Source organism: Paenibacillus pseudetheri (assembly GCF_924513355.1).
GTDB lineage: Bacteria > Bacillota > Bacilli > Paenibacillales > Paenibacillaceae > Paenibacillus_AQ > Paenibacillus_AQ pseudetheri.
This window is the reverse complement of sequence record NZ_CAKMAB010000017.1, coordinates 1-115,343: the sequence shown is the minus strand read 5'-3', so window position 1 is coordinate 115,343 and position 115,343 is coordinate 1. Positions and strand designations below refer to the sequence as shown.

At 43.3% G+C, this 115,343-nt stretch carries 102 protein-coding genes, 1 tRNA gene and 4 pseudogenes (1 of these 107 running past the window's edge); 37 read left to right on the top strand and 70 right to left on the bottom strand.

Annotated elements, in window-relative coordinates; all coding sequences use genetic code 11:
• Together L1028_RS16990 and sigK are read right to left on the bottom strand one after the other, a co-directional pair.
• Positions 1-321 carry the 5' portion of a polymorphic toxin-type HINT domain-containing protein gene (locus tag L1028_RS16990; protein ID WP_234535749.1) on the bottom strand. It extends 168 nt beyond the left edge of the window, so the window shows 321 of its 489 coding nt (coding positions 1-321); the start codon lies at positions 319-321; the stop codon falls past the left edge of the window.
• A gap of 868 nt (positions 322-1,189) precedes the next feature.
• Entirely contained in the window at positions 1,190-1,891 is a 702-nt protein-coding gene (gene sigK, locus L1028_RS16985) for an RNA polymerase sporulation sigma factor SigK (RefSeq protein WP_042125228.1), read from the bottom strand.
• Positions 1,892-2,372: 481 nt separating this feature from the next.
• Between sigK and nrdI the strand changes: the two genes are divergently transcribed.
• The 3 genes from nrdI to nrdF are packed head-to-tail and all read left to right on the top strand — an operon-like array spanning position 2,373 to position 5,802.
• A complete protein-coding gene (nrdI, locus tag L1028_RS16980; RefSeq protein WP_042185827.1) occupies positions 2,373-2,732 on the top strand; it encodes a class Ib ribonucleoside-diphosphate reductase assembly flavoprotein NrdI in 360 nt (119 codons plus the stop codon).
• The gene (gene nrdE / locus L1028_RS16975; protein WP_234535747.1) at positions 2,719-4,803 is read left to right on the top strand and encodes a class 1b ribonucleoside-diphosphate reductase subunit alpha; all 2,085 of its coding nucleotides are present in this window, start codon (positions 2,719-2,721) and stop codon (positions 4,801-4,803) included. The genes nrdI and nrdE overlap by 14 nt, the downstream gene beginning before the upstream one ends.
• A 39-nt stretch (positions 4,804-4,842) precedes the next feature.
• On the top strand, positions 4,843-5,802 hold the full coding sequence (gene nrdF / locus L1028_RS16970; protein ID WP_234535745.1) for a class 1b ribonucleoside-diphosphate reductase subunit beta: 960 nt from the start codon (positions 4,843-4,845) through the stop codon (positions 5,800-5,802).
• A gap of 65 nt (positions 5,803-5,867) precedes the next feature.
• Here the strand turns inward: nrdF and L1028_RS16965 are convergent, their stop codons facing one another.
• The 5 genes from L1028_RS16965 to L1028_RS16945 all read right to left on the bottom strand — a co-directional run bounded on the left by L1028_RS16965 (position 5,868) and on the right by L1028_RS16945 (position 10,617).
• Entirely contained in the window at positions 5,868-6,227 is a 360-nt protein-coding gene (locus tag L1028_RS16965; RefSeq protein ID WP_234535744.1) for a hypothetical protein, read from the bottom strand.
• Positions 6,228-6,568: 341 nt separating this feature from the next.
• Positions 6,569-7,342, bottom strand: a complete 774-nt coding sequence (locus tag L1028_RS16960; RefSeq protein WP_234535742.1) for an SDR family NAD(P)-dependent oxidoreductase — start codon at positions 7,340-7,342, stop codon at positions 6,569-6,571.
• Between the two features lie 304 nt (positions 7,343-7,646).
• Positions 7,647-7,877 (bottom strand): hypothetical protein, encoded by a 231-nt coding sequence (locus L1028_RS16955; RefSeq protein WP_234535740.1) that lies wholly within the window; start codon positions 7,875-7,877, stop codon positions 7,647-7,649.
• Between the two features lie 5 nt (positions 7,878-7,882).
• Entirely contained in the window at positions 7,883-9,106 is a 1,224-nt protein-coding gene (locus L1028_RS16950) for a Ger(x)C family spore germination protein (protein WP_234535738.1), read from the bottom strand.
• A complete protein-coding gene (locus L1028_RS16945; RefSeq protein WP_234535736.1) occupies positions 9,103-10,617 on the bottom strand; it encodes a spore germination protein in 1,515 nt (504 codons plus the stop codon). The genes L1028_RS16950 and L1028_RS16945 overlap by 4 nt, the downstream gene beginning before the upstream one ends.
• Before the next feature lie 144 nt (positions 10,618-10,761).
• On the opposite strand from L1028_RS16945, the gene L1028_RS16940 reads away from it, so the two are divergent.
• Complete coding sequence (locus tag L1028_RS16940) at positions 10,762-11,865, top strand: GerAB/ArcD/ProY family transporter (RefSeq protein WP_234535735.1); 1,104 nt, start codon at positions 10,762-10,764, stop codon at positions 11,863-11,865.
• A 417-nt stretch (positions 11,866-12,282) separates the two neighbouring features.
• Here L1028_RS16940 and L1028_RS16935 read toward each other — a convergent pair whose 3' ends face one another.
• Complete coding sequence (locus L1028_RS16935; protein WP_076286297.1) at positions 12,283-12,696, bottom strand: zinc ribbon domain-containing protein; 414 nt, start codon at positions 12,694-12,696, stop codon at positions 12,283-12,285.
• 287 nt (positions 12,697-12,983) lie between these two features.
• Here L1028_RS16935 and L1028_RS16930 point away from each other — a divergent pair, with 287 nt between their 5' ends.
• Positions 12,984-13,202, top strand: a complete 219-nt coding sequence (locus L1028_RS16930) for a PspC domain-containing protein (protein ID WP_042185808.1) — start codon at positions 12,984-12,986, stop codon at positions 13,200-13,202.
• 47 nt (positions 13,203-13,249) lie between these two features.
• Positions 13,250-13,927 (top strand): PspA/IM30 family protein, encoded by a 678-nt coding sequence (locus tag L1028_RS16925; protein ID WP_234535733.1) that lies wholly within the window; start codon positions 13,250-13,252, stop codon positions 13,925-13,927.
• 36 nt (positions 13,928-13,963) lie between these two features.
• On the opposite strand, the gene L1028_RS16920 is transcribed toward L1028_RS16925, so the two are convergent.
• A complete protein-coding gene (locus L1028_RS16920) occupies positions 13,964-14,668 on the bottom strand; it encodes a DNA alkylation repair protein (protein ID WP_234535731.1) in 705 nt (234 codons plus the stop codon).
• A gap of 22 nt (positions 14,669-14,690) precedes the next feature.
• On the bottom strand, positions 14,691-15,308 hold the full coding sequence (locus L1028_RS16915; protein WP_234535730.1) for a DNA-3-methyladenine glycosylase family protein: 618 nt from the start codon (positions 15,306-15,308) through the stop codon (positions 14,691-14,693).
• A gap of 243 nt (positions 15,309-15,551) precedes the next feature.
• Here L1028_RS16915 and L1028_RS16910 point away from each other — a divergent pair, with 243 nt between their 5' ends.
• Positions 15,552-16,190: a 3'-5' exonuclease gene (locus L1028_RS16910; protein WP_234535728.1), complete on the top strand. Its 639-nt coding sequence runs from the start codon at positions 15,552-15,554 to the stop codon at positions 16,188-16,190.
• Positions 16,191-16,638: 448 nt separating this feature from the next.
• Here the strand turns inward: L1028_RS16910 and L1028_RS16905 are convergent, their stop codons facing one another.
• Positions 16,639-17,595: a 3'-5' exoribonuclease YhaM family protein gene (locus L1028_RS16905; protein WP_234535725.1), complete on the bottom strand. Its 957-nt coding sequence runs from the start codon at positions 17,593-17,595 to the stop codon at positions 16,639-16,641.
• A gap of 198 nt (positions 17,596-17,793) precedes the next feature.
• On the bottom strand, positions 17,794-20,055 hold the full coding sequence (locus L1028_RS16900; protein ID WP_234535723.1) for an FMN-binding protein: 2,262 nt from the start codon (positions 20,053-20,055) through the stop codon (positions 17,794-17,796).
• Positions 20,056-20,548: 493 nt separating this feature from the next.
• Between L1028_RS16900 and hemH the strand changes: the two genes are divergently transcribed.
• The gene (gene hemH, locus L1028_RS16895; protein ID WP_234535721.1) at positions 20,549-21,562 is read left to right on the top strand and encodes a ferrochelatase; all 1,014 of its coding nucleotides are present in this window, start codon (positions 20,549-20,551) and stop codon (positions 21,560-21,562) included.
• Between the two features lie 92 nt (positions 21,563-21,654).
• Here the strand turns inward: hemH and L1028_RS16890 are convergent, their stop codons facing one another.
• From L1028_RS16890 to L1028_RS16880, 3 genes and pseudogenes are all read right to left on the bottom strand, one after another.
• Positions 21,655-22,107 (bottom strand): IDEAL domain-containing protein, encoded by a 453-nt coding sequence (locus L1028_RS16890; protein WP_042185792.1) that lies wholly within the window; start codon positions 22,105-22,107, stop codon positions 21,655-21,657.
• A gap of 325 nt (positions 22,108-22,432) precedes the next feature.
• On the bottom strand, positions 22,433-24,244 hold the full coding sequence (locus tag L1028_RS16885; protein ID WP_423803054.1) for an adenine deaminase: 1,812 nt from the start codon (positions 24,242-24,244) through the stop codon (positions 22,433-22,435).
• Between the two features lie 237 nt (positions 24,245-24,481).
• Positions 24,482-24,685 (bottom strand): annotated as a pseudogene (locus L1028_RS16880) (alanine--glyoxylate aminotransferase family protein); the annotation flags it as partial.
• Between the two features lie 236 nt (positions 24,686-24,921).
• On the opposite strand from L1028_RS16880, the pseudogene L1028_RS16875 reads away from it, so the two are divergent.
• From L1028_RS16875 to L1028_RS16860, 4 genes and pseudogenes are all read left to right on the top strand, one after another.
• Positions 24,922-25,383: pseudogene (locus tag L1028_RS16875) on the top strand (chromate transporter); the annotation flags it as partial.
• A 382-nt stretch (positions 25,384-25,765) separates the two neighbouring features.
• On the top strand, positions 25,766-25,828 hold the full coding sequence (locus L1028_RS31710) for a cytochrome c3 family protein (protein WP_379423559.1): 63 nt from the start codon (positions 25,766-25,768) through the stop codon (positions 25,826-25,828).
• 99 nt (positions 25,829-25,927) lie between these two features.
• Positions 25,928-27,892 (top strand): ABC-F family ATP-binding cassette domain-containing protein, encoded by a 1,965-nt coding sequence (locus L1028_RS16865; protein WP_234535718.1) that lies wholly within the window; start codon positions 25,928-25,930, stop codon positions 27,890-27,892.
• 26 nt (positions 27,893-27,918) lie between these two features.
• Complete coding sequence (locus L1028_RS16860) at positions 27,919-28,386, top strand: ASCH domain-containing protein (protein ID WP_234535716.1); 468 nt, start codon at positions 27,919-27,921, stop codon at positions 28,384-28,386.
• Between the two features lie 99 nt (positions 28,387-28,485).
• On the opposite strand, the gene L1028_RS16855 is transcribed toward L1028_RS16860, so the two are convergent.
• The 4 genes from L1028_RS16855 to L1028_RS16840 form a co-directional block, all read right to left on the bottom strand.
• Positions 28,486-28,638 carry a hypothetical protein gene (locus L1028_RS16855; protein ID WP_156113065.1) on the bottom strand — a complete coding sequence of 51 codons (153 nt, stop codon included), beginning with the start codon at positions 28,636-28,638 and terminating at the stop codon, positions 28,486-28,488.
• Positions 28,639-28,805: 167 nt separating this feature from the next.
• The gene (locus tag L1028_RS16850; RefSeq protein ID WP_234535714.1) at positions 28,806-29,423 is read right to left on the bottom strand and encodes an NUDIX hydrolase; all 618 of its coding nucleotides are present in this window, start codon (positions 29,421-29,423) and stop codon (positions 28,806-28,808) included.
• A gap of 31 nt (positions 29,424-29,454) precedes the next feature.
• Complete coding sequence (locus L1028_RS16845; RefSeq protein ID WP_234535712.1) at positions 29,455-30,408, bottom strand: TRM11 family SAM-dependent methyltransferase; 954 nt, start codon at positions 30,406-30,408, stop codon at positions 29,455-29,457.
• A gap of 42 nt (positions 30,409-30,450) precedes the next feature.
• Positions 30,451-30,846, bottom strand: coding sequence for a winged helix-turn-helix transcriptional regulator (locus tag L1028_RS16840; RefSeq protein WP_234535711.1), 396 nt, complete (start codon positions 30,844-30,846; stop codon positions 30,451-30,453).
• 305 nt (positions 30,847-31,151) lie between these two features.
• On the opposite strand from L1028_RS16840, the gene L1028_RS16835 reads away from it, so the two are divergent.
• Positions 31,152-32,507 carry a dipeptidase gene (locus L1028_RS16835; protein ID WP_234535709.1) on the top strand — a complete coding sequence of 452 codons (1,356 nt, stop codon included), beginning with the start codon at positions 31,152-31,154 and terminating at the stop codon, positions 32,505-32,507.
• 141 nt (positions 32,508-32,648) lie between these two features.
• On the opposite strand, the gene L1028_RS16830 is transcribed toward L1028_RS16835, so the two are convergent.
• From L1028_RS16830 to L1028_RS16820, 3 genes are all read right to left on the bottom strand, one after another.
• A tRNA-Gly gene (locus L1028_RS16830) sits at positions 32,649-32,722 on the bottom strand.
• Positions 32,723-32,884: 162 nt separating this feature from the next.
• Positions 32,885-35,011: a putative bifunctional diguanylate cyclase/phosphodiesterase gene (locus L1028_RS16825; RefSeq protein WP_234535707.1), complete on the bottom strand. Its 2,127-nt coding sequence runs from the start codon at positions 35,009-35,011 to the stop codon at positions 32,885-32,887.
• A gap of 329 nt (positions 35,012-35,340) precedes the next feature.
• Positions 35,341-36,300: an aldolase catalytic domain-containing protein gene (locus L1028_RS16820; protein WP_234535705.1), complete on the bottom strand. Its 960-nt coding sequence runs from the start codon at positions 36,298-36,300 to the stop codon at positions 35,341-35,343.
• 285 nt (positions 36,301-36,585) lie between these two features.
• On the opposite strand from L1028_RS16820, the gene L1028_RS16815 reads away from it, so the two are divergent.
• Genes L1028_RS16815 through L1028_RS16805 form a run of 3 tightly spaced genes read left to right on the top strand, consistent with a single transcriptional unit; the run spans position 36,586 to position 39,040 of the window.
• Positions 36,586-36,807, top strand: a complete 222-nt coding sequence (locus tag L1028_RS16815) for a FeoA family protein (protein WP_234535703.1) — start codon at positions 36,586-36,588, stop codon at positions 36,805-36,807.
• A complete protein-coding gene (gene feoB / locus L1028_RS16810; protein WP_234535701.1) occupies positions 36,804-38,816 on the top strand; it encodes a ferrous iron transport protein B in 2,013 nt (670 codons plus the stop codon). The genes L1028_RS16815 and feoB overlap by 4 nt, the downstream gene beginning before the upstream one ends.
• A gap of 44 nt (positions 38,817-38,860) precedes the next feature.
• On the top strand, positions 38,861-39,040 hold the full coding sequence (locus L1028_RS16805) for a FeoB-associated Cys-rich membrane protein (RefSeq protein ID WP_076286329.1): 180 nt from the start codon (positions 38,861-38,863) through the stop codon (positions 39,038-39,040).
• 271 nt (positions 39,041-39,311) lie between these two features.
• Here L1028_RS16805 and L1028_RS16800 read toward each other — a convergent pair whose 3' ends face one another.
• From L1028_RS16800 to L1028_RS16770, 7 genes and pseudogenes are all read right to left on the bottom strand, one after another.
• Positions 39,312-40,817: a leucyl aminopeptidase gene (locus tag L1028_RS16800; RefSeq protein WP_234535699.1), complete on the bottom strand. Its 1,506-nt coding sequence runs from the start codon at positions 40,815-40,817 to the stop codon at positions 39,312-39,314.
• Between the two features lie 124 nt (positions 40,818-40,941).
• Positions 40,942-42,048 (bottom strand): ATP-binding protein, encoded by a 1,107-nt coding sequence (locus tag L1028_RS16795; RefSeq protein ID WP_234535697.1) that lies wholly within the window; start codon positions 42,046-42,048, stop codon positions 40,942-40,944.
• 365 nt (positions 42,049-42,413) lie between these two features.
• On the bottom strand, positions 42,414-42,821 hold the full coding sequence (locus L1028_RS16790) for a hypothetical protein (protein ID WP_234535694.1): 408 nt from the start codon (positions 42,819-42,821) through the stop codon (positions 42,414-42,416).
• Between the two features lie 229 nt (positions 42,822-43,050).
• A pseudogene (locus tag L1028_RS16785) lies at positions 43,051-43,483 on the bottom strand (peroxiredoxin); the annotation flags it as partial.
• A gap of 162 nt (positions 43,484-43,645) precedes the next feature.
• Entirely contained in the window at positions 43,646-44,728 is a 1,083-nt protein-coding gene (gene leuB / locus L1028_RS16780; RefSeq protein ID WP_234535692.1) for a 3-isopropylmalate dehydrogenase, read from the bottom strand.
• A 208-nt stretch (positions 44,729-44,936) separates the two neighbouring features.
• The gene (locus L1028_RS16775; protein WP_234535690.1) at positions 44,937-45,377 is read right to left on the bottom strand and encodes a hypothetical protein; all 441 of its coding nucleotides are present in this window, start codon (positions 45,375-45,377) and stop codon (positions 44,937-44,939) included.
• Positions 45,352-46,005, bottom strand: a complete 654-nt coding sequence (locus tag L1028_RS16770) for a hypothetical protein (RefSeq protein ID WP_234535688.1) — start codon at positions 46,003-46,005, stop codon at positions 45,352-45,354. The genes L1028_RS16775 and L1028_RS16770 overlap by 26 nt, the downstream gene beginning before the upstream one ends.
• A 48-nt stretch (positions 46,006-46,053) precedes the next feature.
• Between L1028_RS16770 and L1028_RS16765 the strand changes: the two are divergent.
• Positions 46,054-46,731 (top strand): annotated as a pseudogene (locus L1028_RS16765) (aldo/keto reductase); the annotation flags it as partial.
• A gap of 82 nt (positions 46,732-46,813) precedes the next feature.
• Here the strand turns inward: L1028_RS16765 and L1028_RS16760 are convergent.
• From L1028_RS16760 to L1028_RS16745, 4 genes are all read right to left on the bottom strand, one after another.
• The gene (locus L1028_RS16760) at positions 46,814-47,905 is read right to left on the bottom strand and encodes a DUF4097 family beta strand repeat-containing protein (protein WP_234535686.1); all 1,092 of its coding nucleotides are present in this window, start codon (positions 47,903-47,905) and stop codon (positions 46,814-46,816) included.
• 17 nt (positions 47,906-47,922) lie between these two features.
• Entirely contained in the window at positions 47,923-48,420 is a 498-nt protein-coding gene (locus L1028_RS16755) for a hypothetical protein (protein WP_234535684.1), read from the bottom strand.
• 80 nt (positions 48,421-48,500) lie between these two features.
• Positions 48,501-48,953: an anti-sigma factor family protein gene (locus tag L1028_RS16750; RefSeq protein ID WP_234535682.1), complete on the bottom strand. Its 453-nt coding sequence runs from the start codon at positions 48,951-48,953 to the stop codon at positions 48,501-48,503.
• A complete protein-coding gene (locus tag L1028_RS16745; protein WP_042185733.1) occupies positions 48,950-49,510 on the bottom strand; it encodes an RNA polymerase sigma factor in 561 nt (186 codons plus the stop codon). Before L1028_RS16745 ends, L1028_RS16750 begins: the two co-directional genes overlap by 4 nt.
• A 122-nt stretch (positions 49,511-49,632) precedes the next feature.
• Between L1028_RS16745 and L1028_RS16740 the strand changes: the two genes are divergently transcribed.
• Together L1028_RS16740 and L1028_RS16735 are read left to right on the top strand one after the other, a co-directional pair.
• Positions 49,633-52,728, top strand: coding sequence for a hybrid sensor histidine kinase/response regulator (locus L1028_RS16740; protein ID WP_234535680.1), 3,096 nt, complete (start codon positions 49,633-49,635; stop codon positions 52,726-52,728).
• An 86-nt stretch (positions 52,729-52,814) separates the two neighbouring features.
• Complete coding sequence (locus L1028_RS16735; protein WP_234535678.1) at positions 52,815-53,969, top strand: response regulator; 1,155 nt, start codon at positions 52,815-52,817, stop codon at positions 53,967-53,969.
• 119 nt (positions 53,970-54,088) lie between these two features.
• Here L1028_RS16735 and L1028_RS16730 read toward each other — a convergent pair whose 3' ends face one another.
• The 14 genes from L1028_RS16730 to ilvB all read right to left on the bottom strand — a co-directional run bounded on the left by L1028_RS16730 (position 54,089) and on the right by ilvB (position 76,254).
• Positions 54,089-55,837 carry a glycoside hydrolase family 35 protein gene (locus L1028_RS16730; protein ID WP_234535762.1) on the bottom strand — a complete coding sequence of 583 codons (1,749 nt, stop codon included), beginning with the start codon at positions 55,835-55,837 and terminating at the stop codon, positions 54,089-54,091.
• Positions 55,838-55,867: 30 nt separating this feature from the next.
• Positions 55,868-57,529 carry a DUF4091 domain-containing protein gene (locus L1028_RS16725; RefSeq protein ID WP_234535676.1) on the bottom strand — a complete coding sequence of 554 codons (1,662 nt, stop codon included), beginning with the start codon at positions 57,527-57,529 and terminating at the stop codon, positions 55,868-55,870.
• Positions 57,526-58,809, bottom strand: coding sequence for a Gfo/Idh/MocA family protein (locus tag L1028_RS16720; protein WP_234535674.1), 1,284 nt, complete (start codon positions 58,807-58,809; stop codon positions 57,526-57,528). Before L1028_RS16720 ends, L1028_RS16725 begins: the two co-directional genes overlap by 4 nt.
• 52 nt (positions 58,810-58,861) lie before the next feature.
• Entirely contained in the window at positions 58,862-59,755 is an 894-nt protein-coding gene (locus L1028_RS16715; RefSeq protein ID WP_060625478.1) for a carbohydrate ABC transporter permease, read from the bottom strand.
• Between the two features lie 9 nt (positions 59,756-59,764).
• Positions 59,765-60,655: an ABC transporter permease gene (locus tag L1028_RS16710; protein WP_234535672.1), complete on the bottom strand. Its 891-nt coding sequence runs from the start codon at positions 60,653-60,655 to the stop codon at positions 59,765-59,767.
• Positions 60,656-60,745: 90 nt separating this feature from the next.
• Positions 60,746-62,479, bottom strand: coding sequence for an extracellular solute-binding protein (locus L1028_RS16705; protein ID WP_234535671.1), 1,734 nt, complete (start codon positions 62,477-62,479; stop codon positions 60,746-60,748).
• A 125-nt stretch (positions 62,480-62,604) separates the two neighbouring features.
• Positions 62,605-63,945, bottom strand: coding sequence for a response regulator transcription factor (locus tag L1028_RS16700; RefSeq protein WP_234535669.1), 1,341 nt, complete (start codon positions 63,943-63,945; stop codon positions 62,605-62,607).
• A gap of 2 nt (positions 63,946-63,947) precedes the next feature.
• Entirely contained in the window at positions 63,948-65,687 is a 1,740-nt protein-coding gene (locus L1028_RS16695; protein ID WP_234535667.1) for a sensor histidine kinase, read from the bottom strand.
• 130 nt (positions 65,688-65,817) lie between these two features.
• Positions 65,818-66,660: an MBL fold metallo-hydrolase gene (locus L1028_RS16690; RefSeq protein ID WP_234535665.1), complete on the bottom strand. Its 843-nt coding sequence runs from the start codon at positions 66,658-66,660 to the stop codon at positions 65,818-65,820.
• 407 nt (positions 66,661-67,067) lie between these two features.
• Entirely contained in the window at positions 67,068-70,892 is a 3,825-nt protein-coding gene (locus L1028_RS16685) for a collagen binding domain-containing protein (protein ID WP_234535663.1), read from the bottom strand.
• 322 nt (positions 70,893-71,214) lie between these two features.
• On the bottom strand, positions 71,215-72,756 hold the full coding sequence (locus L1028_RS16680; protein WP_234535661.1) for a 2-isopropylmalate synthase: 1,542 nt from the start codon (positions 72,754-72,756) through the stop codon (positions 71,215-71,217).
• A gap of 100 nt (positions 72,757-72,856) precedes the next feature.
• Positions 72,857-73,849: a ketol-acid reductoisomerase gene (ilvC, locus tag L1028_RS16675; RefSeq protein WP_036679485.1), complete on the bottom strand. Its 993-nt coding sequence runs from the start codon at positions 73,847-73,849 to the stop codon at positions 72,857-72,859.
• A 177-nt stretch (positions 73,850-74,026) separates the two neighbouring features.
• Positions 74,027-74,515 carry an acetolactate synthase small subunit gene (gene ilvN / locus L1028_RS16670; protein ID WP_234535760.1) on the bottom strand — a complete coding sequence of 163 codons (489 nt, stop codon included), beginning with the start codon at positions 74,513-74,515 and terminating at the stop codon, positions 74,027-74,029.
• On the bottom strand, positions 74,512-76,254 hold the full coding sequence (ilvB, locus tag L1028_RS16665) for a biosynthetic-type acetolactate synthase large subunit (RefSeq protein ID WP_234535659.1): 1,743 nt from the start codon (positions 76,252-76,254) through the stop codon (positions 74,512-74,514). The genes ilvN and ilvB overlap by 4 nt, the downstream gene beginning before the upstream one ends.
• Positions 76,255-76,844: 590 nt before the next feature.
• On the opposite strand from ilvB, the gene L1028_RS16660 reads away from it, so the two are divergent.
• The gene (locus L1028_RS16660; protein ID WP_234535657.1) at positions 76,845-77,291 is read left to right on the top strand and encodes a GNAT family N-acetyltransferase; all 447 of its coding nucleotides are present in this window, start codon (positions 76,845-76,847) and stop codon (positions 77,289-77,291) included.
• 22 nt (positions 77,292-77,313) lie between these two features.
• Here L1028_RS16660 and L1028_RS16655 read toward each other — a convergent pair whose 3' ends face one another.
• From L1028_RS16655 to L1028_RS16635, 5 genes are all read right to left on the bottom strand, one after another.
• Complete coding sequence (locus tag L1028_RS16655; RefSeq protein ID WP_234535656.1) at positions 77,314-77,655, bottom strand: hypothetical protein; 342 nt, start codon at positions 77,653-77,655, stop codon at positions 77,314-77,316.
• Between the two features lie 200 nt (positions 77,656-77,855).
• Positions 77,856-78,812 (bottom strand): ABC transporter permease, encoded by a 957-nt coding sequence (locus L1028_RS16650; protein ID WP_234535653.1) that lies wholly within the window; start codon positions 78,810-78,812, stop codon positions 77,856-77,858.
• Positions 78,813-79,886, bottom strand: a complete 1,074-nt coding sequence (locus L1028_RS16645) for an ABC transporter permease (RefSeq protein WP_042125082.1) — start codon at positions 79,884-79,886, stop codon at positions 78,813-78,815.
• Complete coding sequence (locus L1028_RS16640) at positions 79,879-81,417, bottom strand: ABC transporter ATP-binding protein (protein ID WP_234535651.1); 1,539 nt, start codon at positions 81,415-81,417, stop codon at positions 79,879-79,881. Before L1028_RS16640 ends, L1028_RS16645 begins: the two co-directional genes overlap by 8 nt.
• Positions 81,418-81,603: 186 nt before the next feature.
• Positions 81,604-82,659, bottom strand: coding sequence for a BMP family lipoprotein (locus L1028_RS16635; RefSeq protein WP_234535649.1), 1,056 nt, complete (start codon positions 82,657-82,659; stop codon positions 81,604-81,606).
• A 307-nt stretch (positions 82,660-82,966) separates the two neighbouring features.
• Between L1028_RS16635 and L1028_RS16630 the strand changes: the two genes are divergently transcribed.
• Entirely contained in the window at positions 82,967-83,509 is a 543-nt protein-coding gene (locus L1028_RS16630) for an acyl-CoA thioesterase (protein WP_042185711.1), read from the top strand.
• Positions 83,510-83,647: 138 nt separating this feature from the next.
• Here the strand turns inward: L1028_RS16630 and rplT are convergent, their stop codons facing one another.
• The 4 genes from rplT to L1028_RS16610 all read right to left on the bottom strand — a co-directional run bounded on the left by rplT (position 83,648) and on the right by L1028_RS16610 (position 86,314).
• The gene (rplT, locus tag L1028_RS16625; RefSeq protein WP_042125073.1) at positions 83,648-84,007 is read right to left on the bottom strand and encodes a 50S ribosomal protein L20; all 360 of its coding nucleotides are present in this window, start codon (positions 84,005-84,007) and stop codon (positions 83,648-83,650) included.
• A 31-nt stretch (positions 84,008-84,038) separates the two neighbouring features.
• The gene (rpmI, locus tag L1028_RS16620; RefSeq protein ID WP_036679507.1) at positions 84,039-84,239 is read right to left on the bottom strand and encodes a 50S ribosomal protein L35; all 201 of its coding nucleotides are present in this window, start codon (positions 84,237-84,239) and stop codon (positions 84,039-84,041) included.
• Positions 84,240-84,299: 60 nt separating this feature from the next.
• Positions 84,300-84,797, bottom strand: a complete 498-nt coding sequence (infC, locus tag L1028_RS16615) for a translation initiation factor IF-3 (RefSeq protein ID WP_042125071.1) — start codon at positions 84,795-84,797, stop codon at positions 84,300-84,302.
• A 278-nt stretch (positions 84,798-85,075) separates the two neighbouring features.
• Positions 85,076-86,314, bottom strand: a complete 1,239-nt coding sequence (locus L1028_RS16610) for a glycosyltransferase family 2 protein (RefSeq protein WP_234535647.1) — start codon at positions 86,312-86,314, stop codon at positions 85,076-85,078.
• Between the two features lie 401 nt (positions 86,315-86,715).
• Between L1028_RS16610 and L1028_RS16605 the strand changes: the two genes are divergently transcribed.
• Entirely contained in the window at positions 86,716-87,243 is a 528-nt protein-coding gene (locus L1028_RS16605; protein ID WP_234535645.1) for a phosphatase PAP2 family protein, read from the top strand.
• Between the two features lie 50 nt (positions 87,244-87,293).
• Positions 87,294-88,409 (top strand): MGDG synthase family glycosyltransferase, encoded by a 1,116-nt coding sequence (locus L1028_RS16600; RefSeq protein ID WP_234535643.1) that lies wholly within the window; start codon positions 87,294-87,296, stop codon positions 88,407-88,409.
• 85 nt (positions 88,410-88,494) lie between these two features.
• Here the strand turns inward: L1028_RS16600 and trmB are convergent, their stop codons facing one another.
• Together trmB and L1028_RS16590 are read right to left on the bottom strand one after the other, a co-directional pair.
• Positions 88,495-89,211 carry a tRNA (guanosine(46)-N7)-methyltransferase TrmB gene (trmB, locus tag L1028_RS16595; protein ID WP_234535641.1) on the bottom strand — a complete coding sequence of 239 codons (717 nt, stop codon included), beginning with the start codon at positions 89,209-89,211 and terminating at the stop codon, positions 88,495-88,497.
• Positions 89,212-89,407: 196 nt separating this feature from the next.
• Complete coding sequence (locus tag L1028_RS16590; protein ID WP_042125061.1) at positions 89,408-89,593, bottom strand: hypothetical protein; 186 nt, start codon at positions 89,591-89,593, stop codon at positions 89,408-89,410.
• A 323-nt stretch (positions 89,594-89,916) separates the two neighbouring features.
• On the opposite strand from L1028_RS16590, the gene mnmL reads away from it, so the two are divergent.
• Genes mnmL through L1028_RS16570 form a run of 4 tightly spaced genes read left to right on the top strand, consistent with a single transcriptional unit; the run spans position 89,917 to position 93,467 of the window.
• On the top strand, positions 89,917-90,873 hold the full coding sequence (gene mnmL / locus L1028_RS16585; RefSeq protein WP_234535639.1) for a tRNA modification radical SAM protein MnmL/YtqA: 957 nt from the start codon (positions 89,917-89,919) through the stop codon (positions 90,871-90,873).
• A complete protein-coding gene (mnmM, locus tag L1028_RS16580; protein WP_234535637.1) occupies positions 90,873-91,481 on the top strand; it encodes a tRNA 5-(aminomethyl)-2-thiouridylate-methyltransferase MnmM in 609 nt (202 codons plus the stop codon). Before mnmL ends, mnmM begins: the two co-directional genes overlap by 1 nt.
• A gap of 39 nt (positions 91,482-91,520) precedes the next feature.
• Entirely contained in the window at positions 91,521-92,489 is a 969-nt protein-coding gene (locus L1028_RS16575) for a type I phosphomannose isomerase catalytic subunit (RefSeq protein ID WP_234535635.1), read from the top strand.
• A 27-nt stretch (positions 92,490-92,516) separates the two neighbouring features.
• On the top strand, positions 92,517-93,467 hold the full coding sequence (locus L1028_RS16570) for an alpha/beta fold hydrolase (RefSeq protein WP_234535633.1): 951 nt from the start codon (positions 92,517-92,519) through the stop codon (positions 93,465-93,467).
• Positions 93,468-93,654: 187 nt separating this feature from the next.
• Here the strand turns inward: L1028_RS16570 and L1028_RS16565 are convergent, their stop codons facing one another.
• Positions 93,655-95,562, bottom strand: coding sequence for a B12-binding domain-containing radical SAM protein (locus L1028_RS16565; protein WP_234535758.1), 1,908 nt, complete (start codon positions 95,560-95,562; stop codon positions 93,655-93,657).
• A gap of 16 nt (positions 95,563-95,578) precedes the next feature.
• The gene (gene recQ / locus L1028_RS16560; protein WP_234535630.1) at positions 95,579-97,414 is read right to left on the bottom strand and encodes a DNA helicase RecQ; all 1,836 of its coding nucleotides are present in this window, start codon (positions 97,412-97,414) and stop codon (positions 95,579-95,581) included.
• A gap of 323 nt (positions 97,415-97,737) precedes the next feature.
• Between recQ and L1028_RS16555 the strand changes: the two genes are divergently transcribed.
• The 7 genes from L1028_RS16555 to L1028_RS31305 all read left to right on the top strand — a co-directional run bounded on the left by L1028_RS16555 (position 97,738) and on the right by L1028_RS31305 (position 103,020).
• On the top strand, positions 97,738-98,721 hold the full coding sequence (locus L1028_RS16555; protein WP_234535628.1) for an RluA family pseudouridine synthase: 984 nt from the start codon (positions 97,738-97,740) through the stop codon (positions 98,719-98,721).
• Positions 98,722-98,824: 103 nt separating this feature from the next.
• Positions 98,825-99,244 carry a GNAT family N-acetyltransferase gene (locus L1028_RS16550; RefSeq protein WP_234535626.1) on the top strand — a complete coding sequence of 140 codons (420 nt, stop codon included), beginning with the start codon at positions 98,825-98,827 and terminating at the stop codon, positions 99,242-99,244.
• Positions 99,245-99,341: 97 nt separating this feature from the next.
• On the top strand, positions 99,342-99,863 hold the full coding sequence (locus L1028_RS16545; RefSeq protein WP_234535624.1) for a hypothetical protein: 522 nt from the start codon (positions 99,342-99,344) through the stop codon (positions 99,861-99,863).
• Positions 99,864-99,910: 47 nt separating this feature from the next.
• Positions 99,911-100,306: a hypothetical protein gene (locus tag L1028_RS16540; protein ID WP_234535622.1), complete on the top strand. Its 396-nt coding sequence runs from the start codon at positions 99,911-99,913 to the stop codon at positions 100,304-100,306.
• 20 nt (positions 100,307-100,326) lie between these two features.
• Positions 100,327-100,896 carry a TetR-like C-terminal domain-containing protein gene (locus tag L1028_RS16535; protein ID WP_234535620.1) on the top strand — a complete coding sequence of 190 codons (570 nt, stop codon included), beginning with the start codon at positions 100,327-100,329 and terminating at the stop codon, positions 100,894-100,896.
• 257 nt (positions 100,897-101,153) lie between these two features.
• Positions 101,154-102,734, top strand: a complete 1,581-nt coding sequence (locus tag L1028_RS16530) for an oleate hydratase (RefSeq protein WP_234535619.1) — start codon at positions 101,154-101,156, stop codon at positions 102,732-102,734.
• Between the two features lie 151 nt (positions 102,735-102,885).
• The gene (locus tag L1028_RS31305) at positions 102,886-103,020 is read left to right on the top strand and encodes a GNAT family N-acetyltransferase (protein ID WP_279306871.1); all 135 of its coding nucleotides are present in this window, start codon (positions 102,886-102,888) and stop codon (positions 103,018-103,020) included.
• Positions 103,021-103,150: 130 nt separating this feature from the next.
• Here L1028_RS31305 and L1028_RS16525 read toward each other — a convergent pair whose 3' ends face one another.
• Complete coding sequence (locus tag L1028_RS16525; protein ID WP_234535617.1) at positions 103,151-103,873, bottom strand: DsbA family oxidoreductase; 723 nt, start codon at positions 103,871-103,873, stop codon at positions 103,151-103,153.
• Between the two features lie 267 nt (positions 103,874-104,140).
• On the opposite strand from L1028_RS16525, the gene L1028_RS16520 reads away from it, so the two are divergent.
• The 3 genes from L1028_RS16520 to L1028_RS16510 all read left to right on the top strand — a co-directional run bounded on the left by L1028_RS16520 (position 104,141) and on the right by L1028_RS16510 (position 107,397).
• Complete coding sequence (locus L1028_RS16520; protein ID WP_234535615.1) at positions 104,141-105,073, top strand: glycosyltransferase family 2 protein; 933 nt, start codon at positions 104,141-104,143, stop codon at positions 105,071-105,073.
• A gap of 181 nt (positions 105,074-105,254) precedes the next feature.
• Positions 105,255-106,361, top strand: coding sequence for an FAD:protein FMN transferase (locus tag L1028_RS16515; RefSeq protein WP_234535613.1), 1,107 nt, complete (start codon positions 105,255-105,257; stop codon positions 106,359-106,361).
• Positions 106,362-106,545: 184 nt separating this feature from the next.
• Positions 106,546-107,397 carry an RCC1 domain-containing protein gene (locus tag L1028_RS16510; RefSeq protein ID WP_234535610.1) on the top strand — a complete coding sequence of 284 codons (852 nt, stop codon included), beginning with the start codon at positions 106,546-106,548 and terminating at the stop codon, positions 107,395-107,397.
• Between the two features lie 73 nt (positions 107,398-107,470).
• On the opposite strand, the gene L1028_RS16505 is transcribed toward L1028_RS16510, so the two are convergent.
• From L1028_RS16505 to L1028_RS16465, 9 genes are all read right to left on the bottom strand, one after another.
• Complete coding sequence (locus L1028_RS16505) at positions 107,471-108,181, bottom strand: HAD family hydrolase (RefSeq protein ID WP_234535608.1); 711 nt, start codon at positions 108,179-108,181, stop codon at positions 107,471-107,473.
• A gap of 36 nt (positions 108,182-108,217) precedes the next feature.
• A complete protein-coding gene (locus L1028_RS16500) occupies positions 108,218-108,682 on the bottom strand; it encodes a GNAT family N-acetyltransferase (protein WP_234535607.1) in 465 nt (154 codons plus the stop codon).
• A 99-nt stretch (positions 108,683-108,781) separates the two neighbouring features.
• Positions 108,782-109,288 carry a metallophosphoesterase family protein gene (locus L1028_RS16495; RefSeq protein WP_234535605.1) on the bottom strand — a complete coding sequence of 169 codons (507 nt, stop codon included), beginning with the start codon at positions 109,286-109,288 and terminating at the stop codon, positions 108,782-108,784.
• 126 nt (positions 109,289-109,414) lie between these two features.
• Positions 109,415-110,608, bottom strand: coding sequence for an anti-sigma factor (locus L1028_RS16490; protein ID WP_234535604.1), 1,194 nt, complete (start codon positions 110,606-110,608; stop codon positions 109,415-109,417).
• The gene (locus L1028_RS16485; RefSeq protein ID WP_042125017.1) at positions 110,601-111,104 is read right to left on the bottom strand and encodes a sigma-70 family RNA polymerase sigma factor; all 504 of its coding nucleotides are present in this window, start codon (positions 111,102-111,104) and stop codon (positions 110,601-110,603) included. Before L1028_RS16485 ends, L1028_RS16490 begins: the two co-directional genes overlap by 8 nt.
• Before the next feature lie 199 nt (positions 111,105-111,303).
• Positions 111,304-112,296, bottom strand: a complete 993-nt coding sequence (locus L1028_RS16480) for a siderophore ABC transporter substrate-binding protein (RefSeq protein ID WP_279306870.1) — start codon at positions 112,294-112,296, stop codon at positions 111,304-111,306.
• Positions 112,297-112,418: 122 nt separating this feature from the next.
• Entirely contained in the window at positions 112,419-113,174 is a 756-nt protein-coding gene (locus L1028_RS16475; protein ID WP_094869909.1) for an iron ABC transporter ATP-binding protein, read from the bottom strand.
• Positions 113,168-114,112 (bottom strand): iron chelate uptake ABC transporter family permease subunit, encoded by a 945-nt coding sequence (locus L1028_RS16470; RefSeq protein WP_042125012.1) that lies wholly within the window; start codon positions 114,110-114,112, stop codon positions 113,168-113,170. Before L1028_RS16470 ends, L1028_RS16475 begins: the two co-directional genes overlap by 7 nt.
• 2 nt (positions 114,113-114,114) lie before the next feature.
• The gene (locus L1028_RS16465) at positions 114,115-115,062 is read right to left on the bottom strand and encodes an ABC transporter permease (RefSeq protein ID WP_042125010.1); all 948 of its coding nucleotides are present in this window, start codon (positions 115,060-115,062) and stop codon (positions 114,115-114,117) included.
• Positions 115,063-115,343: the final 281 nt, after the last annotated feature.

Sequence of the window (115,343 nt, the reverse complement as noted above, 5' to 3'; positions counted from 1 at the left end):
ACCTGTTTTTCCAGTAACCGTATAAACCGTAGCACCTTTAACAATACTACTTGTTTTTTGTGAGGAATTTTTTAATGAAGAACCAAAATTAAGTTTGAAAAACTCTGACATGTTGTTAGCTTTAAGAATTTCACAGTTATGCACCCAGATACCGAGGTTGGATACAAAGTATGAATTAAAGTCTTCAACCTCAAAGTTGTAAACCGTTGCTTCGCATGGCTCTTTTTCAATCTTATCTATTGCCAGTTTAGAACCATCACTCGAAACAAGCAAGTCGCCAACTTTCAGGTCTTTAACGAACGTCCATCCCTTACCATCCAACCAAAACGGATGCTCACCCGTAACCTCGATGATTTCTTCCCCGATGTGGACATAGTAGATTTTCAACAGATTTATTCGGAAATAGTACTGGGATTGGTGTAAATACTGTGGTTATTAATTAATTTAAGACATAAGCAAAGGGGATGAGTTCAGTACATAACCGAACTCATCCCCAATAAATCATTCTAAAAGAGTCCTCATAGACGTTTCCAACGCCTCCATTGGATGTACTATCCATCACATGTCTGCTTTTCAGATTGATCATGTAATTAACACTCCGCTCCTTTTCTCATTGGTCTAGTGGTATCACTCCTAGGATGTAGTCAACTATGCTACCGTTCGCCTTAGCTTAACATTACACCATCAGAGATGGATAAAATTCTCCACCAGATTTTTCAATAAGTCTATAATCTGATTTTTTATCGTCATAAAAATCTCCTTGAAGTTCATTTCCATAATAATTCAATTAGTAGAATTTTAAAAACTTCATTTAAAGTATTCTTCTGAACACCACTTTATCTTTATTTCTCTACTTTTTTCATGAATTTTTATTAACTGATTTAAAAAAAATTCGTTGAACTATATCTTCAGCTATAAAAAACTGTCTCTTAAAGTAAATTATTTGCTTCTGATATGGACCTTGGTGCTTTTCATTGTTCTCATATACATGTAACAATTGAATATGGAGATCATAAATTTCTTTGTATGTCATAATAACACCCCTCAGCAGTTAAAAAGTTAATTTTCTAAATGTGCTTTTTTTATGTTCATTTAGCCCAACAACTTGCCTTAACAAAAAAGCAACTTCCCTGTTGGTAAGTCGCTTTTAAAACACTCTATAGTAAATCTTTAGTTATTATCTAAGATCCTACCGCTTCGCCTTATAAAACTCATGATACAGCTTCATGAGTGCTCGCTTCTCAATCCGTGACACATAGCTGCGACTGATACCAAGCTCCTTGGCAATCTCCCGCTGCGTTCGTTCCTCACCACCCGTGTCTAATCCAAACCGACCAACGACAACTTCCTTTTCCCGGTCATCCAGAATATCAAGGTTGCGATATATCTTACTCTTCTCGATCTTAAGATCGACTTCTTTAATGACATCATCTGCCTCGGAGCCAAGGATATCGATGAGTGTAATCTCATTACCTTCCTTGTCTGTCCCAATCGGATCGTGCAGAGATACATCTTTACGAGTCTTCTTCAAGGATCTTAGGTGCATCAGGATTTCGTTTTCAATACAACGGGCAGCAAATGTGGCCAGCTTTGTCCCTTTGTTCGGGCGATAGCTCTCAATGGCTTTGATCAGGCCGATCGTTCCGATGGAGATTAAATCCTCCATGTCTTCTCCGGTGTTATCGAATTTTTTTACTATATGGGCGACAAGTCTCAAATTGTGCTCGATAAGCAAATTCCGGGCTTTAGCATCCCCTTCAGCCATCATGCCTAAGTATTTGCTTTCCTCCTGCTCCGAGAGCGGCTGTGGAAATGCGTTGTTCCTTACGTAGGATACCAGCAACGTCAGTTCTTTGATTAGCAACGCGATCGTACTTAAGAATCCAGGCAACTTGGCGACACCTCCCGCACTTGTACAATGAAACCGATCTGTTAGCCTTACGGGTTCATGGTCATCTTATTGTATGTGGGTAGATGCCTAGAAGTGCATGTACGGGGGAAATTGTACAACCCCATTATTAGTCTCACCGCTTTAGCTTCATTAATGATCTCATCCATCTGCTCCCAGTTCTGCTCAACGGAGCGACCCTAGTTTGTCGTGATAAAAAAGATGCAGCAAGATCCAGCATGAAAAACAGTACAGTTGCCTTAGCAAACCGCTCCAGCCTACGTATTTCCGGGATATCAACACTTTAATAGAGCGTTTACTAGACCAGTTTTCAACTAGTTAAGAAGCACTTTTCATGTTGACTTTTCAACATATAGTGATTAAAATAAACAACGCACACTAAATATAGTATGCATATGGTTTTCCAGTATTTATAGCTTATCTATTCAATCTTGACAGTAATATATACAGGGGGAGAGACTCCATGCTAGTCGCATACGATTCAAAAACCGGAAACGTCAAACGCTTCATTGGTAAGCTTAAGCTGCCAGCTGTGCAGATTGAAGAGCATATGACCATTGACGAGCCCTATGTGCTTATTACATATACCACCGGCTTTGGACAGATTCCAGAGAAGGTGTCTACTTTCTTGAAGAACAATTATTCCAATTTGAAAGGCATCGCCGCCAGCGGCAACAAGAACTGGGGCGAGCTGTTCGCGCATAGTGCAGACTTGATAGCAGATCGGTACAATGTACCCGTTATCGGTAAATTTGAGCTATCGGGCACATTTGGTGATGTGGAACGAATTAAACAGGAGGTGAGCCGAGTTGCGGCATATTGAACTAAACAACATGTTGATGAAAAGAGACGAAAGTGGTTTCTTTCAATTGGATAAAGACCTTGAGGCAGTAGCCGAATTTATGCGGGATGTAGAACGGCGGAGCTTGGTTTTTGAGAATACAAAAGCCAAGGTTGATTATATGATTGAACAGGATTTCTACGAAAATTTTTACGAACAGTACAGCTTGGCTGAAATTGAAGAAGTTTACCAAATTACCCATTCTTACAACTTCAGCTTTCCATCCTATATGGCAGCTTCGAAGTTCTATACGGATTACGCTGTAAAAAGCAATGACCGCAAGCAATATCTGGAGCATTATCCGGACCGTGTGGCGGCAGTTGCCCTTCACCTAGGACGCAGCAACGCCGCTACTGCCGGCATGCTTGCTCGTTCGATGATGGAGCAGCGCCTGCAGCCAGCGACTCCTACCTTCTTGAATGCCGGCAAGAGCCGTCGCGGGGAGCTTGTCTCCTGCTTCCTTATCGAAATGGACGACTCGCTTAATTCGATCAACTATGTGCTCAATACCTGCATGCAGCTATCGAAGATCGGCGGTGGCGTGGCTGTCAACCTGTCCAAGCTCCGTTCCCGCGGAGAGACAATCAAAGGTGTCGAGGATGCGGCTAAGGGCATTATACCTGTGCTCAAGCTGATGGAAGACGGCTTCTCCTATGCTGACCAGATGGGTCAACGTAAAGGCTCTGGGGCCGCCTACTACAACATTTTTGGATGGGATGTTCTTGAATTTCTCGACAGTAAGAAGATCAACGCCGACGAAAAAACGAGACTCAAAACCCTGTCCATCGGCCTGATCATTCCGAATCGCTTCTATAAGCTGGCGAAGGACAATGAACCGCTTCATGTATTTGCCCCTTACAGTGTGTACAAGGCTTACGGCACGCATCTTGATGACATGGATTTGGATGAAATGTACGATAAGCTGCTAGCCGATCCACGTGTCAAAAAGAGAAAGGCCATGAGCGCACGGGATATGCTGACCAAAATCGCCATGATCCAGCTGGAATCTGGCTATCCATATATTATGAACAAGAGCAATGCCAACGCGGCCCATGCCCTGAAAAATGTCGGACAGATCAAAATGTCCAACCTCTGCACGGAAATCTTCCAGCTACAGGAGACCTCAGAAATTGCTGACTACGGACAGGAAGATACCATCCGCCGTGATGTAAGCTGCAATCTGGCTTCCTTGAACATTGTCAACGTGATGGAGCATGGCAAAATCCGTGAATCAGTACATGAAGGCATGATTGCCCTGACTGCAGTCAGCGATATGACCAGCATCTCCAATGCCCCAGGCGTAGCCAAAGCTAACAAAGAGATGCACTCCGTCGGTCTCGGCGTCATGAATCTGCATGGCTATCTAGCCAAGAACAAGATCGCTTATGAGAGCGAACAGGCTCGCGATTTTGCCCGGACCTTCTTTATGACCATGAACTACCATTCACTGGAAAAAAGCATGGAGATCGCTGCTGCAACCGGCCGGTCTTTCCATGGATTTGAGGCTTCTGATTATGCTACAGGAGCTTATTTCGAGCGTTACCTGACTACGAATTTCCGCCCTGTAACGCCAAGGGTACAAGAGCTGTTTGGAGATATTTTCATCCCTTCCCCTACGGACTGGGGACAACTTCGGGATGCAGTAAAAGCAAATGGCCTGTACCATGCTTACCGTTTGGCAATTGCGCCAACAGCCAGCATTTCCTATATTCAAAATGCTACTTCAAGCGTTATGCCTATTGTAGAGCAGATTGAGACACGGACTTATGCTAATTCGACGACTTACTATCCGATGCCGTACCTGCGTCCAGACAATGTATTTTTCTATAAATCGGCTTACCAAATGGATCAGTTCAAGGTGATCGATTTGATCGCGGAAATTCAGCCCCATATCGACCAGGGCATCTCGACCGTTCTGCATGTGAACAGTGATGTCTCAACCAGAGAACTGGCCCGCTCCTATCTGTACGCGGCGCATAAAGGTCTGAAGTCGCTGTATTACACCCGGACCAAAAAGCTGTCCGTTGAGGAATGCCTCACCTGCTCGATCTAACTGGAAGGCTATAGCCGCAGAAAAGGAGATTGCCATATTATGACCGCTATCCAAGCCGTTAACTGGAACCGTCCCGACGACGATTTCTCATTGATGTTCTGGAATCAGAACATTATGCAATTCTGGACGGACGATGAAATTCCATTATCCGATGATAAAATGTCCTGGCTCACACTTAGTGAGCAAGAAAAGGACTCCTATATGAAGGTGCTCGGCGGACTCACGCTGCTGGATACGATTCAAGGCGGAGTAGGTATGCCGCAGATTATGGAGCATGTCGAAGGCCTTCAGCGCAAGGCTGTGCTTGGCTTTATGGGTATGATGGAACAGATTCACGCCAAATCGTACAGCAGCATTTTCACCACTTTGTCCTCCACGGAGGAAATTGACAGTGTATTCCGCTGGGTAGAAGAGAATCCATACCTGCAGTTCAAGGCAGAGACCATATCGCAATATTACAAAAAAATAGACTCACCCAAAGACCTGTACCTCGCCATGGCAGCCTCAGTGCTGCTCGAGAGCTACTTGTTCTACAGTGGCTTCTTCTACCCGCTTTATCTAGCTGGCCAAGGCAAAATGACCTGTAGCGGTGAGATCATCGACCTTATTCTACGGGATGAGAGCATCCATGGCGTATATGTCGGTGTACTGGCGCAGGAGATCTTTGACGGGCTACCAGATGACGAGCAGCGTGAGCTGCACCAGAAGCTGATAGACCTCCTTAGACTGCTCCATGAGAATGAAGAACGTTATACCGAGCAGATCTACGCTCCCATCGGACTGGTGGACGAGGTCAAGACATTCCTTAGATACAATGCTAACAAAGCCATGATGAATCTGGGCCACGATCCGCTATTCGGCGAGGAAGAGATCAACCCGATTGTTCAGAATGGCATCAGTACCCACACCAAGCAGCATGATTTCTTCTCGAAAAAAGGTAACGGATACGTCCGGGCGCTTAACGTGGAGCCGCTGAAGGATGAAGACTTTCAATTTTAAATATAGATAAAGCAAAAAAGTGCGGAGAAAATTCTCCGCACTTTTTGCTAACTCTATTTATTAGATTATTGCAATTTTTTCAGTACTGTTCTAGCTTCTTCATAGGTATCGTAAGCATCTGCAAAATCTCTGCCAAAAATACGTTTCAATTGCATCTTCCAAATTGGATTTTTAGTTACATAAGCCCATCCTGCTTGACCAGCTTCACTCGCCATCGCACCTGTAGGGGCTAGCATAGCTGCAACCTCAGGAGAAAGTACACTTTTAGATTCAGTTACATCAGTTGTTCCTGTAAATTTAGGTTTAACAAGCTTCATGATATTTTCGAAATCTTTCAGGTATCCTGGAACATCTTCAGCTGAAAAATCAATAGATACTACATCGATATGGTTCTCATTTTGGTTGTACTTAATAGTGTATGACATAATTATTTTTCCTCCAAGTTTTAAAAGAAATTTTAATAAATATTTTTAACACAACTTCATGCTTCGCTTAATTACAACACCCTTTCTAATATATCTAACCTAATACATATTACCTATATTATTATCGACAAATTTCTTTTTTTGTTTATATTAAAATACAAATTTCTACATATTCCAACATATTAATCGATCTTTAGACACAAAAAACCCCTGTGTGCGCCTTCCGATTCATGTCCATTCATCCATAAAGGATTCTCAAATCGAAAAATGCACCAAAGACTTTCGCACTAAATATATATATATTTAATAATATGAGTAAATTATATTTAATTCATCCAAAATTACTTTGTTGCGGAATAGCCCCCGTCAATCACATGTGCTGTACCTGTAATAAACGAAGCCTCATCACTTAGTAGGAAGCATGCAAACGCAGCTACTTCCTCAGGCGTACCATATCTACCCAGAGCCGTTCCAGAAGCGATAAGAGATTGAAGCATCTCTACATCATCAGACAACAGCTTTTCATATCTGTTCATAGTTGGTGTAGGGATAGGTCCTGGGCAAAGGGCATTTACTCTAATATTACGGTGACCCACTTCTTTGGCAACCGATTTAGTCATCCCCACAATAGCATGTTTACTTGCTGAATAGGCTGCATCATTTGCCATCCCAATAAAAATACCATGCAATGAAGAACAGTTTAGTACGGACGATCCAGATTTCATATGAGGTAATGCATAATGCAACATGTAGAATTGGCCATTAAGATTTGTCTGAATCACCTTTTGAAACAATATCGGATCATATTCTGTAACATCCGCATTATCTCCTGTAATTGCTGAGTTATTATAAAGGCAATCAATTTTTCCATAGGCGGCTAATGTTTGATCTACGATATTTTTGCAGTCTGCTTCAACTGAAACATCTGACCGCACAAACATAGCTTCTCCACCTAAAGCTTTGATTTCTTCGACTGTGTTAGCGCCAGCATTTGATCGATTGGCAACTACTACAGTACCACCCTCTCTTGCTACTCTCAATGCTGTAGCTTTTCCGATTCCGGTACCAGCACCCGTAATAATAACTACTTTGTTTTCAAATCTGTTGCTACTCATTATGCGCACCACTTTCATATGTCTTTTTCAGGAAGAGGATTTGAACCTCATAGACCCTAATGTCACCTGATACAATGTCGATTGGAACATTTTTGCAGAAAAATCGACAAAATTATCCTCTATATGACAACTTTATTGTATTTAATTGTATATAGCAATGAATATTTTAATCTACTTTTACAACAATTGAGAATTTGGTTTTGATCGTCATAAAAAAAACACCCCTTAGAATTTCATCAGATAAACCAGAAGTTTGATCCAATGCTTATTCTAAGGGGTTTGATAATTTGTAAATCCGTCATTGTTAATGAAACCATACTCCAAATAAATTATTTATTGGCTTATAGATAAGAATAATCAGAAACAGCGGACTGGGGATGTTCAATTTTAACAACGCGCATACGGTCGCGCCAAGTCCCAAAATCCAAAATATAAAATATACGCTAAGATCACGTACTCGGCGCTTTCGCATTAATTTAGGCAAATCAAGTGCCATACAACCTACAGCAAGCACCAAAAAAAACAATAACACCATTTGACTCACTCCTTGATTTTTTCAAGAAAAGAATTATCTGTTAGACCTACGCGGTTAATAACTACTGAGGCACTATAATGGATGGGCAATGATTTAAGGTAATCGTCGCCTTTTTTTTGCTGTAGCTTTGCCCAAGCTTTAGGACTGGCATGGTAGATCGATTGTCCAAATCCCATAATATCAATATTGAAGCGATTAGTTACTTGCTCCACAGTGTTTTGCATCCGCTCTATAATCCGTTTCTCTGTCTCCTTTTCCAAACGTTTTATGGTGCTTTCCGATTCCAAATTCTCAGTACTTTGCACTTCTTCAATATTGCAAAGCGCCTTAACATTAAGGTAAATATGAGGCTCCCCATCAATAATTTTCACTTTGCGTTTGGTTGAAGATTTAATCGATTCAATAACAATGGGCTTTCCGTCTTTCCCTGCTATCGGGCCAGAATGTGAGGTTACCTTATCGTTGATATAATTGTAACCAATCGTTTCACCCTCGTTTAGCCAACCGATCAGTTTGTCTTTTCTGAACACAGCGACAGTATGGTATTCCAATCTTGCCTTAGGCATTGTTCGCTCTACATTGCTTTTATCCTCTCCCTCTTTGGGATCTCCCATAATTTTCACTCCGGTTAGTACAGGATGTTCACCTTCAGACAATAAATTTTCAATAAAATCATCCAGCGTGACAGCGACTGTTTTTGCTGAATCTTTATAAGAATTATCTAGGGAACTAAATAATTTGTTCGCTGGTAATTTATCCATAGGTGTAAGGACATTCAAGACATCGCTGGCGGTTGCATCTCTGGCAACCATAACGTAGAAATCCATACGCGGTTCCCGACTTCTTTTAAATACGTCCAGTATCTCGCCCACTCCGGAGCGGGCAAGTTCCTCCCCAATAACCAACACCCGGATATGACCAAGATAACTCGTCCTGGAACTATCCAGATTCAACTTACGTTGTGCATCATAAAACGTAGGTACCGTAAATTTATAAACAACCACTGGAACTCCAGTGCCTCCCCCTCCTCCAGTCGATTGTGAGGAGATCGCAGATGGAATAACGACCTGCATCGAAACTGTATAACCAGTCTCCGCCTTGTCGATCCCTATCCCCAGGACAAAGGCTACCTCATTCAGCTCCTTTCTTTCCCAACAGCCACTTAGCACTAACGTAAATTGGAGAGCTATCATCAATCGGAGAACGCCTCTAATTATTTTTTTATTCATTTTGTTGATTCCTCATCACTGGATGTGCTTTGACGAAACAGGTTCTGTGTCTTGTTCTCAGCAGGTCTTGTCTTTAAAAAAGGCCACGGAAAGCGAAAAATAGAGTCTTTTAAGTCTTTTGAATTATAAGGTCCGAGCGGACTCATGTAAGGCATTCCGAAAGAATGCAAACTCGACAAATGCAGTACGACGATAAAAATACCGAATAGAATTCCATATAATCCGATAAATCCAGCCAAAGCTATAAGTACAAACCGGATCATCCGCGCAGCTATAGACATTCCTGTCTCGGGAATAACAAAACTAGAAATGGCTGTAAGCGATACAATAATGACCATTGCAGATGAAATAAAACCCGCTGCAACCGCTGCTTGCCCAATCACCAACGTTCCGACAATGGAAATCGCCTGTCCAATATTTTTAGGTATCCGTACCCCGGCCTCCCGCAAAATCTCATACGTCATTTCCATGATCAGCGCCTCGACAAAAGCAGGAAAAGGAACACTCTCCCGCTGGGCAGCTAAACTGATTACAAGATTGGTCGGTATCATCTCCTGATGATAAGTAGTAATCGCAACATACAATGAAGGTGCAAGCAAAGTAATAAAAAACGAAATAAAACGAACTAATCTCAGCAATGTTCCAATATCGGCCCTTTGGTAATAATCCTCAGCAGACTGAAAAAATGCCACAAAAAATGTGGGTACCAACAGTACAAAAGGTGTTCCATCAACAAGAATGGCCACTTTCCCCTCCAAAATACCGGCTGCAATCGTATCCGGACGGTCACTGTTGTAAACGGTAGGAAAAGGTGTAAATACTGTCTCTTGAATAAATTCTTCAATATACCCACTTTCGAGAATACTGTCCGTATCAATTTTATTCAGACGGCGTTTAACTTCTTCCACCAAATCCTTATTCGCGATGTTGTTTAGATACATAATGGATACGCTAGTTTGAGTCACCCTTCCGATCTGAACGGTTTCCAGCCATAAATGGCTATCTTTGATTTTCCGTCGAACCAGTGCCGTATTCGTCCGCAAATTCTCAGTGAATCCTTCCATCGGACCACGTACAACCGATTGGGAACTGGGCTCCCCTACATTGCGATCTTCCCAGCCAGGTAAACCGATCCGGAGAGTGGTGGATGTCCCATCGAGCAGCAGCATTACACTACCGGACAACAATTCGTGTACAAATTGGCTGTAATCAACGATGACGGTTAGATCACCGGCTATTAATATCTGTTTCTTAATGATCTCAATCTTCTGCTCGGGCTCAAGCTTTCCCAGCTGATCATAAGGAATATGTTCCTGCAAAGAATACAAAATTGAATTATGCAGCACCTGAGTATCTACAAGACCATCTATGTAAATCAAAGAAATATGAGTATTTTCTTCTATCTGCAACTCTTTTATCACTACATCAGAACTTCCGCCCAGCAATCCGTTCAACTGATCAATATTGGTTTTCAATCGGTTTGATAGTGCACCCGTCTCTGAACTCTTCATGATGTAGCCTCCACTTCACCTAGATTCATAAGTATAGTTTGATGTTAATTTTGATAATTATTCCTTTCTGATTAAAATTCAGAATGGCATAATTCTGGTAACTACAACCATACTAGAACTAGTCCAATAAATTTGAGGGGGTATATGAGTTTGGAGAAAAATCAAATTAGTACCAATCAAATGATTATACTTGGGCTATTCACATTTATTGGGGATATGGCACTTGTATATCCAGCGTTAATGGTAGCAGGAGCGAAACAAGATGCATGGATTGCTGCTTTGATTAGTATTCCCTTAGGCCTAGCGACGATAAAACTGTTGCTCTGCTTAGCAGACATTGAACCAAACAAGAATATTATCGAGCTTAGCCTACAGATTTTAGGAAAATGGGCCGGAACTGCTGTAGCCTTGTTCTATCTAGTGTTCTTCCTGATTGCCGCCGCCACTTACATAAGAGAAATTGAAGATTTCATGTGTACACAGATTTACGAGAAAACACCCGGTGGAGTTATCCGTTTCATGGCCATTTTCCTAGTGGTATATGGCGTACGACTGGGTCTGGAAACATTGGGACGGGCAGCTCAGCTTTTTTTCCCTTTATTTGCAGTTTTTTTGATCGGTCTGCTGCTTCTGCTAACACCCGATGTCAGAATGGAACGTTTATACCCCATCATGAACACACCCGTACCGGACATGCTCCATACTTTGATGTATGGCGTTTTTTATCCTTTTGGTGAATTGTGCGTGTTTCTTATGGTATATCCTTATGCTCAGAAGAATAGCAAAACAAGCCGGGATATTTTCATAGCCTTGATCATCGGGGCTCTGGGACTTAACCTCATCTTATTTTTCTCCCTTACCGTTCTTGGTGTTTACGCTTCTGAACATCAATTTTATGCGGCATATATTCTTGCTCAAAAAATTAATATCGCTAATTCTCTACAACGTATTGAAGCGCTTATGGCTACAACATGGATTATCAGCACGTACTTCAAAACAGCCATTTATTACTTTGCCTTAACATTAGGTACAGCCCAATTATTTAAACTCAAAAGCCACCGTCCTCTGATCCTACCCGCTGGATTTTTGTTATTTGGTATGTCACAACTGATTGCCAAAGACATTATTTTTTATGTAAAGGAAATCCCCACCTACTGGGTAGATTGGGATTTCACCTGTGCATTTGTTCTGCCGCTTATGTTGCTAATTGTGTATTATTTAAAGAAACGTCATGCTGCCAAAGTTTAAACGACCTCCCTCCGAAAACTATACATCTAAGGAGCCAGTTGTAACTACGGAGAATATTTGGATTCCGGCCGCTGTGAGCGGATGAAATCCGGAGACAAAGGCGATCGCTATCGCTCCTACAGTTTCAAATTCCCCCTTCGCTACTCTCCTCTAATGTTATTTTTAAGATCAAGCTATATAAGAAATACCAAGCGTTTTTGGCGGTCAATGATCACTTCATTTCCTATTTGTAATGCCCCTTTGTGAATACCCAGAGCAAGAGGAAATACAAAAAAAAAGGCGAACTCTCACTCGGAATAGAATGAGAATTCGCCTTATCTATTTAGCTGAAATTTAGAAACTTGTGAAGTACACGTTTTTCATTCGCATCCAACTAAGCTGTCCTTTTGTTCAACAATCTCTTGTATGCTTGCAGATTTATTCCTTCTTATCCAATGTAATCGACGATGGTGTTACATCACGAATTGGCTCTTGAGCCACTTCAAAAGTTGATCCGCAACTCGGACAAAAGCGAGCCTCGATTGCCACATTGCCACCGCATGCTTTACACTGCTTCACATCGGACAACCCCGCAATTTGCTGCAGATTGACCTCGATCTCCGATTTCAGTTCAAGAATACGGGAAATATTCTTCTCGATCTGCTCACTCGGCAGTGGTCCTGCTCCTTGTGTTACAGCTTCAAACAACAGTTTACCCATTACCTGATACTGCTGGTCAATGTCATTCTGCTTGCTGTTGTTCTGTAATTTCAAACGATTGATCTCCACCACTGTCTTTGCTTTATTCCCAGCCTCACTCACGCCTGCCTTTACCTTGTTAAAAAAGCTCATATTCAGCCCCCTATTCCGTAGTAGTCATATATAAGCATATTTCGACACCACCACAAGTATTCCTCTCTTTATTGTACCTAACTTCAACCGCGATTTATAGTTCATCCACAATCATGAACTTATTTCCCCCGCCTTCCTGCGGGAACGAACCTCGACTCAGGTCTGGTATATAAAACCGCCTTCAGGCCGTTTTGCCGCATTCAGAAAGGTTATACAATGAGTACATAAGCAAGCGGGTTGCAAGATTTAAACACAATCACCCCCATAAGAGAGGATGACAATAATAAATGAAAAAATTATATCGTTCCAGAAGTGACCAAAAGATTAGTGGTGTATGCGGAGGTCTTGCCAGTTGGTCAGGCATCGATGCCACAATTCTCCGTCTCGTAACGGTTGCTGCAGCACTTTTCAGCTTCGGTACCGTACTTATCTTTTACTTTATCGCCAGCATCATCGTCCCTAAAGAACCTTTTGGCAGCTTTTCGGATGGACATGATTTCTATTAACAGATCGTCCTTTCATACCAATCAAACATACTAAGGAGAGATATAACATGAGTTTATTCAAAAGAATTTCCACCCTTACTAAAGCTGCACTACACGAAGGTCTGAACAAATTAGAAAACCCAGTGCTACTGACGGGTCAGTATCTACGCGATCTTGAGAACGAAATAGCTACGGCAGAACGCAATGAGCGTGATTTAAAAGTTACAGCGAGTGTATTGGAACGCCGCAAGCAAGAATATACTCAGCTGATAGAGCAAAGCGAAGCTGAAGCCGTTCAGGCAGTTGAGCAAGGAAATGAAGAAAGAGCACGCCTTGCACTCATGGCCAAGCTGCGGTATACAGAACAGCTGAATGAGAGTATCAATAGTCAGGCACAAACTCAGCAATCCCTCGCAGAACTGGAGATCAATATCGCTAGAGCTAAAGAAGAGCGCGAGCATCTTAAAGCGAAAAGAACTGAACTTATCGCTCGTGCTCAGCAAGCTACAGAAACACTAAGCTCGGCTCCTCATAGCAACAGTGTAAAAGGACCGAATGTGGGTACCGCTTCACGTGGCTTCGAACGAATGGAAGAGAAGATTTTCGAGTGGGAAGCTTTGGCCGAAAACTCCAAGTATAAATCCAACTCAAGCGCAGGCTCTTCCATTGATCCCAACCTTCGTAGTGCTGTTGATGATGAAATTGAACGTATCCGCAATCGGAAAATCAATACCGACAAAAAATAAATATAATAACAGGTCCCTTATATCTCAGCTACTGAGCTATATAAGGGACATGTTTTTTCTATTCCTCTTCATCCCGCGAATCATTTTTTTCGATTCCGGATCTACACGGTAAGATTCTGTGATTTTCTGCAAAGCCTTGTTATAGGTGAAATCATCTAAAGTGTTAGTTCTCAAATAATCTATCGTAACCGCAGGCAGCTTCACATAACACATCGATAGAGCCCAAGAAACCGCCATTTTCACATAATACCCCTCATGTCTGACCTTATCGAGTAGTTGTAGAATTCGGTTGATGTACGCTTCTTCAATAAAGAAATTAAGCATCATTACTACCGCAAATCGAATCTCATATTCTTTGTCAGATAACAGATATGGCACTATAAATTCCCACATCTGCTTTTTATTCTTCAAGGTAAACTTCAACCCTGTGCAAAAGCTATCACATACCGACCAGTTATCGATTTTAGGAATAAAGTCCGCAATATAATGCAGAATTTCTTCAGGATCTGTCTTCACATAACCAAGTACCATACCTTGCAGCATTACTTCTTCAAAATAATCAGAGTCGGCGTGTTCCAAATAGGCTCTCCAGTCACCCTTTGCAATGGTTTTGGCGAGTTTACGCAGCTCCGGTAGTCTGACTCCTATCACATTATCGATCGTCGGAAGTAAAGCCGCAGAAAACTTCTGGTAGTCCGCATCTGCCAACTCCACTAGCTGTTCCTTTATTGTTTTGTCCACTATAGTGCTCCCTACGTATTAATTATTGAAATGAAATCTCCCATAAATATATGGAAGCTACCGAACCGAGTGGTGAGTACCTGAGACGGTATTGTTCGAATTGCTCTTTGTTAAGCGTATCAAGCCCATACAGCTTCATCATGCCGCGACGAATGGCGATATCTCCCCAACTAACTACATCTGGGCGCTCCATACAATTGATTAGCATCATCTCTGCTGTCCACTTACCGATGCCTTTTAACTTCATGAGTCTTTGAATAACCTCTTGATCGGACAATCCATATAATTCCTCCAGCTTAAAATCATCCTGCGCGACCAGATTGGAAATGTCATGAATGCAAACCGCTTTTTTCATCGTCATACCGCAACCCTGAATCTCATCCGCTGTGTGTATAGCCAGCTGCTGTGGAGTTATTTCTCCGAATCTAGCCTGCATTCTTGTCCAGATGGTTCGAACTGCTTTGACTGATATTAGCTGACCCACTATAGCATAGATAAGCGCAGTGAAAAGATCCGGAATAATTATACGTTCCACCTTCCCCATTCGCGCCATCGCCGCACCTAGCACTGGGTCCATACTTCCGAGGTAATCGATTTCTGCTTGCCCATATTCAAAAAATTTAGTGATTACAGCTCCCAAAGTATTTCCTCCCGTATCTGAGCTTAACAATAATATACAACATCTATTTTGCAGTGTACGGATTCTTGAATAGGATAGCAAGATAACAAAACTTGAAAAAGCCACAACATTTCTACTCGGGTAGATGGTTATGGCGGGAATTCATATTTTTACTCAACTACTATTTGAAACTGGTACTAGATTGTATTTATCATTTTACTACTTTAATATAAATGTATATATGATAGATGAGGAGCTTTACGAATGGACTTTATAGCAATTGACTTTGAAACGGCGAATTCCAGTCGATCCAGCGCCTGTGCTTTGGGACTTGTGGAAGTTAAAGATGGCGTAATCACTGCAGAACATTCTTGGCTGATCGATCCCAAGCAGCGGTTTGACGGCATGAACATTTCGATACATGGCATCACCCCCTCCATGGTAATCGGACAGCCTACTTTCCACGAATTATGGCCCACCGTTGAACCTTTACTGCACGGACGAATCATTGTAGCGCATAATGCCGCTTTTGATATGAGTGTACTGCGGTATTGCCTCGATGGAATGTCTTTAAACTATCCTAGCTTTCAATACTTATGTACATATTTATTAGGCAAAAAAATGCTGCCCCATCTTCCTTCTCATAAGCTTAACGTAGTCTCAGAGCATTTCGGTATTGAGCTGAAGCACCATGACGCTCTCGATGACGCGCGCGCAGCAGCCTCGGTACTATTAAGGCTTATGGAGCAAGAATCACACCGTGATCCGCTTTTGCTCTCTAGCAGCCAAGGATATACTAGCGGAACTATATTTGCTGGTGGATACACTCCTTTTTCTGCTCGTAAGAGTAAACCTGCTAAGAAACCTGTGAACAATCAAAGAACGAACAACCTCTATATATAATAACTAGATCATTATTCAGCAAAAACACCCAACCGGCTCATTACAGCTGGTTGGGTGTTTGGTTTTACAGGGAGGAGTTATTTTCTCTTCTGCAAAGGTCAATTGGAGCAAGACATCTCTGTAATGAATACAGGAATACAGTAGCTTACCAGGATATTCATTCACTGCGAAGAAATCTAGCCTCGAGTGTTGCACTATAGGGAAATTCCCCCTGTAATTCTTCATTTAAGCTCTATACGACAGAGTTATAGGGAATTTACCCCTATATTTCTTATGGTTTAGGTGTAATTGATGCATTCCATATGAATTACAGGGAGGAATTCCGTATAATGTCTTCAAATAGATCCTTTACGAGCTAATTACAGGGAGGAATTCCGTTTATTCTATCAGCGATCAGCGATTGTCCAATCGGTTCATCTAGATCACAAACCAAGATCTAAACAACACGCTAGATCTTCAACCGATAAACTGCTTTATTCTCCAGTCCTCTAATGAATGGCGTCCATTCTTCCGTTTCTGGTGTGGTGTCCAGAGCATCCTCCACCATTTGCAGCTTCGCATCCATCGCGTCAATATGATGCAGCGCTACGGCCTCAGCTGTTTGCGGCTGAACAGGACTGCCCCATTCGCCCAGGTTATGGTGTGATAATACGAGATGCTGTAATGCCAGAACCTTCTCCGAATTCAAATCAATGTCTAAGCGGATGGCAGCTTCCGTAATCCAGTTAGATGCCATCGAGATATGACCAATCAACTTACCCTGAACGCTATATTCTGAGACAATTCCGAGCTGAGAGACCATCTCTTCCGGCTTCGCGATATCATGCAGAATAATTCCAGCCTTCATTAAATCTGGATTCAGGAACGGACGCTGCTTGCACAGAAAATCCCCGATCTCCAGCATGCGAACCATATGATAAGCAAGTCCGGCAAAATAAGCATGGTGATGCGTTTTGGCAGCCGGATAATGCATCAATTTCTCTTCCACTTTGCTTACACAAAAGGAGACAATCGAAGCAATCTCCGGATCTGTGATGCTTGCCATAACCCCTTTAATCGTATGAATAAGGTCTACTGGACGAATAGGAGCGGAGCGAATGAAATCCGTTAGCGCAACGCCATCCTCATCGTTCACCAATCTGATTTTGGTAACTTTGATTTGCAATTTCTCACGATAAGTGTGCGCAATCCCGCGAACCTTCACCAGTGCCATAGGAAAAAAAGTTTCTTTATCGGTTGTGCTGACATCCCAATATTTCGCGGACAATTGTCCACTGGAATCCCCCAAGACTAGGTCGAAATAATCCTTTGGAGGAGTACCGTTCGTTTGTTTGATCGCTAGCTCTCTTAAGAGATAAAAGCCAACAAATTCATCCTGTGGAGCGAGCTGTTTAATTTGTGTCATGTTGAAGCCTCCTATTAATAACAGGCTTTGTACCTGCTCTCTATATTAAACTTTAGACACTCACGTCCAAAATCCCTTTAAATCACTATACGATCTATTTTCATTTTTATGTACAGGTAGATAAAGGAGGTTACTCCACAGCCATAATATGGCTCTAGAATAACCCCCTTTATAGATTAACTATTGATTAAAAATTGCTTATTTACCAGCGGATTCAAGCGCTGATTTAATAGCTTCTACCACTTTAGCAGATACTTCTTTCTCAGCATCATTATTTCCGAAGGCTGCTGCGCGATATCCATACTTGTGTAAGCTATAGCCCGTTGAAGTCGACTCAATCTCGCTCTTCACAGCCAGCTCAGCGTCAGTCAACTGGTTGAGCGTTCTTGTACTTCCGTTTTTATCCAAATAGTACACGAGCATTTTAACAGGAACTCCATGTTCTACATACGTCATAACATTTACAAGCTTATCCGCACTTACACCAATGAAGATTCCATCGAAGTAAGCCGCTTTGTTAGCTTCAACAATTTCAGCTTTCCCGTAAGCTCTATCCACCGCAGTTTTGAGAGCTACACTACTACTAGTTGCACCTGAAACAGCGTCTACATCTTGCACAGCTTCTCGAGTACCTGCTGCAAGGAAGCTAGAAGTCAATTGCGGAATTGCTTTTACCACCTCTGGGTAAGCAGCTTTGCCTCTATCAACAAGATTCATTCCTACACGATACAAAGCAACATTTACGATCTTACCGTTACGTAGTGTAACGTCTGCTCTGTTTGTTCCTTTATCATAGGCATCACCAAATGCAATGAAGGTTCCGTCTTTATAGGTTCCTTGAACTTTGGATGCGTTAGTCAAAGCATCAGTCAGTGCAGCTTTGGCAGCTGCAGATAGTTCTTCTTGACCTGTGATATCGGACATTTGCACACCTTTTTCAAGTAATCCTGAAGTAAGTGTACCCACCAGCGATTTTTGTTCTGCACTTAGTTTGTCATCAGCGATCAGCTTGCCGTCAGCACCGAACAAGCTTAATTTGATGTTTGTAACTGCATCAGAAGCAACATCAACAAGCAGTAATACTTTAGATTGGTTATCTACACCTGCGAATTTTCCGTCAAAATATTTAACTTCACCAGGAACTTTCAGTGCTTTTTCGAAAGCTCTTTCTACAGCTTGGTTCCAACCGTGACTGCTTTCTGTAGCGCCAGAAATTCCATCTACTTTCTCATCATAGTTAGCGAAGTAAGATCCATTAGCAAGCAACTTAGCTGTCATCGGAGCATTAGCTTTTACAACTTCTGCATAAGCCGTTGCACCTCTGTCAATTAGGTTGTTCCCAAGTCTGAACAGCTTCACATCCACTAGCTTGCCGTTGCGGATCACGATGTCAGCTCTTTCAACACCAACACTTCTTGCAGTCCCATAAGAGGAATAGAATCCGTCTACATAAGCAGAAGTATTGTTAATCTTTGCATTCTGCTCAGCATCCCAGAAAGCATTAGTCGCAGCCTTAAAGTCTGCTTCTAGTCCTGCAACTGGCTGTGCAGCTGTTCCTTTAGCCAGCAATGCTGGCGTTATAGCTGCAACTGCTGCGGATTGCTCAGCTGTGTAGGCCTTCTCATCCACGAAATCACCAGCATTGTTCAGCGGATACACCTTAACATCTGTGAGCTTATTGGATTCGTAGGTTGCAAATACTGCATATTTCCCTGTAGGATCTATGCCCATATGAACACCATCAAAGTAAACTGCATCTGTATCTTTCACTGTTAGAGCTCTTTCAAACGCTCTGTCTACAGACAATTTCCATCCATTACTAGAGCGTGTTGCTCCCGAAACAGCATCTACTACAGCTGCTCCATCTCTTGTCTTGCCAATCAATTTATTCTTCATCAATCCATAAGCTTGCCATAAAGCGCTATAATTGTTACGAGCATCTCTATCGATCAGCTTAGGGCTGGTTCTCAAGAGATCGATGCTAGTAATTTTTCCATCTTTAATTTCGATCTTAGCACCTTCGGTACCTTTGGAGTAAGCATCGCCATAAGCTACGTAAACCCCATCTTGATATACATTTTCCTTAACTGTAACCGGCAATGTTGTAGGCACAGGCTTAACAGTCGCTGCTGGAACTACAGTAGCCGCTGGAGCAGCGGTTGCTTTTGGCGTAGTAGCTGGTTTTGTCGTTGCTGCTGGTGCCGCGGTTGCCTTTGGTGTTGCTACTGGTTTTACCGTTGCTTTCGGTGTTGCTACTGGTTTTGCTGTTGCTTTTGGTGTTGCGACTGGTTTTGCTGTTGCTGCTGGTTTTGCTGTTGGTTTGGCTGCTGGTGCATCCGCTTCTTCAGAAGCTGCGGATACTGCATCCACCTTCAAGTTCAAAGCAGGCACATTAAGTGTGTAAGCAAATGGCGCTAACAATATTGCCGCGCTAACCGTTAAAGAAATTAGTTTTTTCAATAAAATTCTCCTTTACCAAGTCCCCAGTGATATATAGCTTTTCTTAACCAAACTTACCTTTCACGGCGCCCCTTCTCTTCTTATGAAGCATTACATCTCTCTTCATAAGAACCCATCCCCCCTCTCATGTCTATGCGCGACCCATCACTTTCCAAAAAAAATAACGTCTTAAATCTATTCATTCCTTTTTACAATAAACCGCATAAAAGGTGAAATAATTCACATATAATATTAGAAAAAAATGAAGGCGCTTTCTCAATCAATTTCTGGTTTGATACTACCAAACTTTTCCGCAATTCCTCTGTATCTAAAATCACATACCCTATAAGAAACATCACTATTTGCTCATAAATGTGATTTTTCATTATTTTTTCTAACCCAATACACCCACTTCCTATTCCCAAAGTAGAAAACGTGATCTCGATTATTGTGTATCCAAGAATAGATATGTTATTTTAGAACGATCTCTAACATGGGAAAGGAGTTCAAAGCTTTGAACAAACAGCCACCTATTGGAGTTATTCTCGCCCAAATTGGCACACCTGCTGCACCTACTGCACAGGCGGTACGTCCTTATCTGAAACGTTTTTTATCCGACCGCCGAATCATAGATTATTCACCTCTGCTCTGGCAGCCTTTGCTGCGAGGCGTTATTCTGCGTTTACGTCCACGCCGGTCGGCTGAGCTGTACAGACAAATCTGGACTACAGAAGGATCACCTTTACTCTTCCACTCATTAGCTCAGCGATCTGGTTTGCAAGCGCTTCTAGGCTCACGGTATCAAGTAGAGCTTGGCTTAGCGTATAGCGAACCAAGTATGGTACAAGCGATCAACACATTGGAAGCTAACGGAGTCACACGCATCATCATTGTACCGCTATTCCCGCAATATTCGTCCACTACGACGGCATCTGTATTCGATCAAGCGAGTTTTGCTGCACTAGGACGCCAAAGCTCCACTGGACCGGTAACAAAGCGCCTTATTCCTGCTCTTAGATTTATGGATGCTTATTATAATGAACCCGGTTATATTTCAGCCATGAAGTCGCATTTACTGCAGCAAATGGAACTTCTGAACTCTAATCCTGATTTTTTCGTACTGACCTTTCACGGGATCCCCAAACGATATGCAGATACAGGCGATCCCTATCCAGAGCAATGTATGGAAACTGCGCGTCTTCTCGCTTCAGCTATGAATTGGGAGCCCGAACGCTGGCAGCTTACTTTTCAATCACGCTTCGGACGCGAAGAATGGGTAGGTCCCTCTACAGCAGATGTTTTGGGAAAGCTGGCGGAACGCGGAATTCATAAACCTTTGATTTTCTCACCGGGACTTGTAACGGATTGTCTGGAAACGCTGCACGAGCTAGCAATAGAAGGGCGCGAACAATTTGAGGCTGGAGGAGGACATGCTGAAGACTTCACTGCGATCCCCTGCTTGAACAATCATGAGGACTGGCTTCAATTTCTGGCTCAGCATGTTGAACGAAACGCCATGGGCTGGTAACATAAAAAAACCGTCTTGTCCGCAAATATTCTTTGCTGCAGAAAAGACGGTTTGCTATGTCAGTTCATAAGATCTAAGGATTAAAAAGATTCTTATGCTGTAAGCTGCTTATATTTAGTAGTCAGTTCATGGAACCATTGCTTGTCCTGTAAGGTCAATGCAAAGTCGATCAGCTCGGCAATCTCACTCGGCTGCAAATCAGCTGAATCATTAAAAGATACTTCAGCGGTTGCAGTGGCTTCTCCATTCCCATCCTCTGCATAATCATAAGAGAAGCATATCTTGATATCACTCTCCAGAAATTCGTTACGCAGGAAATATAACACCTCACACATTAGCACAGGTCTAACATGATCATCAAAGACACATTCCATAACCTTCGCCCAGTACTGCTGGTTGCTGAGGTGTAACTTATCATTGGTTAAGAGATATTTCTCACCCTGAAAATCAGTGACAAATCTCAGCTCAAGCGGCTTCATTTTAAAAATAGTAGCAATTTGCTTCATGCTAATATTCAGAATATCTTGCGTTTCTAGTCTGATCATCTCTCATGCACCTCGTCCCTCTTAGTTGGGTTACCTGAAACCTGATGATATCTATGATTTCGTTAAACGCCAATAATGTAAAATTAGCTCTATCCATTCACTTTAATTTTTATCTAATTTAACATTATTATCGTCAACTGACTACGCTTTGTTAATATTTTTTCATTAATTCCACAGAAAAAATGTTTCAATCTTTGTCCATCTGTTTAATATGTATGTTTAAAAAACTTAGTCTTTCTTATTTTCAAAACAAAAAAACTGTTCTGAATTGTCATAAGCGACCTCAAAACAGTCTTTTGCCTAATTATTATTCAGTTAGCTTTACTTAAACAAACAGTGGCACTAACTGTATTCCTTCAGGCGAGATCCGAACAAGTCCTTTATCTGTGATGCGTAGCGTCGGGATAACCGCCAATGCAAGCAGCGATAAAGTCATAAATGCGTAGTTCAAAGTACAGCCAGCATCATATAGCGCTTTGCTGATCGCAGCTGATTTTGCTGCAGCAATTTCGAAGGGTTCCGTGGACATTAGACCTGCGATAGCCAGCGGGAATAACGTTTCTCCGCCAGATGTGATCATACAAACACCACCCTGAGCATCCGCCACCGCATTTGCAGCTTTAGCCATTAAATCATCATCATTACCGATGACGAGTACATTATGACTATCGTGAGCAACCGTCATTGCAATGGCAGCCGGCTCTTTAAATCCAATGCCTTCGACAACGGCCACTGATTTATTGCCTGTACCTTTATGACGTTCGAGCACTGCGATTTTGCACAAACCTTCTATAGCATTTACATCCAGTTGCCCCTCCACTACAGGTATCGAAACCATACGCTCAATAGTCTCCACATGATTTTCTCTTACTTTAATAACTCTTGTTGTAAGTTCACCTGTTTGAATTGGAGCAGTAATGATGAAATCTTCTGAAGTAGGACGCTGTGGCAAATGAACCGAAGCCAACACTTCCTCCGGATAGGTGAATTTAGCAAGCTCTGCCGTCATTACTCCGTTCTCAGCAACTACTACACCTGCGGCAATCGTCAGCACTACATTAATATCCGCCAAATTCCCATCTAGAAGGATGATATCTGCAAAAGAACCCGGAGTAATAGATCCGATATCCCGCGCTAAACCAAAGCGTTCAGCAGTATTAATAGTAGCCATTTGGATGGCCGTTATAGGCTTAACACCTTGAGCAATAGCATCACGCAGAACGAAATTCATATGCCCTTCATCTCGCAAGGATTCTGAACTACGATCATCCGTTACCAGCATCATTCGGCGTGTATCAATGCCGTGTTCTGTATGGGCCGTAATTGTTTTAGCCACATCATGCCAAGCGGAACCACGGCGCATTTTGGCATACATCCCCAGTCGAACGCGCTCAATCACATCGTCTGCTGTCACACACTCATGATCCCCAGTCACACCTGCCGCTGCATACACAGGCAGTCTCCAGTCGCTGGAAGGCCATGTGAAATGACCATCTACAAATCTGCCTGCTCGCAGCGTAGCTTGAATTTCCCCTAGCATTTTCTCATCGCCATAAACAACGCCAGGAAAGTTCATCACTTCACCCAGCGCAATCACATCGGGTCCCCAAGTAAAGGCTTCTGCCACTTCTTCAGGTCCAATAGAAGCTCCCGTTGTCTCGAATTCCGCACCTGCCGCAGGCACACAAGAAGCCACCTGCATGTAAGCCGCTAACGGTGTTCCCCGCATCTCATCGAGCATCAATTGAATCCCCTTCAGCCCGAATACATTAGCAATCTCATGAGCATCAAAGAAACCGCCTGTTGTACCCAGCGGCAGAACAGCACGGGAGAATTCAGTAACGGTCAGCTGTGTGCTCTCAATATGACAATGGCCATCGAGTAGTCCCGGAGCGATATACTTTCCGTTCGCCTCAATAACCTGCGTTCCTTCACCAATCATATGTGCCACATCTTTACCAACATAAGCGATACGTCCACCTTGTATACCAACAGACATTCCTTCTAAAATTTCACCAGAGCATACATTAACCAGCTTTCCACCTGTAATTACTAGTGTTGCCGGTTTATCTCCTCTTGCCGTAGCCACAAGCTCAGGTACGCAATCTGCTAAAGGCTTTCTTGTAAAATTTGTCATTTTCATCTCTCCCCCGTTAGTATCCAAGTGCGTTCTTGATGTAGTGAATAGACTCATAATAATAGAGGATTGCTTAACCATCGGCTGTGTTGATATCATAGTTGGCAAATCTGATATTGTACGAAAAAACGGCTCCGTCATCCCTGTAGATGATAGCCGTTTTCTTATTCCAAAGATTGTCCAACACTCCGGACATGCCCCTGGTATGAACTCACCCGCCAGAATCTATTCCAACGATTATCTTACTTTTTCCTCATATACGTCAAGTGCCGCTTGAACACCAAGTCCGTGTCGAAGTAACGCTGCTTCCAAAGCTCCAAGCAAACGCAGCACATTATTCGTACGACAGCTATAGCCCATCGTGCCGATGCGCCAGATCTTTCCTTTCAAAGGTCCAAAGGAGATGGCAATTTCAATGCTGAACCGCTCCAGCAGCAGCGTATAATCAGGTGAACGCAAAATCGCCGCCGCTCCGCGATCCCCATCCAATCCCTGTAGTGCTGGAAACAATGTTTTCGAAAACAAAGCCGGAGGCATAGCCGATCCGTTGCTGACACTAGCCACAATTTGATGACTGCAAATCAATACATAATCCTCCCGAGCTACGCCCAATCGCTGAACAACCTCCATAGGGGAACAAATTATTTGTTCAGCTCGAGGAAACTTATTGTGCAAGCTTAATCCATCATGATGCGGTAACTCGCTACACTTGGCTGAGCGATGATGAATTCGGGGAGACATTGGCGATTGGCAACGCGCTACCGGGACCTATTGCTACCAAAAACGCAGCTTACGTCAGCTAGGATGTCTACGGTTGTTTAGGACTCATCGTAGCTTTGTTAGCAACCGTCTTGCCCTTCGCAGCAGCACTTATCATCCTGTTAGAGGTCATGCAAAAATACAAGCAATCCCCCGTAGTGAAAGGGATGGCATTGCTTGTTCAACCGGTTATTGCAGTTATGATGGCTGGGCTCACTTGGACAATGGTCAAATGGCCTACGAACTCTATCGGAATCTGGCAAACACTGTTCATTGCTGCAATTGCATTCTGGGCCATCAAGCGGCTTAAGCTGCATCCTGCCTTTGTCATCTTAGCCGCTTTTGCCTATGGTGGTCTGGTACTCCGCTACACGGTCTAACTAAACTATTTTAAAATATATTGTGACAATACCGCCTGTACCTCATAAATATTCACGGATTTATTAAAGGTCTTCTTGAGTGGCACAGTGCTGCTGGAAATATTAGTGTTTTGTCCTTCGCACCATGGAACCATATTATTCCACAATACATATTCTATGCAGTGTAAAACTTCGCTCTGCCATCTTTTTACTTGCTAAATTCTCGAATATTGTTTACACTGTCATTAAATTTATTAAGAAAGGGGTGTGGAAGGAATGGATCACAATTGGACCAACAGTGTTATGAGTCGGCTACCTAAAGCGATAGCTGGCATTGCTCATGTAAATGGCGATAACGGGAGAAGTCTGTCCATTTATATGAATTTAATAACACTACACAATTGTGAAATGCCTTTCCTGCCATCACCCGGACGGATCAGTTAACCGGAGAATGATAAGGCCGTAGGGAAATTTCCCTACGGTCTTTTTTTATGGTTTTTTACAGAATTCCAGTTTCGATTTAGGGTTCTGGCGGTGCAAAGGGCATTCTTAAAGGAGAATATATATGATTATTCAATGCCAAAATGTTCAAAAATACCATGGTGCACAGCTCGTGCTAAATAGCATCACCTTCGATATCCGCCAAGGAGAAAAAATCGGTCTAATCGGCCGCAACGGTTGCGGTAAAACTACGCTTTTCCACCTACTGAATGGCGAGGAGCGTCCCGATCTAGGGCAAATCTCAATTCGCAAAGGTAGCGTAATAGGTATGCTGGCTCAAATTCAAGAGATTAACGAAAAAGAAACCGTATATGAGGTCCTACAACGTAGTTTGGCTGAGCCTCTGCAGTGGCAACAACGCCTGCGTGAGCTGGAGCTTGAAATGTCTACCTTCAATACCGGGACGGATGAAACACTTTGGAATCGGCTGCTAAAAGAATACGGTAGCCTTCAGGAAAAATTCGAGACTGCAGGAGGCTATGAAATCGAATCCACCATTCAGCGAGTTGCCTCTGGTCTAGGAATCGGAACCGGGCAATACAATCGCCTCTTCGCCTCTCTTTCTGGCGGCGAGAAAACTAAAGTCGGTCTCGCAGAACTGCTGCTGCGTAGGCCAGATGTACTTCTACTCGATGAACCAACCAATCATCTAGACATGAACGCCATTGAGTGGTTAGAGCAGTATTTACAGAGCTATGACGGTACAGTGCTAGCCATTTCCCATGATCGCTACTTTCTGGACGCTGTAGTCAAGAAGGTGATCGAGATTGAAGACGGTGAGGCTTTTACCTTTCATACCAACTACAGCGGTTATCAAGTAGAGAAGGAAACACGTCTGCTTCAACAATTTGCTGATTATCAAGAGCAACAGAAAAAAATAAAACAAATGCAGGAAAGCATCAAACGCCTCATCGAATTCGGCAATCGCGGAACTCCACCTAACCCTGCCTTTTACCGGAGAGCAGCCTCCATGCAAAAAGCACTGGATCGCATGGTGAAGGTTAAACGTCCGATTCTGGAGCGCAAATCGATGGATTTACAACTGCAGCAAAATGATCGTTCCGGGAATCAGGTCGTCATTCTGGAGGATATCGGTAAGACCTATGGTGAGCGAACCCTTTTCACCAACGCAAACGAAGTGCTTCGCTACGGAGAGACTACGGCTCTCATGGGAGGTAACGGGGCAGGTAAAAGTACACTTCTAAGAATCATATTAGGTCAGGAAACGCCAGACACCGGAAGCTGTACGCTTGGTTCAAGAACCGTAGTCGGCTATCTCGCACAAGAGGCTGTCCCTGACAATAACAAACACTCTGTACTCCGCTACTTCCGTGAAGAAGCTGGACTAGAGGAAGGTGAAGCGCGCGGGCAGCTTGCACGTTTCCTGTTCTATGGTGCCGATGTGTTCAAAGACATCACGAATCTATCCGGAGGGGAATGGACCCGCCTGCGTTTCGCTGTGTTGATGCATCGTAAACCAAACCTGCTAATTCTGGATGAACCAACGAACCATCTAGATATTGACTCCCGTGAGGCGCTAGAGGAAGCGTTAGAGGAATTCCCAGGTACAGTACTGGCCGTATCTCATGACCGCTATTTCATTAATCGTCTGTTCCATAAGCTCTGGTCCATTGAAAGTGGACGATTTGGAGTCTTCAACGGCAATTATGAGTATTACAAGGAGAAGCAAGCTGAGAAGGCATTAGCAGCACCTGCCACTATTCCTGATCATCCTAAAGCTTCCTCTACAGAAGGAACCGCTTCACGCTCCAACAAGCCTCAATCTAACGGTTCCGTGAATGGTTCCACGGCCAACTCATCAAGTTCCCGCAAGAAGAGCAACCACTTCGATTGGGAAAAGGCTATTGCCGAAGTTGAGGACCAGCTTGGGGAAATCGATGCCAGAATGCTAGATCCACAGATCAGTAGCCATGCAGCAGAGCTCGCCGAGCTACAGAAAGAACGAGATGCAGTGCAAGAGCGACTAGATGAGCTTTATGCGGGCTGGATGGAAACTGCTGGACACTAACGTTTATTAAACGAGGAGATACGAATATGAGCAACGAAACGAAGATTAAGCTTTTTTGGGAAGAATACACCCAGCTTCATCCACAAGCAGCGGATAACTACGAGGCTTGGGCCTTTGGCGACAGTCCTCAAATGGCCGATGAACTGCTGGATCTGGTGATCCGCGGAATTAAGACAGGGACTGCATCGAACTATGAAATTTATGCAGTCAGTGACGAGACTTTACCGGAAATTGGTCGACACAGTATTTTGCTGGATGGCCGCGGTAATCCGCAAGCAGTAATCGTTACGACAGATGTGCAAATTACACCCTTTGATGAGGTTGGTGCTGACTTTGCCTATAGCGAAGGCGAGGATGACAGAACACTAGAGTCTTGGCGCCATGAGCATGAGAATTTCTTCACCAGAGAATCCTTAACATTCTTGAAGAAACCTTTTGATCCAAAGATGAAGGTGGTTTGTGAGAACTTTAGACTGGTATATACAAAATTCTGAGAACTTCAGATTCTAAAAAGGCGGTCTCTTCAGCAACGAAGAGACCGCCTTTAATGTATACTATACAACCATTAGGATTAGATATTCATAAAATACGGCTCAGCGCCAAAACCCCAGAATCCAGCCAATGACAGAGATCCATAACGGAATGCTGATTAAGATACCCCAAACCAGCCCAGTGGCAATATTGCCCTCTGCAGGACGCACTACATTTTCCTGTTTCAATGGAATGCTCAACTCTTCTTGTTCCATGCGATCCCCTCCTAAAATTCTTATCGTCACAGTAGAGGAAAAAATGTAGACCGCTAAACCCAAAAACTTAGAACACTAACATTGTAAGTGCTTACAAATATATATTACCCATAATTCAAATCATTAAAAACATCACTTTACTGAAGTTATATATGATATGCAAATTCTTAGTCCAATATTACTACTTTTTCTGGATTTCGTAAATATTCAAACATCGTTCCAATCTGCTCACTTGTATTCCTCTCTACTGAGAGCTCAGGCAGTTCATCTTCTGCAAAAAAGGATACTTCACTCGTCTCCACCCCTTGCATCGCCTCGCCGCCTATAATTCTGCACAAAATAAAAAACTTATATACGTGATACGGCTCCGGAGGATGGTTATGAAATTTCTTATCTAAAACAGCCAGCAAGCGAATTGCTTCTGTCTCAAATCCTGATTCTTCCCCAATTTCCTTAACCACGACTTCACTCGGTGACAGACCGATGTCTCCCCAGCCCCCGGGAAGCGCCCACTTTCCATCCAATTTCTCGCGGACAAGCAGGATTCTCTCTTCCTGAAAAACAACACCACGGATATCCACTTTCGGCGTAGAATAGCCACCCTCACTAGCAAAGGAGAGTCTTATTCTCTCCTTACTTTCGAAAGTATAATTAGCGAGGATATCCACACTTAGCTCCCGCAAAGCTTGATACCGTTCTATATCATAGACATCTTTAGCGTAAGTTAGTCCAGTCTGTGCGATGGCCTGTATTTCTTTAGCCCAGGTTAACCATTTCTGCTCCATTGCTGCACCCCTTTAAATAACTTCATTAGGATTACTGGCAAAGCATTAAATGACGGGAGAACAAACCTTTTTTAGCTTCACAGCGGTCTATAATCGTAAATCCAGCTTCTGTGATCATCTCATCCATCGGTTCAATCGCAACGATAACTACCCGATCTGCAATCCGGCGTGCATTCACTAGAATCGCAAACTGTTCCTCAGGTGTAATACTAGAATATAGATTATAAGGCATATCTACAATAGCTACGTCGTAATGTTCTGTGATGTCAGCAATATCTCCAAGCGTGACCTCACTTGTGAATCCAAAATGGGCAATATTCGTTCGGGCACCGATCGCGATCTGAGGGTTAATGTCACGTCCAACCATATTGATTCCCATTGACAGAGCTTCTACCATTACTGTTCCGATGCCGCAGCAAGGATCGATGGCTCGTACACCTTCTGGATTCGGAACGGCTATATTGACCGCAGCTCGGGCTACACGTGTGCTAAGCGCGATAGAGTAGCTACGTGGCTTTTTCATTTGACGGAACCAGGTGGCCTTGTTCTTATGATAAGCTCCAAAGTACCAGCGACCGCCCAGCGTAACAATACCGTATACCAACTGAGGGTGGTTTACATCCGCTTCCCCTTCAATACGCAGCCCAATTTCTCGTTCGATCACTCTACGCTCATCATATTCTATTTTATCCGCAGGGGACAGATCATTGGTCTTCACAAAAATAACCTTAAACGTCTTGCCGCCAAGCTCCACCTGCTCCGTCTGATCATAAATCTCAGGCAAGCTGTCTCCCTCGTACATAACATCAATTCGTTCTTTAATGAAGGGACTGCGGCTGACATCCACCTCTACCTCACTCTTAAAGATTGAAGAAGGTACTTCCTCTCCAAAGAGACAACGAAGCTCCATCTGACATAGCGATAACTCGTCGTCTGAACAGGTGTAAGTATATATAAATGTGTTCTTTTCACTTTTCTTTTGCACAATAATTCATCCTCTATCCCAGTAAATTGTACTCCTAGCTTGCTACTCTTGCGTTTCGTGCTGACGATCATACCCTATACGCGCTTTGGCAATTTCAGTGTTGTTTCTATTGACCCATTCCACTAGGGAAGTTAAAGGATCCAGCAAGGATTCTCCTAAACTCGTCAGACCATATTCAACAGTCAAAGGTACCGTCGGTGTAACTTTACGCCAAACTATACCATCCCGTTCTAAATGACGCAGGGTTTGGGTCAGCATCCGTTGTGATATACCACCAGAACGCCGCTGCAGTTCTTTAAACCGCAATGCTTCTGCACCCAAATTAACAATGATGAGCACACTCCATTTGTCCCCAACCCTGTCGAGAATTTGGCGGGTGATGGAGCAATCCTCTAACGTCGGCATTAGCCGAATGGGTTCGTCCATTGAATATTCCAAAGTGGTTACCTCCATGTAACTTAAGCATGTAATAGTGCCTTCTTGTCCCTTAAGCTTAATCAGCTTATCATGGTTACTGTTAGTAATCAACAACCGGAAAGGAACTATTAATTATGAAAAAAAACTCCGGTTACGATCATCAGATAAGAGGTCTTTCTAATCGCTTTTGATCCATAGTGAGTTCTCCAGTATAATGATTCCTATAGAATGCTAAACAAGACGGTCACGCATGGCGATTAAGCTCATACCCAGGCGCTTACGAAGCCGGTTTTGCGCAGCAAAACTTAAGGAGGTACATACTCACTATGTCATACGAAACGTATTTTTCAACACACCGGGATGAACATCTCGAAGAACTAAAACAATGGCTCAAGATTCCAAGTATTTCTGCCTTGTCTGAGCATAAGGACGATGTACTAGCTGCAGCCCATTGGCTGACAGACACACTAAAGAAAGCCGGACTCGAGAACATTGAACTTCATCCGACAGCGGGACATCCCGTCATATATGCTGACTATCTTCATGCTCCGGGTAAGCCAACCATTCTTGTATATGGGCACTACGATGTGCAGCCAGTAGATCCGCTAAACCTGTGGACTACACCTCCGTTTGAACCAGAAATCCGTGACGGCAAGCTGTATGCACGTGGAGCAACGGATGACAAAGGACAAGTATTCATTCATCTCAAAGCGATTGAAGCAATCCTGAAACAAGAAGGTACTCTTCCTGTTAACATCAAGCTCTGCATCGAAGGTGAAGAAGAAATCGGCAGCGCAAATCTCCCTCCATTCCTGGAAGCTAACAAAGAGAAGCTGGCTGCGGATGCGGTGCTAGTCTCCGATACTTCCTTGCTGGAACGTGGTCGCCCTGCAATTTGCACAGGGCTACGTGGCCTAGGATCACTTGAAGTGAGCGTAACTACAGCTCTTACAGACCTGCACTCCGGTTCTTACGGTGGTGGCGTTCCGAATGCACTGCACGCTCTCGTGTCCCTGCTCAGCTCCCTTCATGACGACAAAGGTCGTGTTTCTGTAGAAGGGTTCTATGATGGTGTACCTGAACTTTCTCCAATGCTACGCGAGGAATTCGTGAAGCAAGGCGTGAATGAAGATAAGATTCGCGAAGGACTTGGACTCGATGCGTTATATGGCGAGGAAGGTTATTCCTTTGTAGAACGTATTGGTGCTCGCCCTACACTTGAGCTCAACGGTGTGTATGGCGGCTTCCAAGGGGAAGGAAGCAAGACCGTTATTCCGAAAGAAGCACACGCTAAGATTACTTGCCGTCTCGTTGGCGATCAGGATCCACAGCATGTTCTTGATGCCGTTGAAGCGCATCTGAAGGCTAATATTCAAACCGGAGCTAAAGTACATGTGAAACAAATGGAGAAGGCGCGTGCCTTTAACATCGATCCATCGAACCCTATTCTGCAAACTGCAGCAGACGCTTACGGCAAAGTATACGGAACCCGCGCCCTCTTCACCAAAGATGGTGGCTCCATTCCGATCATGGAAAGCTTCTCCCGCGTACTTGAAGCACCAGTGGTCCTGATGGGATTTGGCCTTGATGATGAGAACCTGCATGCACCGGATGAGCATTTCAACCTGGAGAACTTTGATAAGGGACTGCTCACCATTGTTGAGTTCTTGAAGACTGTTTAAGAGAATCAGGTAGTATAACAAAGCCAGGCTCCTCTTCATTGAAGAGCCTGGCTTTTTAATATCTAAGAATAGTTCATAACAAAACCATCAACCAAAACATAAAAAAATCCTTGCATCGCAAGGATTTGGAAGTTTAAATTATGGAGCGGGTGATGGGAATCGAACCCACGCTATCAGCTTGGAAGGCTGAAGTTCTACCATTGAACTACACCCGCATTGGAAATTGAGTACAAGAGATATTGTATCACCCCCATAAATAAAAATCAACATTTTTTTGTTCAAGATAAACGCCTTCGGCGTCCTTATAAGGATGGTAAGCGTTTAAGCGAGAAATATAAGACATAGAGTATGGTGTGAAACTTATACTTTCTTATATTTTACAAGGAAGCACCGAGGGGAGCCTTTTTCAAAAACGATGTCTCAAATTCAGCTGCTTGAATAGGTTTACTGAACAAAAAGCCTTGAGCTTCATGGCAATGCTGCTCGCGCAAAAACTGCAGCTGCTCCTTGTTCTCCACCCCTTCTGCTGTAACCTTAAGCTTCAAATGATGCGCCATAGAAGTAATCGTGGAGACTATAGCCGCATTATTACTATCCTCCATAACCTCGGAGACAAACGATCTGTCAATCTTTAGCCTGTCGATCGGCATATTCTTCAAATAGTGCAATGAGCTATAACCTGTACCAAAATCATCGATACTAATGAACACACCTAGCTCTTTCAAGCGCTTCAGCTGATCAAAAGCCGTTTCTTTATCCAAGGTCATACTCTCTGTAATTTCAAGATCAACATAACATGGATCCAAACCAATATCGGTCAGAATGGAATGAATTTTACCAGCCAGGTTCGGCTGAAGGAATTGACGCATAGATAAGTTGATAGAGACGCATATCGGCTGATAGCCTGCTAGCTGCCACTGTTTATTTTGCAGGCACGCCGTCTTCAGCACCCATTCCCCAATTGGAACAATTAGCCCACTATCCTCAGCTAATGGAATAAACTCATTAGGTGAGACAATACCACGTTTAGGATGATTCCAGCGCAATAAAGCTTCCATACCTACAATCTCTTCTGTCTCCAGCTGCACCTTTGGCTGATATAAGAGATAGAACTCATCACGCTCAAGCGCTCTTCGAAGGTCATTTTCAAGCTTCAGGCGTTCCTTTGCCTTCATCTGCATGGCTGGAATATAACGGCGAATCTCCACGCCCTGTTCCTTCGCATTATGAACCGCAGTATCTGCATTTTGAATGAGATGTTCAGCAGTTTCCCCGTCACCAGGATAAATACTCATCCCCAAGCTGAGAGAGATATGGTACTCGCCAGATTCTATATTAACGGGTGCTTCAAATAATCTGAGCAACTCTGTAGCCCGGGCTAAGCATTCTCCAAGATTTGCTCTTTCTGTCATTAGAAAAGCAAACTCATCAGCCCCCATACTATACAGTTCTTCACTGGGTCTAGCCTCATTACTGAGACGCTCAGACACCAATTTTAGTAAAAGGTCTCCGGCATAATGACCCAGAGAGTCATTTATATTCTTAAAATGATTAATATTCATAATGGTCAAGGCTGAGAATTGATCTTTTGTGTCCGTCTCTCCAGCATCAATCATTTCTTCTACACGCTGTGTCAGCCGGCGTCTATTAGGAAGTCCTGTTAAATCATCATGATACGCCAAATAATTAATCCGTTCTTCGGCCAACTGTTTCTCGTAAAATGGCTCTTCAATCGTCAGGCGATACACGCCGGTAAGCAACTGGTAATAAGCAATTCCGCTACATAACATCCCAAAGAGATCATCAATATTCCCCCCACTTATGGGAGTCATAAAAAAAGCCTGTCCTAGCGAGAAAAAGATAAGTGCCCGAATAATAACAAGCAGCGAGGCTGACTTTTCATTATCCCCAGGAAAAACGATGACAGCAACACCTGCTAAATAAACAAAAAGTACTGCCAGATCAACGAATTGTTTAAGTGTACTCATCCAAGGCTTAGTAAATAACTCAGGCACTGCCGAGTGGATAAATACAAATAATGCGATGAAGAGCACGATCAACATGAAGGCGATTCTGAATACATTTCTTTTGTCGGTAACGGTCACAGGTTTGTCTTCTCTACTAAAAATGAACAATATGCCCAGTCCGCTGGATAGTCGTGAAAAGGTAAGCAGCCACCTTGATTCCTCAGGGGTTATAAACGATGAAATCAATGGAAATGCTACAAGGCCGAGTGTATGCAAGAAATCAATAATACATATTCCACCAAAAAGAGCTGCGACATATAATCTTCCTTTAGATAATCTGCTAGAGAAGAACAACCAGCCCTGTGCAAATATCGCAAACCCAAAAGCAACAGTACAACAGCCGACAATGAGATAGAGTGCAGAAATAATATCCCAATTGTCCAATCGGTTTAGCGATGTATGGAAAATTTGAATGAATAGGAACAGTAAAGCTCCTATAATAGCCGCTTGAATTGTCTTTTTCTCTTCTTGTCTCATAGGTCCCTCGCGTCTGAAAATGATGTCGATTGTTAAGCAACTATGTATAGTCTTGTCCTATGTATAAATATCGGCTAGATCGGTCTTTAAAGTTACATTTCTTTTGTGAGGTAGTATTTTCATAACGATTATTCATAAATCTTGCATAAATATAAACCATTTTCTTCTAGCAGGCAAGCAAAAATACCTTCAGGCTCCATATAAGAATAGTAAGCGTTTTAGCGAAAAATAATCGAATCATTTATCAGAGAAACTTATAGAAATTTTATTTTTATTCAAAAAAAAGCACTTCCCCCTACGAACGGGTTCAGTGCTTCTGAACAACAGGTTTATTTATCTCTGAAGTTAACCTCTGGTGTTGTAAGCTTATCATAGAAATCAACCGCTTTATCCTTATCCGCCGATGCGCGAAGCGCCATTGCTGAACGTGGATGCTCATCAAGCGTTCCAGTGATCATGTAAGGAATGATATAGCCCCACTCTTCTTTTTCACGTAAAGGAATCATCAGGCGTTCAATGATATCAATTACAGGGCGCAATGTGTAGCGTGTATTCTTCAAATGAGTCACTAGCAGCTCTGTAGGACAGTTCCCCGCAGCACGTCCCATTCCATAACAGGAAGCGTCCAGCAGCTCTACACCTTTCTCAGCAGCAATCAACGTATTGGAGAACGCCAGTTGAAGATTATTATGGGCATGTACGCCCAGGCGTTTGTTAGGCAAATGAGTTTTGAACTTCTCCACTAAGTAATTGATGTCGTTGTGATCTAGACTACCGTATGAATCCACAATGTATACCACATCAACTACACTCTCACGAATCATTTCGAAAGCTTCTAATAATTCATTCTCCATTACATTCGACAAAGCCATAATATTGATCGTTGTCTCATAGCCTAGATCATGGAAGGTTTGTACCAGCTGTAAGGCTTTCTCCACATCTTTGCTATAGCAAGCTACCCGAATCAGATCCAGCATACTTTCGCTGCGAGGTAAAATATCATTCTCATCCACACGACCGATATCAACCAAAGCGGAAAGCTTCGTATGTCCCTTTTGCGGGATAACTTTACGTAAGAAGTCATCGTTCAGAAAACGCCATGGTCCGGCACCTTCTGCTCCTTTGAGCAGTTTAGGAGAGTTTTTATAACCGATTTCCATATAGTCAACACCAGCCTCATTCAAGCCGGCATACAAATTTTGCACAAATTCCACGCTGAAATCCCAGTTGTTAACTAGTCCCCCATCGCGAATGGTGCAGTCAACAATCTTACAATGATTAGTCTTCATAATTATCTCCCTTCAATTCCTGCAATCATCGTAGCCGCTATTGCAATCATTATAACCGCTAGCATAGCTTTACTATGCAATTTATATCGTTCAATCATACTTTAATGAAGAATAAATTGTAAAGGTTATTTCACCTTTAACTCATAGATGTTATTATCACATTATGTCTGAGACAAATATCACAGTATAAAAACACTTAAAAATGCTACATTACAACTAAACAGTTGAGATTGATTATCAGTCTCTTTTGGAGGGATTACAATAGCTACTTCTACCTGCTGTACCTTGCTACAACTACAACCTGGTTCTGCCGGCTGTATTCATAAAATAGAAGGAATGAACCCCGTTCTACGCCGTCGTCTTGCTGATCTCGGAGTGTCAGAGGGTGTGAACATCCGTCTTAAAGGAAAGGGACCTTTTGGGGGACCGATTACGCTAGAATGTAACGGCCAGCTGTTCGCCATACGCCGCAAAGAAGCTTCTCTGATTGAGGTGAACGTATCTTGAGTTCTATAGCTCTTGTGGGCAATCCCAACACAGGTAAAACCTCTCTCTTTAATACATTAACGACTTCATACGAATATGTAGGTAACTGGTCAGGCGTTACGGTTGAGAAAAAGATCGGAAATCTGAAGAACGGGGCAGGCAAGCTCATTGATTTGCCCGGCATCTATTCACTTCACCCACTCTCCCGCGATGAAGGGGTCGCGGCCCAATATCTGATAGAAGAATCCCCAGAAGCATTAATCAATATCGTGGATGCATCCCAGCTGGAACGTAATCTGCTGCTCACGCTTCAACTACTTGAGTATGGCAAGCCTACTGTACTCGGTCTTAATATGATTGATGTCGCTAATGCGCGTGGTATTCGTATTAATCAAACCATTTTACAATCAAGATTGGGTGTCACCGTCCTCCCACTTATAGCAAGAACCGGTAAAGGCAGCGTACAGATGCTCAGCATCCTCGAGGAGTCGTCAGCTATTCCTGCTGTAAAGTTCAAGCTGAATTATGGTGAGGTAGTCGAGCGAGCGATATCTTCTATAGAAAAGGAATTACGTTCTATAAAAGATCTGCCCAATCATCGTTGGGTCGCTCTACAGCTAATGGAGCAGAATCCGGTTATACTTCAGTTTCTGAAGTCGCGTATAGATGTTACTGGACTGCTAAATATCTGTGAGTCTTGTCAGAGTGAGCTACAAATCAAAAAACTCGCCCTGACACTCCCGCAATGGATTCGCTCGAACCGTATGGAGTATATTCGCAATATTTGTGTCGAAGTCCTTGATACGACAGCTCAGAAGCCCCATAACTTAACTGAAAGATTAGATTCGGTATTGACTCATCGCTTTTTGGGACTGCCCTTATTCATTTTCTTTATGTATGCTCTCTTTAAGACTACATTTGACTGGGTTGGCGGCCCCCTATCGGATATCGTAGATGGCCTGATATCCGGCCCTATTAGTGATGGAACGAACTCACTGCTTCAGACCATTGGAGCTTCAGGCTTCACGCATGCATTGATTGTGGATGGCATCATCGGCGGTGTAGGAGGCGTACTGGTCTTTGTTCCACAAATCTTCATTCTCTTTCTGATCATTTCCTTCCTAGAGGATTCCGGATACATGGCAAGGGTCTGCTTGCTGATGGACAGCACCATGGAACGAATGGGACTGAACGGAAAAGCATTCATTCCATTTATCATTGGTTTTGGTTGCAATGTACCGGCCATTATGGCGGCGCGAAGCATCGAACAGCCCAAAGACCGCATGCTGACAACACTGTTAATGCCGCTGATGTCTTGTTCTGCAAGATTACCTGTTTATGCATTATTCGCAGTTGTATTCTTCCCTGAGCAACAAGCGTTTGCCGTTCTCTCTATGTATGTTATGGGTATTGTTTTTGCCCTAATTCTTTGTAAAGTATTCTCTAAATACTTATTCAAAAATGAATCCTCCGTCTTCATCATCGAACTCCCTCCTTACCGTATGCCGCAGATCAAAACCTTATCGCGCAGCACTTGGGAGAAGGGCAAAGGGTTCCTTCGTAAAGCGGGAACGATTATTCTAGCTGGATCAGCGATTATTTGGTTTATGTCTTATGCTGGTCCTGGCGGATTTGATGTAGAAATGGATCATAGCTACCTAGCGAAATTCGGGGGCATGATTGCACCACTACTGGAACCGCTTGGTTTCGGAACGTGGCAGGCTGGCTCTACCTTGGTTCCAGGATTTTTAGCAAAAGAGGTTATTGTGTCTACGATGAATATCATCTATCACGCACCGGATACCGCCGGATTAGAGAATCAAATTTCACAAGTCTTTACACCGCTGAGTGCAATCAGCTTTATGGCCTTTATCCTGTTATATATTCCTTGTCTGGCCACTGTAGGGGTTATCAAAAAGGAAACAGCATCTTGGAAATGGACTTTCTTCTCCATCGGATATTCTCTTGCACTGGCGTATATCGTATCTTTTGTTATTTTCCAAGGTGGGCGATTATTAGGCTGGTCGTAGAACTTGTAATTTGTTGATTCTCTTAATGAAAGTGGGGCACCGTAATGATAAATGTTCTAATCGTCACTCTGATCTTCGGTTATTCAGGCTGGATCATCTATCGACATGTGCAAAAGGGCAAGCAAGGCGCTTGCGCTGGCTGTGATAAGGGCAAGACCTGTTCTGCAGCGTCTTTAGATTCTCCCCTCTCCTGCTGCTCAACACCTGTTAATAAGAAGAAGTAGGCTGCCTGACAACTATTATATGTAAGATACATTTTTGACAACAGCCGCATTGGGCGTAGCCTATTTACTGAAGAATAAGGGAACTCGCGATAAAATTTTGAACAGTATTCAATCCTTTACTTCTTAATCGAAGGCTAAAAAATCCAGTGGCAATATTTAATCTTCAGTATTGATTCTTACAAAAGCAAAGAAACCTCGCCTTAGGGAATGGTCGGTCTTCCATCCATTGTCCTAGGGCGAGGTTTTCTTTTTGTTGATTATGAAGAGCTAATCATTCGCTTTCGCTGAGCAACCACTGAACCAATGTGCGAACCATGACTCCTGTACCGCCTCTAGGATTAACTCCACGTTCTTTAGAGAGAAATGCGGTTCCTGCAATATCTAGATGTATCCACGGCAGACCTTCCGCAAACTCACCTACAAATAACCCAGCGGTAGTGGCTCCCCCGAATCTTCCTGCGGTGTTACGGATATCGGCCACTTCACTCTTTAGCATTTCGTGGAATTCCGGGTAAGCCGGAAGCTGCCATATTTTTTCACCCGAAACATTAGCTGCTGTCAGAAACTGCTCCATAAATGCCTCGTTGTTAGTAACAGCACCTGTAGCTATATCTCCCAATGTCGACAGCACTGCACCTGTCAGCGTTGCGACATCAATAACACGTTTCGCCCCCCATTCCCGAGCATAGGTCAGCGCATCCCCAAGTACAAGTCTGCCTTCTGCATCGGTATTCAATACTTCTATGGTTCTTCCGCTCATTGATGTAATGATATCCCCGGGTTTAAAGGCATTAGCAGAAGGCATATTCTCAGCAGATGGAATGACCATTACTACATTAATTCGTGGACGCAATCGGCCTAATGCCTCCATTACTCCAAGCACAGCCGCTGCGCCTCCCATATCACTGATTAACTCTTCCATGCCTGGGGCTCTTTTTAAGGAAATTCCCCCCGTATCAAAAGTAATCCCTTTACCGACCAGCCCCACTACATTATCCCAGTGCCCCGATCCCTGGTAACGGATGACGATCATTCGCGGAGGGTTTACACTTCCTTTTCCGACTGCGAGCAATCCGCCCATTCCTTTTTGCTCAATTTCCCGTTCATCCAGTACCTCGGAAGGGAATCCATAACGTTCAGCAACTTCTATAGCGGCCATAGCAAGGTCAGATGGAGTCAGCAGATTGCCGGGCATATTCGTCAAGTTCCGCGCCAGATTCGTAGCCTCACCAAAAGCCAGCCCTCTCTGCATGCCCAGATTCCAGTCACGCTCGAAAGTATCCGCTGGCTTCTTCTCGATAGTGAAAATAACCGAGTTTGGACCTGTATATTGAGATTGCTCCTGCTTATATGTGGGACGAAGATAGGAACCAAGTGACAACCCCTCAGACAACGCATAGGCAATAGATACGATATCCTTATCTACTGTTAGCTCCTGAACACCTTCAGGCAACTGAAACACTAGCTGTACTGCCTTCAATCGAAGTGCTGCACGTGCTATCTGAACTGCCATTTGACGCAGGTCTTCAGTCCTAAGAAATTGGTCCCCTTTTCCAACTAAAATAGCTACAGGACAACCGGATGGATAATCTAAAGGCATTACGTAAGTCTGATTCAGCTTCCCACTAAAGAGACCTGACTTTCCTAATAATCGAATGCTGTCATTCCACCTCTCTGAGAGGCCGCCATGTTGGGCTTCCGACTCAGAGATGATAAGGATAAAGGCATCCCCCTGTATTTCATTAATGGCACTGCCACTATTAAATTCTATATTCATTGTGTCTACCTCCATTTGTCTCCCAAAACCAACCCCCATTGTAACATAAGCAAGGCCGATCTCTGCATCTGTATTATCCGCAGGGATCAGCCTCTTAAATACCTTATAATTTTGTTTGAATGTACTAATGGATTAATGGCAATGAGATTACAAAATGAGTTCCTTCGTTAACTCTACTACTGACAGAGATACATCCGCCATGATTTTTGATGATTCGGTCACTCACGGATAGCCCAAGCCCAGTCCCATTCTCTTTTGTCGTAAAAAATGGATTGAATAACCTGTCCAGTGTACGGATATCCATCCCCTTACCGTTATCAGAAATGAACATACGGACCTCAGAACCCTCTTTGTGGGCTCCAACCTCTATTTTACCCATTAGACCATCTACTCTATCCGCAACGGCCTCCATAGCGTTTCTAATCATGTTGAGGACTACCTGTTTCATTTGTTTTACATCTCCAGAAATCATCATATCTCCCTCCTGAAAAGGATGTAGATTGATCTGACAACCTTTCATCAGGGCTTCGCTCTCTGTAAGCAGCACTACTTCCTTGAGTAAAGCTGACACAGGAATCATCCCCACTTGAGGAACTGACGGCTTGGAAGAAGTTAGAAATTCATGGATAATATCATTCGCACGATCGATCTCCGCCAAGATTATCTTGCCATATTCCTGCTTCCCAAGCTGCTGTAGATGCGGGTGCAACAATTGAATAAATCCACGAATTGCAGTTAATGGATTCCGGATTTCATGGGCAATAGATGCAGATAATTTACCTAGCATAGCCAAACTATCGTTCTGGTAAGCCGTTTGCTCAATCAACTTATAATCGGAGATTTCTTTAACTGTAAACAAATAACAACCCTTCATTTGCTCTCCACAGCATAATGTAACCTTCCAATAACGGCCATACTCGTCTAAAAATTCATAATTTGATTTTCCTTTGTATACCATCTCTTTATAGCTTTGCAGTACTTGCTTTTTCTTAAAGCGGCTTAGTCTAACGTTAAATAATAGATGTGATATTGTACAGCCAACAAGGGAGTGACGGGTTAATTCAAGCATCCCGTACATTTGCTTATTTACAAAACTTATAACTCCCTCTTCATCAAAAAGCATGATTCCGCTGTCAATATTCTCTAGTACATCCTCGTATGTAGTATCCACAGGCCCTGATTGATAGGTTCTTCCCGGTAATAGAAGACTTTCTTGATATTGGCTAATCACGATACGAAGTTCCCCCTTTTACTGCATTTGACGAAGACGCTAAAGCGACATCAAATTACTATGTATTTGAGTATATGACGAAGCCGCCAGAACATTCGGTAATCGTTGCACTTTTTCCAACCGGTTCAATTATATTCCAATCATATCCAAGTGAAGTAGACAACGCAATCAGAGAAACTGTCGAATGATAAAAAAATTCATAAAATGATTCCAAAGACATATAAAAAATCACATCAAATTATATTTATTACTATTAATTCGTTCAAATACATTAAAGCGTTTTCAAAAAAATAGAAACACTAAAAAGCCCTCGCAGTTGCGAAGGCTTGAAAAAGAAATGGGTCTGACCCAAATTGCAAATAATCTTATGCTTTCTGTTGCAGACGAAGGCGTCTCTGACTCATCACAGCTAATCTTTTCTTCAATTCCCGTTCCCACTTCGTATCCTCAATCTGTTTGGCTACAGCAAGCAGGTCAAGCGCCATATCGATCTGACTCCGCACAATAGCTAGAGGCTCTTCACTCTCGATGTTAATGACATTCTCGAATATTTCAGTTTCGTCTTCCATGACATAGTCCTGAAAATCCACATCAGTAACACCGTCTCCATGTGCGTATTCCGCCAAGATCTCATACTCATTCTCAACCTTATAGTGAACCTCTACACGATGACATACCGGACAAAAAAGCAGGGGAACATTATGGACTTGCGTGCGATAATGTTTAAGGGTTCCCTTTGTTCCTACCATACTCGCTCCACAGCAAAAGCTCATATTTGTTCACCCTCCTTAAAATAACTAACCCATCTGAGTTTTTATTATTGTATTACATTACCCCAATGGAGATTCCTCCACTCGAGGACATAATATAACTTTTCACGCCTATTTTCAAATCCATTTTTTATTTAAGACTCTTTTGGAGCAAAAAACCTCCTTACAGAAAAAACTTCTGCAAGGAGGTCGAAATCAGAATATCAAAGATCAGATAATAGCAGAACAACATTTAAAGGTTTCTGTCACCTGGTTTCCAGTTCATTGGGCATAAGCCACCAGATTGCAGGGCTTGAAGGACACGAAGTGTTTCTTCTACGCTGCGACCTACATCATTGTGATTAACGACTTGATATTTCAATTCACCTTCAGGATCAATGATGAACAATCCACGCAATGCAATACCTTCTTCTTCAATCAGAATGCCGTAGTCTTTAGCAACTTGTTTAGTAATATCAGCAGCAAGCGGGGAAACTCAAACGGCCAAGACCATTCGAATCCTTAAGTGTATTGATCCATGCTTTGTGGCTGTGGATCGAATCTACACTTGCGCCGAGAATTTCTGTATCAAGCGCTTCGAACTGCGCAGCTGCTTCACTAAGAGCTGTGATTTCAGTAGGACATACAAAAGTGAAGTCCAGAGGATAAAAGAAGAATACCAGCCATTACCAAAATCCTCCTTTGATTATGTAAGAAACCAACCATTTCTTGTCGTGATATGCTGGAATAATTTACATCTTGTCTACATATCAAATGGTATCATCGTACAAAATCAAAGTCAATCTTAGACAAATCCCCCTATAATCGTAATTAGGAATTAGATTTTATTATGCTTTGCGGATAGCTGCAACAATCAGGTCGCCCATTTCAGATGTACTGATCGCTTTGCTCTTATCTACGGCGATATCACTTGTACGGTGTCCTGCATCCAATACTTCAGCTACTGCAGCCTCTATCGCAGCAGCCGCATCCTCATAACCAAAGGTTAAACGGTACATCAGTGCTAAGGACAAGATTGTTGCAATCGGATTCGCAAGTCCTTGTCCGGCAATATCAGGCGCGGAGCCGTGAACGGGCTCGTAGAGACCGTAGTTACCATCGCCCATCGAAGCGGAAGCAAGCATACCGATAGAGCCTGTCAACATCGCAGCCTCGTCGCTCAGAATGTCACCAAACATGTTCTCGGTAACGATAACATCAAAGCTAGCTGGACGACGTAGCAGCTGCATTGCGCAGTTATCAACGAGTACATGCTCAACCTCTACCTCAGGATATTCTGGAGCAATCTTATTTACGACCTCACGCCATAAACGTGAAGTTTCAAGTACATTCGCTTTATCAACACTTGCCAGCTTATTGCGACGCTTGCCAGCAATCTCAAAAGCCTGACGCACAATTCGTTCCACTTCCATTACGTTATATACACAGGTATCCACTGCTTCTTCACCATGTTCACCTTGACGACGCAGTTTATCTCCGAAGTAAATCCCACCAGTCAGCTCACGAACGACCATAAGATCGGTACCTTCGAGCACTTCTGGCTTCAATGTCGAAGCGTCCTTAAGGCAATCGAATACGACTGCTGGACGTAAATTTGAGAACAATCCAAGCGCTTTACGAATGCCAAGCAATCCAGTTTCAGGACGAAGCTCCTTTGAATTGTTATCCCACTTCGGTCCGCCTACAGCACCCAGTAATACGGCGTCAGCACTGCGACAGATTTCTAGTGTATCTTCCGGCAGCGGTGTGCCTCTTTCGTCTATTGCAATGCCTCCAAATAGAGCATGCTCCGTTTCAAAAGCATAACCAAATACTTCTTCCGTTCTTTTCAATACTTTTTCTGCTTCAGCTACTACTTCAGGTCCAATACCGTCCCCTGCGATTACGGCGATTTTTTTAACCTCACTCATCTCAGTCACTCCTCAAGTGGTCTGCTCTAACAGACATAGTTCTTCTTTATATTGTTGTATCATACCCAGTCGTAAAGGACAAAGATATAGATTCTATTGAGTTGATAGGCATAGCCTATAGGATATTTATTTTGAAGGAAGATTTTCTTGAGTAATGAAAAGAGCCGTCAGGTATATCCCTTTGGCGACTCTGCGCTTTCACGTTCTATTAATGAATTGGATTTGCAATTATTGAAATTTCACCAGCAGAATAATCCAGGAAATAAGCAGTTTTTGTAGTTGGATTATAATTCAAAAATTTACTTTTCCCATTTTCAGGCCATTTCTGATCTTTTAAGATCTGAGCTCCTTCTTGCGAAAATAACGACCAGGTTTGTTCTAATACATCCCCAACAAACACTTGATTGTTAATAAAGTCCGTCTTCCACCCCGAAAGATTACCCTCTTCTTTAAAAGCTTGCTTAATAGAGGTTGGTGTGCTTCCGGTTGCAACATTCATCAAACGGAACACGTTCTGAGAATCATCTGAAACAGGACGCTTCGCGTTAGCTGGAGCTGGCTGGTAAATGTATGATGTGTATACTGCCAAATTTGCACCATTAAATTTAAGCTTAATATCAGCATTATAGTCTTTTAAACATTTTTTCATTATGGTGAAATAAATTAATGGTTCTCACAAAGAAATCATCGCTCATTATACCTTGTGCTTGATATTTTATAGCTAAATAAGGATATCCAACAAAATCCCAACCCTTAACGCTTACACTTTCATATCCGGTATCGTTAATCTTAGCATTAAAGCTTACACTTGGCATATTCCAAGGATACTGATAAAGATTAAAGGAATCTCCAAATTGAACCATGATTCGTTCGTTTACTTTCCCCGTAGGAGCAACCCATTTGATTTTGTCTGCCGCACCTTTAAGCGGTATTTCTGTTTTACTAATCTGCTCTCCAGCATAAGTAAAGACCGTTTTCGTAATTGCGTTGCCATTTGATTTCTTAAGTAGCACTATTTTTTGCGGATTCTTCATCACGTTAAGGTCGAGAATCGTATGAGCATCTTTTGAAAGGTTGACTACCTTATTTGTTGTTACATTGACTACGTCCGCTTTGTTAGTGCTATGATCAATGATTGCGACGAGATCGGTACTAACATAAAGCGCATCTGTACTGTCCAAGCTTGGAGTTGACTTCGATGGATTAGCATAGGACTGATTTGTGAATACAAGCATTCCGATAATTGCTGTAAAAATAATTCTGAAGCTCTTTTTCATAGTATTTCCTCCATTAAGAAATTTTCCCCATTGTAAATACGTTGTGGTGGACTATCATCTTATATTATACGCCGCCATCTAGAGGGGTCTTTGCAGCGTCTCCAGACCGATCATATTGAATTGTACCAGATGCATCACGTTGACCGTAGTGTCTCTTGGGACGAGCTGTGGGGGGCTTTCGAGCTTGCTGTAAACCAAGGAAAGATTGGTTATGTCGGCTCCAGTAACTTTGCGGGATGGGATATCGCTGTAGCCCAACAAGAAGCGAAGGCACGTGGCTTTTTAGGTTTGATTTCTGAGCAGCATAAATACAGCCTCACCTGTCGCCTTCCTGAACTTGAAGTATTACCCTCCTCTCTCCATCATGGATTAGGCGTTATTCCTTGGAGCACACTGGATGGAGGTCTTCTTGGGCGCAATGCACTTAAGAAAATTGAAGGCAGCCGCAGTGGAGGGAATGCTGAGCGCGTAGAGCAATACAAAGATCAGCTTGAGGCTTTTGCCAGCTTGTGTATGGAGCTTGGGGAACCACAAGATAATGTAGCGCTAGCATGGTTATTAGCCAATCCTGCTGTAACCGCACCAATTATTGGACCACGTACACTGGAGCAATTCGAGAGTGCATTACGCAGTCTTGAGATTGTACTAGATGAGTCAGTACTTAAACGACTGGATGAGATCTTCCCAGGACCGGGCGGAGAAGCGCCTAAAGCTTACGCTTGGTAGGTCTCTTATAATTTGAAAAAAGGGAACTGAGGTTTCAGCAGAATCATTCGCTGAAGCCTCGGCTCCCTTTTTTTGTTCGTGTTTATTCAGCCGTGTCCACGGTCACGCTCCCATTACTCGTACTTAGGTCCACACTATAGGTTCCTTTACCGAGAGTGGCAGTGCCATAACTGTCCCCGTCTCGATCCCAGGGTACATTCCCTTTCAGCGAACCATTGCTGGTATCCGCTGTAATCTTCGCATCGGACACCGCTGGCAATCCCACCGTAATCTTTCCGTTACTTGACGAACACTTCCATTTTCCGGTCACTGCTGAATTAATGGTAATCTTGCCATTGCTACTCTTTGCGGTCAACGCTCCATCTATATTATCCAATGTAATAGCTCCATTAGAGCTTTTGAGCTGCGCTCCACCTTGGATGTTCTGAACAGTCAGTGACCCGTTGCTGGTATGTGCCTCTACTCCGCCAGCAACATCATGAATATTTAAAATCCCGTTACTAGTGTCAGCCACTAAGCCAGACTTTAAATCCCAGGCTTCTATTGACCCGTCACTAGTATCTACCTCAACGGCAAGGCTGCTGGGTACACTTACGTTTAAGTAAGGACTTTTAGTGTTAAATCCAAACTGAATATTAGAGAACCAATTATGATCTGTATCGAGCTCCATAATCAGTGTATCTCCCTCAGTTTTAACTCTCCATTTCTTTTCTAGCGCGCTTTCGGCTTCACTTTGCGATTTTCCAGGTAGGAGTAAGCTTCCCTCATAATCTAATGAGCTTCCATCTATTCCCTCGACCTTTACTTTTCCACTTGGAAGTACGATTTTCAGCGTTGTAATATTGTCTTTCACTTCGACATTGCCGCTTAGTGGAGTTAAATGTGTATTCCCGATTAAACTGCTAAGTGAGCCGCCGGCCATTACGCTCTGTGCACTGCTTGCTCCAACCAACAGGATAATCAATAGGATTGCCCAACCGCTCACACGACTTTTGGCATCGGATTTAATAAACAATCTTAGCAACATCTCGAGTCCGAACAGGATCAACAGTGCTGGCCATAAATAACCAAGTACTTCATAGCTGATCATATTATACTGAGCCATCACAATAATGACACCAAGTGCAATGCAGCCTATAGCTGCAGTAAAACTCCCGATTTTCCATCTCCCCATAGTCAAATCCCCGTTTCTTACGCTCTCGTATTATTTCTTAGCATCTTCAGACCGTACGCAATCAGACCCAGTGATAGCAAGATCGTACCAATGTTAATGTCAATTAACATTCTCCAAAGCGTCGGAAATGCTGAGATCACAAGCATAAGGAACCCAGCAACAACACATCCAACACCAACCCAAGCCGGATTCACATCTTCATGTGGGTAACCCGGCATAGAAGATATCCCCATCGTCCAAGGTTCTCCGAAGCTGTCAGGATGGAACATCATACGCTCGTGTTCGGCTGCAGTTATTTTCATCCAAGCCGCTTTCTGCAAGGCATCAAACAATTGGTAAAACCATAGTGCAGCTAGCGCAAAAGGGAAGATCATGGGCTCGGACGGGATAAACATAATACATAAGGAAGCCCCGATCATAAACTGCAGCCCCTGCTTTTTGAAGCCTAAGTACAAATGGCCTACACCAGGAACCATAGCTAACATAAAAGTGAGCCAACGTCTCTTCTTAATCATAATACATCCTCCTAAATTTTGGATAGCATAAACTTTTCAGTTTACCTGAATCCATCTATTATTTATAAATCTCTTTATGACTATTTTCTAAAACCACCAAACCATTGGGTCACCGAATTCGACACATGACCATTAATTTCAGTAATTCCATAAGCCAAATTCTCAAAAACGCCAAACTGTAATAATATGAAGCTCAAGCAGGCAGCCACCGCATAATGCATCCAAGATGTTCTAGGAGCATAACGACGTCTTACGCTTGTCGCTTTAACCGCTCGCTCTCTGCGTCCTGTTTCGAGCTGCTCGATATGGGCCATAACGCCTGCTGCGAGATCTGGAAAGTCCATCTGTTCATGCTGATATTCACTGTCCGTTTCCATTTCTGACCAAAGAGCGGACATTTCCTTAGCTTCCTCCAGCCACTGCGCGCAATCAGGACAGGATTGTATGTGCAACCGGATACGCAGCTCCATATCTGGAGACAGTAGGCCGTTAATGTAATGTGGCATCCATTCCTTCACTATTGCACAATTCATCGCAATTCCTCCCTTTGTCTACGCATCATCTGTCTGGCACGATAAAGCTGCGATTCGATAGTCTTAACGGAAACACCCTTTTGTTCCGCTATCTCTTGATAAGAATTTCGCTGAAAATAGTACAGCTGTACGACCGACCGGTACGGTTCCGCAAGGCTGTTCACATTCTCACCCAGCTCAGCTGATTGTTCCTGCTCTAGCACCTCTTGCTCTGGTGTTTGAGATGTTACCCAATCATTCTCAGTGTAATCAGCTGCACTCCGATGCCTCCACTCCCTATCATTGGCCCGTTTCCAGTCCAGACAGGTTCGATAGGCTATCCGATAAAGCCATGTCGAGAAGGTAGATTGTCCTCTGAAGGAGGGGAGCGCTTTGTATGCTTTTATAAAAACCTCTTGGGCCATATCCTTGGCCGATTCGGCTTCACCAGTAATCTTGACGCACACTCTGTATACCATGCCTTGATAACGTGTCACCAAATGCCCAAAGGCCTGATGCTCACCGTTCAGTACAGCAGAAATCCATTCCTTCTCTTCCAGCTTTCTCCCCTCCTTCACCTACATAACGTTAGACGCCAGCCAATTCTACATCCCTGCAACTTAGCCACAACTTTTTTTAATTTTTGAAATATTTTTGAGAAAGGAATATATTGTTTTATGTCGAATAATGTTTAATTACTATGACTAAAAGTAAACTCTTTCTAATTATCGTGCTATTTCTTACTATACTTACTGGATTTCGCTTCCTATGGGTTTGGGCTTCGCCTCATGCTATACAACCACAATTAGTCAAAGGAGTTCTCGATTTACGGAATAAAGAATTGAATCCAGACCAGCTCCTTAACTTAAAAGGGCAATGGGAGTTCTATCCTAATACGCTACTTCCCACTTTCAATAAAGAATCTCTAAACAAAGCTCCCCCTAAAACATATATACAAGTCCCGGATCAGTGGAACGATGCCATTCATAATGGCGAAAAGTCTGCTTTTGGCTACGGCTCCTATCGGTTACGGATTCTTGTAGATAAAAACGAAAAGCAATCTTATGGCATACTCATATCCGGGGTTCGGACTGCTTCGGAAATTTATATCAATGGTGAACTATTAGGAAATTCAGGTTCTCCATCTGCCAATAAAAAAGACTATGTTGCTCGTGTATTACCTTACTCCGTATCTTTTACAACGGATAAGACTGAGATTGAAATTGTGATTCATGTAGCCAACTACTCTTTATCTCATACAGGCGGTATTTTTAAACCCATTTTATTTGGTAACGATAAAACTTTAACACAACAGAGGAACGTTTCTATAGGCCTTCAACTGTTATTATGTGTAGTACTTCTACTCCATGCAGTCTATGCAGCAATATTATATACCATTGGCCCGCGGCAAAAGATGATGATTTATTTTTTTCTGTTGGTAATTTCCGCTATAACTACTGTACTTATTGATGATGACAAGCTTTTGCTGCATATGTTTCCCTTAAACTACCAATGGAGCTTAAAGCTATTAATCATATCTAATATTATGGCTTTTTTATTCATCTTACTGACAAGCAAGCATCTAATGTTCCAGAATTTTAAAATTAAACGTGTTCGGATCCTGACCAGCTTATCCTTGGTACATATCCTTTTTATACTGCTCGGTCCCGTTGTCCGCTATTACGAATTATTTACACCTATTTTTATCATCAATATAATCGTTCTATCATTAGAAGTTGTAGTTCTCTTTCTGAAATCTACGCTCAAAAACCACGATGGCTCTATTTTTCTACTGCTGTCTATCTTAGCCATTGTTAACAGCACTCATTGGGGATTGTTCAAAAATTTCGATCTGGTTGACGTCACCTATTATCCTTTTGACCTGATTATTGCCTTTTTATGTTTCGCGACTTTTGGGTTTAAGCGCTATTTCTGGAATACTAAGCAGACTGAAAATCTGGCACAAAGCCTGCAAAGAACCGTTACGCAAAAGGATAATTTCCTAGCGAATACCTCTCACGAGCTTAAAAATCCGCTGCATAGCATCATTAATATTGCTGAAACCGTCTTAGACAGTGAGAGAGACTCTTTAATGTATCAGAACGCAAATAATCTAGAACTGCTAATTACCGTAGGAAGACGTATGTCGTTACTGATAAATGATCTACTAGATCAATCACAGCTTCGTGAAAGCAACATTCAATTGCAGTTAAGAAATGTTCCAATTCAATCCGTAGCTGCTGGAGTGCTCGATATGCTCAAATTCCTAACGGAAAGTAAGCACATTGCACTAATTTCGGAGATCCCCGACTCCTTTCCTTCCGTTGTAGCAGATGAGAAAAGACTCATTCAGATTTTGTTCAATCTGCTTCAAAATGCAGTGAAATATACGAGTGTAGGCTCAGTGAGGGTCCATGCAGATATTCATAAAGGTGTGGCGCGCATCCATATTACGGATACCGGCATTGGGATGAACGAGGAAACACAGCTTAGAGCCTTCCAACCCTATGAACAGGGTGACTCAAGCGTGACAGCAATAAGTGGCGGAATTGGATTAGGCTTAAGTATTTGTAAACAGCTGGTTGAACTTCACGGTGGAGAGATTAGCGTAAAATCTTCACTTGGCAAAGGCTCTACTTTTACTTTTACTATGCCTCTATCCAATTCAAACATCCAAGCATTCAATTTAGAATTCTCAACAGTGACTGAATACACGGACAAGCAATCTCAGATTACGCTATCCGAAATTGCCACTACATCTACTACATCAACGGATGGAAGAAGACCTAAGATTTTGGCTGTAGACGATGATCCGATTAATCTGAAAATCCTTACTAGCGTACTGTCCATCAAAGACTATGAAATGGTTACGGTAACCAGTGGAATCGATGCCTTAATAAAACTGGATACTGATCAATGGGATTTAATCATTACAGATGTAATGATGCCCCAGATGTCCGGCTATGAATTGACACAGAGAATTCGTGAACGTTATACCATAGCTGAGCTTCCTATTCTACTTCTGACCGCACGCAGCCAGCCGGAAGATATCTACACCGGATTTGTTTCAGGCGCGAACGACTATGTAATGAAACCCATGAACGCTATGGAGCTAAGAGGGCGGGTACGTTCCTTAACAGACTTAAAGCATTCCGTAAATGAACGGCTTCGTCTGGAAGCAGCCTATCTTCAAGCGCAAATTCAACCACATTTCTTATTCAACACATTAAATTCTATATCTGCTCTGGCATCTTTTGATACACAGCGTATGAGTCACCTCATTGATGCCTTTAGCTCTTATTTACGCTTAAGCTTTAACTTCTTGAACGCTGAGCCGATGATACCGATTGAACACGAGCTTGAGCTTGTCCGTGCCTATCTGTACATAGAGAAAGAGCGCTTTGAGGACAGGATGACCATCAACTGGGATTTAGCAGAAAATCTACATTTCCACTTACCTCCCTTGACCATTCAGCCACTCGTTGAAAATGCCGTTAGCCACGGTATATTAAGCCGCTCCAAGGGAGGTACGCTTTCAATATCCATCAAAGAACTAGTTGATGACATCGAGATTACAATCGCTGATAATGGTAAAGGCATGACTGCCGAACAACTTCAGCAACTACTAAGCAGTCAGTCTAATGTAACACGAGGGATTGGATTTCTTAATACACATAAACGCTTGTTACGTGTCTATGCTAAGGGTCTGCAAATTATAAGCAAGGAAGGGCAAGGCACTTCAGTAAGTTTCATAATCCCTTCTGAAAAAAGAAATATGAAACGCAATAATTCCTAGTCACAGAAAGAATATAATGATCCGAAATATAAGGAAGAGTTTATTGTTTTTTGCTAAAAAATACTATATTGAGTGGTGAAATAACAATGATTCAAGCAGTATTGGTGGACGATGAACGACTCGCTCTCGTAAAATTAGAGTTCATGTTAAAAGAAATGAAAGCTGTTCATATCATCGCGTCCTATACAGATCCTATTCAAGCTATACAAGAAGCTCCAACCTTGGAGCCTGACGTTATTTTTATTGATATTGAAATGCCTGAAGTGAGCGGTCTTCAGGCTGCCGCAATTCTGCAAGAGGTCTGTCCAAACGCTAATATTGTTTTCGTGACCGCGTATAACCAATATGCAGTGGAAGCCTTTGAGTTAAATGCGATTGATTATATTTTGAAGCCCGTGCGACATGACCGGCTGTTTAAAACAATACAACGCTTGGAGGACAGATTGAGGTTTGCGCCAAAAAGCACAGAGGTAGCACATGAACTAACGATTCGTTGTTTTCAATCGCTGCGTTTTGAACGAGGAGGGCAACCTTTAAATAATCTCCGTTGGAGAACTTCTAAGGCACAAGAATTGTTTGCTTTCTTGCTTCATAATCGCAATCGATTCGTCAGTAAAGATACCCTGATTGACCTACTATGGCCAGACTTCAACCTTAAAAAGGCTTCTACCCATCTCTACACAACCATTTATCAAGTACGGCAATGTTTAAAGCAGAGTGAGGTAGATCTGCATATCAGCAACGTCAGTGGAGGGGAAGGGTATACGCTTGAGACCGGGCCGCTTCTAATCGATGCAGCCCAGTGGGAGCACAACATTCTTGCACTCGAATCCATCGGAGAGGACAATTGTGCAGAACATCAAAGCTTATTTGAACTTTATTCAGGGGATTATTTTGGAGATTACGATTATTTGTGGGCGGAGGGCGAGCGACAACGTCTGCGCACCATTTGGCTACACCATGCTATGGGGATGGCCCAGTTCTATATCGACAACAACAGAGTTCCCGAAGCTGTCACCGTGTATCAAAAGGTAGTACAGCTCCAACCCTATTTTGAACAAGGACATTTAGGATTAATGAAGGTCTACGACAGTATTGGGGAACGATCCGCTGTGGAAGAACAATACAAGAATCTGACGGAATTATTGAAAGGCGATCTTAGGATTGGTCTTCCTGCCGTTGTTCAAGATTGGTATGAACAATGGGAACTACATAACTTTAGAATACGTAGCAAGAAATAGTTTCTATATATCAAAGACACCCGGATCTATTCGGGTGCCCTTGTTGTTACGATATATTAATTGCTGCGTTTGAAACAGCTAGTTAAACGAAGCTAGCGAATTACACAAGATTGACCCTATTATCCTAACTCCGGGATATCTACGAAGGTAACAGCCGTATCTGATGTACTGTGCAATTCAAAGATTACAATCTCATTGTCGCCTTGTTTCAATAGAGGACCTGGCACATACATTGTTTTCTGTGGTCCGATATTCCAATAGCGTCCAAGGTTGAACCCATTAATGAACACGACGCCTTTAGTCCATCCTTCCATGCTCAAGAACGTATCACAAGGTTCATCCACAACCAAGGTGCTGCGGAAGAAGCAAGGTTCCGCTTGCCTGAATAGACCTTCAAACTCCAGACCAGATAAATCCGTTAATGGCAACATATAAGTCGTCCATTCCGACAGAAACTGCCGTCCATAACGTACCCCTTCGGTAATCCCTTTACAATCTCTCATAAAAGGGCCATAGTTGACGCGTCCTAAATTCTCCACAAGTATACTAACCTGCAGCCCTTCGGCCGGAACCTCGAACTCTAATTTCACCTCTGGCTCTACACGATCTAAGGTTGCAGTGAGCTCTCCATTCAGAAAGACTAATGCACGATCATGTAAATCCTGAATGAAGAACTCATCTTTGGGGCGAGGTCCTGTAAGGAACGTACTATAATGTATAAAGCCATAATCCTGACCCAATTTCTCCATTGATTCAGGGTATGCAGAGTGAATGGGTGCAGAAATGCGATTCAAGTTTGCGGTTAGTGAAGTTTGCTCCTTCATCTCTACTCTCCCATATGCTCTCTTAGCAACAGGAGCTGGCAACTCAATGGGTCCGAGATCTACATATTTGGAGATCACTTCACGAACTGCATAATATTTAGCTGTCGGCTCACCGGATTCACTCAGTAAGGAATCATAGTCATAACTAGTAATTGTTGGTTCATAGCTGTCAAACGTATGTCCATTCGCTCCGTTGTAGAACCCAAAGTTAGTTCCGCCATGGAACATATAGAAATTAACGGATGCACCTAGACTAAGTATCTCATCCAATACCTTCGCTACATCCTCAGCCGGACGCGTATGATGCTCCTCACGCCAATGATCAAACCAACCGTTCCAGTATTCCATACACATGATTGGAGCCTCTGGTTGGTATTCACGGAGCTTGTTGAATGCTTCTACTGGACGTGATCCAAAGTTCACCGTCTCCAGCACACCTGGGACCATACCTCCCTGTAACATCGCGTCTTCAGGTCCATCGGAAGTGAATAGTAGTACATCTATCCCACGGGAAATCATGCTGTCTTTTAAATGAGTCAAGTAGCGCTTGTCATTGCCGTAACTTCCGTACTCATTCTCAATCTGCATACCAATGATCGGGCCACCATTTGTACATAATAGTGGTTGTAATTTGGGAAGCAATACATCATAATACGCATCTACATGATCTAGAAATGGCTTATGGTAGCATCGAAGACGCATATCCGAATCAGCTAGCAACCAAGATGGCAGTCCACCAAATTCCCATTCTGCACAAATATAAGGTGCGGGACGAACGATGACATGCAGACCCAAATCTCCTGCCAATTCAATAAACCGGACTACATCTGCCAACCCTTCAAAATGAAGTTGGCCTTTCTTCGGCTCGTGTAAATTCCATGCCACATAGGTTTCAACCGTATTGAAGCCGCAAGCTTTTAATTTGATAAGACGGTCTTCCCAATGTTCCGGTAGAGTCCGAAAATAATGGATGGCTCCTGAGATAAGCCGTATCGCCTGGTCGTTATAATAAAAGGAAGATCCTGAATAATGAAAAGTTGCCATATTCTCAACACCTCGTAATGGTATGATCACTTAAGTAGAATAACTTGCTATCGCTTGATTGATCCGCTCTCTTGCCTCTAAGAGCCATGTTCCATGATCCCTCGGGTATACAGAGAAGGTCAGCGCTGTACTCAGACCCTCTTCCATAATGGCTATCGTTGCTTTCTTGCCGATTTTCTGCTCAAGTAATTCTAGTGCGCGTAAATCCTGCAACCCTTCATATAGAACTTCCAATCGAATGGATTCAATCGGGCCTTCTTCTCCAGGATAGACCAAGTAGGAATCTCCTGAGGGAAATGCATGCTCAGCGTCAGTCGTACGATAAGGGTCCAGTTGCTGATTCAATGAATATTGCGAGTACCAGAAGTTATAGCCCCAATGCAGGAAGCCCTGTAATCCGAATTTATACAATTGAAATCCGATCATACGATTTCTAGCAGACGGCATGTTAAAAAACCGGTTGGATACTTGTTCACCTTGAGCACAGCAATAGTACGTCCAAAGGTCTGGAACCTGATGTTCTAAGAACGGTTCAATATGCGTATTCGCAGGAATCGGTCTTTTCACCAGGCCCTGTTCATACAACTTCAATTCGGACAAAGCGTCCATGATCGGATAACTTGATAAATGTTTATGAATGATCTCACTTGCAGCTTGGTACGATTCCAAATGTTCCTCTCCTGGTTCATCTGAAATATGGAACCAGCTTTGCTGATCTATTCCCTGCTCTTTCAAATATTGATCTAAGCAAGGTAAAAATTGATCCAAGAAACTATGGTATTCCGCCGAGGATGCGTCCGTATCCCAGCCGAATAGTTGCTGATCCTCACCTTGAATGGTTACCATTATTTTCGGTGCACACTTTGCACCCCATTGAGTGAATAAATGAGAGAACTCAAAGTATTTGAAGCCAAGTCGGCGGCACATCGATACCCAACGAGTAAGCAGATCAAATCCGAATTCATAACGATCTCCCGCTTTAGTCACGGATATCAATTGAACGGTTGGACGTTCTCCACCAATGGCTGTATCCAATGGCGGTGTAAACAACGGAGTTAAGATCATGTTCATGCCATGCTTAACCATCGTATCTGCATAACGTTCTATAAGGGCCCAATGCGCTTCACTAAATACTTCGACACCATACTTTGTAGCAAGACAATCCACATAGAACCATTCCGTATGAATTAACTGTTGCGGCGGTAGTGTTGCAGGGATGACGGTTAGCTCGAATACATCCGATTCACCTAATATCTGCCCTTCAGATGATTGGAAGAGGACCTGAATAGAACGAAGCCCCGTACTCATTGATTCATCCAAGGTTATCGTCACCCATAAAGATCGCCATTGTCCCGGGATCGATGAAATAGATTGTTGATCCAGCGTATACAATGGATCTGGATATAATCCCGGCGTAGTTCTTAGCACATCGTCATCATGATTTTTGAAACAAGGCATTTCTGAGGGAACAAGTCCAACGGATCTTATACATATTAGATCTGGATGAGATGACTTTATCTCTACTTCAATATTCTTTAGAAGTGTATCTGAGGTATAAGCGACTTGGAACGAAAATATTTCTCCAACAAGTGCGGTTGCACTATGATAGGATTCATGATTCGGCACTTCATCAGCAAATACCTTAACCAACGAACTTAATAACATCGTCTGAAATGGCTGCGGAGCATTCATCGTTTCTTCACCTCTTCATCATTACAGACACTTTGTGCAAATTCTTTCAGAACAATACTGTTACCCTCGATGCGAGATTGCTCCGCTGCAAAAGCCATAAGGTGACTTTGAACGGAATGATTCGCTGATGTAAGCCCTTGAATCTTCCCTTCCGCTCGAACCAGCTTAACAAAATCTTTGATTAACCCCATATCGCCGCCGCCATGACCAACATGACCACCTGCATTCTCGAACGAGATTCTCTCTACCTTACCGCTGCCAAAATGGATTACTTCAATTTCATTCTTCTCCATCGCACCGCGAATTTCTCCCTTGGTACCCATCAGTTTGAGGGTACGACTTACATCTTTGGTAAACGCACTCATTGTAAAAGCTATAGTTACGGAATTAGCGAATTCTAGATTTACCACTTGATGGTCGACGACATCATTATCACAATGATAGACACATCGTCCATAAGGTCCTTCCTGAAGAGCATTCAGGCGGGCTTCATAGCTTAGATCATCGCTAATTGCCGATGTAGGCCAATCCGTATCCTCCGTCAAATATTGATTAGGAGCATAATAGAGACAGTTATCTGCTGCTGGGCATCCATCTGTGCAGCGTAGCGGGGCTCCTTCCGGTGCTTCACTAGATTTGAAATGGGACAGTGAGCCAAAGGAAGAAACTCGAACACATTCTGAATCTGTCAACCAGGAAAGAATGTCCAGATCATGACAGGACTTAGCGAGAATCATCGGACTGGACTCATCCTTTTTGCGCCAATTCCCTCTTACGAAGCTATGAGCTTGGTGCCAGTAACCCACGTTCTCATTATGTTGAATGGACATCAATTGTCCGATCGCACCACTTTCCAGCAGCTCCTTGATCGTAGAGAAGAAATTGGTATATCTCAATACATGGCATATCGAGAAGACACGATTCACTTTAGAGGCCATTTCCCCCATAAGTACACATTCCTTGGCATCAGGGGACATCGGCTTTTCTAGTAGCACATGATACCCTGCCTCCAGTGCTTTCATTGTCGGCACATAATGCTGATTGTCTTGGGTACAGATAAATACTGCATCTGCTACTTTCGGGGAGGCAAAAAAATCATCCCAATGGGTAAAGCACATGTCATCAGCCAGCTTATGTCTTGCCTTAAATTTATTTCTCCGCTTCGCATTCGGCTCTGCAACAGCTACAACTTGAAGCTCATCGGGGTGCTGAATCGCATATTCTGAATAATTAATTCCTCGCAGGCCCGCTCCAATTAAAGCAACAGTAACTTTCTTCATCGCAATCTGCTCCTTCATATGAGACTTTATGCTATGTCTTTACTCTATTTCTTTATTCTTTAACACTACCAACCGTCATTCCTTTTACGAAATACCTTTGTAAGAATGGATACACTACCATAATTGGCAATGCGCCCATGAATATTTGCGCCGTTCGGATCGTCTTCTCACTCAGGTTCTCCATCACCTTGAGCTGCTCAATGGACATCGATGACATCTGGGCATTGATAGACATAATCAAGGTAGAAAGATAAGTCTGTAGTGGATAATGCTCAGGTGAATTCAGGTAAAGGATACCGTCAAACCAAGCGTTCCAATGCCCAACAATAGTGAATAACCCAATCGTTGCGATGGATGGAAGGGATATCGGTAAATAAATTTGCCAAAGTACTCTCCAATGTCCGGCACCATCAATCGTAGCCGCTTCATCCAATTCTCTTGGAATAGATCTGAAGAAGTTAAGCATCAAGACCATATTCCATACATTCAATGCACCTGGTAAGATAAGCGCCCAAATTGAATCGATTAAGCCTGTATTCTTCACTACGATATACGTCGGAATTAAGCCGCCTCCAAAAAACATCGTAATCGCGAATATCCATACATATACGGTTCTAAATTTAAACTGATCATTCGACTTGGAAAGCGGAAAAGCAGTAATAAATACTAGAAACAAGTTAACTACTGAACCGAGCACTACTCGTTTTACGGAGACTCCCAAGGAACGAAAGAACTCTACCTTTTCTCCTAAATATACATAAGCATCCCAGGAAAAGCCGACGGGCCAAAGCTTTACTTCTCCAGCCATCGCAGCTGTATTCGAGCTAAGTGAGATGGAGAGTAAGTGTACAAATGGGATAATGCCGAGTATGGTAATGAAAGTTAACAACAGCGTATTAAACACGATAAATAACTTTCTGCTGGATGATTGTTTATGTAGCACCATCTCCACCTCCTAGAATATGCGGTAATTGTTAACTTTGTAAGCTGCATAGTAAGTTGTTGATACCATAAATAAAGATATTATCGATTTAAAGAGTCCCACTGCTGCCGCAGGTCCAAATTGTTGGCTGAACATCCCCAATCGATAGACAAATGTATCTATTATATCTGCGCCTGCATATACAGTCGGGTTATACATAATCAATATCTGCTCAAAACCTGCGTTAAGAATACCACCGAGACCTAATACACTAAGTAAAATAATAATCGGTGCTATACCTGGAAGCGTAATATTAAGCATTTGCTTCCATTTCCCTGCACCATCTACCTCTGCCGCTTCATACAGCGTCGAATTAATTCCTGTGATGGCAGCAAGCATGATGATCATATTGTAGCCCATGCCTTTCCAGACATCCGAGCCAATGATAATCCCCCTGAACCAACCATTATCAAGCATGAACATGATAGGTTCTAAGCCCATAGAGGAAATTAAGCCATTAATAGGTCCATTCAGAGAGAATAATTCAATAATGACACCCCCAAGGACGGTCCATGAAAGGAAGAACGGGAGGAAAATGGCGGATTGAATAAAACCTGCGAACCATTTCTTAGTAATCTCATTTAATAATAAAGCTAGAATGAGCGGGACAAGCAGAGACAATACCATTTTGATGATGGCTATGACTAGCGTATTCCAAAGTACTTGCTTGAAATCCGGTAAATTAAATACATAACGGAAGTTATCTAATCCCACAAAATCGGATTTAAAAAAACCGGATAACGGCTCAAACTGTTGAAACGCCATAACCAGGCCGGCCATCGGTCCGTAGGCATAAATCAGTGTAACTATCACACCCGGTATTAACATGATATGAAGCGGAAACTCTTTCTTCAGTGATTTCATAGTTGCCCTCCTCACCAACTTACTCATTTTAAAAACGGGAGGTGAGCCGGCTCATCCGACTTACCTCACCCGCTTTCTTGTCCCTATGAGTTATTTCGTAGCTTCCGTGCTATACCATTCATTGACCTCATCGATAATTTCATTACCGCCAAGTGCCTTCCAGCTATCCACGAATTTATCGAAATCATCAAGAGAACCGCCCATGATAATCTTGGTAAAGGACTCTTGCATCAACTTATCCAGCTGACCGCCCTTTTCCACTACTGTTGGTGTAGGAAGACCGTAAAACTCGTTGTATACAAATTGTTGACTTTCTTTAATTTGTCGTGTTAAGCCCCAGCCACCGTCTTTTGCAGCCCGGCTATAATATTGACCCCAGTTTACACCTTTGGTAGCGTTAGATGTGTCGCCTGCCAGGAAGTCCTTAGTCGCTTTGAAGGTATCCGCAACGGTCTTATAATTTGCATCGTCTATTGCAATTTCAGTCTGATTAGCATCGAGCGCTTTGTTCACTTCGCTGTAAATCGTATCAATATCAACAGGGTTGGCAATCCGTGGGTTAAACCAGTTGTATACATAGCCATCTGCCGCTTTGTTCTTATCCTTGTATTTCTTATTACCAACTTCGATGTAGAAATTGAGCATCTTAATCGCTGCTTCTGGGTTCTTCATCTTTTTATTTACAACGAAAATTTTATTGCTGCGGATTTTTGGAACGAGTGATTTAGCTGGACCATCAATCCCTGGAAGTTGAATTGAAATCCAATCTGCCTTTGGATCTTTGTCTACGCTGGAGTTAAGCGGCCAGTTCGGATACCACCACTCTCCGTAGGAAATACCCACTTTACCTGCAGTCAGATCTTCTACAGCCTTATTCTCATCCTTTAGTGCAAACTCTTTATCAATAATTCCATCTTTATACCATGCTTGTAGCTTACCAAGTGCAGTCTTCACTTCAGGCTGAATCAATCCCGGTAACAATTTGTCATCGCCGCCTTTAATCCAAGCCGATTGTTTATCACCAACGGAAGGATAAGCACCGAATCCATTAAAGAAACCTCTGACATCAAATCCCCAAAAGAAGAGATTCTTTTGCATGGCGATGCCATAGGTGTCATTCTTACCATTCTGATCTGGATCACTATGTGTGAATGCTTGTGCAACTTTCTCAAGCTCATCGATCGTCTTCGGTGCCTGTAAGCCTAGATTATTAAGCCAATCTTGACGAATCCATAGCAGCTGCGTGGATAAGAAGGGATCTTCAAATGCAGGAATGCCTAATTGCTTACCATCTGCACTGAACGTTTTCATCGCGAACCCACCATCTGAGTCCATATAAGCCTTAAGCGCTGGTGACGCATATTGTGCATAAGCATCTGTCAGATCAGCAAGCATTTCTTGCTTTTTAAGTTTCTCATAGTTCTTCTGATCAACTTCTATCACATCGGGTAGATCCCCCGATGCCATGGCCAGCGAGAACTTTTGCTCAAACTGAGCAGAGGGAACGGTCCATTTGTATTTCACTTCAATATTCATCATCTCTTTGAGATCTTTCAGATAGGCATTTTGTTCCGGTGTAATTCCGCTTGGAGTTCTTGGATCTTCTGGTGGATTATATCCGAGTATTTCTGTAACCGTAACCGTTTCCGGGTATTTCCCTAGTGGATCAGGTACTGTAGCGCTGTCTGTTGCACTATTCGTAGTGTTATCCTTAGGCGTAGATGGTGCATTCGCATTTCCATTTCCTTGACTTCCACATGCTGACAATAATGAAAGAATCATCGTTACTGACAAAATCATTTTCCATGGTCTCATTTTTTTCATCTGAACGCTTCCCCCCTTTGTTTGCTGCAATTCATGTAGTTAATCAGTGTTCCTAGTTATTATTTTAGTCACACGGGGAACCGCTTTCAATTTCATTTTTTTTACATCACTTTCACTTTATTTACTCATTTTGAATTTCGATATTCCTGTGGAGATAAGCCCATCTTCCGTTTGAAGAATGTTGTAAAGTAGGATGGTGATTCAAAACCGACCCGGATGGCGATTTCATTTAATTTTAGAGTTGTATTCTTCATCAGCTGCAGAGCAACATGCAGTTTCGTCGACTGGATATACTCTAATAAATTTTGACCTGTCGTCTGTTTATAATAACGAGATAAATAGGACGGATTAAGATGCACCTCTGCAGCAATTGAGGTAAGCGATATATCTCCAGATAGGTTCTCCTGCACAAATTGGTGAATTTGTTCGATGATTAGCGTCTTGAAATCTTCCTGCTCGATTCCTCCAGCTTTGTGCATCGTATCCTCAAGTTGACTTAGTTTCTCAAGGTCTAAGATAAGCATGTGCTGACCTAATAAAGCTCTCTTAAGAATCATAGAGCGCACTGCTTCAACTTGAAGATGGATCGATTCCCAATGGTTAAGTAAATCCCCCGATATTCCGAATGAAACGCAGACATTTAGCAGCTCATCACACTCATTCTGTACAGGCTCTAATACCCCTCTCATATAAGCAACGATTCCAGGCCAATTCACCCCTTGATCTGGATAGCCACTACGAAAGCGATTCAGCAATCCTTCATCTGGTTGAAGCAGCCATATGAATACACGATCATCATAAATTACTTCTTCACATGCAATAGATGCAGGCAGGTGATCATGGAAAATCCGCTGAACAGACGGAGGCATTTTAAATTTAGGATCATCTAATCGATTCAAGATACCAACAAGAAAGAACGAAGGACGATCTAATGCAATGCCAAACTCTACATCCTTGTAACGTACATTATTGAGTATAGAAGTAATAGACTCCCCGCTCAGCACCCGCTCCATCATCTCTCTCTTTAGGAAGGAACTAGCGATTTGATAGTGCATTTGTGCCTTCTCCAATTGAAGTCTGCGACGGTTCTCCTCGTCCAGCTTGTCGACTGCTGCTTTCACAGCTTGGAAAATAGGTTCAATTCCTTCCGTTTTCAGAATGTAATTGTCCACATTCTTACGAATCGCTTCGTATACATAATCAAATTCACTGTATCCTGTAAGGAAAATCACTCGGCATAATGGCCAATAATAGACGATTTCGTCCACGAGCTGGAGACCATTCTTCTGAGGCATACGAATATCGCTAACCAAAATATCCAGTTTCGTTTTCTTTGCAATTTCAAGAGCTTCGCTTGAGGAGTAAGCTTTTCGTATATCCAGTTCAAATTCTGAGTTATCCTGAAACAGTTGGACTAATCCATTCACAATTACAGGCTCGTCATCTACGATTAGTAATCTATACATAATCACACTTCCTTACTCTCGTATTTAACTATCAGTTCTGCCCTCAATCCTCCGTATTTGCTGCGAGAGACAAACAAGCCACTATCTGGGCCGTACTTCAATTGGAGTCTATTATTAACATTGATTAATCCCGTCTTCTCAACTTGTTTCAGACCCATCGCAAGTTTCTTCTGCAAGTACTCTATTTCCTCATCTTTTAAAAGAATGCCGTTATCTTCAATCGTGATAATTATTATTCCCTCTTCGCATTCGGCACCAATATAGACAACTCCATGTCGGTAGTCGTCTTCGAAAGCATGCTCGAACACATTCTCAACAATCGGCTGAATAATCAGCCTCGGTACTAAAATCCCATTCGCCAAAACGGGTATTTCTTCATATTCGAAAGAAATACGATTTGAGAAGCGAATACACTGAATTTCACAATAATCAAGCGCATGCTGATACTCCTTAAAGAAAGGCACCTCGTCCGATCCACTTCTCGTGATGTATTGGTAGTAGCTCCCTAGCTTTTGTGAGAGCTCAGCCGCACTATCGGAATCTCCTACTTTACACATCATGTAAATGTTAAAGAAGCTGTTATAGAGAAAATGCGGGTTAATCTGTGACTGCAATTGCTTCAACTGCGAATGCTGCAGGGCAATCTTCTGTTCATAATTCTCCTCAATAGAACGCTTAAGTCTAGAAGCCATGCGATTAAAACTATTAAATATATAGTAAAACTCATCTTTGGTCTTTGACTCAATGACTAAATCAAGATTATCCGTTTCTACCATACGGAATGTCTTAACCAATTTGGATAAGGGCCTATGAATCATTAGATTTACCGAATAAGAATAAAGTATCATTACCACAATAGCGATGACGAAAGAAGCATATAGTAGTGTATTAAATTGGCTTAAGGGCCTTGTGATTTCATTCTGATTCACGTACATAATCAAGGATAGATTCAAAGAACTAATAAAGTTATGGGCAATAAAGTAACTTTTACCGTTCACCTTGTTTATTTCTGGGATATCGGAATTAAACTGATCCTGTTTGGTGATGAGCTTAAGGACCTCAGTAGATACTAACTGATCGTCTGTAGTTGATAGAATATTGCCCAGCTCATTACTTCCCAGAAATACCTCCGATTCTTGATATAAGGTTGCGATTTGATTTAGTGCCTCCAATAGCTTACCTTTTGAGATTTCAATATACGACCAAAGCTCCGCATTATCTCCTGTTTCTATAAGGAAAATCGCATCACCGCTCCGATAGAATGAAGGCTTCTGCTTAACCTTAAGTAACGAGGAAATTTTCTCGTACTCCATATTAGGAATGGCCGTGACCCCCGTCTTACCAGAGATCGTTTTGCCCAGAGACTTAACATATACCCCGGCGTTAACCACATATTCGCTTGAGGCAATGATCCGATTCAATAGATCTTCAGCATTACCGATTAATTCTACCTCTTCATACTTTTCTAAACTTTCGCCTCGGAAACTAAGCTTCTGTATGTTTTTATCTTCTTGAAATTGTAATTGTTGATTGCGGATGAAATATATCTCTTTATCCAGTTGCTTGGAATAGAATGACGCCCCAGCCAGGGATGAGTCTAAAATCGCATTTTTGGTGAATGACATCCCCTTATAATTCACCCAAATATTCATCGATATGAGCGGAATCAGAAAGACGATAAATACGATGACAACTTTCTGATAGACGAACCATTTTACTTTTCCCGTAGCCAGCAGCTTCATTCTCTACCTCCGTATCTACTCATTTTGAGCCCTTAAAGCTATAAAAAAGACCCGTAAAGTAGTCCTTTCCTCAAAGGAGGATTTTACGGGTAATGACTATGCTTTTAATTATAGATAGACCATCTTCATGTCATGCTAAGAAGACTTTCATCCCATCATAGGAAATGATAAAATTCTCCTCTTCTGTATTCTTAACTAAAGTATCATGCAACTCTGCGCTGTAGTGAGAGAAATGAGTGAGAATAAATGACGTACTAGCATCACAACTATTTTGGTCAAGCAAACGTTCTCTTACAATCCGACAACCGGAGATCCCCATATGATAATCATATCTATCCTCTAGCCCATAATTACAATCCAGACTAACAACGTCGAGGTGCTTATCACGGAGATAATTGAAGGTTTCATCACTGAATATACCGCTATCATTTCCGTATAAGAATCTTGTGTTATTCTGCTCAAGTAGATAGATAAAGCTATGTTCATCCGGCTTGTGATGGGCTGGCAATGCGGTTACTGTCACTTCTCCTAGCGTGAAGGGCATGAAAGGCTGTATGATATGAAACTCGTAAAAAGGATCTTCAATCGTATCAGTTCCATAATCATAGCGAAGAGCTGATTTCATCGTTTCTTCTACCGTTTCATTTCCGTAAATATGCAGTTTTTTTCCACTCTCCTGCAGTTGACAATACCAATGCTCATGCCTCATCATGAGCTCTGCTGCTGCAAAATGATCCGTATGCGAATGCGTAACAATCAAATGATTAACTTTCCCCAAATCCAATTTATAACGAAGCTTATTCATATACATGTCAGGTGAGAAATCCAACAGCAAATCAGAGTTAATAAGCGCTCCTGTACGAGCGCGAATATTCTTGCCGCCAAGCTCCATCGCCATAGAGCAACGTTCACATTGACAAAATAAAGCTGGATAACCCTCGCTTGCTCCAGTTCCTAAATACATAAATTCCATGGTATCATCTCCCAGCGCATTTTATGATAGCGCTTACTGATTAGTTTAAAAAAAGATATATGCTGAATAGTGTCGCTGGCGCTACATTACGAATAATGAGCGAAAATCCCATTTTCGTCAAGGTTCAGTTCGTTGGGAGTTGGGTGGCCCATCCGACTGGCACAGCCTCAAATTCAGTTCGTGTACTTTTGGACCTTGTGTTTGAACAGGATATACGTTAGAGAGTGGAGATGCGATACTAAAGCCAGACCCGGAAGCTCCCTCGAAGTGAAGAAGGTTATGAAGCGAGCAGCCATAGACCAAAAATAAAGAGCAAGGCTCCTCCAATAACAGGAGGAGCCTTGCTCCGTTGACTTTTATCCTATGGGAGTTTAGTGCCGGGACAGCACCCTTATCATTACGATATATTAATTACTGCGTTTGAATCTTCGAGCTAACACAAAACCTGCAAGAACTAGACTTCCACCTACTAAGTAAATAGGAAGTGCACTTTCTTCTCCCGTTTTCGGAAGCTCTGTTGGTTTATTGCTGTTATCCCCTGGCTCTTTTACTGTACCTTTTGGTACTTCCTCGACATCAATCTCGATCTCGATCTCTTCTTCATTTCCATTCTCATCTGTCACAATGACCGTGAACTTGTCTTTTCCAATGAAGCCTGGATCTGGTGTATAAATCCACTTACCATCTTTAGTAATAGTCACCTTACCATGATCTGGCTTATCACCGATACTCGGCACGCCCCCAAGTGGGATTTCACCTTCAAGAGGAATGTCCTCATCTGTAGTCAGTTTCTCTACAGGTGGCGTCACCTTCGGAACAACAGGCGTACTAGTTGGCACCGCCGTGATAATCGGTGTTGCTGTTACTGTTGGTGTCACAGTTGGCGTTGCTACCACTGGTGTTGGGGATGGTGTAGCAGTAACGATTACTCCCGGTATTGACGTCGGCGTCGACACAGGAACCGTTGGATGGTCTGGCGTCGACGTCGGTGTTACTGTCGACACAGGTGTTTCCGTCGGCGTCGGTGTTACTGTCGGCGTTGGTGTTGCTGTCGGCGTTGGTGTTGTCGTCAGCGTTGGCGTTGGCGTCGGCGTTGCTGTCGGCGTTGGCGTTGGCGTCGGTGTGACCGTCGGCGTTGGCGTTGGCGTCGGCGTTGCTGTCGGCGTTGGCGTTGGCGTCGGTGTGACCGTCGGCGCCGGTGTTACTGTCGGAGCGGGCGTTGCTGTTGGTGTTGGAACTTTATTGGTTATCGTTAACTTTATACCTGCCGTTGTATTAATATCCACTTCATGTGGTGTTGTATCAAGAACATACCCAGCTGGTGCTGCTTTTTCAATCAATACATATTTGCCACCTGGTAGCTTGGTAAATTCTAGTACCCCATCTGCATCCGTAGTCCCTTCCTTAATCCAGACCTTGTCTTTATCAATGATACGATAGAGATCAAATACAGCTCCACTTAGCAGCATTTTATTATCAGCATCATCTGCCTTCGTGATCGTTAATGGACCTCTTACACCACTCCCTGTGCCAGAACCGCTGGAAAGCTTAACTGTAATTTCCTTGGTACTTTCATTTGTTATTACCTTGATGTTCTTACCATCAAAACTAACCTTATTGGTTACTTTATCATTGTTCTGTGCTGTAATCAGGGAGTCATATTTCAGAATATAAGCCTCCGAAATATCCTTTAGGAAACTAAGCTTAAAGCTTTCCTTTCCGTCGATATCTGTAGTAATCTCCAGCTTATAGTCCGTATCTCTAATCAGTTCTTGAGTAGTTTCTTTTACAGTCCCATCACTTGAAACTGTCGTTTTATAGACATGAAATGTATTGGACAAGAGGATTTGATTATCACTCGGAACATCCGTAATTACAGCCTCTTTTACAAAAGATTGGTTACGGTTGATGTTAACTGTCCAATGTATTTTATTGCCGACCTGATCGCCGCCTTTATTAACGTATTCCCCACCTTGTGGAATACTAACAGTGGCTTCCAGTTTTGCGGATTCTACTTTCGTGCCGTCATATAATATGGCTGTATTTTTAATTTCATTTAAATCAATCGCTTGATCAGCGAATGTAGTTTTGAAAGTGACGTAGAACGCATAATTAATGGTTTTATTAAATGTCACCTTCAGCTCATTACCATTCAAATTCACATTATAATCAGCGGAATCCACGTTAGCTTGAGGAGAAGGATCACCATTCTTCCCATATTCCCATTTATAAACTTTTACAGAAGCCTTATTGACAACTTGGCCAGTCGGAATGGTATCAATTAGTTCAGCATTATTTAACGTTTTCTGATTATAATTAGCGCCAATATTCCAAGTGATCTCTTTGGTTACAGCATTGTAGGACCCACTCTTTTTCCCATTGTTTTTAACTTCATCTCTTGGATTAAAGGTTGAGGTCGCTTCTTTATGCTTGGGCTCCTGTACCCCATTCACCGTTTCTTTCCAATCGAGTGCACCTTTATTTGAAAATTGTGTTTTGCCCGAGGCCAGCCAATCATAGTTAAAGCTTGTTGTATAAGTAATAGTGTAAGGCTCATTAATTGAACCATTAAAAGTAATTACAAACCCATCGTCCACTGCAGGTGGATTATGATCATTGTAAACAACAGTATGAACGGTAGCAGTTCCACCTTTGGTCGGTTTAACCTTTAATGTGCCAGGAATTAGCTTTAATCCCGCGTTGCCAAAAGTATCGGTCACCACTAAATTTTCCATAGTCTTGCTGTCATCGTTAATTTGAATCGTCCAATCAATGGTCTTTGTCGCATAATTAATATTGCTATAGTTCTTATGAAGAATTTGCTGTTTAATATCACGATTTCCAGTTTCTGATTTTCCATCATAAGTAATCTTGTTCGTAATTTGGCCATCATCAAATACACGGCCATTTGCTTTTGTCTGATATTCAATTCGGTAGGCAGAACTTATATCATTGTTGAATTTCAGATCAAAACCATTTAACCCCGTTGCAGTTGTTGGCGTCACCGTATATTCGCTTGAAGCAAGTTCCGCGCCTATGATCCCTTTACCATTGCTGTCAATCGTTACCGGATAGACTTTGACAGAGGTAGGGATTAAATCTTGGGAGTTGTTAAACGTATCCTTTAAAATAGCCTTTGCCGCTAAAATTGTTTTTTCATTGTAATTGAAATTAACAGCCCAGGAAATCGTCTGAGTTGCCGCATCGTATCCAGTGGACTCTTTCGACAGCGGCTTGCCGCGCCCAACTGTAACCGTAGTACTAGCCATCTTGGATATTCCTCCATCACCCTTAAAGACAGCTTCGTTCGTAAATGCAGTGCTATCCACACCCGTACCGGTAATATCCGTTGAGAATCCAATGCGGTATGCCTTTGTGATTGGGTTGTCCTTAAATTTCAACTTTAATTCTGCACCAGTAGAATCTGTCACATCATACTTACTGCTATCTACTACATTTCCCTGGCTCACTTGTCCATCTATTTTTACATCAAGCTCATAAACCACAATAGATACGGTATTTAAAGACAACCCTGAAGGAAGCTTGTCTGTAACCTCTGCATTGTAAACACTATCCAGAACCTTGTTTACATCAACCGTCCAAGCGATACTTGTTGGGTTATAATACTGCGGCTTCGGTGAACCGTTTTTTTCTATCGTAGAGCTAACCTTTGGCTTAAAATTAAGCTCAATGGTCTGAGTTCCTCCCTGAATAGGGAATGTTATTGTCTGCTTAGAAGAGCCTGTAATCTTTTTGGAGCTCAGTAGCGACCTTACTGTAAAGGTGCCCCCCACTTGATCATGGGATTCAATATATTTGTTAAATGTGAATACAACTTTATTGGTATTTTTGTCAACCGTATAAGTCCCTACAGGCTCATCGTCAAAAATAAGATTACCATTCAGATCATTATAAAGTTCAAACTGTGTTGGAAGATCAAACGTAAAGGTAGAACCCTCCTTATACCCATGTCCATCTGAAATTGCCCATGTATAGTTTAATTCCGAATAGGAATCAAGCTGATATACGCTTTCCGTAACCGTATCTGTGTATTTATCATCGGTGTAAACAGCCAGCGTTACATTAGTAATGAGATTTTCACTAATCACAGTACCATTGCCATTTCCACTTGCATATACTGGTGTATTAAACCCGAAACCAAAGCTATAAGCCCACTGCGTCACAAGTAATAATACTATGAGCCATGCGCTTATTTTCTTTTTTGATAACATTTGTTAAACTCCTCCTTTTTTAACTGTTTATTTTGTTTTTCACAAGCTCTATACTTTGGATCCACTATTCTTATCCTCTGCAATAACCTCCTTGATCTTTTCTCCCTCTACTAATCGCCATGCTTACATCTATTGTAAATAGTGCATCTATACATAATCTGAACAGAGTCCTGAGAAGTCTTCTTCATACTTTTTCTTCCAAATAAAAAAACAGGGATATGCGATGTAAACTCGCATATCCCTGTCGTATCTAATGCTCTCTCATCTAGATGTTAATAGTAAGCGTAATACTACTTAAAAAATAAAGAATACATTGTACATTTTATAGACTAGCGTGTTCACGTTTGGTGTAAGTTTTACGTTTCTCCAGAAGCTTGTTAAGTGCATCTATATAAGCGCGGGCACTCGCTTCTAGAATATCGGTGCTAAGTCCACGGCCCTGTGCAGCGACTTCACCCTGCGACAGCACTACATGAACCTCACCCTGTGCATCTTTACCACGGGAGACGGATTTAATGGAATAGTCCCCAAGGGTAACTTCCTCACCCGTGGCTTTATCAATAGCATTGTAGATGGCATCTACCGAACCATTGCCTTCTGCCTCTGCTACAATAGGCTCCGCTTCCGGAGCATCAATAATCACCTTAGCAGTTGGAACAGCTTTATTGCCGTAAGTAACATAAATCGTCTGAAGTCTGAATACTTCTGGCGTATCAATTAGTTTCTCTTCAATCAATGCCAAAATATCTTCATCAGACACTTCTTTTTTCTTATCCGCCAAGTCCTTAAACCTTGAAAAAGCTGTATTAAGCTCTTCTTCGGATAAATCATACCCTAGATCACTTAACTTATCGCGGAAAGCATGGCGTCCAGAGTGCTTACCAAGTACCAGCTTGCTCTCTTTAAGTCCAATGGTCTCCGGTGTCATGATCTCATAGGTGGTCTTCTCTTTCAGCATTCCGTCCTGGTGAATACCCGATTCATGAGCAAATGCATTAGCTCCTACAATCGCTTTATTCCCTGGGACTACCATACCTGTCAACTTGCTGACCAAGCGACTTGTGCGAGAAATCTCAGATAACGTTAAAGAAGTTTTTGCGCCAAAAAATTCAGCACGTGTCTCCAGCGCTAATGCCACTTCTTCAATCGCTGTGTTCCCGGCACGTTCACCAATACCGTTGATCGTTCCTTCAATCTGATCTGCACCATTCTGAATCGCGGCTAGCGTATTGGCCGTAGCCATGCCAAGGTCGTTATGACAATGAGCACTAAGCTGTACGCGTTCAATATCAGGCACATTTTCTTTTAAGTATTTAAAGATAGCTCCATATTCAGAAGGATTCAGATAACCTACAGTATCCGGGATATTAACAACATTAGCGCCTTCTCGGATAGCCATTCCGACCATTTCAGCCATGAAATCATACTCCGTACGACCTGCATCTTCTAATGAAAACTCAAGTTTAGGGAAATATTTCTTGGCATAACGGATAGCAGATTGTGCAGTTTCCAGCACCTGAGCTTTATCCATCCGCAGTTTATGCTGGCGGTGAATAGGAGATGTGGCTAAAAAAATATGAATGCAAGGGTCCTGTGCCCCCTGCAATGCTTCTTTTACTGCATCAATATCTGTCTCTCTAGAACGAGAAAGACCGATTACCGTGACGTTTTTCACTGCTCTTGCTACTGCATTTACCGAAGCCAGGTCACCTGGTGAAGCAGCAGGAAAGCCCGCTTCCATGCGGTCAATCCCCAGCTTTTCCAGCTGGTAGGCGATCTCAACTTTTTCACGCGTGTTTAGGTTCACACCCGGCGACTGCTCTCCGTCTCGCAGCGTCGTATCGAACACATAAATTTTCCGCATGCAAAGCACCTCCCAAAGATTGTGCTAAAACCCTCAAATGCGGCTCGCATAGTCACGGCCGCATTTGAAGGTCACACTATTTAATCATAAGTATATATGATTACTTCTTAATCCAGTGCATCATTTCACGCAATTGGCTACCAACAACTTCAACAGGGTGAGCAGCTTCGTTGCGACGAGTAGCTGTAAGGAAAGCACGTCCGGATTGGTTCTCAAGGATGAAGTCACGAGCGAATTTACCTTCTTGGATATCCGTCAGAACAGCTTTCATTGCTTTTTTAGTGTCTTCAGTCACAATGCGAGGGCCAGTTACATAGTCACCGTACTCGGCAGTGTTACTGATGGAATCGCGCATGCTGGACAATCCGCCTTCATATACCATGTCAACGATCAGCTTCAATTCATGCAGACATTCGAAGTAAGCCATTTCAGGAGCATAGCCTGCTTCTGTCAATGTTTCGAATCCAGCTTTGATCAGTGCGGATACACCACCACAAAGTACTGCTTGTTCGCCGAACAAGTCGGTTTCGGTTTCTTCACGGAAAGAAGTTTCGATAACTCCTGCACGTGTACAACCAATACCTTTTGCATAAGCAAGACCGATTTCTTTCGCTTTACCTGTTGCATCCTGTTCGATAGCAATCAAGCCAGGAACGCCGAAGCCTTCAACATAAGTACGACGAACCATGTGACCTGGAGATTTTGGTGCTACAAGCAACACGTCCGCATCTTTAGGAGCAACGATTTGTCCAAAGTGTACGTTAAAGCCGTGGGAGAACATCAAAGCCGCGCCTTTTTTAAGGTTTGGTTCCACTTCGTTTTTATATACGGATGCTTGAGTTTCATCTGGCATTAGAATTTGCACAACATCTGCACGGGATACTGCCTCAGCTACTGGCAATACTTCAAAACCGTCATTTTTTGCAGTTTCGAAAGATTTACCTTCACGAAGACCGATGACAACTTGAAGACCACTGTCACGAAGGTTCTGTGCTTGGGCATGTCCTTGGCTACCGTACCCGATTACCGCAATTGTCTTTCCTTTTAATACACTAAGTTCTGCATCCTGTTCATAGTACGTTGTAACTGCCATTGTCAATATCCTCCTTTAATTTGAGACCCATCATAAAGAGCGGGTGCTTCAAGAGAACTGAATTCATACCGTATCAAGCTCCTCTTCAAGCTCCCGCTCTTTAGCGGGAAGTTCATTCATATCATATCAGATTAATGCAATCAAGCAGTAATCCATTAAAGTCGTAAAATATAATACTTAAGAGTTACCACGTACCATAGCCGTAACACCTGTGCGAGAAAGCTCTCTAATTCCATAAGGTTTCAAAAGCTCGATCATTGCATCAATTTTCTGTGTCTCCCCAACTACTTGCACCAGTATAGTGGTGCTGCCGATATCAACCACTGAAGCACGGAAAGTCTCAACAACACCCAAAATTTCCGGACGCTCACTTGGATCAGCATTCACTTTAATCAGAGCCAGCTCGCGTGCAACCATTGGCTTAGCTCCAAGATCAACGACTTTGATAACATCAATTAGCTTATAGAGCTGCTTCTCGATTTGTTCAAGGGTATGCTGGTCGCCCAGAGTAACGATAACCATCCGGGATAATCCAGCCTCTTCGGACTGGCCGACTGTAATACTCTCAATATTAAAACCACGGCGACCGAACAAGCCTGACACCCGCTGAAGCACACCTGGCTGGTCATTTACGAGTACAGAAATCGTATGTCTTGTCACTGTTATTCATCCCCCATCAGCATATGATCGATGGTTGAACCTTGAGTCACCATCGGGTAGACATTCTCGTCTTTTGGAACAACGAATTCTACCAATACTGGACCCGGTGTTTCCAGAGCTTTCTGCCATGCATCACGTGCTTCTTCCTTATTCGTCGCCCGTAGACCTTTTACACCATAGGCCTCAGCCAGCTTAACGAAATCCGGACTACCTGCAAGGTCTGTATAGCTATAACGTTTGTCATAGATAAGATTCTGCCATTGGCGAACCATTCCAAGCACTTGATTATTAATAACAACGATTTTGACAGGTATATTGTTAATCGCACATATCGCCAGCTCTTGGGAACACATTTGCATACCGCCATCCCCGTTAATCGATACTACCAACCGTTCAGGATGTGCCATTTGTGCACCGATAGCTGATGGGAATCCAAAGCCCATCGTTCCAAGACCACCTGAAGTAATCCATGAACGCGGATGATTGAACTTGTAATATTGTGCTGCCCACATTTGATGCTGGCCAACGTCCGTAGTAACAATCGCTTCACCATTAGTGGTGTCATTAATCATTTCAATAACCCATTGTGGTTTAAGCTCTGTCTCCGAATCTTTATACCGAAGTGGCTGATCAAGCTTCGACTGTGCAATATGCGTTCTCCAAGCATCAGCCTTAGATGCACGGCCAACCTCAGGAATCAGCATTTCCAGTACAGTTTTTACATCTCCTACGATTGGAATATCAGGCGATACATTTTTTCCGATTTCTGCAGGGTCGATATCGATATGCACGATCTTGGCTTTTGGCGCGAAGCCGTCCAGCCTACCCGTAACACGGTCATCAAAGCGGGCACCGATATTAATGAGCAAATCGCATTGCTGAATCGCATTATTTGCGGTATATGTGCCATGCATCCCCGGCATTCCCATCCAAAGCTCTTCTGCACTAGGGAAGGCTCCAAGACCAAGTAAGGTCGTAGTAATTGGAATTTCTGTCCGTTTCACGAATTCCAACATCGCTTCATGTGCTCCGGAGTAAATAACTCCACCGCCTGCAATGATGATTGGACGTTCAGCGACTGCGATAGCGCGAACCAGCTTATCAAGCTGTAGCTTGTTTGGAACTGTACAAGGGTTATAACCACGAAGATTTACTGTATTCACTGGTGCGAACAACGTTTTCGCTGCCGACACATCTTTCGGAATATCAATCAATACGGGTCCTTTGCGTCCAGTATTAGCTATATGAAAAGCTTCATGAATCACACGAGGGAGATCCTCTACATCTCTAACAAAGTAGCTATGCTTAGTGATTGGCATCGTGATCCCGGTAATATCCGCTTCCTGAAAAGCATCAGTACCGATTAGACTGGAGAATACGTTACCTGTGATTACAACCAATGGAGTGGAGTCCATATATGCTGTAGCAATACCTGTCACCAGATTCGTTGCTCCTGGACCTGAGGTTGCTATACACACCCCTGGTTTTCCACTTGCTCTAGCGTAACCGTCAGCTGCATGAATCGCGCCTTGCTCATGACGTGTTAACACGTGATTGAAATCCGTAAAACCGTACAATGCATCATAAATGTACAATACAGCTCCACCTGGATATCCGAATACTGTGTCTACACCCTCCAGTACAAGGCTGCGGAGTAGTATTTCCGAACCAGTAATAACTTCCGGCTCCATCCATTTTTCTTTAAGCTGCTCTGTAGACCGTAATTCCGGTATTTGCGCGCTCATCAGTATTCCTCCTCCGATATTTAACATTCATTATGCAAAATGACGGACCGTCCTCTATACATCAGCAAATAGTTATTTATAAAACAAAAAAACCTTCCGCCTCCCACGCACAGTATTAGCGCGTGAGGGACGAAAGGTTGATCTTCCGTGGTACCACCCATGTTTGCATTACATCTCGCGATGCAACGCCTTATCAGGTATACAAAAATCCATCGATGTAGGCAAGGGCCCTAATCTCTGTAACCTGAAGTCCGTAACGCGGACTAAACGATTCCCCCTAATAATTCCACCACTCTAGCCAGTGGACCTTTCAGGGAAACAGCTCCGAGGTGAGCTCGTATATAAGGGATTTCGGTGGAGGTTGCAGCAAATCCTCACACTCTCTGAGCAAAAGAGCCCTTAAAACTTCGTCCTCATCATTGCCGATCATGTATGTTCGTTAAAATGTTTAGACACATTATATGATTCCTAACAAGGATAGTCAATACCCATATTTTAAAAATCGTCACAACTCCTGCTTCTACCCTCTCGGAACGCCTGCCCCTCTCCCAACATATGATGTACGACAATGCGTGGAAAGGGGACGCTCTATGATTCGTTATCGTCGACCGAAGCAGGATGACGTTGTTATTTTTGATTTAATCGACCGACAGCTCGTTCCATTATCTCATCTGCCGCAAACTGAAATCACTAAAATCAAAAAGGATTTACCCCGTCGTCTAGGACACGGAATCACTCTTGTCACCTGTCCCGACTATGAAAGCGATCCAAACGGGTTTGTCCATTTCTTGCTGCATGGTGATTTACTCTATATCGATATGCTAGCCATTGCACCAGAGGCTCGGCGAAAACAGTTGGGAAATATGCTCATGGATCGGGCAGAAAGATTTGCACTTTCTCGCGGTTGTCATCGTTCTAAGGTATCTGTCGATCTAGGGAATGCAGTAGCGCTAGCCTTTTATCGAAAATTGGGCTACAGCGTAGCCCGTTATCAATCACTAAGTTTTTGCTACGAGCTTGAGAAACGATTCTCCTAGCCAAAGCAGCACTTATCGGAACTTAAAAGAATCCAAAAGGTGGATATGGTGTTCCTCCGTATCCATAACCTCCATAAGGAGTTCCATAACCGTAACCGCCACCATAAGGTGTAGCTCCGCCATATCCACCGCCATAACCTCCACCATAAGCATAAGGGGCAGTACCAACGGCGAGCAAATCAAACAACACTAATGGAATGATTGCTTTGGTTTGTACTTTTTTACCACTTACACGTTGCAAAATGAGACGATTTCCTGATACACGAAGCAGCTTTCCAGTAACCTGTGTGCCATCTTTTTTCACAGCGATGATCTGTTTACCTATGAGCCTCAAAACCTGCTTTTTTGTAACTGGCTTAGTCATAATATCCCCTCCAAAAAGTTTTGCATGCCTCTGCTTCCCGCCATCTTCAAAACAGTTTATTCGCACAAAAGTACCTTCGCCTGTACACTTGCCCTTACCTCTTAATGTTTATCCATATCGATCCTAACAAAAAAAGCCGTATCTCCGGAAAAGTCCGGAAATACGGCTTGAAAATGATATAAGCAAAGAATCGAAAAGATCTAGCGTTTACCAGGATCGTAAGGCTGACCTAATGCCTTAGGAGCAGCGGAACGACCTACAGCACCCACCAATACAATGATCGTTAATACGTAAGGAATCATAAAGATAAACTCTTGTGGAATATCCTTTGACCATTCAAACAATTGTACGTAGTTACGGATCGCTTGAGAGAATCCGAAGAATACAGCAGCGCCAAAGGCACCAAGCGGATTCCACTTACCAAAGATCATCGCTGCAATAGCGATAAAACCTTGACCTGAAATCGTATTATGTCCAAAGGTTCCGGTTGTAGTTAGAGTGATTGTAGCACCACCGATACCAGCCATCAATCCACTCAGCATTACACCGATATATCTCATCCGTTTCACCTTGACGCCTAAGGTGTCTGCAGCACTAGGATGTTCACCTACTGCGCGTAAACGCAGTCCAAATGGCGTTTTAAACAAAACGAAATAAATAACAATAACCAGCACAATGGCCAGATAAGTGGTCGGATAGGAATTAAATATCCCTTCACCAATCACTGGGATTCTGGAGAGTCCAGGAATTGCAACCTTGTTAAATCCATCGATTAGCGGAGTTTCAGCAGATCCATCAAACAGCAGCTTTACCATGTAGAGCGTACTACCTGCGGCTAAAAAGTTAATAACCGTACCACTGATGGTCTGATCCGATTTAAAGGTAATAGCTGCAACTGCATGAATTAGTGAACCAAGTACCCCGACGGCCATAGCACATAGTACGCCAATCCAAGGAGCCCATTCACCCATCCCTGCATCTTGAGCATAATAACCGCCTACTGCTGCTGCAAAGGCACCAAACATCATCAAACCTTCAAGTCCAATATTTACGACACCGGAGCGTTCAGAGAAGATGCCGCCAAGTGAGGCAAAAATGAGCGCTGTGGAAAAAACAAGCGTTGTATTAAGCAGTTGACCTAACGTCTGCAGATCCATCTATAACACCTTCTCTTTCTTGCGCTTGAAGTAAAAGGGCTTAAGCACCCAGCGAACAATCCCTTGTGCCGCAATAAAGAATATGATTGAACCTATAACGATACGAATAAGCTCCGGAGGAACATCTGCAGCAAAACTCATTCCTGCAGAACCATAAGTCAACGTACCATAGAGAATCGCAGCTAGAACAACACCAAGTGGATGTGTTAAACCAAGTAGAGCCACTGCGATACCATCAAAACCATATCCTGGTGATGCCGCGAACACAGATTGATAATGGAATACACCCAGTACCTCTCCTGCTCCGGCCAACCCTGCAAATACTCCACTTATGAACATTGCTTTTACAACGTTACGGCCAACATTCATACCTGCGTACTCGGCAGCATGAGGATTGTAACCAACAGCACGCATTTCATATCCTTGCTTAGTCTTCCATAAGTAGACATAGAAGAAGACTGCTGCGGCAAGGGCAATAGCTGTTCCCCAGTGCAGACGTGCATTGTCAAATAACGAATTCAAGAACGTCATAGAAAGTGAAGCTGGAATATCCTCGGAACGATTCTGCCCCGGGAGTAACAGAAATGCTCTTACAATATAATTCGACAAGTACAGAGCAACCCAGTTTAACATGATCGTGGTAATAACTTCATTAATCCCACGTTTGGCCTTCAAGTAGCCGGCGATACCAGCCCACAGACCTCCACATAACCCCGCTATAATAACAGCAAGCGGAACTAATATGAATCCTGGCAAGGCTGCAAATTTAATACCAACCACAGTCGCAGCTGTCATACCAATCATCACTTGTCCGTCTGCCCCGATATTAAACATCCCTGAACGGAATGCAAAGGCTACGGCTAGACCCGTGAGCATTAATGGCGTCATTTCGCGCACGGCTTCACCAAAGTTGTACAAGTTACCAAATACACGTGAGAACAGTGCGGAGTAAGCAGTTATCGGATCATAACCACCCATAAGCATAACTATTGCTCCCACAAGAAAACCAAGCACGATGGCGACAAGAGGAACGATATAGCTGTCAGTTGTGAAGATTTTTTTGAACTTATTCAACTGCCTTACCTCCCCGCTTCAAGCTGCCTGCCATCATAAGACCCAGTTCCTGGTCATTCGTATCCTGCGGGAACACTTCACCGACAATTTTTCCTTCATAGATAACAGCTATTCTGTCTGATACATTCATAATCTCGTCCAATTCAAACGAAATGAGCAATACAGCTTTCCCTTCGTCACGCTGTGCAATAAGCTGCTTTTGAACAAACTCGATAGCCCCAACATCTAGACCGCGTGTTGGTTGTGCTGCAATAAGTAATGTCGGATCTTTATCTATTTCCCGAGCAATAATCGCTTTCTGTTGATTTCCGCCGGATAGAGAACGTGCTTTAGTCTGAATTGAAGGTGTACGCACATCGAATTTCTCCACAAGACCTTCAGCATACTTATCAATGACATCATTTTGCATAAAGCCATTTTTGTTATACGGACTCTTATAGTAAGTTTCCAGAACCATATTCTCACTTACTGAGAAATCAAGCACCAAACCATGCTTATGACGGTCCTCTGGAATATGAGACACATTCATCTCCGTAATCTTGCGCGGGGATAAATTAGCTATCTCGTTCCCGGACACCTGAATAGAACCAGAATCAATTTTACGCAGACCTGTAATGGCCTGAATCAGTTCACTCTGTCCATTGCCATCTACACCAGCTATTCCGAGAATTTCTCCGGCTTTCACATCAAAGCTAAGGCCGTCCAGCACCGAGACACCGTCTTTACTCTTGCTGTTCACATCCTTCAGCTCGAGTACAGTTTCGCCAACCTCAGGAGCCTTCTTAGCTACCTTGAAGGTTACGCCGCGTCCAACCATTTTCTCAGCTAGTTCATTCGGATTAGTCTCTGCGGTATTTACGGTATCGATTACTTTTCCGCGTCTAATAATGGTGACCCGATCAGATATTTGCATAATTTCTTTAAGCTTATGCGTAATCAGAATAATCGATTTCCCCTCTGCAACAAGCCGCTTCATTATCGCCATCAATTCCGTAATTTCTTGAGGCGTAAGTACTGCAGTCGGCTCATCAAATATGAGAATATCCGCTCCGCGGTACAGGGTCTTCATAATTTCTACCCTTTGCTGCATACCTACAGAAATGTCATGAATAACGGCATTTGGATTCACTTGCAGGCCATATTGCTCCGATAGCTTCCGAACCTGTTCCGCAGCGGATTTATAGTCAATTTTAAGACCTTTCTTCGGCTCCATTCCAAGAACGATATTCTCAGTAACCGTAAAAGGTTCCACAAGTTTGAAATGCTGATGCACCATACCAATACCAAGCTCAATCGCTTTATTGGGGTTGTCAATTATAACCGGTTTCCCGTCGATTTCAATACTACCTTCATCTGGTTGGTACAATCCAAATACGATATTCATTAGGGTTGATTTCCCTGCACCATTCTCACCGAGCAATGCAAGAATCTCTCCCTTTTTTAACGTCAAGCTTATGGAATCGTTAGCAACAATTCCGGGAAATCGCTTTGTGATTTGCTTCAACTCTACGACAGGAGCCGCAGCACTCATGGTATCACCCTCATCACAGAATATATAACTACAATGTGGACAAGGATGTACCGCCCTCTTCAAGGCGGTATAACTATGTCCAGCTTATCATAACCAGTGCTTTAAAAAGGAATAAGGCCAGCGCATAACCGGCCTTATTCTTTGTTGTTTATTGCTTATTGTAATCCGATAAATAAAAGGGAGATCTTATTCGGTAGGAACTGTAATTGTTCCATCAATGATTTGTTTTTTGAAATCTTCAACTTTAGCCAAGATCTCTTCAGAAACGTTAACTTTAGATGTATCAGAGATACCTACACCATTGTCTTTCAAACCAAGAACAGTTGTAGTACCACCTTTGAAAGTACCATCGATTACTTCTTTGGAAACCTTCTTAACAGCTTCGTCAACGCGTTTGATCATGGAAGTCAAAGTTACGTCTGTACCAAATTCAATGGATTGGTCTTTATCTACACCGATAACCCATACTTTAGCACCGCCAGCTTTGTTACGGGATTTAGCTTCGTTGAAGACGCCATTTCCTGTTGCACCAGCAGCAGGGAAGATGATGTCATTACCATCGTTATACAATGTAGCTGCAAGAGATTTACCAGTATCTGGTTTGTCGTATGCACCTGCATAAGTAATAGTAACTTTAGCGTCAGGGTTAACTGCTGTTACACCAGCTTTGAATCCTACTTCAAAACGTTTGATTACTGGGCTTTCCATACCGCCAATAAAAGCTACTTTGTTAGTTTTTGTAGTCAAACCAGCAACCACACCAACCAAGAAGGAACCTTCATTCTCAGAGAAAGTAACGGATGCTACATTAGGCGCCTCTACTACGCTATCGATAATTGCCAAGTTAGCGTTGGCGTTCTCACTAGCAACTTTCTTAATTGCGTCGCCAAGATCAAAACCAATACCCCAAGTCAAGTTGTAGCCATCTTTAACGAATTGGTTAAGGTTTGGTTCATAGTCAGCGTTTGATTTACTTTGCAAATATTTAACGGAAGAACCTGTTTCTTTTTCAAGAGCTTGTAATGCTTCCCATGCGGATTGGTTAAACGATTTATCGTTTACGCCTCCGATGTCAGTAACCATACCGAATTTGAAATCAGATTTTGCGGCATTTGTTCCGCCATTTGTTCCTGCATTAGTCTCGCCATTTGCAGCATTCTTAGCGTTGTTGTTTCCGCAACCGGCCAATACTACTGTGAACGCCAGCAACATTACAAGAGATAGCTTGAAAACTTTTTTCATTGAATGTGATCCCCCTTAAAATATTGGATGTCATCTGTGTTCTACTTGGACATTCCATAGATCAAATTATAACTGCAATAAAATCTAAAATCCAGTCCATAAATGACCTCAGGTCAATAAATATTTGTACTTTTTCGTAAGTAACCGCTTTCCATGACACGACGTGTTATCATCATGTTTGAATGATGTTAGAAAACCTTATTTTACTTTGTATAGTATTCCAACACAATACAAATATTATTGCACACTTATGTGTTTTCTATTATTATGATTGCTTAGTATTTGCACTGAAAGGAAGTTATCAGATATGACCGATGAAAAAAATCCACAAACGATGCCGGCTTTTAAATATTGCCGTGAATCCCGCGTCTTCAAAACCGGACGCGTTTTCCCTAATGATGTTAATAATCACAAAACATTGTTTGGCGGTAAGCTTATGAGCGGCATCGATGAAGTAGCCTCCATCTCAGCTATGCGCCATTGCCGTGCCAATGTCGTTACAGCCTCTACAGACTCTGTCGACTTCTTGAGGCCCATCCGACCTACAGACTCCGTATGCTTTGAATCCTTCGTTTCTTGGACCGGACGCACAAGCATAGAGGTATTCGTAAAGATCATTTCAGAAAACTTATATACGGGTGAGCGCGCTGTCGCTGCCACTTCATTCCTTACCTTTGTTGCAGTCGGGGAGGATGGTACCCCCACTCCAGTTCCTGCCATAATTCCAGAGACCGATGAAGAGAAACTGATCAGCGAATCAGCTAATGAACGTTCCGAGCTACGCAAAGTAAGAAGAACCATCAGTAAAAAGCTCGCTGCCGAGCTCAATACTGTGAAGTACTGGGAATAACTCTGCATTAAGCAGAGTTTTTTCTCATTTTTTAACGGCTGAGGAATCATCTCCTCATTCTATATCCTTCATACCACACAAAAAAGCACCGCTGCATGGGCAACCCGCAGGCGGTGCTTTTCGATTATATTACAACACTTACGCGTTGATTTTTTCTTTGGCAATACCAGCCAATGAGTTGAATGCATTAAGATCATTTACAGCCAGATCAGCCAGCATCTTACGGTTAACTTCTACACCAGCCAATTTCAAGCCGTATACAAGCTTGCTGTAAGAAAGACCGTTCAAACGAGCTGCTGCATTAATACGAACGATCCATAGTCTGCGGAAGTTACGTTTAGTTTGACGACGGTCGCGGTAAGCGTAAACCATCGATTTCATTACTTGTTCTTTAGCTGTTTTAAAAATGCGGTGTTTAGAACCGAAATAACCTTTTGCCAATTTCAATACTTTTTTATGTCTACGACGAACTACAAATCCGCCCTTAACTCTTGCCATATTAATAAACCTCCCAAAAATGTGTGATAAACTATTTCAAGTTAGCCAATCCTTGTTTCAAACGTCTTACATCCCCAGGGGCCATTACTGGATTACCGTTCAGAACGCGCTTAGCGCGTTTAGATTTGTGGGACAGCAAATGGTTTTTGTGAGCTTTGTAACGTGTTACTTTACCAGTTCCGGTAATTTTGAAGCGGCCTTTCAGGCTGCTATGTGTTTTCATCTTAGGCATGGTGTTTCCTCCTTGAATATTATGCGGCGCCAAATTGCATGTAAGCAAGTGACTCCAGATTTATTGGGCTTTAGGAGCCAAGATCATAATCATGCTGCGACCTTCCAGCTTAGGCTGGCGCTCAACAACAGATATATCAGCCACTTCGTTCTTAACACGCTCGAGGATTTTCTGGCCGATATTCGCATGTGTGATCTCACGTCCGCGGAAACGTACGGAGCACTTTACTTTATCGCCTTCACCCAAGAACTTGATCACATTGCGGAACTTGGTTTGATAATCATGTTCCTCAATGTTAGCACGGAACCAGACTTCCTTGATATCAACGATCTTCTGGTTCTTACGGGCTTCCTTCTCTTTCTTCTGCGTTTCATAACGGAACTTGCCGTAATCCATGATGCGGCATACCGGCGGCTTAGCCTGGGGTGCTACATTGACTAAATCTAGATTAAGATCGATCGCCATTTGCAACGCTTCGCGGATCGGTTTAATTCCGATTTGTTCACCTTCCGCACCAACCAACCGTACCTCTTTGGCCCGAATTTCATCATTGATCATATGTTCCTTACTGATAACTCTCCACCTCCGGATCTTTTTAACAACTATACTACCTTACTCCATAAAAAAGGGGTGCCGGTAACACCCGACACCCCGTGTTTGATCAACGTTCATGAACATTAACATTCATAAAGCATTGAGATCAAAACCAGCCGGCGAATATGCCAGTCAGGTGAGAAGCAGGTGCTTCTTCTTGCAATCCCTATGATTTGCGTACTTGAATACTATACACCACTCCAAACGGAGTGTCAATTCTTTTATTCAAATTCTTAGATATCTTAAACCTGCTTGCTTTGCACTTCTTCAAGTCTTACGACACGCGTATGCTTGGTATGGCTCCATTGCTTGTTGTTCTGCGTGAAGAACGCATAGAACGTAATAGGATACCAAGAGATCAGGTAAATTGGGAAGAACACCAGATAAGCGTACACCTTCTTAAATTTAACCTTCTCCAAAGCCATCGCAACCCCAAAGGTCACCAGATTCAAACCGATCGCAAGGAAACCGAGCCAGATTGGCAAGCTACCGTAAATATTAGCAATATTCGGTCCGTTAAAGAGGGCCATATCCACCCACATTACCGCCGTCATTAAAAAGGTGAGTAAAACAATGTACACATTTGCTCCATAAAGCGCAAGGTCAAACTTCGTTAAGCTACGTTCTTTAATACTTTGCCAAAGTAATGGGAAAAAATAACGACGAGCTACAGTAAAGTGTCCCTGCATCCAGCGCAGACGCTGTCTTGAAGAGGCCTTGAAAGTTAGTGGCTTCTCGTCAAAAACCTTTGCGTCATAATTGAACTTAGGATATACACCATGAGATGCACTGCGCATCGTAAACTCCAGATCCTCAACCAAGCTTGTAGCTCCCCAGCCCATCTCTTTAAGGAGATTAGTCTCGAAACACATTCCAGTTCCGCCAAGGAAGTTCGCCATATTCAAATTATGGCGTGAAAGTTGCCACAAACGGTTAATATACCAATACGACACACCATACGCTGCAGTAATCCATGAATCTTCTGGATTCTTGGTGTCAATATAACCTTGAATAACACGTGCTCCTGAACAAAGATCATTATTCATCTCCATTAGGAACTCAGTATGTGCCAGATTATCGGCATCAAACATTACAACTGCGTCATATTGACGCTGCATGCCCCAAAGCTCCTTGAGCATCCATTCAATTGCATAACCTTTACCACGTAGATTCGGGTTAGTACGGACACAAGCGTTCATTCCGTGCTCTCTAACAATGCGAGCTGTACCATCTGTACAATTGTCACAAATTACAAATACGTCAAACAATTCTGAAGGATAGTTAAGCTGCTTCAGGTTCTCCATTAACGCGCCGACGACTTCTTCCTCGTTATGTGCAGCAACAAGTACTGCAAATGTTTTTTCCGGCTTATACTTTGTCTTTGTCTTTTTCTTGTGCAGACCAAATAACGAAAAGGTAAACTGATATACTGCGATTGCTGCCAAGATCACTTGGAGCGTAACAAACAGTGCGTCTGTCATGACCTTTTGATGCCCCCTTTTTTCACTCTCGGTGTTCTTTTTTTTCTCTCTAGCTTGCTTGACGTTCCTTCTGACCCTTTTGTTGCATCCCTTAAATTAGACCAAGAGTATTCTTATTCTAGGCAGACTTCACAATTTTTATATGTGTTGTTTAAAAGAATTGTATGGATTCCATTATTTCGGATCCTTATTTATCTCTTACCTTTTAAACATGTTTAGTCCGCTTGAATCATTGTACGGCGTTAGCGGCTCTAAGTCAAAACTAGCAAATTTCTAGCAAAACTGAGCTTTTCCTTGAAATGGACTACCTTTAAAAAGTATGATTAAGACAGATCTAATGCTAAAGAACGGACTGCTCATAAGCACCTGTTATCGGTAGCCGACTGGCGGAGGGACAAGATATGAGACATTTATTCATGAAGCTACATCTCTGGGAGCGGCACCTTTTTAAGTGGATCAACGGACGAATGCATAATCGTTTTCTTAACTTTTGGCTCTTCTATCTCACTCATTTGGGTGGAGCTACAAGCACAATTGTTATCAACATACTGATATGGGCATTTGCTCCTCAGCCATGGCGAACCGCTAGCCTGCAAGCAATGACGGCTCTTGCTGTTAGCCATTTGCCCGTTGCTGTCGCCAAAAAACTGTATCCACGCATGCGGCCTTATCTGGCGCTACCGGATACGAACACATTTCGTAATCCATTAAAGGATCATTCTTTTCCTTCCGGTCATACTACAGCCATCTTTGCTGCAACGGTCCCATATATGGTAGCATTTCCCGCCTTGACCGTTATTCTGCTGCCGCTGGCTTGTATTGTCGGGTTCTCACGCATCTATCTGGGATTACATTATCCATCTGATGTCTTAGCAGGCTTAGTGATCGGAACCAGTGTTGCAGCGGGCACCATAGCCTTATGGATCTGAGTTTATATATGGTTAAACCGGGAAAACCTTTGAGAATAGGTGAATCAAAATTGCAAAAAAAAAGAATTTTAATACTCTCAGAAGGCTTTGGCGCGGGACATACTCAAGCAGCATATGCGCTGTCGAGCAGTCTGCGCCAACTGTCACCCAATTTACAAACAAAGGTGCTAGAACTTGGGAATTTCCTAAACCCCAAAATGGCACCCATTATTCTGTCCGCTTACCGTAAGACGGTAACGACACAGCCAAAGCTGATGGGGTATGTCTACCGTCACCAGAAATCATTTAATCGTCTTACCACGCTTGCCCTGCATCGTATATTTTATACACATACCAAAAATGTTGTTATGCAGTTAAAACCTGACGTTATCGTCTGCACACATTTCATTCCGGGTGCTGTAGTATCTCGCCTTAAGAGATTGGATCCTACCCTAAAGGTGCCACTCGTAACTGTTATAACGGATTATGACGCGCATGCCAGCTGGATCAGTCCAGAGGTAGACCGTTATCTGGTATCAACACCAGAGGTTAAATCCAAATTGCGCATACGAAACATTCCTGCTGCGAAAATTCAGGTTACAGGGATACCCGTACATCCTAACTTCTGGCAGCATCCTGGAAAGCAGGAGATTCGACAGCAATTTAATTTGAAGGATATCCCAACAGTACTAGTCATGGGCGGCGGCTGGGGGATCATGAACGATCAGGTTGTAAATGCCTGTCTGGCAGACTGGCGAGAGAAGATTCAAATTGTCTTTTGTCTTGGTAATAACGATAAGCTGCTGTGTGAAATGAAAGAAGATCCACGTTATAATCATCCTAATATTTCCTTAATCGGTTTTACGCGTGAGATTGATAAGCTTATGGAGGTATCCGATCTGCTCGTCACGAAACCAGGCGGAATGACTTGCAGTGAAGGACTCGCTAAGGGAATTCCGATGCTTTTCTACAATCCTCTCCCTGGGCAGGAGGAGGAGAATTGCCGCTATTTTACCGCTGCAGGTTTTGGAGAGCCGATAGAATCTTTAGACGTAGTCGTGATGTGGATGGAACGCCTCATAAACAACTATGAGGATGTGCAGAACAAGCGAAAACTTCATCTTGAGGAAATCGCCCGTCACCACCCATTGCAATGTGCTCAGAGCATTATCGAATTACTGGAATAGTAAATTTAAAAAAGCGGCAGCTTCCAAACACTTGGAGGCTGCCGCTTTTTTATTGAAGCATGTCTTTTGGAGCAGTTCTTTGTGACTACAACCGATATTTATCCAATCGGGTAGCTTGATACTGCTTGAGCGCTTCTGCACCTACAATTGCCTCGCAACGATGGATATTCACACCACGCCCGACAAATTTCGTCTCGTATTCCGTCATGATATGATCCTCATTTATGATGCCTTCTGCGTGTAGGTCCAAAGAAATATTTTTCATCTGTAAACCAAAGTCCGCAAATGCATTTAATGAGAATTCAAATAGGCTTCGAGAATCTGTTTTCAAGTGAATTTCACCTAGTTCGCTTAGCAGCCCCCGATATTTGTCAAGAAAACGCGGGTGTGTCAAACGACGACGAGCATGCTTACTTTTCGGCCACGGATCACTGAAGTTAAGATAAATCCGTTCCAGCTCTCCTGGCGCAAATACTTCCTCTGCATAATCAATATTGGCAAGTGCCAATTTCAGGTTGGGCGGCGTCTCATGACCTGCCGGCTCCCATACTGCTCTAGCCTTATCTCCAGCACGGCGGATCAGCTCATCATACATATCAACGCCGATAAAATTAATATCGGGATATTTGAAGCTCATTTGGCTGATAAACTGCCCTTTGCCCATTCCGAACTCCACATGGATCGGATGATCATTTCCGAACAGCTTGGACCACTCACCTTTATAGCTCCGAGGGTCAAGAATGACTAGATCCGTCTGTTCTTCCAAACTTTCACGTATTCCTTTTCTTCCGCGTAAACGCATAGGTATTCCTCCGATTATCTCTTATACGATAACTGTCACTTGCAATATTGTGCCGAAATTGTCCCGAAAAGTAAAGGGATTGGGGTAAAAAAGAAAAAGGAATTCTCTGGCTCAGCTCTTAAATGAGCTATCCATGGGAATTCCTTCGTTGTGTATATTTGGAATTAAGGCTCATTCTTGTCCGGTAGATTAGGATCTACTTTGTGTTTGAGCTTGTGGCAAATGTCTTTTTTTCGAATGCACTGCGAATTTTACGCTGTGCATCTGTCTTGATCTTAGGGTTGCCGTTAAATTCCACGCCTGTTAGTGCAAGGGCTTCATCTGGCGTTAAGTGGACTTCAATCGAATCTTTACCCTCAGCATATACCGTTTGAGAATTCATTGCTATCACCTCACGGTTATTATTATGGATCGGACGACACGAAATTATGAACTCCTGGCTGAATTTCTTTATGCCGCAGCAGCTTTTCACACTCTGAATATAACATACTATGTAAGCATTTTCAAGTTGAAAGCGCCTTACCTCCGGCCTATTTTTCATGCCAGTACCGGGAGTGAATGTTACGCCGAGCTCTGTTTTTTGATACAATGTATTGGATTATAAGAAATGGCTGTGTGTTCTTTTATAAAGGATGCCATCCGTCTCAGAAAAATATAAGGATAAGGATACTTATCCATGTTTATATTTTCAGAAAGGAGTTCCTCGTGTCTAATCTTCAATACACTACTCCTCCGCAGCTTTGGGGAGATAAACGTTTTCATACCTGGAATTACGAAATGCGTGAACACATGAACACCAAGGTATTCAAAGTTATGCTTGATGCAGGCTTTACCTGTCCCAACCGTGATGGCTCCATCGCTAAAGGTGGTTGTACTTTTTGCAGTGCCAGAGGTTCTGGTGATTTTGCGGGAAGTCGCCGAGATGATCTCGTCACCCAATTTAATAATATCCGTGACAAGCAGCATCTAAAATGGCCCAACGCTAAATACATCGGATATTTTCAGGCCTATACCAATACGTACGCTCCGGTCGAAGAGCTTAGAGAATATTTCGAAGTGATTTTACAGCAGCCAGGTGTCGTTGGACTATCTATTGCTACACGGCCTGACTGTTTGCCGGATGATGTTGTCGAATATTTGGCGGAGCTAAACGAGCGCACGTATCTGTGGGTAGAGATGGGTCTCCAGACAATACACGACTCCACCTCTGAGCTAATTAACCGGGCTCACGATAGCCAGTGTTATGTAGATGCTGTTGAGAAGTTGCGGCGTCACGGCATTCGTGTCTGCACCCATATCATTCACGGTCTCCCACAGGAGACGCATGAAATGATGCTCGAAACAGTATCTGCTGTGGCTCGCATGGATGTGCAAGGAATTAAGATTCACCTCCTGCATCTCATGCGTAAAACACCAATGGTGAAGCAATACGAAGCTGGATTGCTACGATTCATGGAACAGGACGAGTATGTGAAGCTCATTGCCGATTCACTAGAAATTCTGCCCCCTGAAATGATTGTACATCGCTTGACTGGAGATGCTCCTCGGGATCTCTTAATCGGACCGATGTGGAGTCTCAAGAAATGGGAAGTGCTAAATGCCATTGACGATGAGCTAGTTGCTCGTGATACTTGGCAGGGTAAGTATTGGAGGAAGAGCTAATGGGCTTTATGTCCGTTTTAAGCTTTGCTCATAAATTAATCTCTGAGCGGTTAACTTTAGGTGATCGTGCGATTGATGCCACTGTAGGTACTGGTGCTGATACGCTTTTTCTAGCCAAAGCAACCGGAGCTCGCGGTGAAGTCTACGGCTTTGACATTCAAGCTGCAGCGTTGAGGCTGGCTGAAGAGCGCCTGCGGCTTGCAAGAGAGGAAGCTCCCTCGCTCGCCACCGTCACCTTGCTGGAACGTAGTCACGCCGAAATGGCTGAAGCTGTTCCAGCGAACTGGCATGGCACCGTTGGAGCTGTAATGTTCAATCTAGGCTACTTGCCTTCAGGAGATGCCGATAAGAACATCATCACTCAGCCGGGCAGCTCCATTGCAGCCTTGGAAGCTTCTCTCCAGGTACTGCGTCCAGGTGGGATCATTACGGCAGTTCTTTATCCAGGCCATGCAGGCGGAGATAAAGAAGCCGCTGCCGTTGAATCTTGGGCAGCGGCTGTTTCCCAAAAGGTAGCACAAAGCATTGTTTATCGTCAGCTGCAGCGCACGGATTCACCTTATATGATTGCGCTCGAAAAGAAAAAGGAACCCCCTCTTAAACTGTAAGCATCACACTATTTTATATTTGGGAAGGAAGATGTAGCAATGACTCAACCATATCCTTTGAAATTCCAACCGGAGTTTAAAGAACGTGTCTGGGGAGGCCGCGCGCTGGAGAAATTCGGCTTAGATCTACCAGAAGGACATATTGGCGAAGGCTGGATGATTGCCGATCACGCGAATGGAACGTCTTCGGTGGTAAACGGAGAGTTAGCCGGTCAAGGCTTAGATCAAATTCGTGAGCAGTTCGGCCATGAATGGTTCGGAAGCAAAGGGATTTCAGAAACGGGTGGAAGATTTCCTCTGCTAATCAAATTGCTGGATTGCAACGACAATCTTTCCGTTCAAGTCCACCCTACAGATGATTATGAGGCATTGCCACAAGGTGAACTGGGCAAAACAGAGATGTGGTACGTGTTAGACGCTAAGCCAGGTGCCAAAATCATCTATGGCCTTAAAGAAGGCGTAGACCGTGAAACATTGCGTGAAGCACTGGAAAAAGGCACCGTTATGGATAGCCTTCAAGAAGTATCTGTCTCTGCAGGAGACTCCTTCTATATTCCAGCCGGAACCGTTCATGCGTTATGCGCTGGTGTCGTTGTAGCAGAGATCCAGCAAAATTCCGATACTACATACCGCATTTATGACTATGACCGTCCTGGTCTGGACGGGAAACCACGTGAGCTTCATATTGAAGATTCACTTAATGTTACAGCATATGAAGGCGCCGGGGCTACTTCAATGAAGACAGATAACGCAGTCCCTGGAGAGTGGCTGCAACTTGCCGCTTCGCCATATTTTATCGTAGAAAAAGGAATCGTAAATGGTTCATGGGGCCTCACCACTACAGAAGACAGCTTCACTATTCTAGTGATCTGTGAAGGCAGCGGACATCTTACTTGGGATGGCGGCTCCCAGCCTTATGCTGCAGGAGAATGCTATCTGATTCCTTCCAGTCTAGGCCGTTACGCTATCGAAGGTCATTCTACTGTGCTTCGCTCTTATTTACCATAAGTCGAGAACCTTTAGGAGGTATGGACCATGAAGAAAAACAGTTTTACCCTAACGGATCCCATCGGTGTAAATATCCATGTCTATGAATGGTTACCTGAATCCGATGTGCCAATTAGAGGAATCGTACAAATTTCTCACGGTATGTGTGAAACAGCTATCCGTTATGCTCGTTTTGCAGAAGCATTAACAGGAGTAGGTTATGCAGTATATGTAAATGATCACCGCGGACACGGTAAAACCGCTGGTCAAGTCGATCTGCTGGGCGATGTTGGGGAGGACGGATTCTATTGGATGCGGCGTAATCTGCTCCAGGTAGCAGCCAAAGCACTCTCCAAACATGAAGGAAAGCCCATCTTTCTATTCGCTCATAGTATGGGTTCCTTTCTGGCTCAAAAGCTGATGTGTGAAGATGGTAACGAAATCTATGCAGGATTTATCCTAAGCGGTACAAATGGCCCTCGTGGTATGCTGCGCCTTGGAGAATCTCTGGCTAGTGCACAGCTCAAGCTAAAGGGTGAACATCACCGTAGTGTACTGCTGAACAGCTTAGTATTCGGCAGTTACAACCGTGCTTTTTCTCCCGTAAGAACTGCATATGACTGGCTGAGCAGCGATGCTGCGGAAGTAGATAAGTACATCTCCGATCCATTCTGCGGAGCCATTTGTACAACACGCTTTTTCCGTGGTTTCTTCCACCTCCTAAGGGAGATCCATTCGGAGGAATCACTTAAGACTTTATGTACAAGTAAGCCCATTTATATATTTGGTGGGGATAAGGATCCTGTAGGAATGAGCGGCCAAGGCATTCCTCGTCTTGCGGAGCTGTACAAGAAACGAGAGATATCGGACGTAGAGTATCGGCTCTATCCAGGTGGCAGGCATGAAATGCTTAATGAGGTGAACCGGGATCAAGTTACGGCCGATGTGCTTAACTGGTTAGAACAGCATCTCCCTTCTGAGGTTACGACTACAATTTAAGAGGTTATTTGAGACAGAAGAACAGCGATCCTCCCGTTATTTGGGGATCGCTGCTCTTCGTTTTGGGTTTTGCGCGCTTGCCTACGCCGGCCCCGACCATCCTCCGCGCTTTCGGACTCAAATGACCCTTGCACATGAAACAAAAAATAGACCGCCCCAAGGGAGCGATCTATACTGAACCTCCCTATTACAAAGGCAGCGTATAATACTGAGCGCGTTGGCTCTCGTTCTGCTGATACATTACGATTAGGAGCGTGCGACCTTCACGAACGGAAGATGGTTCAGCTACGGCTACAGCCGTGCTTGAGGTTTGGACAGATTCTTCTATACTACTCTCTGTACCTCCCTGTATTAATGACTCAGGAGAAGGTACAGCCCCGTCGACAGCATTGTCTGCCTCCTCTTCTTCTGAACCCCCATCTGCCCGTAGGCCGCTGATCGATTCCAGCACCGCATCCAGCGAGAATGGCAGCACTTCAAGCACTGTATACTTTTGCAGCTCTCTTTCATTAAGTCCGGCTTCTGCCAACTGGGCAGAGATTTGACCCGGATTAGCAGCGATATTCTTCAAGTAGCTCGACCAATCCGACTTATCCAGCACGAAATCCCACCAGATTTTGCGAGGCTTATACTTGTGTCCTAGGAAATAATCAAGCTTCATTAGCCCAGTAATAATATCCATAGACGGTGTCCCACGATCAATCAAGAAGGACTGCAAACGGATAAAGAGATCCTCCAGCTGATGCCCAATCTTTTGCCAGCCTCTCTCCTCCCAGTAGTCACCGAACTCCTGAAAGAAATCGAATGGTGAATCAAACACGTGACGGATCAAGTATTTGGCCGTATGGTCCATCCGGTGGCTGTTCCAGTATTTCTCCAGCACATCCTCAAGCCGCTTCAAACGGATAATATCCGAGAAGGTCATCATATGACTGCTAAGAATTTCGTAAGGGGCATGTTCCATATACGTATACTCATATTTTGCCGCCTGTGCGCGCAGACCCGTCCCGCGAAGCATTTTGAGGAATCCAAGCTGCAGCTCTTCTGGCTCCATAACGAATACATCATTAAAGGTTTTACGGAAGGTGGTGTAATCCTCCATTGGAAGTCCCGCGATCAAATCCAGATGCTGATCGATATTGCGGCTTTCCTTAATCTTCATTACTGTACGAGACAGCTTCTTGAAATTCTGGCGGCGTTTAACGAGCTCGTTCGTCTCATCATTCGTAGACTGTACACCAATCTCAAATCTAAAGATGCCCGGAGGCGCATTGTTCGACAGGAAATCCAAAACTTCTGGCCGCATGATATCTGCTGTGATTTCAAACTGGAACACACAGCCTTGATGATTATCGATCAGGAATTGAAACATTTCCATCGCATAGTTGCGGTTGATATTGAAGGTGCGGTCCAAGAATTTAATGATTTTGGCACCATTTTCAATTAAGTAAAGTAAATCAGACTTCACTCGTTCAATATCATAGTAACGTACGCCTACCTCAATACTGGATAAACAAAATTGACAGTTAAATGGGCACCCACGGCTTGTCTCAAAATAAACAATGCGTTTGCTCAAATCTGGAATATCCTCGGGAAAACGATGCGGTGTAGGCAACGTATTTAGATCGCTTTTGGGACGAGGTGGATTTACAATGATCTCCTCTCCCTTACGATAAGCGGCACCATACACAAAGTGAAACTTACGATCGTCTCTCAGCTCCTGCAGCAGATGATGGAACGTCTCTTCTCCATCTCCGTTGACGATGAAATCAATGCCAGTTTCTCTCTTCATCCAATGAAGTGGCTCATAAGAAACTTCCGGACCTCCGAGAACAATCGTAACCTCAGGCATCACTTGCTTAAGAATTCCGATCAGCTTGAGCGTCTCTTCGATATTCCAGATATAACAGGAGAAGCCAATCACATCTGGCCGTTTCTGAAACAAGTCGGACACGATATTCATCACGGGATCTTTAATGGTGTACTCCACCAAATGAATATCTTTAAATTCATGCTCACTGTAGGCTTTAAGCAAACGGATCGCAAGTGAGGTATGGATATATTTTGCGTTTAGCGTGGTCAGAACGATTTTCAATGCTACACGACCTTTTCTACATTTCATTTTGAAAAAACTCTAGGAATGCCTTACCATACTTCCGGTATTTCACTTCCCCGACACCCTTTACCCTCAGCATTTCCGCTTCGGTCTGCGGGCAAACCACACTCATCTCACGCAGCGTGGCATCATTAAAAATAATATATGAGGGCACATGCTCACGTCCCGCCAACTCTCGCCGGATCAGACGCAGCTGCTCGAAGACGGTCTCATTGACTGCCGAAGGTGACAGGTCATGTCCGCGACTGCGAACTTGGGTACCAGATGCCGCACCTGCTCGTGATGGCCGCGCCACCCGCTGCATCACCTCACGCTGCCCGCGCAATACTTCGGCAGCCAAAGGCTGAAGCCGTACGACTGGATACTGTCCTTCCGATAAGGCCAGATATCCCTCTGAGATCAGCACATTGATGCTCTCCGAGATTTCCTTCTCTGTCCGGCTCGACATCGCCCCATGCGTTGGCAGCTTGTCAAAACCATATTGCATCACTTTCTGATTGCGGGAGCCTTTCAGCACAGAAGCCACCAATGCTACTCCATAACGTTCCCGCATACGGTGGATGCAAGAGAATATCTTTTGCGCATCTACGGTCATATCTATAAGCTCTCGTTCATCTGTACACGAGCTGCAAATACCACATAACTTGTCCTGATGCTCCTCACCGAAATAATCCAGCTGGGCACTGCGCAAACAGCGGGTAGTATAACAATAATCAATCATTTGCTGAAGCTTGCGATATTCGTTAGCTTTACGGTCCGTATCCTGCGGATTCTGCTCGATCAGGAACTTTTGCGTCATAATATCCTGCGCACTAAAGAGCAGGATACACTCACTAGGCTCACCATCACGTCCAGCACGCCCCGCCTCCTGAACATATGCTTCCATGTTTTTTGGCATATTGTAATGAATTACGTAGCGGACATTGGATTTATCAATCCCCATCCCAAAAGCGTTCGTGGCCACCATGACCCGGATATCATCATATAGAAAGCCTTCCTGACTGTCTGCCCGCTCCTGATCATTCATACCTGCATGATAGCGGCCTGCTGCTATTCCTGAAGCCTGTAGCCTTTGATATAAATCATCCACTTCTTTGCGTGTAGCCGCATATACAATACCCGGCTGGTGGGAATGCGTCGCTGTGTAATCCATAACGAACTCCCGTTTATTCTCTCCACGTAGCACAGACATTGCTAGATTATCTCTTCCGAGTCCAGTCATGAAAATACCTGGCTCGCGCAGACGTAGCAGCCGAACCATATCCTCCATGACCTCTGGTGTTGCCGTCGCTGTAAATGCAGCCAAGATCGGCCGTTGTGGCAGCTCGTTCACAAATGGCGACACCGACAAATAGCTTGTGCGGAAATCATGTCCCCACTGAGATACGCAGTGCGCCTCATCCACAGCCACACAGGAAATCGCCAGCTCAGCCATCTCCAGTCGGAACCAGTCCAGCTCTAGCCTTTCGGGCGCGACATAAAGCAGCTTCAAATCGCCGCGACGGGCAGCCCGAATCCGCTCATTTACTTCTTTCCCGCTTAACGTGCTATTAATAAAGGCTGCCGGAATACCTGCCGTGGTTAACGCATCGACCTGATCCTTCATCAGAGAGATCAATGGTGAGATCACCAGTGTCAGCCCAGGAAGCAGCAGTGCAGGAACTTGATAGCAAATTGATTTCCCACCTCCCGTAGGAAGAATACCGAGTGTGTCGCGACCTTCCAGCAAGTTCTGAACAATCTTCTTCTGACCATCCCGAAAATCAGGATAACCGTAATATTTTTGCAGCTCAGCCTGCGCCTGTTCAATAGTAGGTGCTTGCATCATCATATCTCTCATAACCCCTTAAGCGTTTCTATCTTTAGTTTAGCGGTCAAAAGTGTATTGAGCAACACTCATGAAATCGTCCTTCCACTTCTTGTTTTGGAAAATTTACTGTGGATACTAAAATATATGCGGTCAATGCTATGCACCGGGAAAAGAAATCCGCTAATGTGATCGGTTGGATATATTTCAGCTTATTCCTGCTGATAGGGCTAGCTCAACTATTCTATCTATAGATCGAATTCGTTTCTTGCTGCCCTTCACATAGTATTTCTTAACTGCCCATGGTATATTGAGGAGTACAATATTAAAGGACGGAGAATGCAGTCATGAACACAAGAAGAAATTCTAAAGAAACAGCCAAAAGAGGTACTCGTTCGCACAGCAAGCCAACTGGCAAGCTTAATCATAAAGCTAAAGCAGCACCCGCTGCACCTAAGTCTTTCACTGTAAATGAACCTTCTGAGCTGTTGCCTTTCTTACTCACACATATCACAGGCCGGGGACGAAATGCTATTAAATCTATCCTCTCGCGTGGACAAGTAGCAGTGAATGGCAAAGTAGTCACACAGCATAATTTTCAATTGCATCCGGGTCAAACTGTGACGATTGATCAAGAGAAGCCTGTACAAGTAGCAGAAATGATCGGCCTCACCATCGTCCATGAAGATGATGATCTAATCATTATTCAAAAGGATGCTGGACTACTATCGATTGCCACTGCGGAAGAAAATGAATTGACCGCTTACCGCCAGCTTATGGAGCATGTCCGCATCAGCAATCCTAAGAACCGAATTTTTGTCGTGCATCGCTTGGACCGCGATACGTCTGGGGTAATGATGTTTGCCAAAAGCGAACGGATCCAGCAAGCACTGCAAACTACTTGGAAAGATACCGTGAAAGAACGTTCTTACGTAGCTCTAGTCGAAGGCGCCGTTAAAAGACCTGAAGGTACAGTTAGCTCTTGGTTAAAAGAAACCTCAACCCTGAAAATGTACTCCAGTCCTCATGAAGGCGATGGTCTGCATGCGATCACACATTATAAGCTCATTCAGGCGAACCGCCACTTCTCGTTGCTTGAGGTAAGGCTTGAAACTGGACGCAAAAATCAGATTCGTGTTCATATGGCAGATATCGGCCATCCGATTGCAGGAGACAAGAAGTATGGTGCTGAGACCAAAACGGTAGGCCGTCTCGGTCTGCATGCTCGTGTACTTTCATTTATTCATCCTACTACAGGAGAGTTAATGACCTTCGAAAGCCCAATTCCGAAGACATTCCTGAAATATACCGCACCTGCACCTACGAACTAACAAGATCACAGTCAATACCCATTCATTTAAAAGGGGCTGATTACAGTGGAGCTTACTACACTACAATCGCTACAATAACTTAAGTAAGAATGGGTGATTAACTATGACAACAGCACAACATTATGAATGTATTGAACGATTACCCACGACCGAGGAGCATGCCTATTTATGGGAAGCTGTCGGTTGGGGGAATGTGAATACGGAAATGACCGCAGCCTCTCTGGCTCATTCGGTTTATGGAATGGTCGTTGTTCAGGAAGACAAGGTTATCGGTATGGGGCGGATCGTCGGCGATGGTCACATGTATTTCTATATTCAGGACGTAGCCGTGCTTCCCGAATTTCAGGGCCAAGGCATTGGTAATGTCATTATTGAACAGCTAATACACTATATTCGATCTCATTGTTTTTCTAGCGCGTTCGTCGGACTTTTCGCATCACAGGGGAATGATACTTTTTACGAACGATACGGCTTTCAGAATCATGCCCCTGGTATGACGGGCATGTTCAAGGTCATGGAGTAACAAGCGGAAGATGCCCGGTCCATATGGTCCCTGGGCATCTTTTTCACTTCTATTTAGATCATGTTACAATACTAATAAACAAAAGAAGGTGCCATTATTGTTCCACCCTACTGTCTTCGATAATATTAAAATTGCTTTTGAGAACCAAATCTATGATTACGATAATCTGGACGGAATTCTAGTAGTTACGGATCGTTCCGACCTTCTGAATATGGCATTGATGTCCAGAGAGTTTAGCCTTTCCTTCCAATTAACGGCTGGCCGGAACGTAACCGCCGAAGTCTTCCTCACTTCATCTGTAAAAGATCTTAGTGATGAAATATTGGAAGTGCCTAGCACAGATCCCGGTTGCAATCTTTCGTTACGTTTTTATATGGAGATCGAAGATATCCCTGCTGAATGTCAGGCGATCGAGAGTATTCTCAAAGCAATCTGGGGGCCTGAATTCCAGCCCGTACAATCCTTAAGCTTCATTTATGGTCAAGAAGGCGAATCCTACAATAATTGCATTGAGCTGCGATTCAAAAGGCAAATCACTGAGGAGCAGATGGAGGACATTCCGAACCTGCTGAATCATCTTCTACAAAGTGTAGAAGAACTGGAATCTTTCTCCGTATAATTCTTACTACAAACCGTTCGTACTTTGGAAAAAGAGGTGAGCCAGAAATGAAATTCCTGCCTGCTACCAAAAGTAACCGTTGGTTTATCTGGATGGCTGTATATGGTGTTTTTCTGTGGCTGCTTTTTATTCTGCACAGATTCGTTATGATGGCTCATTCATTGGAGGCCACACTCTTGCTGCGCTTCGCACTCTTTTCCATTATCCTATCTGGTATCGTTAATGCCTTAGGGTGGTTTGGAGCTCGTCTACTCTGGTTAATCACTACAACAGGAATAATCATCGGTTCAGTAATTATGCTAAGCTACACCTATAGAGAGATGTCCGGTTGGGAGGATCTCGCGGGATTCCTGGCTTTTTTCTTTTTTACATGTGGAGGATTTGCACTCGGTTTATTGGCGGAAGGAATTCGTCTGCTGGTCAAGCAGTGGCCGAAAGCTTGAATGGAGGAGTTGATAGATCGTTGTCCAATTCTTTTCTCACCAAAAATGCATTGTCCCATTCCTTAAAAGAACTAATGGAACATACGTCACTCAATAAAATTACAGTCAAACAGCTTGTGGACCATTGCGGACTAAATCGACAAACCTTCTATTATCATTTTCAAGATATATTTGATTTGCTGGGTTGGATCTATAAGACCGAGGCTGTAGAAAGCATCGCCCAGTACCGTAGCTATAGCACATGGACGGACGGTTTTCATAGAATCTTCTGCTACATCGAACGGAATAAAACTTTTTGCTGCAACACCTTGAACTCACTGGGCAGAAATCATCTGGATGCGTATCTATACGAAGTGACGAATGATCTCATTATGGGTGTCATAAACGAACTGTCCGCTGAGATGGAGGTTAGTCAAGAAGATAAGCACTTCATTGCTAATTTCTATACGCTAGCCTTCACAGGCCTTGTTATTCAGTGGATGAGAGACGGGATGAAGGAACATCCGGATCATATTATCGAGAAACTAAGTGTACTCATTGAGGGAAATATTCTAAAAGCCTTGCACAAGTATGAGAATAAACCGTTGTAACCTTTGGGTTGCAGCGGTTTTTTTGAAATATAAGAAAGTATAAATTTCACACTATACTTTATGTCTTATATTTTTCGCATAAATACCTACCGTCCTTATAAGGACGCCGAAGGTATTTATGCTTATCAAAAAACTAGACACATGGACCATAATGACTAAAATCCATACACTCTAAAAGGTTTGATTATACCTTCGGAATTGGAGTTGGTTTACATTAAGAGTGTGATTATTTCAACAACAACTTGGAGGCGACCATTGTGAAAAAAGAGTACGGTAATAAACAGGTTTATTTTGTCGGTGGCGGAATTGCATCCTTAGCGGGCGCGGCTTACCTGGTCAGAGACTGTGACTTTCCGGGACAGAACATTCACATTATTGAAGAGATGAAGATTCTCGGTGGCAGCAACGACGGCGCAGGTGACGCTGAGCACGGTTATGTCATTCGCGGTGGCCGGATGTTAAACGATGAGACCTATGAGAATACATGGGATCTACTCATGTCGATTCCCTCCCTCGACCATCCTGAGAAATCCGTTAGAGAAGAGATTATAGAATTCGATACCTCCAATCCAACACATGCTAACGCTAGACTCGTTAACCAGAGCGGTGAGGTGGAAGATGTATTATCCATGGGCTTCGATATGGCTGACCGGCTTGCGATGGGTAAATTGATTATTACACCAGAAGAAAAAATGGGAAAAGCCCGGATTAACGACTGGTTTGGTCCACACTTTTTCACCACGAACTTCTGGTATATGTGGGCTACTACTTTCGCCTTCCAACCTTGGCATAGCGCGGTAGAGCTTAAACGATATATGATTCGCTTCGTTCATGAGTTCCCAAGAATTCAAACCCTGGAAGGCGTAACCCGCACTCCATATAACCAGTATGATTCCATCATCTTACCTATGCACAAATATCTCGAAGGCTTCGGCGTAGACTTTACACTGAAATGTACAGTAACTGACCTGCAGTTCAAAGACGGAGATGGCATTACCGTAACCCAAATGAACGTCCTGCGCCAAGGTGCCCCAGACGTTATTAACATAAGCGAAGACGATATTGTAATCGTCACGAACGGCTCTATGACCGAAGGCTCCAGCCTTGGATCCATGACCTCTGCCCCACGTCTCAATGGAAAGGGTAGCTCATGGAAGTTATGGGAGAACATCGCCGCCAAAAAAACAGGTCTCGGTAATCCATCCTCCTTCGATGATCATGTAGATGGTTCGAAATGGGAGTCCTTTACCGTGACCTTCCAAGATTCCAAGTTCTTCGATCTTATGGAGAAATTCACTCGCAATCGTGCAGGTACTGGCGCATTGGTTACCTTTAAAGATTCGAGCTGGTTGATGTCCGTTGTCTTAGCCTTCCAACCGCATTTCCGCAATCAACCGGAGCATGTAAAAGTATTCTGGGGCTACGGTTTGTACCCTGACAACGTAGGAGACTTCGTGAAGAAGAAAATGAGCGAATGTACCGGTGAAGAAATTATGGAAGAATTAATCGGTCATCTTCATTTCGAAGCACATAAGGACGAGATCATGGCAACTGCTAACTGTATTCCTTGTATGATGCCTTATATCACTTCACAATTCATGCCTAGATTAAACAGTGACCGGCCTAAAGTAGTTCCTGAAGGCTCTACTAACCTTGCCTTCGTTGGCCAATATTGCGAAATTCCAGATGATGTTGTATTCACGGAAGAATACTCTATCAGAGCAGCCAGAACTGCAGTATACACACTGCTCGGCATTAACCGGCCTATCGAGCCAATTAATCAGCATCAGTACGATGTCCGCACCTTGTTCACAAGCTTTATCACTTCTTTTAGATAAACACATCTTTAAAAGACGAGCATTCCCGGATAATTCGGGGGCGCTTGTCTTTTTAGTGTGTAAAACTTGATTTAATATGAACTCTCCATTCCAGCTGAAATCGTGTGTATGATAAGCTCAACATGAATTTCAAAAGAATGGATGAGGAAATATGTACATAGAAAATGGAAATTTAGTCATTCGCAATGCAACAGCAAATGATGTCCCCCTCTTATACAGTTGGTGGAACGACGGAAAGATTATGGCACATGCCGGCTTTCCAAATGGCAAGTTGCCCTTCATTTGAATTCGTGGAGAAATCAACTTGGAGAATGGCAATCTTCTATTGATTATGAATTAACAAGAGCAGAGTTTCGGAACTAAAAAAAGAAGAAATGGAAACTTCCCCATCTCTTCTTCTCTACACTATACAAACTTTATATATTGCAAGATCCGTCCGCGCAGCCATCATCTGTGGATACTTCGGATTTTCCATTGCCAACCACCTGCAGCGTTGGTCCTGCTTGCTCCTCCGCCCACACGGTATCCAACACCTCTGTAAATACAGGTCCTGGCTGTGCACCGGATAACGCATATTTATTGTTGAACACGAAGAATGGTACACCGGTAATATTAAGACGGCTTCCTTCTTCGATATCGCCGTTTACTTCAGCTGTGTATGCATCCGTCTCCAGCATTGCCGTTACTTCTGCCTGATCCAGCCCTACCTCAGCAGCAAGTGTAGCAAGTACACTGCGATCTCCAAGATTCAATGAATCCGTAAAGTATGCACGTAACAGACGTTCGGACATTTCTGCACCTTTTCCCTTTGAGCTTGCAAAGTGACTTAAGCGATGACTATCGAAAGTATTCGTATGCTTCATCGTATCGAATTGGAAATTCAACCCTACATCTTGCGCTTGCTCAGCTAGCTGTTCGTTCATTGCTTTTGCTTTTTCAATCGTCATACCGTATTTGGAAGCCAGCATCTCATGAATACTCTTAGTCTCATTTACTTTGGCATGTGGATCGAGTTGAAAGCTGCGGAATACCACCTCTACTTGATCACGGTTCGGAAATTGACTCAGCGCATTCTCCAAACGTCTTTTACCGATATAACAAAATGGACACGCATAATCGGACCAAATATCTATTCTCATGAAAAAAACCTCCTAATATTATTGTTCATTTGTAACTGCTGAATAAGATTGATAACTAATTACTTGTCGCTTACTATTATATAGTTAAAAACCGAAAAATACAAACTTAACTTTTATTTTTTTAAAAATAGACCTGAACCCCAACTAAAAGTATACGAAAGTGGTATATACGCTCTTCTTCAGGAACGATAGAATCAAGGTAACCATTTCGCCGGATGACTGCATTCAGATGAGCGGACGAAAGAAGTCCTGAAGGGAGATTAAGATATGCATGATCTATCTATAGTGATTCCTACCCGTAACCGAATCGACGACCTTACGGTGTGCATAGAGTCCATTGGCAAGCAGACACAGCTTGAGGACATCTCCATCGAGCTATGGATTGTCGACGACGGTGAGATCCCTGAGGACAGATTAGCTTATTATCGTGAAATACTAACTGGATTACCGCAGGCTAAACTTCATTATCATCGCAAAACTAAGCCTGGTCTCTGGCTTTCCCGTTACGAAGCGCTAGGACTGATCCATACAGAAATTATGCTCCACTTAGATGACGATGCAGAATTAGATGACTCCTTATATATTCGACGACTGCTAGATACTTATGCAGACGATGATTCCATTGTTGGTGTAGGTGGTGTAGCCAAAGGCATACATAGTAGCATACCAAGCAGGCTGTTCGGTATGCTAACCGGACAAATGTCCGGATCACCAGGCAGATTGTCGGCAAGTATGTTTGCAGGCTCGCAATTCCTATGGGGAGAGAAGAAGTATGTATTTGAAACGGATTTTTTTCACGGCTGTAATATGTCCTTCCGGCGCTCGGCACTGCGTGATATTAAACCCTATCCATGGATGACAAGCTATTCCATAGCGGAAGATATTTATTTGTCTCATTTGGCCAGCCGCTATGGCAAGCTTGTGATTAACCCCGCCATGAAAATCATCCATCATGAGTCGCCAGGCTCTCGCGATAAGGCGGGCGTTGTAGCAAGAGCTACCGCCATCAACCACTACTATCTGCTCAACTTGCGTAAAGCTCCTTTTATGAATTATGCTGCCTTGATCTGGACACTGACTTGTCTGACGGCTAAAGCAACTCTAAAACGGAATTTCAAAGCTGTTAGCGGATATGCCATGGGCATCCTCTTCGTATTAAATCCTCGCAAAAATAAATATAGTGAATATATGCTCGATTAAGTAGCATCGTTTACTTCTAAATCTGTAGCACCGCTCCGAATCAGGATACGGGGCTTTTTTCTATGTCGCCCGATTATATCCCCTAAATGTGTCATGAAATTAATTCCCATCAACTTGTTATCTGGGGTATGATATAAATAATGTGTTTTGTTTTAGAAATTAACTTTATGGATGGTGGAATATGTTCAAGAACAAAAAAACGACGCTGATTCTCGTTGTAATCGTCATCGCCCTCATAGCTGTCGGCGCATGGCTAATTACTAAGGATAAGGACGATAAAACAGCGGGAACTACGGGTAGCGCAACAACATCCGGAAAAGGAGAGGACAAGTCTCTCTCTCAAACCTTTTATATTTATGACACTGTTGTGAATATCAAAGTGTTCGGTGCTACTGTAGAACAGAAAAATATGGATGATATCCAGCAGATGCTGGAGCGAATGGATATGGAGCTTAGCCGCACCAAAGAAGGTGGCGAGGTTTACGCTGTCAACCAAGCAGCAGGGAAAGAAGCAGTTGTCGTTTCTGACGAGACCCTGGATGTAATTAAACAATCCATACAATATGCAAAGGAAATGGACGGGCTGTTCGATCCCACAATCGGTCCGCTAATCGATCTTTGGAATATCGGTAGTGGTGGAGATAAAGTCCCTCCCCAAGCTGAAATTGATAAAGCCAAGAGCCTAACCAATTACAAGGACGTTGAAATTGATGAAGCTGCGAAAACTGTAAAGCTGATGAAGGAAAATATGGTGCTAGACCTGGGCGGCATTGGTAAAGGTTATGCTGCTGACCGTATCGCTGATTATTTGAAAGAGCAAGGTCTAAATAGCGCTATGATTAACCTCGGAGGCAGCAGTATCATTGCACTCGGTAAGAAACCAAACGGCACGGAATGGAATATCGGATTGCAGGACCCCGATCAAAGCCGTGGCACACAGCTAGGAACCATTAAGATCTCAGATGAGGTCATCGATGCTTCTGGTGTTTACGAACGGTATTTTATGCAGGACAATGTTCGTTACCATCATATCCTTGATCCACGCACAGGATATCCTTCACAGAACGGTCTCAAAAGCCTTACCATTATGAGCCCGAATGCAACAGATGCGGATGCCTTATCCACTGGGGTATTCCTGATGGGAATCGAGGAGGGCATGAAATATCTTGAATCTTTACCTGAAGGTGTTGAAGCTTTCTTTATTACCGACGATAACAAAATCTATGCCACCGCAGGCATTAAAGAAAGAATGAACCTGACGGATCCAACGTACAGCTTCGCAGAGTAAACGAAAAAAGCTTGTCCCATTGAGCCGAAGCTGGCTTTCTAGGGAGCAAGCTTTTTTTGGATAGGAGAAGCAGCAAGAAGGGCGCTTCTCCCTCTGCGAAACAGGAGAAGAAGAAAGATTTATGGTTTAATAAAGATGAACCCTAAAATCGGAAACATCTATCACCAACTAAGGAGCGAGATTTATGAACCTTGTGAACCCCCTAACTTCCATAGCAGCGGGTTATCGTCATACCGCCCTGCTTAAATCGGACGGCACGGTGACGGCTGTGGGTGATAATAAATACGGCCAATGTGATGTAAGCGACTGGTGCGATATGATAGCGGTTGCGGCGGGTAATGCTCATACAGGTAATGCTCATACCATCGGGCTTAAATCGGATGGTACGGTGGCGGCTGTGGGTTGGAATAAGTATGACCAATGCGATGTAAGCGGCTGGGCTGATATTGTGGCGGTAGCTGCGGGTTGGCGTCGTACCGTTGGGCTTAAATCGGATGGCACGGTGGTTGCTGTGGGTCGAAATAATGAAGGCCAATGCAATGTAAGCGGCTGGTCTGATATAGTAGCAGTTTCGGCGGGTGATTGGCATACCGTCGGGCTTAAAACGGACAGCACGGTGACAATTGTGGGTAATAATCGGTATGGCCAACGCAATGTAAATGATTGGCATGACATAGTGGCTATAGCGGCGGGTTACCTTCATACCGTCGGTCTTAAATCGGACGGTACGGTAGTTGCTGCGGGTCGAAATCATGAAGACCAATGTAATGTAACCGGCTGGCACGGTATTGTGGCTATAGCGGCAGGTAGTCATCAGACCATCGGTCTTAAATCAGACGGTACAGTGGTTGCTGTGGGTTGGAATAAGCACGGCGAATGCAATATAAGTGACTGGCGTGATATGGTGGCAGTTGCGGCGGGTTGCACTCATACCATCGGTCTTAAATCAGACGGCACGGTGGTTGCTGTGGGTAATAACGAACATGGTCAATGCGATGTAAGCGGGTGGCGCGGCATCCAACTACCCGAAAATTAGTTATAAAAATAATGAAAGCCATGCGCAGATTTCTCTCGCATGGCTTGCTAATATCTTTGGAGGACTTCTTCTCTCACACCAAAGGAAGCTCGCCAAATTCCTTATAATTAGTAAAAATATAACTAGGCTTATGATCCGTAGCCGGTTGTCTTCCTCTCGGATTGTACCAGCAAACCTTCCATCCAGCCGCGAGCGCTCCAACTACATCGTTAGCCCAAGTATCCCCTATATAAAGCGAGTGGTCCGCCGAAGTGCCTGTCTTTTGGTTTACGTGTACGAATATTTCTGGGTCCGGTTTAGCAAGACCTACAGCATCAGAAATAAAGATCATGTCCTCGGGAATTATCTGATCTAAACCTAGCCCACGAATCTTACTCATCTGATGATCCTTCGGTCCATTCGTAATAATCCCTACCTTATGACCGTCCGCAATAAATCGTTCAAGATGCTCACGCACCCCATCAATCATCTGAATCGTATATTGACGTCCAATATATGCCGCTTGAACCGCTGTGGCTTGATCACGATCAATCTGCAAACCATACTCGGCAAAAGCAAGCTCCAAACGGCGCACCCTCGTCTCTTCAAGCGGAATCTCACCGCGCAAATACATCGGCCACAACACATCGCTATGATGTCTCACTTTATAGAATAATTCCGCAAAGTCCAGACAACTCTCATCTGGGCTGAGCACTTCCCGTACCGCTTCTTTAAATGGTACCAGATGATCATACAACGTATCATCGAGGTCAAAAAAGATTGCCAACTTATGACTTGTTTCCACTTTAACGCCCCTTACTCGTCTTTCTCTCTAGCTACTTCAGAAAAAAAGGTTATAGGTATAAAATTCATTATCCCGAATGTAGCCATGCGCTTCATATAACCGCTGCGCCCCCACATTCTCCGTCATCGTTGTCAGGGATAAGCCCTTAGTATTCGTAGAGAGCGCATAGTCCCAGGCACTGTCCAGCAGCATAGCTCCTAGCCCTTGCCCTCTGATTTCAGCAGTAACGAACAAATCATTCAGTATCCAAAGGCGCTCCATCGTAACCGATGAAAAAGAAGGATAGAGCTGCGTGAAGCCCCACGCACGTTTCTCCTCACCTTCCCCCTCAACCACCACAAGGATCACAGATTCATTCAGCTTTAGTCTGTCAGCTAAGAAGGTTCGTGCCCCGTCCCGATCAGAGGCTGCTCCATAGAAGACTCGATATTCATCAAATAATAGGATGAGCCGTTCTAAATCATCCAAAACCACTCGTTCTATACGATATTTGTTCATCATCAGCGCTCACTTTCCGGCTTCGCCCGTTTTAACATCATTGTAAATGGTAACCGAGCTATTCACCATGGAGAGAACACCGAATCATTTGGACAATTGACCTTATTCCTTTGAATCGTAGAACACGTGCCGGGCGCTAACCTTGCCCGCTTCGATATCCAATAGTCCAAAAGAGTACAATTTCTCACGCCGCTTATCTGTAGGAGAACCAGGATTAAATAGCAGGATCCCATTCTCGTCTCTTAGCAAGGGCTGATGTGAATGACCGAAGAGAATACAATCCACCTCATCATTCGCAAAAGCAAGCAGTGCGTTCCCATCCGTTCCTTTACGGGAATGTGGCGTATGTCCATGTACCATTCCGATCCGGATTCCCTCAAGGGTAATAATCTTGCGCTCGCCGAAACGCTCAATGATCTCATCGCCATCATTATTTCCGGCAATCCCCTCTACCGGTGCTAATTCTGACAGCAAATCATAGATTCCCATACTCACCCAATCACCGAGATGCAAGATTAAATCCACATTTTGAAACTCTGCAATCAGTGCCTTTGGCAGAGACTTAGCCATTCTTGACATATGTGTATCAGATACGACTCCTACTTTCATAAATCTCAGCTCCTAATCTATCATACTCAACGTTGGTTATCATACTTATTCATAAATCTAATATTCAAATAATTGTACGATTTGCTTAAGCGAGAAGCAAGTTCTGTGACTTCTTCCGCTCCGCCGCTAGTTCTCTCTATCCCGCCAATTCCATAGTCTTACTTCCCCAACACGCATATCACTGACCCAGGTTTCTTCCTTCAGCTTTAGCAGTTCTTTCACCGGACCGGTTACAACAGCTCCATACAGCTTAACTCCATTCTTCTCTATATAACTAATGGAATCATCCAGATCAATGAACGGAATCACCCTTTTGGAGATGGATTTATACTCTTGCAACAAGCGTAATGTCTTTAGGAAGTTTGCATTACGCAGCTCACCATCCCCATATGAGTTAAAAGATGGAGAAACACTCGTGCGGCTAGTCACCCCTCCAAACCAACCCCACTTTTTCTTTGATTCTTGTGTCACCTTCATATCATCAGCATGCCAGATGGGCGTACTTGGAAATCCTAATGGATCATTTATTAATGGCTCTTGTGTCCTTGGACCTGTATCTGCTGCGAACCACAAAAGCTCAAGATTCTTATGCTGAAACTTCTTCAACAGCTCATCTGTCGTAAAAAATTGCTCAAAAGACAAATAGGCTTCTCCTACCGTACCCTCAGGGAGCTTCTCTAGTTTTTTCCACTCACTGCTGTCATCCATCCTATTTTCTGCAAGCTGGTTCTCAATGGGGTAGACAAAGTAATTACCTGTCCCACTGCGTTCATATGTCCATGAATAACTATAAATTCTAGGCCAGCCTAATAGAAACTTCATCGAATAATCTCCAACATTAATCCGCGCATCACCAATTTGTTTTATTATTCCGCCCTGCAGATTCATATTAAAAAATGGACCCGAATCACTGCTCAAATGGACGATTGTATTCGGTTGTGAGACAGCAATAGCGGAAGAAACAACATCACGGTAAGTTTCTCCTCTTTCTCCAGTGCCATAAAATATCGCGGTGATGATGCTACTGATAATCAAGAACATCAAGAACGCAGAGATTACCGTTAACGTATTCGATATACGGGCTCTCCATTTTCCACGGCGGATGATCTTTTTTTCCTTGCCAGATCTGTTTCTTTTACTCTTTCCGAATTTTATGTTCTTCTCATCAACTGAAGCTTGCTTTTCTTCATCCATGAGTTCATCCAGATAAGCCTGATAAGCTTCCATCTTCTCTAGCTCGCGCTCCACTTCGTCTCTATCCTCGTCAGCAAGCGTACCTTCACCGTACCTTCTTAATTTCGCCTTGAACTCCTCACTCATGTTCATTCCTCCTCCGTTCTGCCTCACGCAGCTTCTGTCTAGCCCGAAAGATCAATATCTTATATTGGGACAGACCCACATTCATAATATCCGATGCTTCCAGATAACTAAGACCATGAAAATCATGCAGCAGCAGCGCATGCCTCTGATTGTCCGGTAGCTCACCTATCGCAATCCTCATTTCTTCCCAACGTTCCTGCCGAAGCAGCGTGCTTTCTGTGGTATCAGGATGCGCGAGCTGTTTAAAAAACTCCTCACTCTGAACTGTGCTACGTCCTTCCTTCCGCTTATAATCTACGAAGGCGTTGTACGCGACACGGAACAACCACGGCTTAATCTTCTCGTCTTTACAATCCTCCAAATATAAATAAGCACGGTAAAAGGTCTCCTGCATTAAATCCTCGGCCGCGTGATGATCACCACAAAGGGAGCGCAAATAGCGGTAAATATCCATCACATACATCTGATATATTTCATCCAGTGAATTTCGCTTCATGCACTCCCCCCTTAACCTAACCACGTATCCCAGCCTGAAAAGTTACAGCAAAATTTAACAGCTAGTATGAATATAACAGTAAATTCCATGGAAAAAAGCAAAAAAGCCTGCTGACAAGGAGTGTTCCCCCTGCCAACAGGCTTGTTGTTAATAAACATCTGAATATCAATTCATCATTCAATTCTCCGGGTTACTCTGCTTACAGAACAACTTCAACTTCTTTGAGCATTTCACTAACGGATACCAGACCGCCACCGGACAAGTACCAGTAGTTAGGATCTAAGTAAATGATTTTACCATTTTTGAAAGCATTTGTGTTCTTCACGAGATCGTTCTCAACTGCATCCTTCGCTGAGCCAGATTTACTGCCATCACTCTTCACAGCCGCATCTCTATCTACTACGAACAGATAATCTGGATTCTTGTCGGCTACATATTCGTAAGATACGCTTTGACCATGAGTGGATACTTCGATTTTATCATCTGCCTGTGCAAATCCGAATACATCATGGATAATACCAAAACGTGAACCTGAACCATAAGCACTGATTTTTCCTTCATTGGCTAGAATAATAAGAGATTTTTTACTACCGGCTTTAGCTTTCTCATTCAGAGCTTTAACGGAGTCATTAATAGTCGCAAGCTCAGCTTCTACTTCAGCTTCCTTGCCAAAAATTTGGCCCAGCGTCTTCACATTTTTTGTGAAGGATTCCATGTAATTTGCATTATCTACAGCAACGTACAGTGTAGGAGCAATTTTGCTGAATTCATCATAAGAATCTTGCTGTCTGCCGGAAATGATGATCAGATCAGGAGAAAGACTATTTATTTTTTCGAAGTCAGGCTCTTTCAAACCACCGACATTCTCATATTTGGCATCGCTATATTTAGAGAGATAAGAGGGTACATTGCTTTGAGGCACTCCAGTCACCTCTACGCTCAGTTTATCCAAAGTATCGAGTGTACCGAAGTCAAATACAACCACTTTCTGCGGGTTACTCTTAATCGTAATTTCTCCAAGTTCATGCTTAATAGTAAGCTCTTTAGATTCTGTATTTGGTGCAGTAGTAGCCTCTGTATTACCTGCCGCTGCTGTATTATTATCTGAAGTTGCTGCATTATTGGAGCCACAGGCCGCCAAGATTACGGCAAGAAACACTGTCATGATTAGTAAAGATACGTTCTTCTTCAAAATGTTCACCCCTAAAATTTATAGTCAAGCTATTTGAATTATTCGCGTATACGTCAAGAAGCTGGCGCCTATCACTTCTAGCGTTACGTCATAATAATTTCCGAATGTAAGTGGCGTCTGGTTTAAAAATAGACACCAATTTTACGACCACCTATTGTTTCTATAGGGATATCCATGTCATATACATCCCTAAGCACTGCCGTATCAATAATTTCATCCACCGTACCCGATGAAGCTACCCGCCCATTCTTGAGCGCTACAATGTAGTCAGAGTAACAAGAAGCAAAATTAATATCATGAATGACGAGCACAATCGTCTTGCCCTTCTCTTCTACCAACCGGCGTAACACCTTCATAATTTGTACAGAATGCTTCATATCCAGATTGTTGAGTGGTTCATCGAGCAAAATATACTCGGTATCCTGAGCCATAACCATCGCGATATACGCTCTCTGACGTTGTCCACCGCTAAGCTGATCAATGTATTTATCCTGCATCTCCTGAAGGTCCATGTAAGCAATCGCTTCGTCAACGAACGCTCGATCCTCAGGTGTGAGCTTCCCTTGTGAATAAGGGAACCTTCCGAAAGAAACAAGTTCCTTCACGGTAAGACGAACGCTGATATGATTGGACTGCTTTAGCACCGATATTTTACGAGCAAGCTCATTACTCTTACAGCTGCCAATTTCCTTTCCTTCGATCAGTACTTCTCCCGCGTCTTTGGAGATAAGTCTACTGATCATGGAGAGCAACGTGCTTTTACCAGCTCCGTTAGGGCCGATAAACGAGGTAATTGCACCCTTTTTAATGGATAAAGACACATCGTCAACGACGGTAACTCCGCCATAACGCTTGGTTACATGCTTAACTTCTACCACGACTTATTCTCCTTTAACAGCAGATAGACAAAGTAAACGCCACCTGCAAAATTAATGATTACACTAACCGTAGTAGTGAATCCAAACACACGTTCAACTAGAAACTGTCCCCCGACAAGCGCAATAATACTTAGCAAAATCGTGCCGGGAATCAGATAGGAATGCTTATACGTACGGAACAACTGATGTCCCACATTGGCTACTAGTAAACCCAAGAAAGTGATCGGCCCCACTAAAGCCGTTGATATCGAAACGTAGATGGATACAATAACTAACAGCCTTTTGACTACATAGTCATAATTGATCCCTAAGTTAATGGCTTCATCTTTTCCTAAAGAAATAACATCTAAATACTTCACAAATCGCATGAAATACAGCGTCGTTAACGCTAGAACAACTGTAGACAATATCAGTAGATCACTGCTGACGTTGTTGAAGCTGGCGAACATTTTCCCTTGTAGAATCAGGAATTCATTCGGATCAATGAGCACTTCCATAAAAGAAGATGCGCTCTGGAACATCGTTCCCATAATAAGTCCTACGAGCAGCAGGAAGTATATGTTTTGACCCTCTCTGCGGAACATTAGCTTATACAGCACCCCTGAGAACAGAACCATGATGCAAGCTGAGAACAAGAAATTCACATTTTTATTCATAAACGTCATATTTGATGAGCCTAGGGCGTATACACCGAACGTTTGGATCAACATGTACAAAGAGTCTAGCCCCAGAATACTAGGTGTCAAAATACGATTGTTCGTAATGCTCTGAAAAACTACGGTAGAGACAGCTATCACCGCTCCGGTAATTAAAATGGCCGCCAGCTTTCTCCCCCGACTGGGTAGAACATAATCCCAATTTCCCATAACATGATAGGTCATAAACAAGACGATGAGAGCAACAGCGCTTAAGGATAATATAGTTAGTTTCGTCTTCATCACTAATTCGCCTTTCTTCTCATCAGCAAGTAGATAAATAGACCACTTCCGATGACGCCTACCGTGAGACTGATGGATATTTCGTATGGATATATAATGAGCCTGCCCAGAATATCACAGAACAGGAGGAACACCGCACCGAGAATGGCAGTATGCGCCAGATTTTTTTTCAAGTTATCGCCTATGTATAGCGTTACTATGTTAGGTACAACAAGACCCAGGAACGGAATCGTACCTACGGTTAAAATAACAACTGAAGAGATTAACGCTACAATCACCAATCCTACGTTCACTACCGCTTTGTAGTTCATACCGAGATTGACGGAGAAATCCTCCCCCATACCGGCAACGGTGAACTTATTGGCGAAAACATACGCGAGAATGACAAGTGGAATACTGATATAGATTAATTCATATTGACCTTTAATAATCGTTGAGAAATCGCCAAGCATCCAAGACGAGATATTCTGAACCAAATCATTTTTATAAGCAAAAAATGTCGTAATCGAGCCTACAATATTCCCGAACATGAGCCCGACCAGCGGGATAAAAATACTATCCTTGAACTTGATCCGATCTAAGATTCTCATAAATATAAATGTTCCCAGTAGAGCAAAAACAAAAGCAACGAGTAGCTTCTGCATCGGTGTCGCCCCTGTGAACAGCATCAGGGACACGAGAATACCGAATTTCGCGGAATCCATCGTGCCCGCCGTAGTGGGAGAAACGAATTTATTTCGTGATAATTGCTGCATAATTAATCCGGCAATACTCATGCTTACACCAGCTATAATCAGTGCAGCTAAGCGTGGAATCCGACTGACTAACAGGGTCTGCATCTGAGATTCCGTAAGCGAAAAAAGATCCAAAGGTGAAATGTCCTTTACACCTATAAACAAAGATATAAATGAGAATACTATTAGAAGTAGGGACAAATATTTTAGTTTCATGAGTTGGTCCTTATCTGTTTAATAGTTAAATCGTTTGGGGAATAGATGATATTATTGGTATTGATAATGATTTTCATTTGCACTATGTTCGATTATACCTAAGCCCACTTTGAGGGTCAACCCTTTCGTATAGTAAAATTTAAAACAATTGAATTTTATAAATAAATCGAGTAGGAGGAGGCGGTAAGCCTCCGTCCTCTCACACCACCGTACATGCGGGTCCGCATACGGCGGTTCCAAAAGGTTAACAAAGTTCCAGATAACGTGAAAGCAGACTTTTC

Bases quoted from the DNA above. Each gene is read 5' to 3' on its own strand.
- ilvC (WP_036679485.1), bottom strand. From the start codon at position 73,849: ATGGCAGTTACAACGTACTATGAACAGGATGCAGAACTTAGTGTATTA.
- L1028_RS16855 (WP_156113065.1), bottom strand. From the start codon at position 28,638: ATGGAACAAGAAGAGTTGAGCATTCCATTGAAACAGGAAAATGTAGTG.
- L1028_RS16965 (WP_234535744.1), bottom strand. From the start codon at position 6,227: ATGTCATACACTATTAAGTACAACCAAAATGAGAACCATATCGATGTA.
- L1028_RS16695 (WP_234535667.1), bottom strand. From the start codon at position 65,687: ATGAAGCTGCTGGCTACGGGAAAAGTAAAATGGTTCGTCTATCAGAAA.
- L1028_RS16655 (WP_234535656.1), bottom strand. From the start codon at position 77,655: ATGACTAAGCCAGTTACAAAAAAGCAGGTTTTGAGGCTCATAGGTAAA.
- L1028_RS16950 (WP_234535738.1), bottom strand. From the start codon at position 9,106: ATGAATAAAAAAATAATTAGAGGCGTTCTCCGATTGATGATAGCTCTC.
- L1028_RS16555 (WP_234535628.1), top strand. From the start codon at position 97,738: ATGAACACAAGAAGAAATTCTAAAGAAACAGCCAAAAGAGGTACTCGT.
- L1028_RS16930 (WP_042185808.1), top strand. From the start codon at position 12,984: ATGAAAAAATTATATCGTTCCAGAAGTGACCAAAAGATTAGTGGTGTA.
- L1028_RS16740 (WP_234535680.1), top strand. From the start codon at position 49,633: ATGACTAAAAGTAAACTCTTTCTAATTATCGTGCTATTTCTTACTATA.
- L1028_RS16490 (WP_234535604.1), bottom strand. From the start codon at position 110,608: ATGAGTGAGGAGTTCAAGGCGAAATTAAGAAGGTACGGTGAAGGTACG.
- L1028_RS16805 (WP_076286329.1), top strand. From the start codon at position 38,861: ATGATAAATGTTCTAATCGTCACTCTGATCTTCGGTTATTCAGGCTGG.
- L1028_RS16690 (WP_234535665.1), bottom strand. From the start codon at position 66,660: ATGGAATTTATGTATTTAGGAACTGGAGCAAGCGAGGGTTATCCAGCT.
- rplT (WP_042125073.1), bottom strand. From the start codon at position 84,007: ATGGCAAGAGTTAAGGGCGGATTTGTAGTTCGTCGTAGACATAAAAAA.
- ilvB (WP_234535659.1), bottom strand. From the start codon at position 76,254: ATGAGCGCGCAAATACCGGAATTACGGTCTACAGAGCAGCTTAAAGAA.
- L1028_RS16500 (WP_234535607.1), bottom strand. From the start codon at position 108,682: ATGATGAACAAATATCGTATAGAACGAGTGGTTTTGGATGATTTAGAA.
- L1028_RS16495 (WP_234535605.1), bottom strand. From the start codon at position 109,288: ATGAAAGTAGGAGTCGTATCTGATACACATATGTCAAGAATGGCTAAG.
- L1028_RS16470 (WP_042125012.1), bottom strand. From the start codon at position 114,112: ATGAAGACGAAACTAACTATATTATCCTTAAGCGCTGTTGCTCTCATC.
- L1028_RS16905 (WP_234535725.1), bottom strand. From the start codon at position 17,595: ATGACACAAATTAAACAGCTCGCTCCACAGGATGAATTTGTTGGCTTT.
- nrdI (WP_042185827.1), top strand. From the start codon at position 2,373: ATGCTAGTCGCATACGATTCAAAAACCGGAAACGTCAAACGCTTCATT.
- nrdF (WP_234535745.1), top strand. From the start codon at position 4,843: ATGACCGCTATCCAAGCCGTTAACTGGAACCGTCCCGACGACGATTTC.
- L1028_RS16750 (WP_234535682.1), bottom strand. From the start codon at position 48,953: ATGAATTGTGCAATAGTGAAGGAATGGATGCCACATTACATTAACGGC.
- leuB (WP_234535692.1), bottom strand. From the start codon at position 44,728: ATGAGTGAGGTTAAAAAAATCGCCGTAATCGCAGGGGACGGTATTGGA.
- L1028_RS16575 (WP_234535635.1), top strand. From the start codon at position 91,521: ATGACTCAACCATATCCTTTGAAATTCCAACCGGAGTTTAAAGAACGT.
- L1028_RS16735 (WP_234535678.1), top strand. From the start codon at position 52,815: ATGATTCAAGCAGTATTGGTGGACGATGAACGACTCGCTCTCGTAAAA.
- L1028_RS16730 (WP_234535762.1), bottom strand. From the start codon at position 55,837: ATGGCAACTTTTCATTATTCAGGATCTTCCTTTTATTATAACGACCAG.
- recQ (WP_234535630.1), bottom strand. From the start codon at position 97,414: ATGATGATGCAAGCACCTACTATTGAACAGGCGCAGGCTGAGCTGCAA.
- L1028_RS16820 (WP_234535705.1), bottom strand. From the start codon at position 36,300: ATGAAGACTAATCATTGTAAGATTGTTGACTGCACCATTCGCGATGGG.
- L1028_RS16705 (WP_234535671.1), bottom strand. From the start codon at position 62,479: ATGAAAAAAATGAGACCATGGAAAATGATTTTGTCAGTAACGATGATT.
- L1028_RS16515 (WP_234535613.1), top strand. From the start codon at position 105,255: ATGTTCAAGAACAAAAAAACGACGCTGATTCTCGTTGTAATCGTCATC.
- L1028_RS16685 (WP_234535663.1), bottom strand. From the start codon at position 70,892: ATGTTATCAAAAAAGAAAATAAGCGCATGGCTCATAGTATTATTACTT.
- L1028_RS16525 (WP_234535617.1), bottom strand. From the start codon at position 103,873: ATGAGAATAGATATTTGGTCCGATTATGCGTGTCCATTTTGTTATATC.
- L1028_RS16910 (WP_234535728.1), top strand. From the start codon at position 15,552: ATGGACTTTATAGCAATTGACTTTGAAACGGCGAATTCCAGTCGATCC.
- L1028_RS16850 (WP_234535714.1), bottom strand. From the start codon at position 29,423: ATGGAGCAGAAATGGTTAACCTGGGCTAAAGAAATACAGGCCATCGCA.
- L1028_RS16550 (WP_234535626.1), top strand. From the start codon at position 98,825: ATGACAACAGCACAACATTATGAATGTATTGAACGATTACCCACGACC.
- L1028_RS16640 (WP_234535651.1), bottom strand. From the start codon at position 81,417: ATGAGTGCTGCGGCTCCTGTCGTAGAGTTGAAGCAAATCACAAAGCGA.
- L1028_RS16660 (WP_234535657.1), top strand. From the start codon at position 76,845: ATGATTCGTTATCGTCGACCGAAGCAGGATGACGTTGTTATTTTTGAT.
- L1028_RS16945 (WP_234535736.1), bottom strand. From the start codon at position 10,617: ATGAAGAGTTCAGAGACGGGTGCACTATCAAACCGATTGAAAACCAAT.
- L1028_RS16540 (WP_234535622.1), top strand. From the start codon at position 99,911: ATGAAATTCCTGCCTGCTACCAAAAGTAACCGTTGGTTTATCTGGATG.
- L1028_RS16890 (WP_042185792.1), bottom strand. From the start codon at position 22,107: ATGATCAGACTAGAAACGCAAGATATTCTGAATATTAGCATGAAGCAA.
- L1028_RS16680 (WP_234535661.1), bottom strand. From the start codon at position 72,756: ATGCGGAAAATTTATGTGTTCGATACGACGCTGCGAGACGGAGAGCAG.
- rpmI (WP_036679507.1), bottom strand. From the start codon at position 84,239: ATGCCTAAGATGAAAACACATAGCAGCCTGAAAGGCCGCTTCAAAATT.
- L1028_RS16520 (WP_234535615.1), top strand. From the start codon at position 104,141: ATGCATGATCTATCTATAGTGATTCCTACCCGTAACCGAATCGACGAC.
- L1028_RS16710 (WP_234535672.1), bottom strand. From the start codon at position 60,655: ATGAAATCACTGAAGAAAGAGTTTCCGCTTCATATCATGTTAATACCG.
- L1028_RS16570 (WP_234535633.1), top strand. From the start codon at position 92,517: ATGAAGAAAAACAGTTTTACCCTAACGGATCCCATCGGTGTAAATATC.
- L1028_RS16700 (WP_234535669.1), bottom strand. From the start codon at position 63,945: ATGTATAGATTACTAATCGTAGATGACGAGCCTGTAATTGTGAATGGA.
- L1028_RS16770 (WP_234535688.1), bottom strand. From the start codon at position 46,005: ATGAAAAAGAGCTTCAGAATTATTTTTACAGCAATTATCGGAATGCTT.
- L1028_RS16885 (WP_423803054.1), bottom strand. From the start codon at position 24,244: ATGACAAATTTTACAAGAAAGCCTTTAGCAGATTGCGTACCTGAGCTT.
- L1028_RS16790 (WP_234535694.1), bottom strand. From the start codon at position 42,821: ATGAGCTTTTGCTGTGGAGCGAGTATGGTAGGAACAAAGGGAACCCTT.
- L1028_RS16630 (WP_042185711.1), top strand. From the start codon at position 82,967: ATGACCGATGAAAAAAATCCACAAACGATGCCGGCTTTTAAATATTGC.
- L1028_RS16825 (WP_234535707.1), bottom strand. From the start codon at position 35,011: ATGAGACAAGAAGAGAAAAAGACAATTCAAGCGGCTATTATAGGAGCT.
- L1028_RS16510 (WP_234535610.1), top strand. From the start codon at position 106,546: ATGAACCTTGTGAACCCCCTAACTTCCATAGCAGCGGGTTATCGTCAT.
- L1028_RS16590 (WP_042125061.1), bottom strand. From the start codon at position 89,593: ATGAATTCTCAAACGGTATATGCTGAGGGTAAAGATTCGATTGAAGTC.
- L1028_RS16465 (WP_042125010.1), bottom strand. From the start codon at position 115,062: ATGAAACTAAAATATTTGTCCCTACTTCTAATAGTATTCTCATTTATA.
- L1028_RS31305 (WP_279306871.1), top strand. From the start codon at position 102,886: ATGTACATAGAAAATGGAAATTTAGTCATTCGCAATGCAACAGCAAAT.
- L1028_RS16865 (WP_234535718.1), top strand. From the start codon at position 25,928: ATGATTATTCAATGCCAAAATGTTCAAAAATACCATGGTGCACAGCTC.
- L1028_RS16610 (WP_234535647.1), bottom strand. From the start codon at position 86,314: ATGACAGACGCACTGTTTGTTACGCTCCAAGTGATCTTGGCAGCAATC.
- L1028_RS16775 (WP_234535690.1), bottom strand. From the start codon at position 45,377: ATGAAAAAATGTTTAAAAGACTATAATGCTGATATTAAGCTTAAATTT.
- L1028_RS16605 (WP_234535645.1), top strand. From the start codon at position 86,716: ATGAGACATTTATTCATGAAGCTACATCTCTGGGAGCGGCACCTTTTT.
- L1028_RS16650 (WP_234535653.1), bottom strand. From the start codon at position 78,812: ATGGATCTGCAGACGTTAGGTCAACTGCTTAATACAACGCTTGTTTTT.
- L1028_RS16940 (WP_234535735.1), top strand. From the start codon at position 10,762: ATGAGTTTGGAGAAAAATCAAATTAGTACCAATCAAATGATTATACTT.
- L1028_RS16925 (WP_234535733.1), top strand. From the start codon at position 13,250: ATGAGTTTATTCAAAAGAATTTCCACCCTTACTAAAGCTGCACTACAC.
- L1028_RS16760 (WP_234535686.1), bottom strand. From the start codon at position 47,905: ATGGGGAGATGGAAAATCGGGAGTTTTACTGCAGCTATAGGCTGCATT.
- L1028_RS16755 (WP_234535684.1), bottom strand. From the start codon at position 48,420: ATGATTAAGAAGAGACGTTGGCTCACTTTTATGTTAGCTATGGTTCCT.
- L1028_RS16715 (WP_060625478.1), bottom strand. From the start codon at position 59,755: ATGGTGCTACATAAACAATCATCCAGCAGAAAGTTATTTATCGTGTTT.
- L1028_RS16800 (WP_234535699.1), bottom strand. From the start codon at position 40,817: ATGAATATAGAATTTAATAGTGGCAGTGCCATTAATGAAATACAGGGG.
- L1028_RS16935 (WP_076286297.1), bottom strand. From the start codon at position 12,696: ATGAGCTTTTTTAACAAGGTAAAGGCAGGCGTGAGTGAGGCTGGGAAT.
- L1028_RS16955 (WP_234535740.1), bottom strand. From the start codon at position 7,877: ATGGTGTTATTGTTTTTTTTGGTGCTTGCTGTAGGTTGTATGGCACTT.
- L1028_RS16485 (WP_042125017.1), bottom strand. From the start codon at position 111,104: ATGAAGCGAAATTCACTGGATGAAATATATCAGATGTATGTGATGGAT.
- trmB (WP_234535641.1), bottom strand. From the start codon at position 89,211: ATGCGTTTACGCGGAAGAAAAGGAATACGTGAAAGTTTGGAAGAACAG.
- L1028_RS16635 (WP_234535649.1), bottom strand. From the start codon at position 82,659: ATGAAAAAAGTTTTCAAGCTATCTCTTGTAATGTTGCTGGCGTTCACA.
- L1028_RS16860 (WP_234535716.1), top strand. From the start codon at position 27,919: ATGAGCAACGAAACGAAGATTAAGCTTTTTTGGGAAGAATACACCCAG.
- mnmM (WP_234535637.1), top strand. From the start codon at position 90,873: ATGGGCTTTATGTCCGTTTTAAGCTTTGCTCATAAATTAATCTCTGAG.
- L1028_RS16960 (WP_234535742.1), bottom strand. From the start codon at position 7,342: ATGAGTAGCAACAGATTTGAAAACAAAGTAGTTATTATTACGGGTGCT.
- L1028_RS16720 (WP_234535674.1), bottom strand. From the start codon at position 58,809: ATGAAGAAAGTTACTGTTGCTTTAATTGGAGCGGGCCTGCGAGGAATT.
- L1028_RS16725 (WP_234535676.1), bottom strand. From the start codon at position 57,529: ATGAATGCTCCGCAGCCATTTCAGACGATGTTATTAAGTTCGTTGGTT.
- infC (WP_042125071.1), bottom strand. From the start codon at position 84,797: ATGATCAATGATGAAATTCGGGCCAAAGAGGTACGGTTGGTTGGTGCG.
- L1028_RS16835 (WP_234535709.1), top strand. From the start codon at position 31,152: ATGTCATACGAAACGTATTTTTCAACACACCGGGATGAACATCTCGAA.